General features: G+C 67.6%; 110 protein-coding genes (2 of these 110 only partly in view). 69 read left to right on the top strand and 41 right to left on the bottom strand.

Annotation, left to right across the window (positions count from 1 at the left end):
• Positions 1–266 carry the 3' portion of a nuclear transport factor 2 family protein gene (locus tag HLH27_RS08825; protein WP_182949638.1) on the top strand. It extends 121 nt beyond the left edge of the window, so only the last 266 of its 387 coding nucleotides appear in the window; the start codon falls outside the window, past its left edge; the stop codon is at positions 264–266.
• A gap of 222 nt (positions 267–488) precedes the next feature.
• On the opposite strand, the gene HLH27_RS08820 is transcribed toward HLH27_RS08825, so the two are convergent.
• Together HLH27_RS08820 and HLH27_RS08815 are read right to left on the bottom strand one after the other, a co-directional pair.
• Positions 489–1256, bottom strand: a complete 768-nt coding sequence (locus tag HLH27_RS08820) for a hypothetical protein (protein ID WP_182949636.1) — start codon at positions 1254–1256, stop codon at positions 489–491.
• Between the two features lie 207 nt (positions 1257–1463).
• Positions 1464–4175, bottom strand: a complete 2712-nt coding sequence (locus HLH27_RS08815; RefSeq protein WP_182949634.1) for a M16 family metallopeptidase — start codon at positions 4173–4175, stop codon at positions 1464–1466.
• 105 nt (positions 4176–4280) lie between these two features.
• On the opposite strand from HLH27_RS08815, the gene HLH27_RS08810 reads away from it, so the two are divergent.
• From HLH27_RS08810 to HLH27_RS08800, 3 genes are all read left to right on the top strand, one after another.
• On the top strand, positions 4281–5453 hold the full coding sequence (locus HLH27_RS08810) for a serine hydrolase domain-containing protein (RefSeq protein WP_182949633.1): 1173 nt from the start codon (positions 4281–4283) through the stop codon (positions 5451–5453).
• Positions 5454–5589: 136 nt separating this feature from the next.
• Positions 5590–5796 (top strand): (2Fe-2S)-binding protein, encoded by a 207-nt coding sequence (locus tag HLH27_RS08805; protein WP_182949632.1) that lies wholly within the window; start codon positions 5590–5592, stop codon positions 5794–5796.
• 218 nt (positions 5797–6014) lie between these two features.
• Positions 6015–6536 carry a hypothetical protein gene (locus tag HLH27_RS08800; RefSeq protein WP_182949631.1) on the top strand — a complete coding sequence of 174 codons (522 nt, stop codon included), beginning with the start codon at positions 6015–6017 and terminating at the stop codon, positions 6534–6536.
• 24 nt (positions 6537–6560) lie between these two features.
• Here the strand turns inward: HLH27_RS08800 and HLH27_RS08795 are convergent, their stop codons facing one another.
• Genes HLH27_RS08795 through HLH27_RS08755 form a run of 9 tightly spaced genes read right to left on the bottom strand, consistent with a single transcriptional unit; the run spans position 6561 to position 12378 of the window.
• On the bottom strand, positions 6561–6722 hold the full coding sequence (locus HLH27_RS08795; protein ID WP_182949630.1) for a DUF1674 domain-containing protein: 162 nt from the start codon (positions 6720–6722) through the stop codon (positions 6561–6563).
• Between the two features lie 50 nt (positions 6723–6772).
• Entirely contained in the window at positions 6773–7081 is a 309-nt protein-coding gene (locus HLH27_RS08790; RefSeq protein WP_182949629.1) for a hypothetical protein, read from the bottom strand.
• A 28-nt stretch (positions 7082–7109) separates the two neighbouring features.
• Positions 7110–7829, bottom strand: a complete 720-nt coding sequence (gene ccmI, locus HLH27_RS08785) for a c-type cytochrome biogenesis protein CcmI (RefSeq protein WP_182949696.1) — start codon at positions 7827–7829, stop codon at positions 7110–7112.
• A gap of 16 nt (positions 7830–7845) precedes the next feature.
• Entirely contained in the window at positions 7846–8310 is a 465-nt protein-coding gene (locus tag HLH27_RS08780) for a cytochrome c-type biogenesis protein (RefSeq protein ID WP_182949695.1), read from the bottom strand.
• 8 nt (positions 8311–8318) lie between these two features.
• Positions 8319–8897, bottom strand: a complete 579-nt coding sequence (locus tag HLH27_RS08775) for a redoxin domain-containing protein (RefSeq protein ID WP_338029871.1) — start codon at positions 8895–8897, stop codon at positions 8319–8321.
• The gene (locus HLH27_RS08770) at positions 8894–10873 is read right to left on the bottom strand and encodes a heme lyase CcmF/NrfE family subunit (protein ID WP_182949628.1); all 1980 of its coding nucleotides are present in this window, start codon (positions 10871–10873) and stop codon (positions 8894–8896) included. Before HLH27_RS08770 ends, HLH27_RS08775 begins: the two co-directional genes overlap by 4 nt.
• Before the next feature lie 7 nt (positions 10874–10880).
• On the bottom strand, positions 10881–11411 hold the full coding sequence (gene ccmE / locus HLH27_RS08765) for a cytochrome c maturation protein CcmE (protein WP_182949626.1): 531 nt from the start codon (positions 11409–11411) through the stop codon (positions 10881–10883).
• A complete protein-coding gene (locus HLH27_RS08760) occupies positions 11408–11575 on the bottom strand; it encodes a heme exporter protein CcmD (RefSeq protein WP_182949624.1) in 168 nt (55 codons plus the stop codon). The genes ccmE and HLH27_RS08760 overlap by 4 nt, the downstream gene beginning before the upstream one ends.
• Positions 11572–12378 carry a heme ABC transporter permease gene (locus tag HLH27_RS08755; RefSeq protein WP_182949622.1) on the bottom strand — a complete coding sequence of 269 codons (807 nt, stop codon included), beginning with the start codon at positions 12376–12378 and terminating at the stop codon, positions 11572–11574. Before HLH27_RS08755 ends, HLH27_RS08760 begins: the two co-directional genes overlap by 4 nt.
• 178 nt (positions 12379–12556) lie before the next feature.
• Between HLH27_RS08755 and HLH27_RS08750 the strand changes: the two genes are divergently transcribed.
• A complete protein-coding gene (locus HLH27_RS08750; RefSeq protein WP_182949620.1) occupies positions 12557–12850 on the top strand; it encodes a YciI family protein in 294 nt (97 codons plus the stop codon).
• Between the two features lie 3 nt (positions 12851–12853).
• Positions 12854–13264: an EVE domain-containing protein gene (locus HLH27_RS08745; RefSeq protein WP_182949618.1), complete on the top strand. Its 411-nt coding sequence runs from the start codon at positions 12854–12856 to the stop codon at positions 13262–13264.
• A 64-nt stretch (positions 13265–13328) separates the two neighbouring features.
• Here HLH27_RS08745 and HLH27_RS08740 read toward each other — a convergent pair whose 3' ends face one another.
• Entirely contained in the window at positions 13329–13865 is a 537-nt protein-coding gene (locus HLH27_RS08740; RefSeq protein WP_182949617.1) for a hypothetical protein, read from the bottom strand.
• 232 nt (positions 13866–14097) lie between these two features.
• Here HLH27_RS08740 and HLH27_RS08735 point away from each other — a divergent pair, with 232 nt between their 5' ends.
• Positions 14098–15000, top strand: coding sequence for an EcsC family protein (locus HLH27_RS08735; protein ID WP_182949615.1), 903 nt, complete (start codon positions 14098–14100; stop codon positions 14998–15000).
• Positions 15001–15043: 43 nt separating this feature from the next.
• Here the strand turns inward: HLH27_RS08735 and HLH27_RS08730 are convergent, their stop codons facing one another.
• The 3 genes from HLH27_RS08730 to ptsP are packed head-to-tail and all read right to left on the bottom strand — an operon-like array spanning position 15044 to position 20270.
• Positions 15044–16771, bottom strand: coding sequence for a PTS fructose transporter subunit IIC (locus tag HLH27_RS08730; protein WP_182949613.1), 1728 nt, complete (start codon positions 16769–16771; stop codon positions 15044–15046).
• The gene (pfkB, locus tag HLH27_RS08725) at positions 16768–17736 is read right to left on the bottom strand and encodes a 1-phosphofructokinase (RefSeq protein WP_182949611.1); all 969 of its coding nucleotides are present in this window, start codon (positions 17734–17736) and stop codon (positions 16768–16770) included. Before pfkB ends, HLH27_RS08730 begins: the two co-directional genes overlap by 4 nt.
• Positions 17736–20270 carry a phosphoenolpyruvate--protein phosphotransferase gene (gene ptsP / locus HLH27_RS08720; protein ID WP_182949610.1) on the bottom strand — a complete coding sequence of 845 codons (2535 nt, stop codon included), beginning with the start codon at positions 20268–20270 and terminating at the stop codon, positions 17736–17738. The genes pfkB and ptsP overlap by 1 nt, the downstream gene beginning before the upstream one ends.
• A gap of 150 nt (positions 20271–20420) precedes the next feature.
• On the opposite strand from ptsP, the gene HLH27_RS08715 reads away from it, so the two are divergent.
• Positions 20421–21401 carry a LacI family DNA-binding transcriptional regulator gene (locus HLH27_RS08715; RefSeq protein WP_182949608.1) on the top strand — a complete coding sequence of 327 codons (981 nt, stop codon included), beginning with the start codon at positions 20421–20423 and terminating at the stop codon, positions 21399–21401.
• Positions 21402–21446: 45 nt separating this feature from the next.
• Complete coding sequence (locus tag HLH27_RS08710; RefSeq protein ID WP_182949606.1) at positions 21447–22298, top strand: shikimate 5-dehydrogenase; 852 nt, start codon at positions 21447–21449, stop codon at positions 22296–22298.
• Between the two features lie 56 nt (positions 22299–22354).
• Here HLH27_RS08710 and HLH27_RS08705 read toward each other — a convergent pair whose 3' ends face one another.
• Positions 22355–22519, bottom strand: coding sequence for a hypothetical protein (locus HLH27_RS08705; RefSeq protein WP_182949604.1), 165 nt, complete (start codon positions 22517–22519; stop codon positions 22355–22357).
• Between the two features lie 5 nt (positions 22520–22524).
• Entirely contained in the window at positions 22525–23499 is a 975-nt protein-coding gene (locus tag HLH27_RS08700; RefSeq protein WP_182949602.1) for a 2-hydroxyacid dehydrogenase, read from the bottom strand.
• Positions 23500–23605: 106 nt separating this feature from the next.
• Between HLH27_RS08700 and aat the strand changes: the two genes are divergently transcribed.
• The 4 genes from aat (at position 23606) to HLH27_RS08680 (ending at position 26174) form a co-directional block, all read left to right on the top strand.
• The gene (aat, locus tag HLH27_RS08695) at positions 23606–24310 is read left to right on the top strand and encodes a leucyl/phenylalanyl-tRNA--protein transferase (protein ID WP_220790344.1); all 705 of its coding nucleotides are present in this window, start codon (positions 23606–23608) and stop codon (positions 24308–24310) included.
• A gap of 90 nt (positions 24311–24400) precedes the next feature.
• On the top strand, positions 24401–25075 hold the full coding sequence (locus HLH27_RS08690; RefSeq protein ID WP_182949600.1) for a DUF4412 domain-containing protein: 675 nt from the start codon (positions 24401–24403) through the stop codon (positions 25073–25075).
• Positions 25072–25674, top strand: a complete 603-nt coding sequence (locus HLH27_RS08685) for a hypothetical protein (protein ID WP_182949599.1) — start codon at positions 25072–25074, stop codon at positions 25672–25674. Before HLH27_RS08690 ends, HLH27_RS08685 begins: the two co-directional genes overlap by 4 nt.
• A 140-nt stretch (positions 25675–25814) precedes the next feature.
• A complete protein-coding gene (locus HLH27_RS08680; RefSeq protein ID WP_246375653.1) occupies positions 25815–26174 on the top strand; it encodes a hypothetical protein in 360 nt (119 codons plus the stop codon).
• Between the two features lie 31 nt (positions 26175–26205).
• Here the strand turns inward: HLH27_RS08680 and bcp are convergent, their stop codons facing one another.
• The gene (bcp, locus tag HLH27_RS08675) at positions 26206–26685 is read right to left on the bottom strand and encodes a thioredoxin-dependent thiol peroxidase (protein ID WP_182949598.1); all 480 of its coding nucleotides are present in this window, start codon (positions 26683–26685) and stop codon (positions 26206–26208) included.
• A 51-nt stretch (positions 26686–26736) separates the two neighbouring features.
• Positions 26737–29835, bottom strand: coding sequence for a bifunctional [glutamine synthetase] adenylyltransferase/[glutamine synthetase]-adenylyl-L-tyrosine phosphorylase (locus HLH27_RS08670; RefSeq protein WP_182949597.1), 3099 nt, complete (start codon positions 29833–29835; stop codon positions 26737–26739).
• A gap of 89 nt (positions 29836–29924) precedes the next feature.
• Here HLH27_RS08670 and HLH27_RS08665 point away from each other — a divergent pair, with 89 nt between their 5' ends.
• From HLH27_RS08665 to rplQ, 43 genes are all read left to right on the top strand, one after another.
• Positions 29925–33182 carry an AsmA-like C-terminal region-containing protein gene (locus HLH27_RS08665; RefSeq protein WP_182949596.1) on the top strand — a complete coding sequence of 1086 codons (3258 nt, stop codon included), beginning with the start codon at positions 29925–29927 and terminating at the stop codon, positions 33180–33182.
• 22 nt (positions 33183–33204) lie between these two features.
• Positions 33205–34446 (top strand): DNA recombination protein RmuC, encoded by a 1242-nt coding sequence (locus tag HLH27_RS08660; RefSeq protein ID WP_182949595.1) that lies wholly within the window; start codon positions 33205–33207, stop codon positions 34444–34446.
• Between the two features lie 29 nt (positions 34447–34475).
• Complete coding sequence (locus HLH27_RS08655) at positions 34476–35219, top strand: response regulator transcription factor (RefSeq protein ID WP_182949692.1); 744 nt, start codon at positions 34476–34478, stop codon at positions 35217–35219.
• Positions 35220–35222: 3 nt separating this feature from the next.
• Positions 35223–36623, top strand: coding sequence for a sensor histidine kinase (locus HLH27_RS08650; RefSeq protein WP_182949593.1), 1401 nt, complete (start codon positions 35223–35225; stop codon positions 36621–36623).
• Between the two features lie 170 nt (positions 36624–36793).
• A complete protein-coding gene (locus HLH27_RS08645; RefSeq protein ID WP_182949591.1) occupies positions 36794–39976 on the top strand; it encodes an efflux RND transporter permease subunit in 3183 nt (1060 codons plus the stop codon).
• Positions 39973–41256, top strand: a complete 1284-nt coding sequence (locus tag HLH27_RS08640; RefSeq protein ID WP_182949589.1) for an efflux RND transporter periplasmic adaptor subunit — start codon at positions 39973–39975, stop codon at positions 41254–41256. The genes HLH27_RS08645 and HLH27_RS08640 overlap by 4 nt, the downstream gene beginning before the upstream one ends.
• Positions 41253–42884, top strand: coding sequence for an efflux transporter outer membrane subunit (locus HLH27_RS08635; protein WP_182949587.1), 1632 nt, complete (start codon positions 41253–41255; stop codon positions 42882–42884). The genes HLH27_RS08640 and HLH27_RS08635 overlap by 4 nt, the downstream gene beginning before the upstream one ends.
• A gap of 108 nt (positions 42885–42992) precedes the next feature.
• Positions 42993–43427, top strand: coding sequence for a 50S ribosomal protein L11 (rplK, locus tag HLH27_RS08630; RefSeq protein ID WP_182949585.1), 435 nt, complete (start codon positions 42993–42995; stop codon positions 43425–43427).
• A 4-nt stretch (positions 43428–43431) separates the two neighbouring features.
• Entirely contained in the window at positions 43432–44127 is a 696-nt protein-coding gene (gene rplA, locus HLH27_RS08625; RefSeq protein WP_182949583.1) for a 50S ribosomal protein L1, read from the top strand.
• A gap of 291 nt (positions 44128–44418) precedes the next feature.
• Positions 44419–44937 carry a 50S ribosomal protein L10 gene (rplJ, locus tag HLH27_RS08620; protein WP_182949581.1) on the top strand — a complete coding sequence of 173 codons (519 nt, stop codon included), beginning with the start codon at positions 44419–44421 and terminating at the stop codon, positions 44935–44937.
• A 101-nt stretch (positions 44938–45038) separates the two neighbouring features.
• On the top strand, positions 45039–45413 hold the full coding sequence (gene rplL / locus HLH27_RS08615; protein ID WP_114727484.1) for a 50S ribosomal protein L7/L12: 375 nt from the start codon (positions 45039–45041) through the stop codon (positions 45411–45413).
• A 277-nt stretch (positions 45414–45690) separates the two neighbouring features.
• Positions 45691–49863, top strand: coding sequence for a DNA-directed RNA polymerase subunit beta (gene rpoB / locus HLH27_RS08610; protein ID WP_182949579.1), 4173 nt, complete (start codon positions 45691–45693; stop codon positions 49861–49863).
• A gap of 105 nt (positions 49864–49968) precedes the next feature.
• A complete protein-coding gene (rpoC, locus tag HLH27_RS08605; RefSeq protein ID WP_182949577.1) occupies positions 49969–54156 on the top strand; it encodes a DNA-directed RNA polymerase subunit beta' in 4188 nt (1395 codons plus the stop codon).
• Positions 54157–54657: 501 nt separating this feature from the next.
• On the top strand, positions 54658–55029 hold the full coding sequence (gene rpsL, locus HLH27_RS08600; protein WP_003621118.1) for a 30S ribosomal protein S12: 372 nt from the start codon (positions 54658–54660) through the stop codon (positions 55027–55029).
• A 15-nt stretch (positions 55030–55044) separates the two neighbouring features.
• Positions 55045–55521: a 30S ribosomal protein S7 gene (gene rpsG, locus HLH27_RS08595; protein WP_182949575.1), complete on the top strand. Its 477-nt coding sequence runs from the start codon at positions 55045–55047 to the stop codon at positions 55519–55521.
• Between the two features lie 94 nt (positions 55522–55615).
• Positions 55616–56806, top strand: a complete 1191-nt coding sequence (gene tuf / locus HLH27_RS08590) for an elongation factor Tu (protein WP_182949573.1) — start codon at positions 55616–55618, stop codon at positions 56804–56806.
• A 103-nt stretch (positions 56807–56909) separates the two neighbouring features.
• On the top strand, positions 56910–57218 hold the full coding sequence (gene rpsJ / locus HLH27_RS08585; RefSeq protein ID WP_012227960.1) for a 30S ribosomal protein S10: 309 nt from the start codon (positions 56910–56912) through the stop codon (positions 57216–57218).
• A 10-nt stretch (positions 57219–57228) separates the two neighbouring features.
• Complete coding sequence (gene rplC / locus HLH27_RS08580; RefSeq protein ID WP_182949571.1) at positions 57229–57912, top strand: 50S ribosomal protein L3; 684 nt, start codon at positions 57229–57231, stop codon at positions 57910–57912.
• A 12-nt stretch (positions 57913–57924) separates the two neighbouring features.
• Complete coding sequence (gene rplD, locus HLH27_RS08575; protein WP_182949569.1) at positions 57925–58539, top strand: 50S ribosomal protein L4; 615 nt, start codon at positions 57925–57927, stop codon at positions 58537–58539.
• Between the two features lie 35 nt (positions 58540–58574).
• On the top strand, positions 58575–58871 hold the full coding sequence (locus tag HLH27_RS08570) for a 50S ribosomal protein L23 (protein ID WP_174787951.1): 297 nt from the start codon (positions 58575–58577) through the stop codon (positions 58869–58871).
• A 16-nt stretch (positions 58872–58887) separates the two neighbouring features.
• On the top strand, positions 58888–59718 hold the full coding sequence (rplB, locus tag HLH27_RS08565; protein ID WP_182949567.1) for a 50S ribosomal protein L2: 831 nt from the start codon (positions 58888–58890) through the stop codon (positions 59716–59718).
• A gap of 12 nt (positions 59719–59730) precedes the next feature.
• The gene (gene rpsS, locus HLH27_RS08560; RefSeq protein ID WP_007399623.1) at positions 59731–60009 is read left to right on the top strand and encodes a 30S ribosomal protein S19; all 279 of its coding nucleotides are present in this window, start codon (positions 59731–59733) and stop codon (positions 60007–60009) included.
• Between the two features lies 1 nt (position 60010).
• Positions 60011–60415 carry a 50S ribosomal protein L22 gene (gene rplV, locus HLH27_RS08555; RefSeq protein ID WP_182949565.1) on the top strand — a complete coding sequence of 135 codons (405 nt, stop codon included), beginning with the start codon at positions 60011–60013 and terminating at the stop codon, positions 60413–60415.
• Positions 60416–60418: 3 nt separating this feature from the next.
• Positions 60419–61096, top strand: a complete 678-nt coding sequence (gene rpsC / locus HLH27_RS08550; protein ID WP_182949563.1) for a 30S ribosomal protein S3 — start codon at positions 60419–60421, stop codon at positions 61094–61096.
• Between the two features lie 56 nt (positions 61097–61152).
• Positions 61153–61569 (top strand): 50S ribosomal protein L16, encoded by a 417-nt coding sequence (gene rplP, locus HLH27_RS08545; RefSeq protein WP_114727495.1) that lies wholly within the window; start codon positions 61153–61155, stop codon positions 61567–61569.
• Positions 61570–61572: 3 nt separating this feature from the next.
• A complete protein-coding gene (gene rpmC / locus HLH27_RS08540; RefSeq protein WP_182949561.1) occupies positions 61573–61812 on the top strand; it encodes a 50S ribosomal protein L29 in 240 nt (79 codons plus the stop codon).
• A 13-nt stretch (positions 61813–61825) separates the two neighbouring features.
• The gene (rpsQ, locus tag HLH27_RS08535) at positions 61826–62104 is read left to right on the top strand and encodes a 30S ribosomal protein S17 (protein ID WP_182949559.1); all 279 of its coding nucleotides are present in this window, start codon (positions 61826–61828) and stop codon (positions 62102–62104) included.
• 14 nt (positions 62105–62118) lie between these two features.
• On the top strand, positions 62119–62487 hold the full coding sequence (gene rplN, locus HLH27_RS08530) for a 50S ribosomal protein L14 (protein ID WP_042059420.1): 369 nt from the start codon (positions 62119–62121) through the stop codon (positions 62485–62487).
• Positions 62487–62807: a 50S ribosomal protein L24 gene (gene rplX, locus HLH27_RS08525; RefSeq protein ID WP_182949558.1), complete on the top strand. Its 321-nt coding sequence runs from the start codon at positions 62487–62489 to the stop codon at positions 62805–62807. Before rplN ends, rplX begins: the two co-directional genes overlap by 1 nt.
• Positions 62808–62817: 10 nt before the next feature.
• Complete coding sequence (rplE, locus tag HLH27_RS08520) at positions 62818–63387, top strand: 50S ribosomal protein L5 (protein ID WP_114727499.1); 570 nt, start codon at positions 62818–62820, stop codon at positions 63385–63387.
• A 104-nt stretch (positions 63388–63491) separates the two neighbouring features.
• Positions 63492–63797 (top strand): 30S ribosomal protein S14, encoded by a 306-nt coding sequence (rpsN, locus tag HLH27_RS08515; protein ID WP_114727500.1) that lies wholly within the window; start codon positions 63492–63494, stop codon positions 63795–63797.
• Positions 63798–63809: 12 nt separating this feature from the next.
• A complete protein-coding gene (gene rpsH, locus HLH27_RS08510) occupies positions 63810–64208 on the top strand; it encodes a 30S ribosomal protein S8 (RefSeq protein ID WP_182949557.1) in 399 nt (132 codons plus the stop codon).
• 10 nt (positions 64209–64218) lie between these two features.
• Complete coding sequence (gene rplF, locus HLH27_RS08505; RefSeq protein ID WP_182949555.1) at positions 64219–64752, top strand: 50S ribosomal protein L6; 534 nt, start codon at positions 64219–64221, stop codon at positions 64750–64752.
• Positions 64752–65114: a 50S ribosomal protein L18 gene (rplR, locus tag HLH27_RS08500; protein ID WP_182949554.1), complete on the top strand. Its 363-nt coding sequence runs from the start codon at positions 64752–64754 to the stop codon at positions 65112–65114. The genes rplF and rplR overlap by 1 nt, the downstream gene beginning before the upstream one ends.
• A gap of 15 nt (positions 65115–65129) precedes the next feature.
• Complete coding sequence (rpsE, locus tag HLH27_RS08495) at positions 65130–65708, top strand: 30S ribosomal protein S5 (protein WP_182949553.1); 579 nt, start codon at positions 65130–65132, stop codon at positions 65706–65708.
• On the top strand, positions 65701–65886 hold the full coding sequence (gene rpmD, locus HLH27_RS08490; RefSeq protein ID WP_114727505.1) for a 50S ribosomal protein L30: 186 nt from the start codon (positions 65701–65703) through the stop codon (positions 65884–65886). The genes rpsE and rpmD overlap by 8 nt, the downstream gene beginning before the upstream one ends.
• A 1-nt stretch (position 65887) precedes the next feature.
• Positions 65888–66379 (top strand): 50S ribosomal protein L15, encoded by a 492-nt coding sequence (gene rplO / locus HLH27_RS08485; protein ID WP_182949552.1) that lies wholly within the window; start codon positions 65888–65890, stop codon positions 66377–66379.
• 181 nt (positions 66380–66560) lie between these two features.
• A complete protein-coding gene (gene secY / locus HLH27_RS08480; RefSeq protein ID WP_182949550.1) occupies positions 66561–67907 on the top strand; it encodes a preprotein translocase subunit SecY in 1347 nt (448 codons plus the stop codon).
• Positions 67904–68563 carry an adenylate kinase gene (locus HLH27_RS08475; protein WP_182949549.1) on the top strand — a complete coding sequence of 220 codons (660 nt, stop codon included), beginning with the start codon at positions 67904–67906 and terminating at the stop codon, positions 68561–68563. The genes secY and HLH27_RS08475 overlap by 4 nt, the downstream gene beginning before the upstream one ends.
• Positions 68564–68789: 226 nt before the next feature.
• A complete protein-coding gene (rpsM, locus tag HLH27_RS08470) occupies positions 68790–69167 on the top strand; it encodes a 30S ribosomal protein S13 (protein WP_114727509.1) in 378 nt (125 codons plus the stop codon).
• 105 nt (positions 69168–69272) lie between these two features.
• On the top strand, positions 69273–69665 hold the full coding sequence (gene rpsK / locus HLH27_RS08465; RefSeq protein WP_012227919.1) for a 30S ribosomal protein S11: 393 nt from the start codon (positions 69273–69275) through the stop codon (positions 69663–69665).
• A gap of 120 nt (positions 69666–69785) precedes the next feature.
• Complete coding sequence (locus HLH27_RS08460; RefSeq protein ID WP_114727510.1) at positions 69786–70805, top strand: DNA-directed RNA polymerase subunit alpha; 1020 nt, start codon at positions 69786–69788, stop codon at positions 70803–70805.
• A gap of 24 nt (positions 70806–70829) precedes the next feature.
• Positions 70830–71255: a 50S ribosomal protein L17 gene (gene rplQ / locus HLH27_RS08455; protein WP_114727511.1), complete on the top strand. Its 426-nt coding sequence runs from the start codon at positions 70830–70832 to the stop codon at positions 71253–71255.
• A gap of 118 nt (positions 71256–71373) precedes the next feature.
• Here the strand turns inward: rplQ and HLH27_RS08450 are convergent, their stop codons facing one another.
• Positions 71374–71802, bottom strand: a complete 429-nt coding sequence (locus tag HLH27_RS08450) for an organic hydroperoxide resistance protein (RefSeq protein WP_182949548.1) — start codon at positions 71800–71802, stop codon at positions 71374–71376.
• A 186-nt stretch (positions 71803–71988) separates the two neighbouring features.
• Here HLH27_RS08450 and HLH27_RS08445 point away from each other — a divergent pair, with 186 nt between their 5' ends.
• From HLH27_RS08445 to HLH27_RS08435, 3 genes are all read left to right on the top strand, one after another.
• The gene (locus HLH27_RS08445) at positions 71989–72447 is read left to right on the top strand and encodes a MarR family winged helix-turn-helix transcriptional regulator (RefSeq protein ID WP_182949547.1); all 459 of its coding nucleotides are present in this window, start codon (positions 71989–71991) and stop codon (positions 72445–72447) included.
• Positions 72448–72538: 91 nt separating this feature from the next.
• Positions 72539–73624 (top strand): catalase family peroxidase, encoded by a 1086-nt coding sequence (locus tag HLH27_RS08440; RefSeq protein ID WP_182949546.1) that lies wholly within the window; start codon positions 72539–72541, stop codon positions 73622–73624.
• Entirely contained in the window at positions 73624–74187 is a 564-nt protein-coding gene (locus tag HLH27_RS08435; RefSeq protein WP_182949544.1) for a cytochrome b, read from the top strand. Before HLH27_RS08440 ends, HLH27_RS08435 begins: the two co-directional genes overlap by 1 nt.
• A 39-nt stretch (positions 74188–74226) precedes the next feature.
• On the opposite strand, the gene HLH27_RS08430 is transcribed toward HLH27_RS08435, so the two are convergent.
• Both HLH27_RS08430 and HLH27_RS08425 read right to left on the bottom strand, forming a co-directional pair.
• The gene (locus HLH27_RS08430; RefSeq protein WP_182949542.1) at positions 74227–76098 is read right to left on the bottom strand and encodes a methyl-accepting chemotaxis protein; all 1872 of its coding nucleotides are present in this window, start codon (positions 76096–76098) and stop codon (positions 74227–74229) included.
• A gap of 278 nt (positions 76099–76376) precedes the next feature.
• Positions 76377–77651 carry a phospholipase D-like domain-containing protein gene (locus tag HLH27_RS08425; protein ID WP_182949540.1) on the bottom strand — a complete coding sequence of 425 codons (1275 nt, stop codon included), beginning with the start codon at positions 77649–77651 and terminating at the stop codon, positions 76377–76379.
• A 274-nt stretch (positions 77652–77925) separates the two neighbouring features.
• Here HLH27_RS08425 and HLH27_RS08420 point away from each other — a divergent pair, with 274 nt between their 5' ends.
• Positions 77926–79281 (top strand): 8-oxoguanine deaminase, encoded by a 1356-nt coding sequence (locus tag HLH27_RS08420; protein ID WP_182949538.1) that lies wholly within the window; start codon positions 77926–77928, stop codon positions 79279–79281.
• Between the two features lie 184 nt (positions 79282–79465).
• Positions 79466–80488, top strand: a complete 1023-nt coding sequence (locus HLH27_RS08415; protein WP_182949536.1) for an isoaspartyl peptidase/L-asparaginase family protein — start codon at positions 79466–79468, stop codon at positions 80486–80488.
• A 42-nt stretch (positions 80489–80530) separates the two neighbouring features.
• On the opposite strand, the gene pgm is transcribed toward HLH27_RS08415, so the two are convergent.
• Both pgm and HLH27_RS08405 read right to left on the bottom strand, forming a co-directional pair.
• Complete coding sequence (gene pgm / locus HLH27_RS08410) at positions 80531–82189, bottom strand: phosphoglucomutase (alpha-D-glucose-1,6-bisphosphate-dependent) (RefSeq protein ID WP_182949534.1); 1659 nt, start codon at positions 82187–82189, stop codon at positions 80531–80533.
• A gap of 296 nt (positions 82190–82485) precedes the next feature.
• Complete coding sequence (locus HLH27_RS08405; protein WP_246375651.1) at positions 82486–83145, bottom strand: preprotein translocase subunit YajC; 660 nt, start codon at positions 83143–83145, stop codon at positions 82486–82488.
• Between the two features lie 123 nt (positions 83146–83268).
• Between HLH27_RS08405 and HLH27_RS08400 the strand changes: the two genes are divergently transcribed.
• Positions 83269–83622: an ArsC family reductase gene (locus tag HLH27_RS08400; protein WP_182949532.1), complete on the top strand. Its 354-nt coding sequence runs from the start codon at positions 83269–83271 to the stop codon at positions 83620–83622.
• A 7-nt stretch (positions 83623–83629) separates the two neighbouring features.
• Here the strand turns inward: HLH27_RS08400 and HLH27_RS08395 are convergent, their stop codons facing one another.
• The 3 genes from HLH27_RS08395 to hpnR all read right to left on the bottom strand — a co-directional run bounded on the left by HLH27_RS08395 (position 83630) and on the right by hpnR (position 87936).
• Complete coding sequence (locus tag HLH27_RS08395; RefSeq protein ID WP_182949530.1) at positions 83630–83839, bottom strand: heavy-metal-associated domain-containing protein; 210 nt, start codon at positions 83837–83839, stop codon at positions 83630–83632.
• Positions 83840–83876: 37 nt separating this feature from the next.
• A complete protein-coding gene (locus tag HLH27_RS08390) occupies positions 83877–86288 on the bottom strand; it encodes a heavy metal translocating P-type ATPase (RefSeq protein ID WP_182949528.1) in 2412 nt (803 codons plus the stop codon).
• 106 nt (positions 86289–86394) lie between these two features.
• On the bottom strand, positions 86395–87936 hold the full coding sequence (hpnR, locus tag HLH27_RS08385; RefSeq protein WP_182949526.1) for a hopanoid C-3 methylase HpnR: 1542 nt from the start codon (positions 87934–87936) through the stop codon (positions 86395–86397).
• Positions 87937–88381: 445 nt separating this feature from the next.
• Here hpnR and HLH27_RS08380 point away from each other — a divergent pair, with 445 nt between their 5' ends.
• The 3 genes from HLH27_RS08380 (at position 88382) to HLH27_RS08370 (ending at position 89474) form a co-directional block, all read left to right on the top strand.
• Entirely contained in the window at positions 88382–88678 is a 297-nt protein-coding gene (locus HLH27_RS08380; protein ID WP_182949525.1) for a hypothetical protein, read from the top strand.
• Positions 88679–89100: 422 nt separating this feature from the next.
• Entirely contained in the window at positions 89101–89304 is a 204-nt protein-coding gene (locus tag HLH27_RS08375; RefSeq protein WP_182949523.1) for a hypothetical protein, read from the top strand.
• Complete coding sequence (locus HLH27_RS08370; protein WP_182949521.1) at positions 89301–89474, top strand: hypothetical protein; 174 nt, start codon at positions 89301–89303, stop codon at positions 89472–89474. The genes HLH27_RS08375 and HLH27_RS08370 overlap by 4 nt, the downstream gene beginning before the upstream one ends.
• On the opposite strand, the gene ybaL is transcribed toward HLH27_RS08370, so the two are convergent.
• The 3 genes from ybaL to HLH27_RS08355 all read right to left on the bottom strand — a co-directional run bounded on the left by ybaL (position 89464) and on the right by HLH27_RS08355 (position 94001).
• Positions 89464–91170 carry a YbaL family putative K(+) efflux transporter gene (ybaL, locus tag HLH27_RS08365; RefSeq protein ID WP_182949519.1) on the bottom strand — a complete coding sequence of 569 codons (1707 nt, stop codon included), beginning with the start codon at positions 91168–91170 and terminating at the stop codon, positions 89464–89466. The two genes, HLH27_RS08370 and ybaL, sit on opposite strands and share 11 nt — an antisense overlap.
• A 113-nt stretch (positions 91171–91283) precedes the next feature.
• Positions 91284–92738, bottom strand: coding sequence for a carbohydrate porin (locus HLH27_RS08360; protein ID WP_182949517.1), 1455 nt, complete (start codon positions 92736–92738; stop codon positions 91284–91286).
• Between the two features lie 222 nt (positions 92739–92960).
• Positions 92961–94001: an L-idonate 5-dehydrogenase gene (locus HLH27_RS08355; RefSeq protein WP_182949515.1), complete on the bottom strand. Its 1041-nt coding sequence runs from the start codon at positions 93999–94001 to the stop codon at positions 92961–92963.
• Between the two features lie 201 nt (positions 94002–94202).
• Between HLH27_RS08355 and nagA the strand changes: the two genes are divergently transcribed.
• Positions 94203–95312, top strand: a complete 1110-nt coding sequence (gene nagA / locus HLH27_RS08350) for an N-acetylglucosamine-6-phosphate deacetylase (protein WP_182949513.1) — start codon at positions 94203–94205, stop codon at positions 95310–95312.
• Between the two features lie 218 nt (positions 95313–95530).
• Positions 95531–97924: a TonB-dependent receptor gene (locus HLH27_RS08345; RefSeq protein WP_182949511.1), complete on the top strand. Its 2394-nt coding sequence runs from the start codon at positions 95531–95533 to the stop codon at positions 97922–97924.
• Here the strand turns inward: HLH27_RS08345 and HLH27_RS08340 are convergent.
• Positions 97921–98898 carry an aldo/keto reductase gene (locus tag HLH27_RS08340; RefSeq protein WP_182949510.1) on the bottom strand — a complete coding sequence of 326 codons (978 nt, stop codon included), beginning with the start codon at positions 98896–98898 and terminating at the stop codon, positions 97921–97923. The two genes, HLH27_RS08345 and HLH27_RS08340, sit on opposite strands and share 4 nt — an antisense overlap.
• Positions 98899–99068: 170 nt before the next feature.
• Positions 99069–101165, bottom strand: a complete 2097-nt coding sequence (locus tag HLH27_RS08335; protein ID WP_246375649.1) for an AsmA family protein — start codon at positions 101163–101165, stop codon at positions 99069–99071.
• Positions 101166–101394: 229 nt separating this feature from the next.
• Here HLH27_RS08335 and HLH27_RS08330 point away from each other — a divergent pair, with 229 nt between their 5' ends.
• Positions 101395–101964: an NADPH-dependent FMN reductase gene (locus HLH27_RS08330; protein WP_182949690.1), complete on the top strand. Its 570-nt coding sequence runs from the start codon at positions 101395–101397 to the stop codon at positions 101962–101964.
• A 47-nt stretch (positions 101965–102011) separates the two neighbouring features.
• Here HLH27_RS08330 and HLH27_RS08325 read toward each other — a convergent pair whose 3' ends face one another.
• Positions 102012–103028, bottom strand: coding sequence for a substrate-binding domain-containing protein (locus HLH27_RS08325; protein WP_182949508.1), 1017 nt, complete (start codon positions 103026–103028; stop codon positions 102012–102014).
• A gap of 11 nt (positions 103029–103039) precedes the next feature.
• Entirely contained in the window at positions 103040–103393 is a 354-nt protein-coding gene (locus tag HLH27_RS08320; protein ID WP_182949507.1) for a winged helix-turn-helix transcriptional regulator, read from the bottom strand.
• Between the two features lie 99 nt (positions 103394–103492).
• Here HLH27_RS08320 and HLH27_RS08315 point away from each other — a divergent pair, with 99 nt between their 5' ends.
• Positions 103493–104512 carry a zinc-binding alcohol dehydrogenase family protein gene (locus HLH27_RS08315; protein ID WP_182949506.1) on the top strand — a complete coding sequence of 340 codons (1020 nt, stop codon included), beginning with the start codon at positions 103493–103495 and terminating at the stop codon, positions 104510–104512.
• Positions 104513–104581: 69 nt separating this feature from the next.
• On the opposite strand, the gene ggt is transcribed toward HLH27_RS08315, so the two are convergent.
• From ggt to pncA, 7 genes are all read right to left on the bottom strand, one after another.
• A complete protein-coding gene (gene ggt, locus HLH27_RS08310; RefSeq protein WP_182949505.1) occupies positions 104582–106324 on the bottom strand; it encodes a gamma-glutamyltransferase in 1743 nt (580 codons plus the stop codon).
• A gap of 307 nt (positions 106325–106631) precedes the next feature.
• Entirely contained in the window at positions 106632–107510 is an 879-nt protein-coding gene (locus HLH27_RS08305; RefSeq protein WP_182949504.1) for an aromatic ring-hydroxylating oxygenase subunit alpha, read from the bottom strand.
• Positions 107511–107521: 11 nt separating this feature from the next.
• Positions 107522–108460 (bottom strand): ABC transporter permease, encoded by a 939-nt coding sequence (locus HLH27_RS08300; protein ID WP_182949502.1) that lies wholly within the window; start codon positions 108458–108460, stop codon positions 107522–107524.
• Entirely contained in the window at positions 108457–109512 is a 1056-nt protein-coding gene (locus HLH27_RS08295) for an ABC transporter permease (RefSeq protein WP_182949501.1), read from the bottom strand. The genes HLH27_RS08300 and HLH27_RS08295 overlap by 4 nt, the downstream gene beginning before the upstream one ends.
• Complete coding sequence (locus HLH27_RS08290) at positions 109512–111062, bottom strand: ATP-binding cassette domain-containing protein (protein ID WP_182949689.1); 1551 nt, start codon at positions 111060–111062, stop codon at positions 109512–109514. Before HLH27_RS08290 ends, HLH27_RS08295 begins: the two co-directional genes overlap by 1 nt.
• A 34-nt stretch (positions 111063–111096) precedes the next feature.
• A complete protein-coding gene (locus tag HLH27_RS08285) occupies positions 111097–112221 on the bottom strand; it encodes a BMP family ABC transporter substrate-binding protein (protein WP_182949499.1) in 1125 nt (374 codons plus the stop codon).
• A 107-nt stretch (positions 112222–112328) separates the two neighbouring features.
• Positions 112329–112434, bottom strand: partial view of a bifunctional nicotinamidase/pyrazinamidase gene (gene pncA / locus HLH27_RS08280; protein WP_182949497.1) — the 3' portion only. Its footprint extends 497 nt past the window's final position; the window shows 106 of its 603 coding nt (coding positions 498–603); its start codon lies beyond the right edge, outside the window — the gene reads right to left on this strand; it ends in the stop codon at positions 112329–112331.

Here is a 112434-nt window from a genome sequence, read left to right as displayed (position 1 = left end):
CGAACGCCGGCCAATCCCTGAAGATCGAGGGGCGGGACGCATTCGCCCGGCTGGCCACGCAGGCCGCCAATCTGTTCGTGCACCGCAACCAGACCGTGAAGACGGCGGTGGTAAACGGCGACAGCGTCGCGCTGGAAATCGCATGGACCGGCACGCCGGCGGTCGATCTGGGGCCGATGAAAGCCGGGGTGGAAACGACGATGCGCGGCGCCTCGTTCATGACCATCGCCGACGGAAAACTCATCCGGATCGTCGATCTGAGTTAAGCGCTGTTATGAGGCGTTGCCGACGAAGGTCAGGGCCCCCCCTCCGTTGGCTTTCCATCGGCCGTTCCGGCCGACGGAACCTTGGCCACTCCGCCCTGAAACCCGCCAAAGGGCAGTCGCCCTTTGGGAACCCGGTCGTACTCAAACGATTGGGGTGCAGGGCCTCAGGCCCTGCCGGGTCCGGGCAGAGCCCGGCTTCTCGCACCCAACGACAACAAGCTCTCAACCGCGCCGGCTGAGTTTCTTCAACCACATGGCGCCATCCATGGTTCCGGCGATCGGGGACGTCAGTTGCGCGGCATCCGCCGCCGACATCGGCGCGAGGTGCGGCGCGATCAGGCCGAGGCTGCTGGCATAGAAATTATCGGTACCTCGCAGGATCGCCTGGGCGTCGGTCGGTGACAGGCCGTTCGGGAGGTAGGATTTCAGCGTATTGACCGCATCCGCCGGGACCAGCGTGTCGGGCATGGCGCCGGACAGTTCCTGGAGCGCATCGTGCCGGAACCCGTCGCCGGCCGCCCTGTGCGCCGCTCTCGCGACCGGGGGCAGGGTCACTTGCAGGGCGATGCGCTCATCGGCGCGCAGCCTGTCGAACCGGGGGCGATCCGCCTCGCTCAGCGTCTCCCGGTACCGTTCCGGCTCCATGGGAAACAGGCAGACAGGCCGTATGCCCAGTTCCAGCGCGATCTCGGCGGCCTCGAGATCGGCGCCGCCTGCCATCGCGGTCAGCAATTGCAGTTGCCGGGCCCCGTAGAGTTTGATCAATCCTTGCAGGGCTTCGCGAATGCGCCGGCGAATGATGGGAAGGGCATCCGTTCTGATGTCCCGATGGCCCGTCACGCCAACGAGGAGGGGCAGCATTGGCGTATCTGGCATAACCGGCTCTGAACCACCTTCTGCATTTGATCCGGACATGAAGCGTCTGTGATTACATCCGGTCCTGATCTTCTGAGCTGGAAATAACATGCCTTCAACCCATGTAATCGTCATGGAAAACAGCCCGGCGGCACAGGCGCGCCCGCGCGCGGATACCGGGCGATTGGGCTGAAGAGATGAAATAAAACATTCATCTGCACGCCGGCACGCGGGGCGTGCACGGCGGCCGATGCGGGCGCGTAATGTCCGCAATTAGAGACGGGCCGGTCCAGTATTGGCGCATGGACCGGCCCCCACGTCTTCGTGCAACTCCTCAGGCTTTCAGGGCGCGGGTGTCGGGCCTTTGACGATCTCCGCCATGTCGTGCGGGCGCATCCAGGTGCGGAAGGCGGTCTGCACGGCGGCGGCGGTCATGTCGTAATAGGCATGGGCCGCCCGGTCGGGCGTATCCAGCGGCAGGCCCAGCTCGACCAGATGCAGGTCTTCCGCCGCGATCGAATCCAGGCTGGCGCGGGAAAGCGGCAAGCCGCGCAGCAGCGACGCCTTGGCCAGCGTCAACTCGGCATCGGTCACGGGCTGGTCCTGCAACGCCTGGAGGTCATGCAGCGCGGCATCGCGCGCGCGGCCCACCTTGTCCGGGTCTGCACCGAAGCTGATGCTGTAGCCGCCGCGATGGCGCGACCAGGAAAAATTGCTGCTGACGGAATAGACATATCCCGTGCGCACCCGCAGGTCGCGATAGAGGCGCGAGGAGAATCCGTCGCCCAGGATCTCGTTGCCGACCGTCAGCGCGAAATGGTCCGGATGGGCGGCGGTCAGCCCCAGGCTCTCGGCCAGGATCGCGGAATCCTGCACGCTGGTGCGGTCGGGTACCTGGGTGCGCGAGGCGCGGCTGTCGGGGCGGGGCGGCAGGTCGACCGCGGGCGTGGGGCCGGCAGGCCGGGTCCAGGCGCCGAAGGTGCGGCCGATCACCTCATGCGCCTGTTCGGGGGTCACGTCGCCCACCACGACGATGGTCGTCAGGTCGGGCCGGTAGGCGCCGGCGTAGAAAGCCTGCACGTCGGCCTGTTTCAGCGTCATGATCCGCTGGGGATCGGGCTGGCGCAGCGTGGGGTCGCCGGCGGGCGACACGGCGGCCTTGACCGCGCGGCCGAACAGATAGTTGGGCGAGCTCAGCAGCCCGGCATAGGATTGCGCCGTCTGCATGCGCACCACCTGGAACGCGCGGTCGGGCAGGGCGGGGTGCATTTCGTTATCCGCCAGCAGGCGCACGGCTTTTTCGAAATCGGGCGTCAGAACCGATACGCTGAATCCGGGGCCGGCGCTCTCGGTGGCGGCGATATCGTCCAGCGCCTTCTGGAAGGCCAGCCGGTCCAGGGACTGCGTGCCGTAGCTGAACAGGTCCTCGGTGATCGCGGCGATGCCGTCCTGGCCCTTCGGCTCCTGCATGTTCGCGTTCTGGCGGATCTGGCCGTAGACCGACACGGTGTGGCTGACATGCGCCGGGTGGACGATCAGCCGCAGCCCGTTGGGGTAGGTAAAGACGCTGGGCAGGCCGACCGGCGGCGGCAGGGTCACGGTCGACAGCGCCTCATGCGCCCAGTCGGGCAGCGCCACCGGGTGGTCGGGCGGGGTGGCGAAGGATTCGGACCCGCCGAAGCCCTTGCCGGCGACCGGGTGGCCGGAATCCTCGGGCGTCAGCAGCGCCGTCACCGCCTGGTGCGGGTCCAGGATCTGCCGGGCCAGGCGATTGACGTCCTCGACCGTGACGGCCCGCAGGGCGGTGCCCTGCGCATCGGGCGAGTCCAGCCCCATCACCGCCAGCGCCTGCGACCAGGTTTCCGCCAGCCCGCTGATGCTGTTGGCCGAGAAGCCGAGCTGCGCCAGCTCCTTTCGCCGCGCCGCCTCGACCAGATCGGGGGGCACGCCCTTGTCGCGGATGGCGGCGATGATGCCGTTGATCTCCGCCAGCAGCGGGGCCGGGTCCTGGGTGCGGGGATAGGCCGCGACCGCGATGCCGATGCCGGCCTCGGCCTTGGGCGCGAATTCGAAGCCCGCGAACAGCGCCTTGCCCGACGGCACCAGCTCATACAGCGCCCCGCGCTGGCTGGTCAGCACATCGGCTAGGATCTGGGCGGCAGCGTAATCCTTCGACCGCAGGCCGGGCATGCGCCACGCGACGGTCGCCAGCCCGACCGGATAATCGGTCGGGAAATGCAGCGTCTGCCCCGTCACCGGCCCCGGCCGCACGGCCGAACGCTCGGGCAGCGCGCGGCGCGGGATATCGCCGAAGATCGCCCGCACCCGCTCGATCGCATGGTCCGGGTCCACATTGCCGGCAATGACCAGGATGGCATTGTTGGGCGCGTACCACGCATCGTAGAAGCGGCGCAGCAGGGCGGCGTCGGTCTTGTCGAACGAGGGGCGGGTGCCCAGCGCGTCCTGCTCGTAGGGCGTGCCGGCGAACAGGATTGATTGCAGGCGGGTCAGATACTGGTAGCTGGGGCTGGACAGGTCGCGGGCCACTTCCTGCTCGATCGCGCCGCGCTCCTTCTCCCAGTCGGGGGCCGCAAGGGTCAGCCCGCGCATGCGCAGCGCTTCGATGCGCAGCATCACGTCCAGGTCCTCGGCCGGGGCAGTGTAGAAATACTGGGTCACGTTCTCGGTCGTGTCGGCATTGTAGCTGCCGCCCAGCCGCGCGCCGATGGCGGAAAGCTGGTCCTTGTCCAGCCCGTTGCTGCCACGGAACATCATGTGTTCCAGCGCGTGGGCGGTCCCGGGAAAGCCCTTGGGCGCCTCGCTGGAGCCCACCAGATAGTTCACCTCGGTCGTCACCACGGGGGCCAGCCGGTCGCGCACCACCACCACGCGCAGCCCGTTGGGCAGGGTGGCGCGGACCGCATTGTCGGCAACGGTCGCCCCGGATGCCACCACGGGCCGGGCGGGCGGCGCCTCGGCCCGGGCCTGTGCCATGGGCATGGCCAGAAGGGCGAGGGAGAGGCTTAATGCGGTGGTGGCCAGTCGCGCTGTCATGATTCGCTGGTACTCCTGCTGACCCGGACAGCGTAGACGCAGGGCGCCATGGTGGAAACCGGGGGACGGCCATGCAACGGAACGCGGCGGAAGAGGGAGGATGCGATGAGTGAGGCCATGCCGGTTGCGGGAATGGATGCGCGTGTCGGCCAGGTGATGGACGCAGCCGTGGCGCGCGGACGGCTGGTGGGCGCCACGGTGCTGGTATCGGTGGACGGCAAGACGGTGGTGCGCCGCGCCGCCGGCCTGGCGAATCGCGAGGCCGACGCGCCGATGGGCCCGGACACCCAATTGCGCCTGGCCTCGCTGACCAAGCCGGTGGTCACGGCGGTGGCCCTGGCACTGGCCGAACAGGGCGCGCTGGCGCTGGAAGATCCGGTCACGCGCTTCCTGCCCGACTTCCGCCCCGCCTGCGCCGACGGCTCGGTGCCCACGATCACGCTGCGGCACCTGCTGACGCACACGGCGGGCCTGTCCTACGGCTTCGCCTTCCCGCGCGACGACAATCCCTATACCGGCGCCGGAATTTCCGACGGCATTGCCGAGCCGGGCATGGCGCTGGCCGACAATCTGGCCCGCCTGGCATCGGTGCCGCTGCTGTTCGCGCCCGGCACGGGCTGGGCCTATTCGCTGGCGCTGGACGTGATGGGCGGCGTGCTGGAACGCGCGGGCGACGCCACGCTGCCCGAACTGGTGCAGCGCCATGTCGGCGCGAAACTGGGCTGGACCCGCACCGGCTTTGCGGTCTCCGACCCGGCCGCACTCTGCCCGGCCTATGCCGACGGGCGGCCGCTTCCGGTGGCGATGGGCGCGCGCTACGTCATGCCGCGCCAGCTTGGCGGCGGCAAGGTCAGCGAGATCGTGTTCGCCCCCGACCGGGTGCTGGACCCGCGCTCCTACCCCTCGGGCGGTGCGGGCATGGTCGGCACGGCCGAGGAGTTCCTGACCTTCGTGGAGGCATTGTGCAGCGGCGGCGGCCCGATCCTGTCGCCCGAAAGCGCCGCCCTGTTCGGGCAGAATGCGATCGGCGACCTGCCGATGGGCCCGATGAACGCCGGCATGGGCTTCGCCATCGGCGCGGCGGTGGTCCGGGACCCGGCACGGGCGCGCACCCCGGTTTCGCCGGGCGGCTTCACCTGGGGCGGCGTCTATGGCCATCAATGGATCGCCGATCCCGCGCGCGGCGTGGCGATCGTGATGCTCAGCAACACCGCGCTGGCCGGCATGGCGGGTGCCTATCCCGACGCGGTGCGCGACGCGGTCTACGGCGCCCGATAGCGCCGGCGGGCAGGGGGGCGGCGGCGGACGACCTCCGCGGTCAGTGTGGATCGCATATGCGATTCTCAGATGAGAATGCTATTGCGAACTATTATCATCCATGCTTGAAGGGACGGGCACGGAGATGAGACGCCTGATGTTTGTCTGTTCTTGCAATATGCTGACCGACCAGGATGTGGAACGCGCGGTGGACAATGGCGCCACCCGCCCCCGCGAGATCTATGCGGCCCGCGGATGCCGCGCGCAGTGCGGCAATTGCGTGCCGGGCGTGCTGTGCCTGCTGCGCCGCGCGATCCAGGCACGGGCCGAAATGGCGCCGTCCGACGCCCTGCCTGCGATCTGAGAGGCTGTTTGTAAAGTCACCCTGCCGGCGTGTCCTTCGCGCATTTTCTGCGCTTCGGTGCTCACGGCCATCAAGGCCGCTGCACGGCACTCTCGCCCAGCCGGCCGACTTTTCAAACAGCTTCTGAAAGCCCGCTTCGAGGACGAAACGCGCCTTCGATCGCCCCTGGTGCGCATTTCGGGGGTGCGGCGGCGGGGCGGCCTTGATACAAGATCCGCATGTCTTTTGGTGATCGCATCAATCAGTTCGACGTCTGGCTGCTGGACCGGGTGTTCCAGCCTTTCGCCGATCGCCTGCCCGAGCGGTTGCCGGCCCTGGCCCTGGGCATGAGCTTCCAGTTCGGCGCCATCATGCTGTCGGCGGCGTCGATCGTCGCGATGATCGTGATCGGGCACATGTCGCTCAGCGACGCGATGTTCAATGTTCTGGTCTGGTGCCTGGGGCTGGCATTCTATGTCGGGATCAACCGGGTGCGGCCGATGGTCCGGCCCGGCCATATGAACCCGCTGCGGGTGATGCTGGCGGGCATGCGGCCGCTTTCGATCCCGTTTGCGGTCTATGCGCTCTACCAGGGCGCGACGGCGCCCCCGCATTTCGAGATCGCGCTGTGGTTCAATTCGCTGGCCAACATCATCTTCGTCGCCGGGATCTACCTGATCTCGTGCGAAGTCCGCCCCCCCGGCCACCGCCAGACCGCCCGCGCCCGCTTCGGCCGCATGCAGGAACAGGGCAGCCTGTAAGGGGCTGCCTCACCCCCCGTCCGCTCAGAAATCGATACAGCGTCCCTTGACGGTCCAGTCGCCATAACGCGTGGGCTTCTTTTCCTTGGGCCCGCCATATTCCTTGGCGTCGGACGTGGTTTCGGGCGCGTCGGCCGCCGGCGTGGCGGGCGAGGGCGCGTCGTCATGTGTATCGGTGCTGGTCATGCCCCCAGCTTGGCCCGACTTTCCGCCCCAGGCAAGAAACGGGCGTGTGATCACTCGGGCGGTGTCCACCCGGCGGGCGGCTTCATCCAGCGATCGCCGGCATGGCGGGAATGGGCGACGAAGAAGCCCAGCAGCCCGCCGATCGCCGCCGCCAGGACCGCCAGCTGCACGCCGGCGCCGATGATCAGCATGAAGACCGGGCCGACCGAAACCCCGACCGCGAAGGTCAGCAGGCTTTCGCGCAGGGTGGGGCCGAAGCGCCGCTCCGCGCCGCAATGGGGGCAGATCTCGACCGTGCCGCGTATCGTGCGGTGGCAGAACGGACATTGCTCGACGGTGCCGGCGATGGGTTCGATCATGATGGTCCCCTGTGGGTCGCCGCGGGTGCTATTGATGTTCGGATTCGGCAATCCGCTGCTGGGCGGCCATGCGCCAGGGCGCGTCGGCCGGGGCGGCGTCCAGCGCGCGGCGGAACAGGGCGGCGCTTTCGGGCGTCACCCTGCCGTCGGCCAGGGTCTGGGCTTCGGCGGCGCGGGCGGCGATTTCGGGGACGAAGCGGATCGTCATGGCCTCGCGCCAGGCTTCGGCCGCCGCGGCATAATGGTCGCGCGCCGCCTCGGCCTGCCCCAGCAGCAGGAAACCCTGGAAGCGGTTCGGGTCCTCCGGCGCCATGCGGGCCAGGCCGGCGCGCAATTCCGCCAGCAGCCCGTCATCGCGCCTGTCCTGCGCCTTCTGCGCCAGCAGGCGCGGGGCGAGGGGCTGCGGGGGCAGCGACGGATGGCCGAACAGCAGGTACAGCCCCGTCGCGGTCAGGGGCAGCAGCAGCAGGCAGACCAGCACGACCGGCGCGGTGGCGGCGCGGCCGATGCCGCGCGTGGGGGCGGCGTCCGACGCCAGCAGCCGGCGCTGGATTTCCAGCCGCGCGCCCTCATGCTCGCCGGCGGCGATCAGGCCGCATTCCCGGTCGCGGTCCAGCTCGGCAAGCTGGGCGCGCAGCAGCACCAGCGCCGCTTCCCGCTCGTCCCGCAGGCGCGTGGTGTGGCGAAAGGCCAGGAGAGAAGGCAGCAGCACCACGGCGCTGAGCAGGAAAATGCCAATCCAGATCATCATTATCTCAGCGCAGTCAGGTCAGGTCGGTCAGGCGCGCGCGCTCGTCGTCGCTCAGGGGCGCGGGGCCGGCACCGCGGGCGCGGCGGAAGGACAGGAGGGCGACAAGACCGCCGACCAGCAGGGCCAGGACCGGCATCAGCCATAGCAGCACCGTACCGACGGTCAGCGGCGGCTTCAGGCGGATGAAATTGCCGTAGCGGCCAACCATCCAGTCCATGATCTGGCGGTCGCTCTCCCCCTTGGCCACATGCTCGCGCACCACGTGGCGCAGGTCGCGGGCCAGGCCGGCGCTGCTGTCCTCGATCGATTCGTTCTGGCAGACCAGGCAGCGCAATTGCGACCCGATGGCCTGGGCGCGGGCTTCCTGATGCGGGTCGGGCAGCATTTCCGACGGGTCGTCGACCGCCACGGCGGCCAGCGGCGACAGGCCGGCCGTCACGGCCAGCAGGGTGGCCAGCACGAGGGCCAGCCGGCGCATCGCGGCCTTCATGCCCGCAGGCTCGCGGCCAGGGGCAGCAGGATGTCGTGCGCGGTCGCCGCATCCAGTGCCGCGGCGGAATGCCAGCGGATCACGCCACCGGGCCCGATCAGGAACGATTCCGGCACGCCCGACACGCCCCAGTCGATCGCGGTCATGCCCGCCAGATCGCTGGCGATGCGCGCATAGGGGTTGCCCGCCCGGCGCACAAAGCCCAGCGCATCGGCCGGCTTGTCCTTGTAGGCGATGCCCCAGATCGGCAGCTTGGCCTTCAGGGCGTTGAGCTGCGGCATCTCGGCGACGCAGGGAATGCACCAGGAGGCGAAGAAATTGACCAGCACCGGCACTTTCAGCGCCCGCAGGTCGGCGGCGCCGAAGCCCTGGCCGGGCAACTGGTCGGGCAGGGCGAAATCCGGCACCGGCCGGTTCAGCGCCGGGGCCTGGATGTCGTGCGGGTCGAACGATCCCTGGCGCATGCCCGACAGCATGCGCCAGAACGCGATCCCGGCGCCCCCCGCCACCACCAGCGGGGCCGCCATCAGCAGGCGCCGGCGCGTCAGGTCCGGCGGCGATGTATCGCCGGTCACGACGTCGCCACCAGGCCGGCGGTCGCGGCGCGGCGGGGCGCGCCCACGCGCATCCGCCGGTCGGACAGCGACAGCACACCGCCCAGGGCCATGATCAGCCCGCCCAGCCACATCCACGGCGCCAGCGGGTTGTAATGCAGGCGCAGCACGTACGTCGCCTGGGTGCCGATGCCGTGCCGGTCGCCCAGCACGCCATACAGGTCGGACATCAGGTTGGTATGAATGGCCACCTCCGTCGTCGTCTGGTTCTGGCTGGCGAAAGTGCGCTTGGCGGGATGCAGCACCGTGACCAGCCGCCCGTCATGCCGGACCTCGATCGTCGCGATCAGCGCGGTGTAGTTCGGGCCCGGCGCGGCGCGCACCTCGGTCAGCGTCCAGGCGTCGCCGGCCAGCATTTCGGTCTGGCCCACATGCACCTCGACGATGCGGTGCTGCGCCTGCGACATCGCGGCCAGCCCCAGCACGCTGACGCCGACGCCGGCATGGGCCAGCGCCGCACCCAGTGCCGCGCGCGGCAGCATGCGCGCGCGCTGCCAGCTCGCCCCCAGGGGGATGCGGAACAGGCGGATGCGCTCGACAATGTCGGTGGCGCTGCTGGCGATGACCCAGACGGCGCCGGTGGCAGCCAGCAGCGGCAGCAGGTCGCGCACCTGCCATGCCGCGACGGCGAAGGCCAGCACGGTCAGGGCCCCGGCCCACCACAGCCGGCGCAGCACCGGCCAAAGCTGCGCGCGCTTCCACGGCATCATCGGCCCCAGCCCCATGAAGGCCATCAGCGGAATCGCCATCGGCGCTGCCGTGGCGTCGAAGAACGGCTTGCCGACCGAAATCGTCTTGCCGAACAGCAGCGACATGAAGGGCGGATACATCGTGCCCGTCAGCACCACCGCGCAGATCGAGCACAGCAGGATGTTGTTCAGCACCAGCAGCCCCTCGCGCGACACGGGGGCAAACACGCCGCCCGCCGTCAACTGCGGCGCGCGGATGGCGAACAGCAGCAGCGACCCGCCGATCACCAGCCCCAGCAGGCCGAGGATGAAGATGCCGCGCGCCGGATCGTTGGCAAAGGCATGGACGGAATTGAGAATGCCCGAACGCACCAGGAAGGTGCCGGACAGCGAGAACGAGAAGGTGCCGATGGCCAGCAGCACGGTCCAGATCTTCAGCGCCTCGCGCTTTTCCACGACGATGGCGGAATGGACCAGCGCGGTGCCGGTCAGCCACGGGATCAGCGACGCGTTTTCCACCGGGTCCCAGAACCAATAGCCGCCCCAGCCCAGCACGTAATACGACCACCACGACCCCAGCGCGATGCCGCAGGTCAGGAAGCACCAGGCCGCGACCGCCCACGGGCGCACCCAGCGGCCCCAGGAGGCATCGACCCGCCCTTCGATCAGCGCCGCGACGGCAAAGGCGAACGGCACCGCGAACCCGACATAGCCGGTGTAGAGAATGGGCGGATGGAAGGCCAGGCCGGGGTCCTGCAACAGCGGGTTCATCCCCTGGCCTTCCATCGGCGCCGGCCACACCCGGTCGAACGGGTTGGACGTGGTCAGGCAGAAAAGCTGGAACCCCGCCGACACCCCGCCCAGCACCGCGATCACCCGCGCGCGCAGGGCCGAGGGCAGGTCGCGGCCGAACAGCGCCACCGCGCCGCCGCACAGGCCCAGGATCAGCGCCCACAGCAGCACCGACCCCTCGTGATTGCCCCACACGCCGGTAATCTTGTACAGCAGCGGCTTGGCCACCGAGCTGTTGGCCGCGACGTTCTGGACCGAGAAATCGTCGTTGATGGCGGCATCGATCAGGCACGCGAAGGAATAGAGCAGCGCCAGAAGCTGCCCGATGGCCAGGGCAGGGGCCAGCGCCATCAGGCGCGGATCGCGGCGCCGCGCGCCGACCATCGGCAGCACGGCCTGCCCGGCGGCCAGGCAGCAGGCCAGCGCGAGGGCGAAATTTCCCAGTTCCGGAGTCATGTGTCAGTCAGCTTCCATGCTGCGGAGCAGCCTTGTCCTGGCTCGTGGCGCTCTTGGTCATGCTGTTCCAGCTCGCGGCGTCGGGGGCCTTGCCGTAACGAGGGTCCCATTTGCCGCTGCGGCGCAGCGCCTCGGCGACTTCCTTGGGCATATAGGTCTCGTCATGCTTGGCCAGCACCTCGCTGGCGCGGAACGATCCGTCGGCCAGCACGCTGCCGATGGCCACCACGCTCTGCCCCTCGCGGAACAGGTCGGGCAGGATGCCCTCGTAATGCACGGTCACGGCATCCTGCCCGTCGGTCACGTCGAACTGGCTGACCGGCGTGTCGCCGTTCTTCTGCTGGCGCACCGATCCGGCCACCACCATGCCGCCCAGCCGGATGGTGCGGTCGGCGGCCGGCGGATGGGCATGGACCTGCGACGGCGCCATGAAGAAGACGATGTTGGACGAAAACGCGCTCAGCGTCAGCGCGGTGGCGGTGCCCAGCCCGATCAGGCACCCGCCCACCAGCCACAGGCGGCGGCTCTTGCGGGTCATGGCGCGGATGCTCCCCCGGCGCGCGAATCGGCACGCGACGGGCGCTCGATCGCCGCCAGCCGGGCACGGGCGCGGCGCAGGCGCAAGGCCGCGCTGGTACCCAGGATGACGGCCAGCCCGATGGTCATGCCATAGGCGGCGACGATGTAGGGCAGGTGGGTCATGCGACGGCTCCGCTCAGGTCCGGCTCCGAATCCTGGGCCTCCGCCCGGCCCCGACGCATGGCCAGCGCGGTGCGGACCCGGCTTTCCATCACGGCGGCGCGCAGCCGCGCGACCAGGATGGCGGCGAAACCGAAGGTGAAGCCCACGGTGCAGACCAGCAGTGGCCACAGCATGTTGGTCGACATGGTGGGCGCCGCCGTCAGCGTGATGCTGTCGGGCTGGTGCAGGGTGTTCCACCATTGCACGCTGAACTTGATGATCGGCAGGTCCACCGCCCCGGCCAGGCCCAGGATCGCGGCGGCGCGATAGCCGCGCTGCGGCTCGTCGAAGGCACGGATCAGCGCGATATGGCCCAGATAGAGAAAGAACAGCACCAGCACCGAAGTCAGGCGCGCATCCCACACCCACCAGGTGCCCCACATCGGCTTGCCCCACAGCGAGCCGGTGGCCAGGCAGATGGCGGTGACCGAGGCCCCGACCGGCCCGATTTCCACCGCCGCCAGGTCGGCCAGCGGATGGCGCCACACCAGCGACAGCAGCGAACATACGGCCAGCCCCATATAGCCCGACGATGCCAGCCATGCAGCAGGCACATGGACATACATGATCCGCACGCTGTCCCCCTGCTGCCAGTCGGCGGGCGACAGGAACAGGCCCCAGACGATGCCGGCGATCGACAGCACGATGGCGGGCCAGGTCAGCCAGGGTTGCAGGCGCGCACCCAGCCGGAGAAACCGCCCCGGATTGGCGTAGCGGTGAAAGAAATTGCCCGTACGTGCGGCAAGGCTCGGTGTGGCGTTCAAGACGGTCTCGTTCCTCCCCACACGCGGGGGGCTCCTATCTGTGCGTCCGTCTGACGACGGTGGGGGCGTTTCGCTTTCCGTTCCTACACGAACATGCGAAGAAAGGCACGGCCCGCGCCGGCTCCATGGCGCGTTGTTCACATCTTCGCCGGTCCGCGTCTTTCGAAGGGGGACTTCCATGCTGTTCGCCATCATCTGCACCGACAAGCCGGGGGCGCTGGAAACGCGCATCGCCACGCGGCCGCAGCACCTGGCCTATCTGCAGGCCTATCAGGACCGGATCATCGAGGGCGGCCCGCTGATGGGCGCGGACGGCCGCCCCTGCGGCAGCATGCTGCTGATCGACGTGGAAGACCGCGCGACGGCCGAAGGCTTCGCCGCCAGCGACCCGTATGCCAGGGCCGACGTGTTCGAAAGCGTGGTGATCCGCCCCTTCCGCCCGGTCTTCCGCGACGGCGCGCTGGTGGAATAGCGGATGGCGTACTGGCTTGTTAAATCCGAACCCGACGCGTTCTCGTGGGACCAGCAGGTGGCCCATGGCGTCGAGCCTTGGACGGGCGTGCGCAACCACCAGGCGAAACGCAACCTGATGGCGATGGCGCTGGGCGACCGCGCCTTCTTCTACCATTCCAATATCGGCCGCGAGATCGTGGGTGTGGTCGAGATCGTGCGCGAAGCCTATCCCGACCCCACCGCCGCCGACGGCGGCTGGGTCTGCGTCGACGTCCGCGCGGTCGGGCCGATGCCCCACCCGGTGACGCTGGCGGCCATCAAGGCCGACCCCGACCTGGCCGACCTGGCCTTGGTCCGCCAGTCCCGCCTCTCGGTCGTCCCGGTATCCGACGCACACTGGGCCCATCTGTGCCGCATGGGCGGTTTCAGGTGAAGAAATAGGGACCGGCGCGCCGTCAAGGCGCCGGTCCCGGGCAGGCGTAACCGACGGCTTCCCCTTACGGCTCGCCGGCGGCCCCTTCCGCGCCGATGGCCTCGATCCCGCGTCCGGGCTGGCCCCCGTAGGTCGAATAGGTGAACGCCGCGTTATAGGCCGGCTGCACCGGGGCATTGAACTTCACGGGCACGTCGAAGACGCTGAAATGCGAGGGCACGTCGCTGGAATCGCGCGGCGTCTGGCGGGCCTCGATCGAGGGCAGGCCGGGTCCGTGCAGGGCCGTCACCTGCGGGCTGAACGTCTGGGCCGTCACATCCTCGTCCTGCACCACCTGGTAGCCGTCGGGCGGCGGCGGGGCCGGCGGATTGTCGGGGTCGACGGTCGGGTCGTGCCGGGCATCCTGCGTGTCCAGCGATGCCGCGACCGGGGCATCCAGGCTGCCGGTTGCCGGGGCCGAGGCCGCGGTACGGTGGCGCGGGGCCGCGTGGGCGCCGGGGGCCATCACGCTCCAGCCCGCCGCAAGGACCAGGCCGGCGGAGGAAAGCAGGGCCAGGCGCATCGTCCGTTCGGCGGGCCGTAAGGCCGTCTTCGCATCCATAAGGGTTCTCCTTGCGTTCGGACTGTACCCGGGCTGCGACCGGTTCGTCCTCTCCCGGCATGGACATGGCGGCCCTGCGTCACGAACCATATACGGCGTGACGGCGGATTTGCGAGAGGGGTAATATGCTTGATAAAGCGACGCCCGCCACGATCGGCGGCGCATCATCTATATGGCCGTCGTCCCGCCCATCCGGGCGGGCAGGGCGCATGATCGGCAGGAGGGTTGGGGAATGACCATTCAAACCGGGGGCGAGATCGCTCCACTGGTGCTGGACGCCCCGGCGATCGCCGAACTGCAAAGCGCGCTGCAAAAGGTCGAATCGGGTCGCGGCGTGCTGGTGCGGCTGGCGGACCTGATGGGCGGCGCCGTCGGCCAGGCGGCGCTGCTGGGCATGCGGGGCCTGGGCATGGCGCCCACCATGCAGGCCAAGCTGAAGGGAATCGCCGAGACCGCGATTTCACGCGCTTTTGATATCGCGGTCGTCGGCATGACGCCGCTCAGGGGCGAGCAGTCGGTGCCCGAATCGCCCGCCCTGGCCGCCGCGTCCGCGACACCCGCCGCGACACCCGCAGCCGCACCCCTCCCGCTCGCCACGCCCGCATGGCGGGTGCCGGCGCTCCAGGCGGCGGTAACGGTCTCGGGCGCGGTCGGCGGCTTTGCCGGCTTTGCCGGCCTGCTGCCCGACGTCACCTTCACCACGCTGGCCATCATGCGCGAGATCGCGCGCATCGCCCGCGAGGAAGGCGAGGACCTGTCCACCCAGGATGCGCGCCGCGCGTGCCTCGAAGTCTTCGCGCTGCGCGCCTTCCCGGTCGGCGCCTCCGACGACGAGAGCGAACTGGGCTATTTCTCGGCCCGGGCGATGCTGCGCGGCCGGCCGATCGTGATGCTGGTGTCGGAGGTCGCGTCCCATTACGGGCTGGGCCTGTCGCGCAAGCTGGCGGTGCAGATGATGCCGGTTGCCGGCGCCCTGTGCGGGGCATCGCTCAACGTCGCGTTCCTGGCGCATTACCGCGCCCTGGCCCGCGCGCATTTCACCATCCGCCGCCTGGAACGCGAACACGGGCCGGAAGTGCGGCGCACCGCCGAATCGCTGCGCGCCACCATGGCGGGCGCCAGCCAGCCCTTCTGACCTCACCGGCCCGGAGGCACGCTCCGGGCCGCCATGCCGTCGCTCAGGCCGCCTGTTCGGCCGGCACGGGGGCGCGCATCAGCACGCCGATCAGCACCGCGCCGACCAGCGTGCCGGCCACCAGCGCCGCCACATAGGCAAGCAGATGCGTGACGGCGCCCGGAATGGGCAGCACGAAGATGCCGCCATGCGGCACCTTCAGCTCCACCCCCGCGACCATCGAAATCGCGCCGGCGATGGCCGACCCCGCCATCAGGGCCGGGATGACCCGCAGCGGGTCGCGGGCGGCGAAGGGAATGGCGCCCTCGGTAATGAAGGCCAGCCCCAGCACCGCCGCCGTCGCCCCGGCCTCGCGCTCCTCGGTCGTGAAGCGCGCGCGGAACAGGCGCGTGGCCAGCGCCACCGCCAGCGGCGGCACCATGCCGGCCACCATCGTCGCGGCCATGGGCGTATAGACCGCGCTGCCGATCAGCCCGACCGAGAACGCATAGCCCGCCTTGTTCACCGGCCCGCCCATGTCGAAGGCCGACATCGCCCCCAGGATCAGCCCGAGCAGCAGCGCGCTCGACCCCTGCATGCCGCGCAGCCATTCGGTCAGGAAGGCCAGCAGAGCGGCGACGGGCGTGCCGATGGCATAGATCGTCAGCAGCCCCGTGATCAGCGTGCCCAGCAGCGGCAGGATCAGGATGGGCTTCAGCCCCTGCAAGGTCTTGGGCAGGCGGATCAGCCGGTTGAGCCCCTCCACCACATATCCCGCGACGAAACCCGCCGCGATACCGCCAAGGAAGCCGGCATTGAGGCCGGCGGCCAGGATGCCGCCGATCATGCCCGGCGCCAGCCCCGGCCGGTCGGCCACCGAAAAGGCGATATAGCCCGCCAGCGCCGGCACCATCAGCGCGAAGGCGGCGCCGGAGCCGATGGTGAACAGCGTATGGGCCAGCGTCCCGGCCGAGGCCGCATCGCTGGCATGGATGCCCCCCAGCGCGAAGGCCAGCGCGATCAGCAGCCCGCCGGAAACCACGAAGGGCAGCATGAACGACACGCCGGTCATCAGGTGCTTGTACGGCCCCGCCCGCTCGCCCTTGCCGGTGGCCTGTGCCGACGCCCCGGCCGCCACCGGCTGCACGGTCGCCTCGGCCAGCGCCTTTTCGATCACGGCGGCGCCGCCGGTAATCGCGGGCTTGGCCCCGGTGGCATAGACGCGCTTGCCGCCGAACCGGCCGCGATCCACCTCGCGGTCGGCCGCGATCAGCACCAGGTCGGCCGCGGCGATTTCCGCCTCGGTCAGCGGATTGCCCGCCCCGACCGAGCCCTGGGTTTCGACGCGCAGCGGATAGCCCAGCTGCCGCGCACCCTCCTGCAAGCCCTCGGCGGCCATGAAGGTATGGGCAATGCCGGTGGGGCACGACGTCACGGCGACGATGCGCGGCACCCGCGCATCCGCCGCCGCGCCCGCGGGCCGGGCGGCACCGGGGCCGTCCAGCTCCGCCAGCGCCCGGCCGGGGTCGGCCAGCACCGCTTCCAGCGTCAGGTGCCGGTCGGCGCGCGCGGCCAGGGCATCGTCGGCCTGGCCGCCGGAACCGACCAGCAGCAGCATCTCGTCCGCGCCCGGCGCATCGGGGGGCAGGGGGGCAAGGACGCCCTGCGCGGTACGGATCTCGACATCCAGCGTGCGGCCGGTCTCGCGCGCCGCGCGGCGCAGCGCCTCGCCGGCCAGAACGCCCGTCACGCTCTCCTCGCCGGCCTGGATCACCGCCAGTATGTGCTTCATGCTGTCTCTCCCGCGCCGCCGGCTTCTGTACGTCCGGCTGTTGCGATCGTCACTTGCCCCATCAGGGCCCGGATCGTGGCCCGATCCGGCAGATTCGGCCCCGCGAGGCCCAGCTTGCCGACGGCAAACGCCGTGGACAGGCGCGCGATATCCTCCAGCGCCGCCTCCTCGGCCAGGGCGGCGACCAGCCCCGCGACCATGGCATCGCCGGCGCCGACCGTGCTGGTCACGCTCCCGGCCCGCAGCCGCGCGGTGATGGCGACGGAATCGCGCACGAACAGCGCACCCTCCGCCCCCATCGACACCACGACCAGCTCCACGCCCCTGGCCGCCAGCCGGGTCGCGACGCGCAGCGCATCCTCCGTCGTTTCGACCCGCTCGCCCGCCCAGTCGGCCAGCTCCCGCAGGTTGGGCTTGACGATGCTGGGGGGCGTGCTGCCTTGCAGCGCCAGCATCAGCGGCAGGCCGCTGGTATCCAGCAGCACCCGCGCGCCCCTCGCGCGCAGCCGGCCGATCAGGTCGGCATACAGGCCGGGCGGGCACCCGGGCGGCAGGCTGCCCGACAGCACGATCAGGCTGTCCTCGCCGGCAAACGCCTCCACCATCCCGACCTGTTCCGCCAGGGTCGCGGCATCGACGGCGGCACCGTCCATGTTGATGTCGGTGGTGTCGCGGTCGTCGACGATCTTGAGGTTGACGCGGGTGGCGCCCGCAATGCGCCGGAACCGGTCCGCGATCCCCTTTTCCGCGCACAGCGCCTCGAACAATCCCGCATTCTCGCGGCCCAGCAGCCCGAACGCGGTCACGCGCGTGCCCCAGTCGGCCAGGCAACTGGCGACGTTCACGCCCTTGCCGCCGGCATTCTGCCGGACGGCGCGCGCGCGATGGACCTCGCCGGGTACCAGATGGTCGACCGTGACGGTCTGGTCGATGGCCGGGTTGAAGGTGACGGTTGCAACGCGCATCACACGTCCTTTCCATCGGCCGCGCCGTCCAGCGCGCGCACCGCCTCGGGGGTTCCGGCCTCCAGCGCCCGCGCGGCGAGCGCGCGCAGGGACGCCAGGTCGGTGTTGCGAATCCGAGCCTTCACGGCGGGAACGTCGCGCGGGGTCATCGACAGCTCGTCGACGCCGATCCCGGTCAGCAGCGCCGCCCCGAACGGGTCGCCCGCCAGCCCGCCGCACACCCCGACCCAGCGCCCGTGCCGCCGCGCGCCCTCCACCGTCTGCGCGATCAGGCGCAGCACGGCGGGGTGCAGGCTGTCGGCCTCGCTGGCCAGCTCGGGGTTCTGCCGGTCGATGGCCAGCGTGTACTGCGTCAGGTCGTTGGTCCCGACCGAGAAGAAATCGGCATGCTCCGCCAGAATGTGCGACTGCACCGCCGCCGCCGGAACCTCGACCATGATGCCCACGGGCACCACCGGCGCCTCCAGCTCGGCCCGGATGGCCTCGCACCGTTGCCGCAGCGCGATCAGTTCGGGCAGCGAGGTGATCATCGGGAACATGATCAGCAGCTCCCCGCCCGCCTTCGCTGCGCGATAGAGCGCGCGCAATTGCGGGTCCAGCAGGTCGGGCCGGCGTAGCAGCAGCCGCGCGCCCCGCACGCCCAGGAACGGGTTTTCCTCGTGCGGCAGGTCCAGATGCGGCACCTGCTTGTCGCCGCCGATATCCAGCGTGCGCACGATCAGCGGCCGGTCGCCCAGCGCCTCCATCATCTCGCGATAGACCGTATATTGCTCGTCCTCGCTCGGCGTCTCGCCGCGTTCGAGGAACAGGAACTCGGTCCGCATCAGCCCCACGCCCTCGGCCCCCTGCGACAGGCAGAAGGCCACCTGGTCGGGGCGGTTGACGTTGGCGCCGATGGCGACGCGGTGCCCGTCCTTCGTCTCGGCGGGGTTGGCGCGCTTTTCTTCCTCCGCCGCGCGCAGGCGCGCGCGCTCGGCCAGCCAGGCGCGGGCCGATTCCAGGTCGGCCTCGCTCGGGTCCAGCCAGATGCGCCCGGTATCGCCGTCGACGATGGCCGTGCCGCCGGGGGGCAGGGCCAGCAGCCCGGGCCCGCCCGCCACGACCGAGGGCAGGCCCAGCGTGCGCGCCAGGATCGCGCTGTGCGATGTCGGCCCGCCCAGCGCGGTCGCAATCCCCGCGACGCGCCCGATATCCAGCGTCGCGGTATCGGACGGCGACAGATCGCCGGCAACCAGGATGCACGGCTCTTCCGGCAGGTCGCCCAGTGTGCCGGTGCCCAGCTCGGGGTCGATCTGCGCCAGCACCCGGCGCCCGACATCGCGCAGGTCCGCCGCCCGCGCGGCCAGCACCGGGTTGCCCAGCCCGGCCAGCCTGGTCGCCATCTGCTCCACGGCCTGATGCCACGACCAGGCGACACCATGGCCCTCGACCATGATCTGGCAGGTCAGTGTGATCAGGTCCGTATCGTCCAGCAGCCCGGCCTGCGCGACGAAGATCGCGGCATCGCCCGCACCCAGCCGGCGCGTCGTGTCGTCGATCAGCCCCTCCATCTGCGCGCGCGTGCGCACCAGCGCGCCGTTCAGCAGCGCGCCCCCGGCCACCAGGTCCACGGGCCTGTCCGCCACCTCCGCCTCGGTGGCGGCCAGGATATGGATCCTGCCGATGGCCAGCCCCGGGCTGGCGGCCACGCCGGTCATCAGGCGCGGCGTGCCGACGGGCGTCCAGCCTTTCAGCGGCCCCTTGCTTGCCGCCGCAGCGGCCTTTTCGGCGGCACGGGCGGCATCGGCCTTTTCCTGCGCCGTCAGGCGCGTAACCACGCCATGGAACCGCTCCAGCGCCGCCCGCGCATTGCCGCCTGCGGCCGAAAGCACGATCGTATCGCCGGCCTTCAGGCCCAGTTGCAGCAGCGCGACCAGGCTGCGGGGGTCGGCGGCCTCCGCCCCATGGCGCACGCGCAGCGGGCTGCCCACGCTCCTGGCGCTCTCCGACCAGACGGAGGCCGGGCGGGCATGCAGCCCTGCCGGGTAATCGACGGTCCATTCGATCCGCTCGGGATAATCCTCCGCCGCGTCGGCGGCCGGGGCCGCCGGGGCGTCGTCGCGCAGGGCGGCGGCAATCGTCTCGGGGTCGCGCGTGCCGATCAGGTCGCGCAGGCGCGCCTCGTTCTGGATCAGCCGCGTCAGCCGCCGCAGGATCGCGATATGGCTGTCCGACCCGGCGGCGATGCCGACCACCAGATGCGCGACCTGGCCCGGATTCCATTCGATCCCGTCGGCGAATTGCAGCACCACGATGCCGTCGCGGCGCACCAGCCCCTTGTCGTCGCCGGTGCCGTGCGGAATCGCGACGCCCGAGCCCAGAAAGGTATTCGCCACCTGCTCGCGCCGGATCATGCTCTCTTCGTAGCCGGGGACCACGCAGCCGGCCGCGACGAGCAATTGCCCGGCCTGGCGAATGGCATCCTCCTTGTTCGCCGCGCGGGCATCGATCCGGATCAGGGTTTCGACCGTGGGGCCGATCGGGGTGGGGGGCATGCGACGAGCCTCTCCATTCTTGATTTTAGGCTAGAGAAAACGTTCTCTCGTATTTTTGTCAATAGACAGGATATGGGAAGGGTGCCATTGGCATAGCGTCTTCCCGTGTGGGCTGTTTCACGCTGCGAGCGGAGAGAGAACGATTTCTCGATGAGTATCGGAATCAAGGATGTCGCGCGGGTGGCGGCGGTCTCGCCGGCCACGGTCTCGCGCGTGCTGGCCGGCCGCGCCGTCGATCCGGCAATGCGCGAACGGGTGGTGGCGGCGGTGCGCGAGACCGGCTACCGGCCCAACCTCGCGGCACGCCGCCTGCGCTCGCGCCACACCAACACCATCGGCCTGATCGTGGCCGACATCCGCAACCCGTTCTTCACCGCCGTCGCCCGCATGGTCGAGGGCATCGCCTACGAGCGCGGCCTGCGTGTCATCTTCAGCAACACCGACGAGGACGCGGCGAAGGAGGCGATGTACCTGCACCTGATGCAGGAGGAACGCGTGACCGGCGTCATCCTGGCGCCCACGCGCCACGGCGTGGACAATATCGCACAATATCAGAGCGACTTCCCGATCGTCCTCATCGACCGCGCGGCGCCCGACGGCGCGTGCGACAGCGTGGTGCTCGATAACGGCGCCATGGCGGCGAAGCTCGTGGCGCACCTGCACGAGCGGGGGCACACCCGCATCACCGGCCTGTTCGGCACCGCGACCGTCACGGGCAACGAGCGCCGCACCGGCTACGAACGCGCCATGGCCGCGCTCGGCCTGCCCGCGCACGCGGTGCTGGTACCGCACGAGCGCGCCGAGGCCGAGCGCATCGTCACCGAATTGCTGGCCGATGCGTCGCGGCGGCCGGGCGCGCTGATCGTCAGCAACGGCGTCATGCTGCTCAGCGTGCTGCGGGCCATCGATGCGCTGGGCCTGTCGATCCCCCGCGACATCGCCGTGACCAGTTTCGACAACGAACCCTGGATGGAATTCGTCGGCGGCGGGCTGAGCGTGATCGAACAGCCGGTCGAGGAAATCGGGCGCGTCGCGGTGACGATGCTGCTCGACCGGCTGGACCACGCCGACCAGGTCACGCGCCGGGTCGTGCTGGCGGGGCGTTTCCTCGCCAGGGGATCGGGGGGATAAGGGCCGGCCGCCCATACGGACCATAAGCATAAGGAGAAGAGGGACATGAAGCCGCCGATTGGTCGCGATACGAAATTGTGCATGTCGCTGTCGGGCCGCCCCGGCAACGCGGGCTCGCGGTTGCATAACCGCCTCTACGAGCTGCTGGACCTCGATTATGTCTACAAATCCTTCAGCACCACCGACCTGCCGGCGGCAATCGGCGGCGTGCGCGCGCTCGGTATCCGGGGCTGCGCGATCTCCATGCCGTTCAAGGAAGCCGTCATCCCCCTGATCGACCGGCTGGAGCCCTCGGCCCAGGCGATCGAGAGCGTCAACACCATCGTCAACGACGACGGCGTGCTGGTCGGCCACAACACCGACTATATCGCGGCGCAGAGCCTGCTGGCCCTGCGCGGCATCGACCCCGCGACCCCGTTCCTGCTGCGCGGCAGCGGCGGCATGGCGCGCGCGGTGGTGGCGGCCCTGCGCGACAGCGGTTTCACCGACGGCACGATCGTGGCCCGCAACGAAGGCGCGGGCCGGGCCCTGGCCGGGGAATACGGCTATCGCTGGCGCCCCGACCTGCCGGCGCAAGGCGCGCCCCTGCTGGTCAACGTCACCCCGCTGGGCATGGAAGGGCCGGACAGCGAGGCCCTGGCCTTCCCCGAACCCCTGGTCGATGCCTGCACCATCGCCTTCGACGTGGTGGCCCAGCCGCCGAACACGCCCTTCCTGCGCGCGGCCCGCGCGCGCGGAAAGACGGTCATTTCCGGCGCGGAGGTCATCGTGTTGCAGGCCATCGAGCAGTTCGTGCTCTACACCGGCATCCGGCCCTCACCGGCCGATATCCGCGATGCCGTCCTGTTCGCCCACGGCCCCGCCACCGTCGAAGCCCTGGGCCTCCCCACCAACTGAAGCCCGGCCGTAAATGCGCGCTGGTGGCGATCCGGCGCGCGTTTCCTGTCCGTCTTTCAGGGACGCAGGGCCAGCCGTACGGCGGCGACCGTCGCGGCAAGCAGGTAGAAGCCGATCAGCGTGCGGGCCATGCCGGCATAATGCGGCATCAGCAGCATCAGGATGATCGCCGTGGCGCAGCCCGCCAGGCAGCAGAGGAAGAAGGTCTGTCCGGCCTGCATGGTCGTCATCCCGCCACAGGGGTCAGGGCCGGGCGGCCGGCCAGCACGGCGTCGACATTGTCCAGCGCCAGCATGCACATGTCGGTGCGGGTTTCCACCGTGGCGCTGCCCACATGCGGCGTCATGAACAGGTTGGGCAGGGCCAGCAGGCGCGGGTCGGGGTGCGGCTCGTTGCGGCACACATCCAGCCCCGCGCCGGCTATCCGCCCGTCCTTCAGCGCGGCAATCAGCGCATCCTCGTCCACCAGGCTGCCGCGCGCGGCATTGACGAAGATGGCGCCGCGCGGCAGCAGGCCGAACAGCTCGGCGGTCATGACCGGCCTGCCGTCCTTGCTGCCCGGCATGTGCAGGCTCAGCACGTCGCAATGGGGCAGCATCTCGCGCGGGTCGGCGAAATAGGTCGCGCCCTCTTCCTGCTCCGGCGCCAGCCGGCTGCGGTTGGAATAGAGGATCTTCATCTCGAATCCGCGCGCCCGCCGGGCCACGGCGCGGCCGATGCGCCCCATGCCGATAATGCCCAGCGTCTTGCCGGTGACGCGGCTGCCCAGCATCTCGTCCAGCCCCAGGGTCCGCCCCCAGCCCGCCGCGACCAGCGCCAGATATTCCTTCGCCCGGCGCGATGCGGCCAGGATCAGCATCATCGCCAGGTCGGCGTTGCAGTCGGTCAGCACGTCGGGCGTGTTGGTCAGGGCGATGCCGCGGCCCAGGATCGCGGGAATGTCCAGATGGTCGGTACCGACGCTGACGGTGGCGATCACGCGCACGCTGTCGGGCAGGGCGGCGATGGCGGCGGCGGAAACCGGGGTGCTGCTGGTCACCACCACCGCATCGGGGCGGAATTCCCGGGCCTGGGCAACCAGTTCGTCTTCCGTCAGCTTGTGATCGGGGGCCGGCGGCGTGTCATAGTCGCGGGCGATCCGCGCATTGGCGGCGGCCAGCAGATGCTGGGAGACGATCAGGCGGGGGCGGGTCCGGGACATGGGGTCGGCCTCTTTTTCGTGGGTGCCGCGCAGCCGGCTTCCCCGACAGGTTCGACCGATTGCCGGTGCGTGTCCAGACGCGCGGCATGACGAGAAAGAGAGTACGATGGCCGAGAGCATGGACATTACGCCCGAGATCATGATCCAGGCCTATTCGATCGGCCTGTTTCCGATGGCGCCCGACGCACGCTCGCAGCGGCTGGAATGGTACGATCCGGAATTGCGGGGCATCCTGCCGCTGGACGGGTTCCACGCCCCCCGCCGCCTGCTGCGCACCGTCCTGTCCGACCGGTTCGAGATCGTGTCCGACCGCGATTTCGAGGCGACGATCCGCGCCTGCGCCGCCCCCGCGCCGGGGCGGGAGGAAACCTGGATCAACGAGCGGATCGTCCGCCTGTTCTGCGACCTGCACGCCCAGGGCCACGCCCACAGCGTGGAAAGCTGGTGCGACGGCGAACTGGTGGGCGGCCTGTACGGGGTGGCGATCGGCGCCGCCTTCTTCGGCGAGAGCATGTTCAGCCGCGCCCGCGATTCGTCCAAGGCGGCGCTGGTCTCGCTGGTCGCGCGGCTGCGCTGCGGCGGCTTCACGCTGCTCGACACCCAGTTCGGCACCGAGCATCTGTCGCGCTTCGGCGGGGTCGAAATCCCCTCGTGGCGCTACAAGAAGCAGCTCGCCGCCGCGCTGCGCCTGCCGGCCTGCTGGCCGGACGAGAGCGTGCCGGGGGAGCGCGACGCGATTCGTCATGAAATTCTCGCCATGCGGGGCGGAAGCGACGCGGGCGCAATTTCGTCCGGCGACGGAAGCGGTTAGGGTCGTTTCGCATCGGGGGGCCGTCCCGGAAAACCGGTGATTTCGGCAACCGGCCCCTTACCGGAAAGAAGCAGGAAGGAATTCGGGATCATGATCCATCCGACAGGGGCGCGCGCGGGCCTGGCTGGCGCGCTGGCGGTGAGCCTGATGACGGCGGCCGCGATTCAGCCGGCCCGGGCGCAAAGCGAGGCGGATCACCCGCCGCTGGCGCCCGCGCGCGACGTGCAGGTGCAGTATGCCGTGCAGCCCGACGGCGTTCCGGCCCCCAAGACGATCGAGGCCTGGTTCACCGCCAATGGCGGCATGATGCGCATCGACAGCCCCGAGGCCATGGGCTCGACCATCCTCAACCGCACCACGCGGCAGGTGACGATCGTGCTGAACAAGCAGAAGGTCTACACGCAGTTCGACGCCCATAACGGCATCCGCAACCCGTTCCTGCTCGACCTGTCGATGCAGTTCACCCGCAAGGGCACGGCACAGGTCGCGGGCGTGTCCTGCACCGAATGGGGCGTGGTCTCGGGTCGCGGCACGGCCACCGCCTGCGTGACCGACGACGGCGTGATCCTGCGCGAGGACGGGGTGGACGGCGACGGCATGAAGGGCCGGCTGGAAGCCACGCGCGTCACCTACGCCCCCCTGCCGGCCAGCACCTTCCTGCCGCCCGAGGGCTACCAGATGGTCACGCGCCACCGCGTCGCCCCCTCGCACGCGGTGGGCGGCGGCCAGCCCGTGACGGGCGGGGCGGCGCAGTCCGGCCAATGACGGCCCCATCGCGCCGCCCGGCACGGGCGGCCCTGGTCCCCGCCCTGGTCCTCGCCCTGGCGCAGCCCGTCGCGTCGGCGGCGTGGGCCGAGGCCGATGCCCCCTTCGTCACCCCGCAGCAGGACGTCGATATCCGCTACGCGCTGGCCTCGCCCGACCCGTCGGTGCCGTTGCAGCACCAGCGCATGCGCTGGTCCGCCGCCACCCGCCGCCAGCGCGTCGACCCCGACGGCTCGGCCACCTACATGATCACCGATTACGGCACGGCCCAACTGACGGTCATCGACCAGGCCCACGGCGCCCGCACGGTCATTCCCGCCCCCGGCCCGGCCCTGTCGCAGCCGGGGCAGCGGGCCGCGGGCGACTGGGCGCGCGGCGAGACGATGCTGGTGGCCGGCGAAAGCTGCACCGTCTGGCACACGCACGACACCGACGGCCGGGTCAGCGATGTCTGCTACAGCGACGGCGGCGACATGTTGCAGGTCACGCAGGACGACCGGATCGTGGTGCGCGCCGAACAGGTCAGCCACGCATCCCAGCCCGACTCGGTCTTTGCCGTACCGCCTGGGCTGAAGACCATCCAGGCTGCCCATCCCTGAAAACCCGTCTCGAAGGCCTTTGAAACCCGCCCGGGTTCGTGACGAAAATGGGGCGAAACCTGCCCGTAAATTGCCATCAGGGGCTGGTGTTCTTCCTTTCAAGCGGGGCGATTCGTCCCGCCACGGAAAGAAGAAAGGGTATGGCCATGCACAAGATGGCGCGGCTTCTGCTGGTGGTTCCGGTGATGGCGGCGGGTCTCGCCGCGGCGGCTCCGGCGGCCCATGCGCAATGGCGCGGTCATGGCTATGGCGGCCCTGGCCCCGGCTGGCATGGTGGCGGCTGGCACGGCGGCGGCTGGCGGGGCCCGGGCTGGGGCGGCCGGGGCTATTACGGCCGTGGCCCCGGTGTCGGCGGCGCCTTTGTCGGCGGGCTGATCGGGGGCGCGCTGATCGGCGCGGCCGGCACGGCCATCGTGGCCCAGACCTACGCACCGCCCCCGCCGCCTCCGCCCCCGCCGGTCTATGTGCAGCCCTACGGATACGCCTATCCGGCCTATTGATGGGGCCGGTGGATGAGGGCAGGCGGCTTCGTCACAGGGCCGAAGCCGCCCGCATCACCTCCGCCACGTGTCCCGGCACCTTGACGTTGCGCCACACCTGCGCGACCCGCCCATCGGCATCGATCAGGAACGTGGCGCGTTCGATCCCCATATATTTGCGGCCGTACAGCGTCTTCTCCACCCACACGCCATAGGCCTCGGTCACCGCGCCGGTCGCATCCGACGCCAGCGGAAAGTCCAGGTTCTGCCTGGTGGCGAACGTATCGATGGCCTTCATCGAATCGCGCGACACGCCGATGACGGGCAGGCCGGTACTCCCCAGCGCGCCCAGGGCCTCCTGAAAATCGCAGGCCTCGGTGGTGCAGCCGGGCGTGCTGGCCTTGGGATAGAAATACAGGATGAACGGCTTGCCCCGCATCGCCGCCAGGCTGACCTGCCGCCCCTTGCTGGCCGGCATGTCGAAATCGGGCGCCGGGGCGCCGATGGCGGGAAAGATCGGGGTTTCGGCCATGATGGGTCTCCGTTCGGCTCCGCCCAGGGCGGGCGGTGGCGGGCTTTGTCTCTATTTTGATGGGTTTGCCGGCGCCCGCAAGCGCTCGGCCGTGTCTTCCACCGGGCCGATCAGGCGGGTGAACAGCGCGCGCACCGCCCCGGCCAGGGCATCCATCCTCTGCAACGCCTCGTCCATCGAGGCCGCGCCGACCTCGCGCAGCAGGATGTCGCGCGTGGCGGCGGGCATGGCGGCGGGGTCGGTGGGCGGCCGGGCGCCGAAGAGGATGCGCAGCATGCTCTGCACCGATCGCCACGTCCGGTCCGCGCGCAGCAGCACCTCTTCCGCCGCCGGGTCCAGCAGCCCATGCCGCGCCAGCAGGCGCAGCGCCTCGCGCGTGCAGGGCGTGCGGGCATCGGCGGTGCCGGCCACCAGTTGCAGCGTCTGGGCGATGAATTCCACATCCATCAGCCCGCCCGGCCGGCGCCGGATGTCCCACGGCCCCTCGGGCGGAAATTCGCGCGCGATCCGGGCGCGCATCGCGCTGGTATCGTCCAGGATCGCCCGGCGGGCGGCGGGGGAGGTGGGGCCGTCCAGCGCGGTGCCGATCGCGGCGCGCATGGCGCGGACCAGCGGCGGCGCCCCGGCCACGACCCGGGCGCGGGTCAGGGCCATCCGCTCCCACGTCCAGGCGCTTTCGGCATGATAGCGGCGGAAGGACTCCAGCGACAGCGCGACCGGCCCCTTGGAGCCCGAGGGGCGCAAGCGCATGTCGACCTCATACAGTGGCCCCTCGGGCCCCGGCGCGGTCAGCGCGGCGACGAAGGCATGCGCCAGCCGGACGAAATACTGTCCCACCGGCAGCGGCCGGGGCGGCAGCCCGCCCCCCTCGGCGGCCGCGCGGGGCGCAACCACGCTGTCCGTCACCCCGGCCGGATGGTCGTAGATCAGCATCAGGTCCAGGTCCGATCCGGGCATCATCTCGCGCGATCCGGCCTTGCCCAGCGCCACCACCGCCATCGCGCCGCCGGGGACGCGCCCGTAGCGCTCGCGATGCTCGGCGGTGACGGTGCGCAGCAGGCCCCGGATCACGGCCTCGGCCATGTCGGTGCGCGCGCGGCTGGCGCTATCCACGTCCAGCCGATGTTCCAGCCGGGCGGTGGACAGGCGGAATTCCTCGCCGCGCACCAGCGCGCGCAGCACGGGCAGAAGCTGCTCGGTCGAGGTCGCGGCTGCCACATGCTGGCGCACCAGTTGGGCGGGCGGCAGGTCGGCGGCGCGGGTGTCGGCCTCGTCGTCGCCGATACCGCCCAGCAGCCCTTCCAGCGCCGCCGGGGTCTCGGCCAGATGGTCGGCCAGGAAGGGCGAACCGTCGAGGATGGTGGCAATGCGCCCGATCAGCGCCGGATTGCGCTCCAGCAGCGTCAGAAACTGCACCCCCGCCCATTGCCGGGCCAGCATGGCGTCGAACCGGCGCAGGCAGGTCAGCGGCTCCCGCCGCTGGCCGAAGCTGGACAGAATGCCCGGCATCAGCCGCCGCAGCAGGCTGCGCGCGCGGTCCGAGCGCAGGGCCCGCAGCCGGTTGCCGCTCCAGCGCCCCAGCAGGGCCAGCGCGTCGGGGATGTCGGCGTCGGGGAAGCCGGCCAGGCGGAGGTGTTCGGCCATGTCCTCGGCCTCGGGGTCGATCGAGGCCTCGCCCCCCTCGGGCTCGGCGAACTGGCGTTCGAAGATCCGGCGCGATTCCTGCATGATCGGCAGCATCGTCCCGGCCAGCGCGCGGCCGCTCGGCTCCTGCATGAAGATGGCATAGATATTGAAGGCCTCGCGCGTCGCGGGCAGGCGGTGGGTCTGGTGGTCGGCCTGCATCTGCAACCGGTGCTCGGCCCGGCGCAGCATGCGATAGGTGCGGGCCAGGCTCTCGCCCTGCGGGCGGGGCAGGATGCCGGCGCGCACCAGCCGCCGCAGGGCGCCCAGCGTCGTCGGGTCGCGCAGTTCGGGCTGCCGCCCGCCCCATACCAGTTGCAGCGCCTGGGCGACGAATTCCACCTCGCGGATGCCGCCCTGGCCCAGTTTCAGGTCGTGGCCCAGCAGCCAGTCGCGGGCCGGGCCGGGGTCGTGCACCGTGCGGTCGGTCAGGCGCGACAGGCCGGTATGGCCGGCATTGCGGTGGCGGTCGATGCGCGCCTTCATGTCGTGCAGGTCGTCGATCACCGCGAAATCCAGGTGCCGGCGCCACACGAACGGGTGGATGGCGCGCAGGAAGCGGCGCCCGGCACCAATGTCGCCCGCCACAGGCCGGGCCTTGGTCATCGCCGCGCGCTCCCAGGTCTGGCCCATGCTCTCGTAATAGGCGATCCCGGCGGGAAACGAGATGGCGGGCGGCGTGGCCGACGGGTCGGGGCGCAGGCGCAGGTCGGTGCGGAAGACGTAGCCGTCGGCATCCCGCGCTTCCATCAGGCTGACAAGATCGCTAGTCATGCGGATGAAGATCCGGCGCAAATCCTCGTGGCCCGGATGGCAGTCCGGGTCGTACAGCACGATCAGGTCGATATCCGAGGAGTAGTTCAGTTCCCGCGCACCCAGCTTCCCCATCGCCAGCACGACGAATCCACTGCCCCGGGTCGGGTGGCCGGGGTCCGGCAGAACGAGTTGCCCCGCATCATGTGCCGTCCGCAGCAGATGTCTGACCGCTTCCTCCAGCGCGCCCTCGGCCAGGCGGCTGAGCGCGAGCGTCACCTGCTCCAGCGTCCACAGCCCGCCGATATCGGCCAGCGCGATGGCCAGCGCGGCCTGTCGCTTGGCGGCGCGCAGGGTCGCCGCGATCGTGGCGCGACTGTCGCGCGGGGTCAGCGCGGTCATGCCCTCCAGGGCGGCCGCCATGCCGGCATCCGGCCCCTCGGCCAGCAGCCGGGCAAAGGGCACGACATCGCGCCGCACCAGCCCGGCCAGATAGGGGCTGTTGCCGCCGATCGCCGCCAGCATCGCCGCCACGCCGTCGCCCAGCAGCAGCGCGGGGTCCAGCGCATGCTCCCGCCACAATTCGTCCAGGTCCTCGCGCAGCAGGGCGGCGCCGCGCGCATCGGCGGGCGCGGGCCAGGGGCGGGCGGTCCAGCCGGCCGGGCTGCCGGCGGGCGGCGCCTGCATGTCGCGGGCGGGGCGATGTCGGGGCATCGTATGTCCTGGTCCGGGGAACGGAAAAGGGAAGGGGCCATCCGCCGCGCCATGGCGCGCCGGGGTCGCGGCGCACCGTGGACGGCGGCATGACCCAAGGTCAAGAGCCCCGGCCCCCCGCCCCGCGACGGTGGCGGCGTATCCTGCTGGCGGCGGTCGCGGCCTGCGTGGCCGTGCCGGCGCTGCTGGTGCTGGGGCTGGCGGCATGGCTGTCGTGGCGGCCGGTCGACGTCACGCCGCTGGCGCGGCTGGCGGTGGCGCGCATGCTGCCCCACGGCACGCGGGGCCGCCCGGCGATCCGCCTCGAGCTGGGGCAGATGAGCATCGGCTGGGACTGGCTGCATCGCGGGCTGGCGGCCCCGCTGGAACTCGCGGCCGGCGACCTGCGCCTGCGCCGGCCCGACGGCAGCGTGGCGGCCGGCGTCGGCACGCTGCGGCTGGTGGTGGCCGGCGGCCCGCTGCTGCATGGCCGCCTCGTCACGCCCGAACTGATGGTCTCTGGCGCCCGCGTGGCGTTGCGCCGGGACCGGGACGGCACCATCGGCCTCGATACCGGGCTGCCTCCCACCCATGGCGGCGGCGCGGCCCTGCCGTTCGACCCGAGAATGCTGGAACGGGTGGCGGTGCGGGACGTGGCGGTCACGCTGCACGATGTGCCGACCGGCCAGGCCTGGCAGGCCGACGGCATAAACGCCGACCTGCACGCCGTGCGCCATGCCGCCCGGTTCGGGCTGGTGGGCCAGGCCGGCGTCACGCTGGCGGGGCCGGGGGTGCGCGCCTCGCTGCGGGCCGACGGGCAGGCCGACGGCACGACCGGGCTGGTCTGGCACTTCGCCACCACCCCGGTCACGCCCAGCGCGCTGGCCCCGCTGGTGCCGGGCCTGGCCCATGCCGACCTGCCCGTGTGGCTGGACGGCACGATCCGCCTGGCGGCGGACCGCGACGGGCTCATGGCCCGCCCGGTCTCCGCCGCCCTGCGCGTGCAGGCCGGCGCCGGTCGGATCGTGACGGGGGCCAAGGGGCTGGTGCGCGTGGCCGCGGCGCAGGCCGATCTCGCCGCCGCGTTCACGCCCGCCGCCGCCGGCGGCGCGCTGCCGGGCGGGGCCAGGATCCGGCTGGATTCGCTGGCGGCCAGCCTGCTGCCCTCCGACCGCCCGGCCGGCACGCCGGCCGATACGGTCACGCTGGGCGCCCATGGCGTGCTCGACATCGCCCGCCTCGACGGTCCCGGGCCCATCGACGCCTCGGTGGACGCGGCCATCCCCAACCTCGATTTCGCGACCCTCGCTTCCTACTGGCCGGCCGGGGCCATGAAGGGCGCGCGCGCATGGGTCACGCGCAACATCACGCGCGGCGCGGCGCACGACCTGCATGTCGCGATCGGGCTGGGCAGCCCGGCCGGATGGGGGGCGATCACGATGCGGTCGATGACGGGCGGCGTCAGCGGCTCGGACCTCGACCTGCACTGGCTGCGCCCCATCCCGCCGATCCAGGGCGTCAACGCGGTCCTGACCTTCGAGGGCCCCGACGCGCTGTCCATCGCCTTCAGCGACGGCACCCAGAGCATGGAGCGCGCCGACCGGCATGTGGGCGCCACCGGCATCGGGCATCTGGCAGTGGGCGACGGGCACATGCGCATCACCGGCCTGCTGGGCAAGGACCAGGTCGGCGACATCACTACCACCCTGCGCGGCAATCTGCGCGACGTGCTGGCCCTGCTGGGCGAGCCCCGCCTGCACCTGCTGTCGCGCCACCCGGTGGCGTTCGAACGGCCCAGCGGCAATGCGCGGGTGCTGCTGCACCTGGTCCTGCCGCTGGACGACAAGGTGTCGGTGGCCCAGATCCACCTCAACGGCCATGCCGACCTCGACCATCTGCACCTGGGCAACGTGGTGCAGGGCCGCGCGCTCGATGACGGGCGGGTGGCGCTTGATGCGACGACCGAGGGGCTGACCATGCACGGCACGGCCCTGCTGGGCGGCATGCAGTCGGTCCTGACCTACGCCATGGATTTCCGGGGCACGCCCGATGTCCGCACCACCGAAACCGCGCAGGTGCGCGTGCATGTCACGCCCGAAAGCGCGGTGCGCGCCGGCTTCGATGTCGGCCAGCGCTTCCGCGGCAGCGCGGAGCTCGATGTCGATTACGACCGTTTCCCCGACGGCACCGGGCAGGTGGGGCTGAAGCTGGACCTGGCGGATGCCGCACTGACCATCCCGGTCTGGAGCAAGCAGCAGGGCCAGGCGGCGGCGGCCTCGGCACGGCTGGGGCTGGATGACGGGCGCCTGGTCTCGGTCGAGGCCATTCATGCCACGGGGCCGGACCTGCTGATCGACGGCCGCGCGACCATGGGCCGCGACGGCGGGCGCACGCTGATCATGCGCGGCTTCCGCGTCGGCCGGTCGCGCGGCGATGCCACGGTGGGCGTCTCGCCCCGCCCGGCCGATCCGCTGCATGTGGCCGTCCATGCGTCGGTGCTGGACCTCTCGCCGCTGCTCGCCCCCACGCCGGCCCCGGTCTCCGCCCCCAAGGCCGCCAGGAAGGGTGCCTATCACCTGCCCGAGGCCGCCTCGGGCCGGGTGCACGGGCCGCCGGGGCGAAGCTGGCTGATCGATGCCGATGTCCACACGCTGTTCTATGCCCGCGATTCGGCGCTGACCGGCGTGCATGCGCATCTGGAGGATAACGGCGTCCGCCTGACGCGGATGCGCTTCTCCATGGCCGGCCCGTCCCCCGCCAGCGCGACCCTGACGCCGGAGCGCGACGGCCGGCATCTGTGGGCCAGCGTCCAGGATCTGGGCCTGATGCTGCGCACGCTGGGCGTGACGACCAAGTTCCAGGGCGGACGGACGGTGATGCAGGGCGTGTTCGACGACGCCCAGCCCAGCGCCCCCTTCGCCGGGGTGCTGACCATCGACCCGATCATGGTCAGCGAGGTCCCGCAGGCGGTGCGGCTGGCCAACAACGCGTCGCTCTACGGCTGGGTGCAGTCCGCGCCGGCGCCGGGCTTCGCGATCCAGCATGTCTCGCTGCCCTTCACCTTCCGCGACGGGGTCCTCGCGGTGCATGACGGCGTGGCCAGCAACGCCTCGCTGGGCGTGACGGTGCAGGGCCCGGTCGATCTCGACCGCGGCAAGCTGGATCTCAAGGGCACCATCGTGCCCGCCTTCGCGGTCAACACCATCCCCGGCCACATGCCGGGCGTGGGGCGGCTGATGAGCCCCGAGAAAGGCGGCGGCCTGCTGGCGGCCACCTTCGTCGTCAGCGGCGCGCTGGATTCCCCGGCGCTGCGGGTCAACCCGTTCTCGCTCTTCCTGCCCGGCGTGATGCGGCGACTGGTCGAGTAGACGGTCTGTGGAAGGAGAGGCGATGTCCGACGCTCTGGGCACCGGCGTATGGGGGCTCGCGGCCCTGGCGGCGATCGCGGTCGCGGCCGTCCTGGTGCTGCTGGCCCGGCGCGGGCGCGGGACCGACGGCGGCGACCTGCTGGCCCGCGTCTATGTGATGATGGAACGCGATTCCACCGCCCGCTTGGCCGATGCCGAGGCCCAGCGCACCCGGCTGGACCAGTTCCGTGCCGAGACCGCCGACCGGCTGGGCACGATGGCCCAATCCCTGACCCGCGACCTGGCCGAGGCCCGGGTGCGCCAGAGCGAGGCCCTGCGCGAGATGGCCGAGACCTCGGCCCGCCAGCTCGACGCCATCCGCGCCACGGTCGACGAACGCCTGCACGAGGCCGTGGAACGCCAGATGCAGACCTCCTTCCAGCGGGTGCTGGAGCAGTTCACGGCGATGCAGAAGGCGATGGGCGAGGTCTCGGCGATGACGGCGCAGATCGGCGACCTCAAGCGCCTGTTCTCCAACGTCAAGACGCGCGGCGGCTGGGGCGAGGCCCAGTTGCGCGCCATCCTCGACGACGTGCTGCCCCCCGGCGCCTACCAGGCCAATTGCCGCCTGCGCGAAGGCAGCGCGGAGGTGGTGGAATTCGCCGTGCGCATGCCGGTGCGCGCCACCACCCCGCCGCTGCTGGCCATCGATTCCAAATTCCCGACCGAGGCCTACGAACGCCTGCTCGACGCCGTGGACCGGGTGGATGCCGAGGCCGAGCGCGCCGCCCGCCGCGCGCTGGAAACCACGCTGAAGATCGAAGCCCGCAAGATCGCCGCCAAATACATCGTCCCGCCGGTGACGGTGGAATTCGCGGTCCTGTACCTGCCCACCGATGGGCTCTACGCCGAAATCGCGCGGATTCCCGGACTGGTCGACGAAATCGGGCGCACCTGCCGGGTCATGATCATGGGCCCCGGCCTGCTGCCCGCCATGCTGCGCACGATCCATCTGGGCTACGTCACCCTGGCGCTGGAGGAACGGACGGACGGCATCGCCCGGCTGCTGGGCGCCACCCGGCAGGAAATGCTGCGGATGGACGGCGTGCTGGAAAAACTGGCCCGCAACGCATCGGCCATGTCCTCGTCGATCGACGAGGCAAGGCGGCGGACGCGCGTGGTGGCCAGGCAGTTGCGCGGGCTGGACGGCATCGATCCGGACGCCGCGCCGGCGATGGACGAAGCGGTGCCGGCGCGTGGTGAAACCGAATTTAATGGTGATTGAGACGGGGTGCGATCATGCCTGACCGGACCATGAATGCGACATCGACCTCAGAACCGTTTCCCCAGCCGGGGGAGGCCGGGCCGGGCCGGGAGGCCAGGCCACGGGTACTGCTGGTGGAGGATGACGGCAAGATCGCGCAGGAAGTCGCCGAGGAGCTGGAAAGCCGGGGCTTCGCGGTCTGCCACGCCGACACCGGGCCGGGCGGCCTGGCGGCGGCGCTGGCCGAGACGTTCGACGTGATGATCGTCGACCGGATGCTGCCCGAAATGGACGGGCTGACCCTGATCGAGACCCTGCGCGGGCGCCAGGTCTCCATCCCGGTGCTGGTGCTGTCGGCGCTGTCGGCGGTCGACGACCGGGTCAGCGGCCTCAAGGCCGGCGGCGACGACTACCTGACCAAGCCCTTCGCGATGGAGGAACTGGCCGCCCGGCTGGAGGCGCTGATGCGCCGCCCCAACAACACGCGCGAGACCATGCTGCATGCAGGGTCGCTCAGCATGGACCTGATCGAGCGCACGGTCACGCGCGACGGCCAGCCGATCGACCTGCTGCCGCGCGAATTCCGGCTGCTGGAATATCTGATGCGCCGGCCCAACCAGGTGCTGACCCGCACCATGCTGCTGGAAGATGTGTGGAACTACCGCTTCATCCCGCAGACCAACCTGGTGGACGTCCATATCGGCAAGCTGCGCCGCAAGATCGACGACCCGGCCGGCACGCCGCTGATCCAGAGCATCCGGGGCACCGGCTTCATGCTGCGCGTGCCCGAATAGCCCATGCACCCGGGCGAGGTGCTGCGCACCGCCACCTTCCGGCTGACGCTCGCGGTGGTCGTGGCGATGATCGGCACGGCTGCACTGCAATTCGCGGTCGGCTACAGCCAGACCAAGGCGTTCGAGTTCCGCCGCACCGACGCGCTGCTGCACCGCGAGGCCGCGCTGCTGGCGCGGGAGCCGCAGCAGGACCTTGAGCACAAGATCAGCGAGCGCGCGACCGACGACCTGCGCGTGGTCATCAACCAGGCCGCCCTGTTCGATACCCTCCACCACCACATCGCGGGCGATCTGCGGACCTGGCCCGAGGGGCTGGCGGTCGACGGCCATGTGCACGAACTGACCGTCCGCCCCAACGAGGACGCGCCCTATGTCCTGCGGATCCTGGCCGTGCCGGTCGCCGGCGACCGGGTGCTGGTGCTGGGGCGCGGCCTGCACATGATCGCGGAATGGCGGCTGATGATGCGCCATTCGCTGCTGGTCTCCATCGTGCCCACGGTGCTGTTCGCGCTGCTGTGCGGCATCGTGCTCAGCCACCGCGCGCTGGGACGGGTGGCCAGGATGCACGAGGCGATCGACCGGATCATGGACGGCGACCTGCACGAGCGCCTGCCCGCCGGCCGCCAGCGCGACGAGATGCAGCGCCTGGCCGGCAGCGTGAACCGCATGCTGGACCGGCTGGAGCACCTGATGGGCGAGATCCGCGATGTCGGCAACGATATCGCCCATGACCTGCGCACACCGCTGGCCCGCGTCCGCGCCCGGCTGGACCGCGCGCAGGCCGGTACGCTGTCGGCCGACGACCTGCGCACCGTGATCGCACGCGCGATCGACGACCTGGACCAGTGCTTCTCCATCATCACCGCCTTGCTGCGGATCGGCGAGATCGAGAACGCCCGCCGCCGCGTCGGCTTCTCGCTGGTCGACCTCAACGAGATCGCGGCCGACATCGTCGACCTGTACGAGCCCATTGCCGAAACCCGGCAGATCCGGCTGGAATTCCTCGCCGCCCCCGGCCCGGTGCCGGTGCACGGCGACCGCGACCTGCTGATCGAGGTGCTGGCGAACCTGATCGACAATGCCCTGAAATTCACCGATCCCGGCGGTGACGTCACCCTGGCGACCTTCCCCGAAACCCAGGGCGGGGCACGGCTGGAAATCGCCGATACCGGCATCGGCATCATGCCGCAGGAGCGCCAGGCGGTGATGAACCGCTTCTACCGCTCGGACAAGAGCCGCCATGTGCCGGGCAGCGGGCTGGGGCTCAGCCTGGTTTCGGCCATCCTGCGCCTGCACAACGCCCAGTTGACCATTTCGAACGCCCGCAGGCACGATGCCAGGCCCGGCGCGCTGTTCGGGGTCGCGTTCCCCCCACCCGCGCAGGCCGCCGCCCCGCCGGCCTAGCCCGGCTTTTTAAATGGGAATTTCATTGGCGTGCCGGGATGGCGTGCTAACGAAGCCCCCGAACGATCGGGAGTGACGACGATGCACGCTTGCGGGCCAGATCGCATGGGCGTGGCGGACAGGCCGGACAGACGGCGCGCGGCCCCGCGCGCAGGGGGTTCGCGCCGCGCATGAACGCCATCGTCGTCACCGCGCTCAAGCGGCCTTATACGTTCGTCGTCCTGTCGATCCTCATTCTCGTCTTCGGTGTCCGGTCGATGGTCCAGACCCCGACCGACGTCTTCCCCAGCATCAAGATCCCCGTGGTCGCGATCGTCTGGACCTATACCGGCCTGATGCCCGAGGACGTGTCGGGCCGCATCGTCTATTATTACGAGCGCGCGCTGACCGCGACCGTCAACAATATCGAGCATATCGAAAGCCAGTCCTATTACGGGCGCGGCATCGTCAAGGTGTTCTTCCAGCCCGGCACCGATACCTCGGTGGCGCAGACGCAGATCACCTCGGTCTCGCAGACCGTGATCCACCAGATGCCCACCGGCACCACCGCGCCGCTGGTCTTGACCTACAACGCTTCCTCGGTCCCGGTCCTGACCCTCCAGGTCTCGTCGGATTCGATGACCGCGTCGCAGATCTACGACATGTCGTCGAACCTGATCCGCCCGGCGCTGGTCTCGGTGGCGGGTGCCGCGATCCCCAACCCGTATGGCGGCCAGCCGGGCAACGTCATGGTCGATCTCGACCAGGCGAAGCTGCTGGCCCATGGCCTGTCCGCGACCGATGTGGGCAACGCGCTGGGCAAGCAGAACATCGTCCTGCCGGCGGGCGACCAGCAGATCGGCGCCTTCGACTGGATGGTGCAGACCAACGCCTCCCCGCGCGAGATCCAGGCGTTCAACGAAATCCCGGTCAAGCAGGTCGGCAACGCGGTGGTCTACCTGCGCGACGTGGCATGGGTGCATTCGGGCGGCCCGCCGCAGACCAACATGGTGCTGGTCAAGGGCCACCAGGCGGTGCTGATCGTCATCATGAAGAGCGGCGACGCCTCGACGCTCGACGTCGTGTCGGGGGTCAAGGCGCTGCTGCCCTCGGTCACGGCGACCCTGCCGCCGGGCGTGCAGATCCACATCCTCAACGACGCCTCGACCTTCGTGAAGGACGCGGTGCGCGACGTGGCGCAGGAAATGGGCACCGCCGCCCTGCTGACCAGCCTCGTGGTGCTGCTGTTCCTGGGCTCGTGGCGCTCCACGGTCATCATCGCGACCTCGATCCCGCTGGCCATGCTGTGCTCGATCATCGGGCTGGGCTGGGCGGGGCAGACCATCAACGTCATGACCCTGGGCGGCCTGGCGCTGGCGGTCGGCATCCTGGTCGACGACGCGACGGTGATGATCGAGAATATCGATGCCCATCTGGAGATGGACAAGGACCTGGAAACCGCCATCATCGACGCGGCCAACCAGATCGTCATTCCCACCTTCGTCTCCACCCTGTGCATCTGTATCGTCTGGATGCCGCTGTTCCAGCTCACGGGCGTCGCCGGCTGGCTGTTCATGCCGATGGCCGAGGCCATCATCTTCGCGATGATCGCCTCCTTCATCCTGTCGCGGACCCTGGTGCCGACGATGGCGAAATACCTGCTGGCGGCCCAGGTCGCGGCCCATCACGCGGCCGCCCACGGCCACGCGCCGCCCAAGGGCTTCTTCGGCCGCTTCCAGCAGGGGTTCGAGGCGAAGTTCACCACCTTCCGCCACGCCTATCGCGACCTGCTCAGCGCGCTGGTGGCCTCGCGCATGCGCTTCATCGGCACCTTCCTGGGGCTGGCGGTCGGCTCGATGCTGCTGATGATCTTCGTCGGCCAGGATTTCTTCCCCGAGATCAATTCCAACGCGCTGGCGATCCACATGCGCGCGCCGATGGGCACCAAGCTGAACGAGGCCGGCAAGATCTCGATGCTGGTCAGCGACGAGATCCACGCCCTGCTGCCGGGCCAGGTCGAGGGCATCGTGTCCAATTGCGGCCTGCCCTTCAGCGGGCTGAACCAGGCCTTCATCCCCACGCCCACCGTCGGCACCCAGGATTGCGACCTGACCGTCACCCTGCGCGACGAGAACGCGCCGGTCGCCTCCTTCCGCGGCACGCTGCGGCGCGGCCTGGCCGAGCGGTTCCCGGGCACCGAAATCACCTTCATGCCCGCCGACCTGACGGCCAAGATCCTCAATTTCGGCCTGCCCGCGCCGATCGACGTGCAGGTGACGGGCCGTAACCTGGCCGCCAATTTCGTCTTCTCCCAGCACCTGGCGGAACGTCTGCGCCACGTCACCGGCCTGACCGACGTGACGGTGCAGGAGCCGATGAACACGCCCACCCTGCGGGTCAACGCCCGCCGCTCCTTCGCGCTCGGGACCGGCCTGACGGAATCCGACGTCGCCAACAATGCGCTGGCCACCCTGTCGGGCAGCGGCCAGGTCTCGCCCACCTACTGGCTCGATCCCAAGACCGGCGTCTCGCATCTGGTCGATATCCAGACGCCGCTGCAATTCCTGCAGACGCTGAACGACCTGGAGACGATCCCCATCGACCGGGGCGACGGCAACCCGGCGGGCGGCACTCCCCAGATCCTGGGCGGGCTGAGCCAGATCATCCAGACCGGCACGCCCGGCGAGGTCGCGCACTACAACATCATGCCGGTGTTCGACATCTACGCCACCAATGACGGGCTGGACCTGGGCGCGGTCTCGCGTGAGGTCAACCGGGTGGTCGAGGCCGCGCGCCACGACCTGCCGCGCGGCTCCAGCCTGGTGGTCCGCGGGCAGGCGACGACCATGAACAGCGCCTACCGCCAGCTCGGCCTCGGCCTCGCGATGTCGATCCTGCTGGTGTACCTGATCATCGTCGTCAACTTTCAGTCGTGGCTGGACCCGTTCATCATCATCACCGCCCTGCCGGGCGCGCTGGCGGGTATCGCGTGGAGCCTGTTCCTGACGCACACCACCCTGTCGGTGCCGGCGCTGACGGGCGCGATCATGTGCATGGGCACCGCGACCGCCAACTCGATCCTGGTCGTGGCCTTCGCCCGCGAACGGCTGGACGTGCACGGCGACGCCGTGAAGGCGGCCATCGAGGCCGGGTTCGAGCGTATCCGGCCGGTGCTGATGACGGCATCGGCCATGATCATCGGCATGCTGCCGATGTCCCTGAGCAATTCGCAGAACGCGCCGCTCGGCCGGGCAGTGATGGGGGGGCTGATGATGGCGACGGTGGCGACGCTGCTGTTCGTGCCCTGCGTCTTCGCCCTGCTGCACGGCAGGCGATCCGAAAGACACCGTAGCGCCGAAGGAGAACGCGCATGAGCGCCGTGGAACAGACCCGCGGGGAAAAACCGTCGGGGCGCGGAAAGCTCCTGGCCGGCGTCGGAATCGTCCTGGCGGTGGTGGTCGTCGGCGGCGGGATCGTCCAGCGGCAGGCGCATCTGTCCGCCCTGCGTCACCAGACCGAGGATTCCGCGATCCCCCGCGTGCAGCTGATCTCCCCCGCCAAGGGGCCCAGCATCCGCACGCTGGACCTGCCGGGCAACATCTCGGCCTGGTACCTGGCACCGATCTACGCCCAGGTCTCGGGCTATGTGCGCATGTGGTACAAGGATTTCGGCGCCGAGGTGAAGGCGGGCGACGTGCTGGCCACCATCGACACGCCGGGGCTGGACGCGCAGTACGCGGCATCGAAGGCGAATTTCGACGTCGCGATGGCGCGCTACAAGCTGGCGCAGATCACGGCCAAGCGCTGGAAGGCCCTGCAAGGCACCCAGGCCGTGTCACAGCAGGAAGTCGACGTGCAGGCCGCGAACGCCGAGGCCGAGCAGGCCCAGGTCGAGGCCGCGCGGCACGAGGTCTCGCGCTACGCGGCGTTGATCGGCTTCAAGCAGATCGTGGCCCCCTTCGACGGGGTCGTGACCTCGCGCCTGGCCGATGTCGGCGACTACGTGAATGCCGGCGGCGGCGACGTCAGCGCGCGCGGAACCGCGACCGAGCTGTTCAGCGTGGCCGACGTCCACCGCATGCGCGTGTTCGTCTCGGTCCCGCAGGATTACGCCGACATCATCAGCCCCAAGCTGACGGCCGAGGTCACGGTGCCGCAGCATCCGGGCCGGGTCTACAAGGCCACGTTCCTGGCCACCGCCGCCGCGTTCAACGCCTCGACGCGCACGGTGACCACCGAACTGACGCTGGACAACAGCGACCGCACCCTGTGGCCCGATTCCTACGCCACGGTGCATTTCAGCGCCCCGGGCGACCCGGACATCCTGGTGATCCCGGAAGGCGCGCTGATCTTCCGCGCCGAGGGCATGCAGGTGGCGCTGGTCGACGAGCATAACCGCGTGCGCCTGCACAATGTCACGGTCGGCACCAACCTGGGCACGACGGTGCAGATCCGCGGCGGCCTCAAGCCCACCGACCGGGTGATCAACAACCCCTCGGCCGGCCTGCTGGACGGGCAGGAGGTCCGCGTGGTGGACGCGACGCCGGGCTACAACGCGCAGCCGGCCACGGCCAACGAACCGGCCCGCACCGACGATGTCCGCGCCATGCCGAACGACCGCTCGAATGCGGAGGAGGCGGGAGCCCGTCAATGACCCTGTCCTCTCCCACGCGGCGGGCGCGGCGCCGTTCCACCCGCCCGCTGCGGCGCGCGGCCCGCCTGGCCGGCGGCCTGGCGCTGCTGGCCGGCCTGGCCGGCTGCGACATGGCACCCGCCTATCACCCCGACCATTTCGTCTTTCCCGACGACTGGAAGGGCGCGGGCACGATGCGCTACGCCGCTCCCGACGAGGCCGCCCTGCGCGGCGACTGGTGGACGCTCTTCAACGACCCGACGCTGAACCGGCTGGAAGAGCAGGCCAACCGCGCCAACCCCGACCTCCAGGTCGCGGCCGAAACCTTCACCCAGGCCCGCGACATGGCGGCCGAGGCACAGGCAGGCCTGTATCCGCAGGTGACGGGCGCCGCCAGCATGGGCAAGTTCAAGGGCTCGGCCCACCGGCTATGGCGCGGCGCGGGGTCGACCGGCCCCACCTACATGTCATCGGAGCAATATAGCGGCACCGCGACCTGGGAGCCCGATTTCTGGTCCGCGATCCGCAACCGCAAGCGCATGCGCGTGCAGGCGGCGCAGGAACGCGCGGCCGATTACGCGCTGACGCGGCTGAGCACCGACTCCGAGCTGGCATCGGACTACATCGCCCTGCGCGGGCTGGACGTGCAGGACGCCGTCTATCGCGACTCGATCCGCACCTACACGCTGGCGGTGCAGATCACCCGCATGCGCCAGGCCGGGGCGATCGCCGCAGGCCTGGACGTCTCGCGCGCCGAAAACCAGCTTTATGCCACCCAGGCGCAGGAAACCGACCTGCTGGCCCGCCGCGCGGTGCTGGAACATGCGATCGCGGTGCTGGTGGGCGTGGCGCCCGCCTCGTTCCACCTGGCGCCGGAAGACCAGATGCACTTCCCCGATATCGGGGTGCCGCTGCTGCTGCCCTCGGCCTTGCTGGAACGGCGGCCGGACGTGGCGGCCGCCGAGCGCGAGATGGCACAGGCCAACCGCGCCATCGGCGTGTCGCGCGCGGCGTTCTATCCCAACGTGTCGGTCAACGCGATGACCGGCTTCATGGATAACGGCTTCACCCTCGCCGACCTGTCGAACAGCATGTATTCCTACGCCGTGCAGGCGGCGATGCCCCTGTTCCAGGGCGGGCTGCGCCGGGCAGAGCTGCAACGCACCTGGTCGCAATACCGCCAGGCCGAGGATAATTACCGCGGCGTGGTGCTGGAAGCCTTCCAGAATGTCGAGGACGGGCTGACCATGACCGGCCAGCTGCGTGCCGAGCTGAAGCAGCAGCACCAGTCGGTGCAGGCCGCCGTCCGCACCCAGGGCATGACCATGGCGCTCTATACGGGCGGGCTGACCAACTATCTCGACGTGGTGGTGGCCCAGATCGCCGCCCTGTCCGCCCGCATCGCCGAGGTCCAGGTCGAAACCCGGCGCCACCAGGCGACGGTGTCGCTGATCCGCGCGCTGGGCGGCGGCTGGTCGCGGGCGCAGCTTCCCTCCGACAAGTCGGTCATGCCCTTCGCTCCCCTGCAGTACGAGGGGCTGCGCGTGCCCAAGGAGGCCGGGGGCATCGCCACCGGCAGCGGCCCGGACCAGCTCAACCTGACCGGCACCGGCCTGCGCGGCACAGGGTTGACAACCCCGGTCCATTAGGGTTAGGGACCCGCCTCTTACGGAACGCGGGAGGCCGCGTCCGCCGTCTCGCACGGCGGGCCGGCCGCAGGAACCGCGGTCCGGGTGAAACAGTCAGGAGCCCCGGATATGGCCAAAAAGATCGTTGGCTACATCAAGCTACAAATTCCCGCCGGCAAGGCGAATCCGTCCCCGCCGGTCGGCCCGGCGCTGGGTCAGCGCGGCCTGAACATCATGCAGTTCTGCAAGGAGTTCAACGCCAAGACGCAGGGCCTCGAGCCCGGCATGCCGATCCCGGTCGTCATCACCGCGTTCGCCGACCGCACCTTCACCTTCATCACCAAGACCCCGCCGAACACCTATTTCCTGATGAAGGCCGCGAACATCAAGAAGGGCAGCTCGACGGTCGGCAAGTCGGCCGCCGTCGGCAGCGTCACCATGACGCAGCTGCGCGAGATCGCCGAGCAGAAGAAGCAGGACATGAATGCCAACGACATCGACGGGGCTGTGCGGATGCTGATCGGCTCCGCCCGTTCGATGGGCCTTACGGTGGTGGAGGGCTGATCCAATGGCCAAGAACAAGCGTCTGACGGCCGGCCAGGCCTCTGTCGACCGTAACAAATCCTATGGCCTCGACGAGGCGATCGGTCTGGTGAAGCAGACGGCGACCGCCAAGTTCGACGAGACGATCGAGATCTCGCTGAACCTGGGCATCGACCCGCGTCACGCCGACCAGATGGTCCGCGGCCTGCTGTCCCTGCCCAACGGCACGGGCAAGACCCTGCGCGTGGGTGTGTTCGCCCGCGGCGCGAAGGCCGAGGAAGCCCTGGCCGCCGGTGCCGACGTGGTGGGCGCCGAGGACCTGGCCGAGAAGGTGCAGGCCGGCGAAATCGCGTTCGACCGCTGCATCGCGACGCCGGACATGATGGCCCTCGTCGGCCGCCTGGGCAAGATCCTGGGCCCGCGCGGCCTGATGCCGAACCCCAAGCTGGGTACCGTGACCATGGACGTGAAGGGCGCCGTGACGGCCGCCAAGTCCGGCCAGGTCGAGTACCGCGCCGAAAAGGCCGGCATCATCCATGCCGGCATCGGCAAGGCGTCGTTCGACAGCGACAAGCTGATCGAAAACATCCGCGCCTTCGTCGACGCGGTGCAGAAGGCCAAGCCGACGGGCGCCAAGGGCACCTATCTGCGCAAGGCCGCCCTGTCCTCGACGATGGGCCCGGGTATTCGCGTCGACGTGTCCGCCTTCTCGGCGGGCTGATCACGCAGGAATGACGCGCTGCCCGAAAGGGCAGGGCGGACAGGAGGCGGGGTGCTGCGGCGCCCCGTTCTTCCGAACCTGTCCATGACCGGATGTGGCCGATGCCTTGATGGACCCTCGGGTCCGCAACCGGAAGACGGGGATCACCGGATTGGGGCGGCTCGCCGCCCGCACTGGTTGTTCCGTTGTTCACAGGACAGGCGAACCGGAGGATCGGGCCCCAGGGCCCAGTCCTCCTAGGGTAAACCCGGCCTGTTGGGTCATCCCGGCAGGTCACGACGGAGACGGGAATTGGACCGTACGGAGAAGCGGGAGTTTGTTGCCTCCCTCGCGGCCGTGTTCGCCGAGACGTCCATGGTTGTCGTAACCCGCAATGACGGGTTGACGGTGGCCGATGCGACGATCCTTCGGCAGCGCGTGCGTGCGGCTGGAGCGACTTACAAGGTCGCGAAGAACCGGCTGGCCAACCTCGCCCTGGCAGGGACCCGATTCGAAGGCATCTCGCCGCTGCTGAAGGGGCCGACCGCGATTTCGTGGTCAGCCGATCCTGTGGCCGTGGCCAAGGTGCTTGTCGAGTTCGCCAAGACCAACGAAAAGCTCGTTCTGCTCGGTGGAGCGCTCGGCACCCAGACATTGAATGTCGACGGTGTGAAGGCGCTGGCCGAACTGCCGTCCCTGGATACGCTCCGGGCGCAGCTGGTGGGGATGATCTCCACGCCGGCCACGCGCATCGCGGGTGTGCTCCAGGCGCCGGCCGGACAGCTTGCGCGGGTTTTCGGCGCCTACGCCAAGAAGGACGAGGCTGCCTGAGCCACAAGCGCCCCGCATGCGCGGGGTGATGAATTTTGCACAGTCTCGTGAAATCGGGATTGTGTTGCGCCAATCAGTGTATACATTAGGAAGACCAAATCATGGCCGATCTGACCAAACTCGTTGACGAGCTGTCCGCCCTCACGGTTCTCGAGGCCGCCGAGCTCTCGAAGCTGCTGGAAGAGAAGTGGGGCGTTTCCGCCGCCGCTCCGGTTGCCGTTGCCGCCGCGCCGGCCGCTGCCGCCGCTGCCCCGGCCGAAGAGCAGACCGAGTTCACTGTTGTCCTGGCCAAGGCCGGCGACAAGAAGATCAACGTCATCAAGGAAATCCGCGGCATCACCGGCCTGGGCCTGAAGGAAGCCAAGGACCTGGTCGAGGGTGCGCCGAAGACCGTGAAGGAAGGCGTGAACAAGGACGAAGCCGAGAAGATCAAGAAGGTTCTTGAAGAGAACGGCGCGACCGTCGAAGTGAAGTAATCTGTCGGGTGCTGGCGGCCCTCGGGCTGCCTCTCCTGCTTGATGCCAGGTGAGGGCGGGAACCCGAAAGGGTCCCGCCCCCTTGGCCGTTCTGGCGCCCTGACCGCAAGGTCTCGGGCGCCTTCGGCGGTAGAAGGCCCGTTCTTCGGAATGGGCGGGGATACCGGTTTCGGTGTCCAGGCATGGATGGTTTGTGATGATCCGCTTTCGGTCGCCGTGGCTCCGGGTTCCGGGCGCGGAAAGGTCCGGGTCGTCGGGGATGGGGGCAGGATAGACGATGAACGCGATTACGAAATCGTTCACGGGACGCAAGCGCATCCGCAAGAGCTTCGGGCGGATACCCGAAATCGCTCCGATGCCCAATCTGATCGACGTGCAGCGCGCCAGTTACGAGGCGTTCCTGCAGATGAACGTCTCGCCCGACAGCCGGACGCAGACGGGCCTGCAGGAAGTGTTCCGTTCGGTTTTCCCGATCAATGATTTCGCCGGGCGCGGCCGCCTGGAGTTCGTGCATTACGAACTCGAAGAGCCGAAATACGACGTCGAGGAATGCATCCAGCGCGGCCTGACCTTCGCGGCCCCGCTCAAGGTGGTGCTGCGCCTGATCGTGTGGGATGTCGACGAGGACACGGGCTCGCGCTCGATCCGCGACATCAAGGAGCAGCCCGTCTATATGGGCGACATGCCGCTGATGACGGATAACGGCACCTTCATCATCAACGGGACCGAGCGCGTCATCGTCAGCCAGATGCACCGCAGCCCCGGCGTGTTCTTCGACCACGACAAGGGCAAGACCCATTCGTCGGGCAAGTTCCTGTTCGCCGCCCGCGTCATTCCCTATCGCGGCTCGTGGCTCGATTTCGAATTCGACAGCAAGGACCTGATCTACGTCCGCATCGACCGCAAGCGGAAGCTGCCGGTGACGACGCTGCTGTACGCGCTGGAAGGCGAGGCCTCGGCCGCCGCCCGCGCAGCCAAGATCGCCGAGGGCGGCGATGTCGAGGCGATGGAAATCCGCGGCATGGATGCCGACGAGATCCTGGGCTATTTCTACAACCAGGTCGTCTTCACCAAGACCCCCAAGGGCTGGGCCCGCCCGTTCGACGCCGAGTCGTTCCGCGGCATGAAGCTGCTGGAGCCGCTGGTGGACGCGCAGAGCGGCGAGGTGGTGGCCGAGGCCGACGCCAAGCTGACCGCCCGCATGGTCCGCAAGATCGCGGAAACCACGAAGGAAGTGCTGGTCGGCGCCGCCGGCCTGGTCGGCCGCTACGTGGCCCATGACCTGGTCAACACCGACACGGGCGAGATCTACGCCGAAGCCGGCGAAGAGCTGACCGAGGCCCGGCTGGAAGCGCTGGAAGAGGCGGGGGTCGACCGCCTGCCGACGCTGGCGGTCGACGCCGCCAACGGCCCGTGGATCCGCAACACCCTGACGGTGGACAAGAACGGCTCGCGCGACGATGCGCTGACCGACATCTACCGCGTGATGCGCCCGGGCGAGCCGCCGACCCCGGAAACCGCCGAGGCCATGTTCTCGGGCCTGTTCTTCGACGCGGACCGCTACGACCTGTCGGCGGTCGGCCGCGTCAAGATGAACATGCGCCTGGGCCTGGACGCGCCGGACACGATGCGCGTGCTGCGCAAGGAAGACATCCTGCGCACCGTCAAGATCATGTGCGAGCTGAAGGACGGCCGCGGCGCGATCGACGACATCGACAATCTGGGCAACCGTCGCGTCCGCTCGGTGGGCGAGCTGATGGAAAACCAGTATCGCGTCGGCCTGCTGCGCATGGAGCGCGCGATCCGCGAGCGCATGGGCTCGGTCGACATCGACACCGTGATGCCGCACGACCTGATCAACGCCAAGCCGGCGGCGGCGGCGGTGCGCGAGTTCTTCGGCTCGTCGCAGCTCAGCCAGTTCATGGACCAGACCAACCCGCTGTCCGAAGTGACGCACAAGCGCCGCCTCTCGGCGCTTGGCCCGGGCGGTCTGACGCGTGAGCGCGCGGGCTTCGAGGTCCGCGACGTCCACCCGACCCATTACGGCCGCATCTGCCCGATCGAAACGCCGGAAGGCCCGAACATCGGCCTGATCAACTCGCTGGCCACCTACGCCAAGGTCAACAAGTACGGGTTCATCGAAACCCCGTACCGCCTGGTGCGCGACGGCGTGCTGCAGGACGGCTGGAAATACCTCTCCGCCATGGAAGAGGAAAAGCTGATCGTCGCCCAGGCCGATGCGAAGCAGGATGCCGAAGGCCGCCTGACCGACGAGCTGGTCTCGGTCCGCCGTGGCGGCGATTTCCGCCTGGTGAAGCCCGAAGAGGTCACGGCCTGCGACGTCTCGCCCAAGCAGCTCGTCTCCGTCGCCGCGGCGCTGATCCCGTTCCTCGAGAACGATGACGCCAACCGCGCGCTGATGGGCTCGAACATGCAGCGCCAGGCGGTGCCGCTGGTCCGCTCCGACGCGCCGCTGGTCGGCACGGGCATGGAAGCGGCGGTGGCGCACGATTCCGGCGCGACCATCGTGGCCAAGCGCAGCGGCATCATCGACCAGATCGACGGCGCGCGCATCGTGGTGCGCGCGACCGACGAAACCGGGGCGACCCAGGGCGTCGATATCTACCGCCTGCGCAAATACATGCGCTCCAACCAGTCCACCTGCATCAACCAGCGTCCGCTGGTGCGCGTGGGCGACAAGGTGCTGGCTGGCGACATCATCGCCGACGGCCCGTCGACCGAGCTGGGCGAACTGGCCCTGGGCCGGAACGTGCTGGTCGCGTTCATGCCGTGGAACGGGTACAATTTCGAAGATTCGATCCTGATTTCCGAGCGGATCGCGCGCGACGACGTCTTCACCTCGATCCATATCGAGGAATTCGAAGTCATGGCCCGCGACACCAAGCTGGGTCAGGAGGAAATCACCCGCGACATCCCCAATGTCGGCGAGGAAGCCCTGCGCAACCTCGACGAGGCGGGCATCGTCTATGTCGGCGCCGAGGTGAACCCGGGCGACATCCTGGTCGGCAAGGTCACGCCGAAGGGCGAAAGCCCGATGACGCCGGAAGAAAAGCTGCTGCGCGCCATCTTCGGCGAAAAGGCGTCGGACGTCCGCGATACGTCGCTGAAGCTGCCGCCCGGCACCACCGGCACGATCGTCGACGTGCGCGTCTTCTCCCGTCGCGGTGTCGACAAGGACGAGCGCGCGATGGCGATCGAGCGCGCCGAGATCGAACGCCTGGCCAAGGACCGCGACGACGAGCGCGCGATCCAGGAGCGGTCGTTCTACAACCGGCTGCGCGAGCGCCTGGTGGGCCAGGTCTCCGGCACGGGCTTCAAGGGCCTGCGCTCGGGCACCGAGATCACCGAAGAGGTGCTGGCCGAGCATCCGCGCGGCGCATGGCGCAACATCACCGTCGCCTCCGATCCGGTGATGGTGGAGCTGGAAGTGCTGCGGCGCGAATTCGATGCCGCCGTGGCCCGCATCCAGGCGCGCTTCGAAAGCAAGGTCGAGAAGCTGCAGCGCGGTGACGAGCTGCCGCCCGGCGTGATGAAGATGGTCAAGGTCTTCGTCGCGGTGAAGCGCAAGCTGCAGCCGGGCGACAAGATGGCCGGCCGCCACGGCAACAAGGGCGTGGTCTCGCGCGTCGTGCCGGTGGAAGACATGCCGTTCCTCGAGGACGGCACGCCGGTCGACCTGGTGCTCAACCCGCTGGGCGTGCCCTCGCGCATGAATGTCGGACAGATCCTCGAGACCCATCTGGGCTGGGCCTGCGCCAATATCGGCAAGGGCATCGGCGGCCTGGTCGACGAATACCAGCGCACCGGCGAGAAGAAGCAGGAACTGCTGGACCGTCTGAAGACCGTCTATGGCGACAAGGTGTATGACGAGGCCATCGTCACCCTGCCCAACGAGCAGCTGGTGGAACTGGCCAACAACCTGCGCAAGGGCGTGCCGATCGCGACCCCGGTGTTCGACGGCGCGTCGATCCCCGATATCGAGGCGATGCTGACCGATGCCGGCGTCAACAAGTCGGGCCAGTCGCAGCTGATCGACGGCCGCACGGGCGAGAAGTTCGAGCGTGTGACCACCGTGGGCTACATCTACATGCTCAAGCTGCATCACCTGGTCGACGACAAGATCCACGCCCGGTCGATCGGTCCGTACTCGCTGGTCACGCAGCAGCCGCTGGGCGGCAAGGCCCAGTTCGGCGGACAGCGTTTCGGCGAAATGGAGGTCTGGGCGCTGGAAGCCTACGGCGCGGCCTACACGCTGCAGGAAATGCTGACGGTGAAGTCCGACGACGTGTCCGGCCGCACCAAGGTCTACGAGGCGATCGTGCGCGAGCACGACGATTTCGAGGCCGGTATCCCCGAGAGCTTCAACGTCCTGATCAAGGAACTGAAGTCCCTCGGCCTGAACGTGGACCTGGAGCAGAGTGGCGACTGACGCCGGCGTCAGTCCCACCATTCCGTCTCTGTCTGTTCTTTTTTCATGGATGGTTGCGGCCCGGCGGGTCGCTTCCATCCATTTCCCCCAGGGGGTTTGCGGCGCATGAACGAACTCATGAAGATCCTGGGCCAGACTGGCCAGACCACGGTCTTCGACCAGATCAAGATCCAGCTCGCCTCGTCCGAGCAGATCCGGTCCTGGTCGTACGGCGAGATCAAGAAGCCCGAGACCATCAACTACCGGACCTTCAAGCCCGAGCGCGACGGCCTGTTCTGCGCGCGCATCTTCGGGCCGATCAAGGACTACGAGTGCCTGTGCGGCAAGTACAAGCGCATGAAGTTCCGCGGCATCATCTGCGAGAAGTGCGGCGTTGAGGTCACGCTGGCCAAGGTCCGGCGCGAGCGGATGGGCCATATCGAGCTGGCCAGCCCGGTCGCGCATATCTGGTTCCTGAAGTCGCTGCCCAGCCGCATCGGCCTGATGGTCGACATGACGCTGAAGGATCTGGAAAAGATCCTGTATTTCGAAAGCTACGTGGTGCTGGAGCCCGGCACCTCGCCGCTCAAGCAGTACAGCCTGCTGAACGAAGACCAGTATCTCGACGTCATGGACGAGCATGGCGAAGACGGAATCGAGGTCGGAATCGGCGCCGAGGCCATCAAGAAGGTCCTGGAGCGAATCGACTGCAAGGCCGAGAAGGAGCGCCTGCGCCAGGACCTGAAGGACACGACGTCCGAGGCCAAGCGCAAGAAGCTGGTCAAGCGCCTGAAGCTGATCGAGGCCTTCGCCGACAGCGAATCGCGCCCCGAGTGGATGATCATGGACCTGATTCCGGTGATCCCGCCGGAACTGCGCCCGCTGGTCCCGCTCGATGGCGGCCGTTTCGCGACGTCCGACCTCAACGATCTGTACCGCCGCGTCATCAACCGCAACAACCGCCTCAAGCGGCTGATCGAGCTGCGCGCGCCCGACATCATCGTGCGCAACGAAAAGCGCATGCTGCAGGAATCGGTCGACGCGCTGTTCGATAACGGCCGTCGCGGCCGGGCGATCACGGGCGCCAACAAGCGGCCGCTGAAGTCGCTGTCCGACATGCTCAAGGGCAAGCAGGGCCGCTTCCGCCAGAACCTGCTGGGCAAGCGCGTCGATTATTCGGGCCGTTCGGTGATCGTGGTCGGGCCGGAGCTGAAGCTGCACCAGTGCGGCCTGCCCAAGAAGATGGCGCTGGAGCTGTTCAAGCCGTTCATCTACTCCAAGCTCGAAAAATACGGTCACGCCACCACCATCAAGGCCGCGAAGCGGATGGTGGAGAAGGAGCGTCCCGAGGTGTGGGACATCCTCGAAGAGGTGATCCGCGAGCATCCGGTCATGCTCAACCGCGCGCCGACCCTGCATCGCCTGGGCATCCAGGCGTTCGAGCCGGTGCTGATCGAAGGCAAGGCGATCCAGCTTCACCCGCTGGTCTGCACCGCCTTCAACGCGGATTTCGACGGCGACCAGATGGCCGTGCACGTCCCGCTGAGCCTCGAGGCACAGCTGGAAGCGCGCGTGCTGATGATGTCGACCAACAACATCCTCAGCCCCGCCAACGGCAAGCCGATCATCGTGCCGTCGCAGGACATCGTGCTGGGGCTGTACTATCTCAGCCTCGAGACGCCCGAATTCCTGGTTACGCCCGACCGCAACGAATACGATGCGGAAGGCCGGATCACGGTGCAGGGCGCCTCGTCCTTCGCCACGGTGGGCGAGGTCGAGTACGCCCTGTCGGCCGGCGCCATCAAGCTGCATGACAAGATCGTGGCCCGCTACGAGACGGTCGATGCTGACGGCAAGCCGGTGCGCCAGACGGTCGTCACCACCCCGGGCCGCATGCTGATCGCGCAGATCCTGCCGCGCCACGCCGCGATTCCCTTCGCGCTGATCAACAAGCAGCTGACGAAGAAGAACGTGTCGGACGTGATCGACGCGGTCTATCGCCACTGCGGCCAGAAGGAAGCGGTGATCTTCTGCGACCGGATGATGGGCCTGGGCTTCCGTCACGCGGCCAAGGCCGGCATCTCGTTCGGCAAGGATGACATGATCATCCCGACCGAGAAGAAGGGCCTGGTCGACCGGACCGCCACCGAGGTCAAGGAGTTCGAGCAGCAGTATCAGGACGGCCTGATCACCGCCGGCGAGCGCTACAACAAGGTGGTCGACGCCTGGTCGCGCTGCACCGACGAGGTGCAGGCCGCGATGATGAAGGAGATCTCGCGCCAGGAAGTCGGCAAGGTCACGAACTCGGTGTGGATGATGAGCCACTCCGGTGCCCGTGGGTCGCCGGCGCAGATGAAGCAGCTGGCCGGCATGCGCGGCCTGATGGCCAAGCCGTCGGGCGAGATCATCGAGCAGCCGATCATCGCCAACTTCAAGGAAGGCCTGTCGGTCCTCGACTACTTCACCTCGACCCACGGCGCCCGCAAGGGCCTCGCGGACACCGCGCTGAAGACCGCGAACTCGGGCTACCTGACGCGTCGCCTGGTCGACGTGGCGCAGGATTGCATCATCGTCGAGGAAGATTGCGCCTCCGAGCGCGGCCTGACGGTGCGCGCCGTGATGGATGGCGGCGAGGTCGTCTCGTCCCTGTCCGAGCGGATCCTGGGCCGCACGGTCGCGGCCGACGTGCTGGACCCGGCGACGGGCGAGGTGCTGGTCAAGCGCGACCTGCTGATCGACGAGGCCCTGGCCGAGAAGATCGAGAAGGCGGGCGTCGAGAGCATGCTCATCCGCTCGGTCCTGACCTGCGAGAGCCGGGTCGGCGTCTGCGGCCTGTGCTACGGCCGCGACCTGGCACGCGGCACGCCGGTCAATATCGGCGAGGCGGTCGGCGTCATCGCCGCCCAGTCGATCGGCGAGCCGGGCACCCAGCTCACCATGCGTACCTTCCATATCGGCGGTGCGGCGCAGCGTGGCGCCGAGCAGTCGATGGTCGAGGCGTCGCGTGACGGGCACGTGACGATCAACAACCGCAACGTCGTCCATAACAGCCAGAACGTGCCGATCGTGATGTCGCGTAACTGCGAGATCGTGCTGACGGACGAGAAGGGGGTCGAGCGCGCCCGCTTCCGCGTGCCCTACGGCGCGCGCCTGCTGGTCGACGAGGGCGCGGCGGTCACGCGCGCCCAGAAGCTGGCCGAGTGGGACCCGTACACCCTGCCGATCATCACCGAGCAGTCGGGCACGGTCGAGTATCTGGACCTGATCGACTCCATCACGCTCGTCGAGCGGATGGACGAGGTGACGGGCCTGACCTCGAAGGTGGTCGTCGACTACAAGCAGGCGGCCAAGGGTGTGGACCTGCGTCCGCGCCTGCAGCTCAAGGATGCCAACGGCCACGTCATCAAGCTGGCCAACGGCAACGACGCCCGCTACTTCCTCTCGCCCGATTCGCTGCTGTCGGTCGAGAACGGGGCACAGGTCAGCGCCGGCGACGTGCTGGCCCGCATCCCGCGCGAAGGCTCCAAGACCCGCGACATCACGGGTGGTCTGCCCCGCGTCGCCGAACTGTTCGAGGCCCGGCGTCCCAAGGACCATGCGATCATTTCCGAGACCGACGGCCGCGTCGAGTTCGGCAAGGATTACAAGGCCAAGCGCCGCGTCATCGTGAAGAACGACGAAACGGGCGAAGAGACTGACTACCTGATCCCCAAGGGCAAGCACGTCTCGGTCCAGGAAGGCGATTTCGTCCGCGTGGGCGATCCGCTGGTCGACGGTCCGCGCGTGCCGCACGACATCCTGAAGGTGCTGGGTGTCGAGGCGCTGTCGGACTATCTGGTGAACGAGATCCAGGACGTCTATCGACTCCAGGGCGTGAAGATCAACGACAAGCACATCGAGGTGATCGTTCGCCAGATGCTGCAGAAGGTCGAGATCCTCGAGCCCGGCGACACGACCTACCTGGTCGGCGAGACGGTGGACCGGATCGAGTACGAGACCGAGAACACGAAGCGCCTGAACATGGGCGAGCGCCCGGCCGCGGCCATGCCCGTCCTCCAGGGCATCACCAAGGCCTCGCTGCAGACCCAGTCCTTCATCTCGGCGGCATCGTTCCAGGAGACGACTCGTGTCCTGACCGAGGCCGCGACGGCCGGCAAGCGCGACACGCTGAACGGCCTGAAGGAAAACGTCATCGTCGGGCGCCTGATCCCGGCGGGCACGGGCAGCGTGATGAACAAGCTGCGGGCGATCGCGGCTGGGCAGGACCGCCAGCGCCTGGCGCAGGGCCGTCCTGTGGTCACCAAGGCCGGCTGAGCCCGTCCCGGCAGGCCTGTGCCGCCCTTGTGAAGGGGCGGCCTGTGGAAGGGGCCGGGTGGCAACACCCGGCCCCTTTCCTATGGGGCCCGGCTCCTGTATCTGATGGCCGACCGGACCGCGCCGAATCGGATGATCGGCTCGGTCGGGGTGCGCGACGATGGCGCGACGGCGGGCCTGCCTTGACTGCATGCCCGCCATCGCCCGGCCGACGAGATAATTCGGCGGGAATCGGCCGCGAATCCTGCGGTAACACTTGACTCAAGGGCAGGGGCTTCGTAGGTTCCGCGCCCTCGGCTAGCCCCGTCTCACGTGACGTCGTTGGCCGTCGAATGCAGCATGCAGGCATGCGGCGCCGTGGTCCGAAAGGGCCGCCAAGGCCGGATGTAAATATGATGCCCAGGCGAATGATCCTCATTCGGTGGGATTTTGTTGTGAACGACAGTCGGCAACCTAAGACGCGGTTGGCCGGCCGAAATTTGTAAGGATCGGGAAAGGCGTATGCCGACCATCAACCAGCTGATCGCCAAAGGCCGCGAGCCCGCAGCCAAGCGCAATAAGGTGCCTGCTCTGCAGGGTTGCCCGCAGAAGCGCGGTGTCTGCACCCGCGTCTACACAACCACACCGAAGAAGCCGAACTCGGCTCTGCGTAAGGTTGCGAAGGTGCGTCTGACGAACGGCTATGAGGTCGTCAGCTACATCCCCGGTGAAGGCCATAACCTGCAGGAGCACAGCGTGGTCCTGATCCGTGGTGGCCGCGTCAAGGATCTTCCGGGCGTGCGTTACCACATCCTGCGTGGCGTTCTGGATACCCAGGGTATCGCCAAGCGTCGTCAGCGTCGCTCGCTCTATGGCGCGAAGCGTCCGAAGTAAAAGGAATAACCAGGCATGAGTCGCCGTCATCGCGCCGTGAAGCGCGAGATTCTTCCCGATCCGAAATTTGGTGATGTCGTCATCACGCGCTTCATGAATGCGCTTATGTATGACGGCAAGAAATCCACCGCCGAAGGCATCGTCTATGGTGCGCTCGAGGTGTTGCGTCGCCGTGGTGGCGCAGCTGCCGATCCGGTTGTGATGTTCCACAGCGCGCTGGACAACGTGAAGCCGGCCGTCGAGGTCCGTTCGCGTCGCGTCGGTGGTGCCACCTACCAGGTGCCCGTCGAAGTGCGCACGGAGCGTCGCCAGGCCCTCGCGATCCGCTGGCTGATCGACGCCTCGCGCAAGCGCGGCGAGAACACCATGCAGGAGCGCCTGTCCAACGAGCTTCTGGACGCGGTCAACAATCGCGGGTCCGCCGTCAAGAAGCGCGAAGACACGCATCGCATGGCCGAGGCCAACAAGGCGTTCAGTCATTACCGCTGGTAACGGGGGTTTGTCCGGTCTAAAGACCGGCACGCTTCCGGTTAGGAACATTTCAACCCGACTCCCGGCCCGAGGGCCGAGGTAACGGAGATAGACGATGGCAAAGGCTAAATTCGAGCGGACGAAGCCGCACTGCAATATCGGCACGATCGGTCACGTCGACCATGGCAAGACGTCGCTGACCGCCGCGATCACCAAGACGCTGGCGAAGACCGGCGGCGCCACCTTCAAGGCGTACGACCAGATCGACGCGGCGCCGGAAGAGCGCGCCCGTGGCATCACCATCTCGACCGCCCACGTCGAGTACGAGACCGCGAAGCGCCACTACGCGCACGTCGACTGCCCCGGCCACGCCGACTACGTGAAGAACATGATCACCGGTGCGGCGCAGATGGACGGCGCTATCCTGGTGGTTTCGGCCGCCGACGGCCCGATGCCGCAGACCCGCGAGCACATCCTGCTGGCGCGCCAGGTCGGCGTTCCGGCCCTGGTCGTGTTCCTGAACAAGGTTGACCAGGTCGACGATCCGGAACTGCTGGAGCTGGTCGAGATGGAAGTGCGCGAGCTTCTGTCGGCCTACCAGTTCCCCGGCGACGATATCCCCATCGTCAAGGGTTCGGCCCTGGTCACGCTGGAAGACGGCGATCCGGAGCTGGGCGAGAACCGCGTGCGCGACCTGATGGACGCCGTCGACGCCTACATCCCGCAGCCGGAGCGTCCGGTCGACCGTCCGTTCCTGATGCCGATCGAAGACGTGTTCTCGATCTCGGGCCGCGGCACCGTCGTGACCGGCCGTGTCGAGCGTGGCGTCGTGAACGTCGGTGACGAAATCGAAATCGTCGGCCTGCGTGCGACGCAGAAGACGACGGTGACGGGCGTCGAAATGTTCCGCAAGCTGCTGGATCGCGGCGAGGCCGGTGACAACATCGGTGCGCTGGTCCGTGGCACGAAGCGTGAAGACGTCGAGCGCGGCCAGGTCCTGGCCAAGCCGGGTTCGATCACCCCGCACACGAAGTTCAAGGCCGAGGCGTACATCCTCACGAAGGAAGAGGGTGGCCGTCACACGCCGTTCTTCACCAACTACCGCCCGCAGTTCTATTTCCGCACCACCGACGTGACGGGTGTCGTTCACCTGCCCGAAGGCACGGAAATGGTCATGCCGGGCGACAACATCGCGATGGATGTCGAGCTGATCGCGCCGATCGCGATGGACGAAGGTCTGCGTTTCGCCATCCGTGAAGGCGGCCGCACCGTCGGCGCCGGCGTGGTGGCCTCGATCACGGCCTGATCGGGTTAGTAACCAGAACTGGAGGCCCCGGCCGGAGCAATCCGGCCGGGGTCTCCTTTGGCGGCTCGGGTGACCCCGAACCATTGAAGTTGGACTGAATACGATGGACAACCAGAACATCCGCATTCGCCTGAAGGCGTACGATCATCGGGTGCTCGACAACAGCACCAAAGAGATCGTCAACACGGCGAAGCGTACGGGTGCGCGGGTTCGGGGTCCTATCCCGCTGCCGACGCATATCGAGAAATTCACCGTTAACCGCTCTCCCCATGTGGACAAGAAAAGCCGCGAGCAGTTCGAAATTCGGACCCATCGCCGGCTGCTCGACATTGTCGAGCCGACCCCGCAGACCGTGGACGCTCTCATGAAGCTCGACCTCGCCGCCGGCGTGGATGTCGAGATTAAACTTTAAGGTCCAGACGATGCGCACCGGATTGATCGCAAAGAAGCTGGGCATGACCCGGCTGTTTAAGGAAGACGGCACCCATGTGCCCGTCACCGTCCTGCATATCGACAATGTGCAGGTGGTGGATGTCCGCACCCAGGAACGCGACGGCTACACCGCCGTGCAGCTCGGGCTCGGCAACGCCAAGGTGAAGAACGTCTCCAAGCCGAACCGCGGCCATTTTGCCCGCGTGAAGGTCGAACCCAAGAAGAAGCTGGTTGAATTCCGCGTTGCGGATGATGCCGTGCTGGAAGCAGGCGCCACTCTCTCTGCCGCCCATTTCGTGGTGGGCCAGAAGATCGACGTGACGGCCACCAGCAAGGGCAAGGGCTTCGCCGGCGCCATGAAGCGCTGGAACTTCGCGGGTCTCGAGGCTTCGCACGGCGTGTCCGTCAGCCATCGTTCGCATGGTTCGACGGGTAACCGCCAGGACCCGGGCAAGACCTTCAAGAACAAGAAGATGGCCGGCCATCTCGGTTCCGAGCGCGTGACCACCCTCAATCTCGAGGTGGCGGCCGTGGATGCCGAGAAGAACCTGCTCCTGGTCCGCGGCTCCGTGCCCGGCGCCAAGAACGAGCTGGTGCTGGTTCGTGATGCGATCAAGAAAGCCCGTCATGCCGAGGCGCCGTATCCGGCGGCCCTGGTTGAGGCTGCGGGCTGAGGATAGAGGGCAATGGATTACGAAATCAAAACCCTCGACAACGGGAGCGCCGGCACGGCCGTGCTTCCGGACGAGATTTTCGGGGTGACGCCGCGGGCCGACATCATGGCGCGTGTGGTGCACTGGCAGCTGGCCAAGCGCCGCGCCGGCACGCACAAGGTCAAGGGGATGGGCGAAGTCTCCGGCACGACCAAGAAGCCGTACCGCCAGAAGGGCACGGGTAGCGCCCGCCAGGGCTCGCTGCGTGCGCCGCAGTACCGCACCGGCGGCGCCGTGCATGGTCCGGTCGTGCGCGATCATGGCTACGACCTGCCCAAGAAGGTGCGTCGTCTGGGCCTGATCTCCGCGCTGTCGCAGAAGGCCGCCGAAGGCAAGCTGGTGGTGCTCGACGCCGCCACGTCGTCGGGCCGCACGGCCGAGCTGGCCGCGAAGGTCCAGGCGCTGGGCTGGAAGTCCGCCCTGATCGTCGACGCGACGGTCGAGGACAATTTCGGTCGCGCCACCCGCAACCTGCCGAAGATCGACGTGCTGCCCACCATCGGCGCGAACGTCTACGACATCCTCAACCACGACGTGCTCGCGATCACCCGCGCCGGCGTCGAAGGCCTGAAGGAGCGCCTGGCATGACCAACGTGCTCGCAATCCGCAAGAAGGCGGAGCGCATGTCGCGTGAGACGATGTACGACATCGTCCGTGCGCCGCTGATCACCGAGAAGGCGACGGCGCTGTCCGAGAAGAACCAGGTGGTCTTCAAGGTCGCGATCGACGCCACGAAGCCGGAGATCAAGGTTGCGGTCGAAGGCCTGTTCGGCGTGAAGGTCCTGGGCGTGAACACGCTTGTCCAGAAGGGCAAGACGAAGCGCTTCAAGGGGCGTCCTGGCCAGCGTTCCGATGTGAAGAAGGCGTTTGTGCAGCTTGCCGAGGGTCAGTCCATCGACCTGACCGCGAAGCTGGTCTGACGCGGGGTAGCAAGACATGGCACTGAAGCACTTTAATCCGGTCACCCCCAGCCTGCGCAATACGGTCCTGATCGACCGTAAGGAGCTGTGGAAGGGCAAGCCCGTCAAGGCTCTGACCGAAGGCAAGAACAAGTCCGGCGGACGCAACAACCATGGGCGCATCACCTCGCGCTTCATCGGTGGCGGCCACAAGCAGTCCTATCGCTTCGTCGATTTCAAGCGGCGCAAGTTCGATGTGGCCGGCACGGTCGAGCGTCTGGAATACGACCCGAACCGCACCGCCTTCATCGCGCTGGTGAAGTACGAGGACGGCGAGCTGGCCTACATCCTGGCGCCGCAGCGCGTTAAGGTTGGCGACCAGGTGGTGTCCGGCGCGCGCGTCGACATCAAGCCGGGCAACGCGATGCCGCTGTCGGCCATTCCGGTCGGCACGATCGTGCACAATATCGAGCTGAAGCCGGGCGCCGGCGGCAAGATCGCCCGTTCGGCCGGCACGTACTGCCAGCTGGTCGGCAAGGATGCCGGCTACGCGCAGATCAAGCTGCAGTCGGGCGAGCTGCGCGTCGTGCGCGGCGAGTGCATGGCGACGGTGGGCGCGGTGTCCAATCCGGACAACATGAACCAGCATATGGGCAAGGCCGGTCGCGGCCGCTGGCTGGGTCGTCGTCCGCATAACCGCGGCGTCGTGATGAACCCGGTCGACCATCCGCATGGTGGTGGCGAAGGCCGCACCTCGGGCGGCCGTCATCCGGTCACGCCGTGGGGCAAGCCGACCAAGGGTTACAAGACCAGGGTTAACAAGCGTACGGACAGTCTGATTATCCGTCGCCGGAAAACCGGTAAGTAAGGGGCAAAGAAGATGGCACGTTCCGTCTGGAAGGGCCCGTTCGTGGACGGGTATCTGCTGAACAAAGCCGATGCGTCGCGCGCGTCGGGCCGTAACGAAGTGATCAAGATCTGGTCGCGTCGCTCGACAATCCTGCCGCAGTTCGTCGGTCTGACGTTCGGCGTCTATAACGGGCACAAGTTCCTGCCCGTTCAGGTGTCGGAAAACATGGTGGGGCATAAGTTCGGCGAGTTCTCGCCGACGCGGACCTTCACGGGGCATTCCTCGGACAAGAAGGCGAAGCGGGGCTGATATGAGCAAGCCGAAGCATCCGCGCACGCTCGCGGAAACCGAGGCGCAGGCCGTCACGCGGAACATCCGCGTCAGCCCGCGCAAGCTGAACCTGGTCGCGGCGCTGATTCGCAACAAGCCGGCGGCCCAGGCCGTGGCGACGTTGACGTTCTCCAAGCGTCGCATCGCGCAGGACGTCAAGAAGACGCTGCAGAGCGCGATCGCGAACGCCGAGAACAATCACCAGCTGGATGTCGACCAGCTGGTGGTGGTGCGCGCCGAGGTTGGCAAGTCGATCGTCATGCGCCGCTTCCATGCGCGTGGCCGTGGCCGTTCCTCGCGGATCGAGAAGTTCTTCAGCCACCTGAAGATCGTCGTGGCCGAGCGCACGGCCGAGGCTGAGACAACCGAGCAGAAGGCGGCCTGATCCATGGGACATAAAGTCAATCCGATCGGGCTGCGGCTCGGCATCAACCGCACCTGGGACAGCCGCTGGTACGCGGGCGCCGACTATTCGCGCCTGCTGCACGACGACCTGAAGCTGCGCGCGCACCTGCGCCGCAAGCTGTCGGGTGCCGGCGTGTCCCGCGTGGTGATCGAGCGTCCGGCGAAGAAGCCCCGCGTGACGATCTACGCCGCCCGTCCGGGCGTCGTGATCGGCAAGAAGGGCCAGGACATCGACGTCCTGCGCAAGGATCTGACCCGCATGGCGAAGACCGACGTTGCGCTGAACATCGTCGAGATCCGCAAGCCCGAGATCGACGCGACGCTGGTGGCCGAGAACATCGCCCAGCAGCTGGAGCGCCGCGTGGCCTTCCGCCGCGCCATGAAGCGCGCCGTGCAGTCGGCGATGCGTCTGGGCGCCCAGGGCATCCGGATCAATTGCGGCGGCCGTCTGGGCGGTGCCGAGATCGCGCGTGTCGAGTGGTATCGCGAAGGCCGGGTGCCGCTGCACACGCTGCGCGCGGACATCGATTATGGCGTGGCCACGGCGAAGACCACCTATGGCACCTGCGGTGTGAAGGTCTGGATCTTCAAGGGCGAAATCCTCGCCCAGGACCCGCTGGCGCAGGATCGTCGCGCCGCCGAGCAGGCTCCGCAGCGCTAAGCTGCGGAACCTAAGGATCTAGAACGGCGCCAGGCGGCGCGTGAGGATTTAGAACAATGCTTTCTCCCAAGCGGACAAAGTACCGCAAGGCCCACAAGGGCCGCATTCATGGGCTGGCGAAGGGCGGAACGACACTGAATTTCGGTGCGTTCGGCCTGAAGGCCCTGGAGCCGGAGCGGGTCACCGCCCGGCAGATCGAGGCCTCCCGCCGGGCCATCACCCGTGCGATGAAGCGTGCCGGTCGCGTCTGGATTCGGATCTTCCCCGATCTTCCGGTCTCGACAAAGCCCGCCGAAGTGCGTATGGGCTCCGGCAAGGGATCGCCGGAATATTGGGTGGCCCGTGTGAAACCGGGTCGTATCCTGTTCGAGATCGAAGGCGTTTCGCCGGAACTGGCGCGCGAAGCGCTGGCTCTTGGCGCTGCGAAGCTGCCGATCAAGACCAAGTTCGTGACCCGCATCGGAGAGGCGTGAGATATGGCAAAGGCAACCAAGCCGGCCGATCTGCGTGCCAAGACCGCGGAAGAACTGGAGGCGCTTCTCATCGACCTGAAGCGCGAGCAGTTCAACCTGAGGTTCCAGCGCGCGACCGGCCAGAATGAAGGACAGGCGCGTGTTCGTACGGTGCGTCGTGAGATCGCCCGTCTGAAGACGATCGCGTCCGAGGCGTTGAAGAAGAGTGCAGCCGGCGCAAGCGCGTCGGCCGCGAAGTCCTGAAGGGAGACGGGCGATGCCGAGGCGCGTCCTGAGCGGACGGGTGACGAGCGACAAGATGGACAAGACGGTTACCGTCCTTGTCGATCGGCGCATCATCCACCCGCTGTATAAGAAGTTCATCCGCCGCTCGAAGAAGTATGCGGCGCACGATGAGCAGAACGAGTGCAAGGTTGGCGACACGGTGCGCATTGAAGAATGCAAGCCGATCTCCAAGCGCAAGACCTGGACCGTGATCGTCCGTAACGGTGCCCCGCTGGGCGCCGCCGGCGTCGAGTCCGGCGCGCAGGCGTAAGAAGGGCATAGGTTATGATCCATCCCGAGACCAACCTGGACGTCGCCGATAATTCGGGCGCGCGTCAGGTGCAGTGCATCAAGGTGCTGGGCGGTTCCAAGCGGAAGACTGCCTCGGTCGGCGACGTGATCGTCGTGTCCGTCAAGGAAGCGATCCCGCGCGGCAAGGTCAAGAAGGGCGACGTTCACCAGGCGGTGATCGTGCGCACCTCGTACCCCGTGCGTCGTCCCGATGGCAGTGCCATCCGCTTCGACCGGAACGCGGCCGTCCTGATCAACAAGCAGCAGGAGCCGATCGGCACCCGCATCTTTGGGCCGGTTGTGCGTGAACTGCGTGCGCGCAAGTTCATGAAGATCATCTCGCTGGCGCCGGAGGTGCTGTAATGGCCGCGCGTATCAGGAAGGGCGACCAGGTCGTCGTCACCACCGGTTCCTCCAAGGGGATCCGGGGCGAGGTTCTGTCCGTGCTGCCCGGTGACAACAAGGCCGTGGTGCGCGGCGCTGCGGTGGCCAAGCGCCACACGCGGCCGAACCGCATGGGTGAGCAGGGGGGCATCATCGAGAAGGAGATGCCGATCCACCTGTCGAACCTGAAGCTGGTCGATCCCAAGAGCGGCAAGCCGACGCGCGTCGGTTTCCGTGTCCTGGAAGATGGCCGCAAGGTCCGCGTCGCCAAGGCGACCGGCGAAGTCATCGAAGGCTGAGGAGGCGCGGATGTCTGAAGTACAAGCCACCCGTTCGGTGCCGCGCCTGCAGAAGCGTTATCAGGACGAGCTGCGCGCCAAGCTGCGCGAAGAGTTCGGCTACAAGAACGTGATGCAGGTTCCGCATCTCGAGAAGATCGTCATCAACATGGGTGTTGGCGAGGCCGCGGGCGACCAGAAGAAGCTGGACGCCGCCGTTGCCGAGCTGACGCTGATCGCCGGGCAGAAGCCGGTCAAGACGATCGCCAAGAAGGCGATCGCCGGCTTCAAGATCCGTGCGGGCCTGCCGATCGGCTGCAAGGTCACCCTGCGCCGCGCCCAGATGTACGAGTTCCTCGACCGTCTCGTCACCATCACGCTGCCGCGCGTCCGCGATTTCCGCGGCCTGCCCGGCAACAAGGGTTTCGACGGCCATGGCAACTTCGCCATGGGCATGAAGGAACAGATCGTGTTCCCGGAAATCGAGTACGACAAGGTCGACGATATCCGTGGCATGGACATCATCTTCGTCACCAGCGCGAAGACGGATGCGGAAGCGAAGGCTCTTCTGAAGGCGTTTGATCTGCCCTTCGCTGCGTAATTGCAGCGATTGGGGCTTCCGCCCAGAGGTCAGAAGACCTATTAGACACGTTGTTTGGAAAACCGTCGGGATGGCCCGACAGGTTCCGGAGGGTAGAACAAGGCATGGCCAAGATCTCCGCCGTTAACCGGAATGCCAAGCGTCAGCGCATGGCAACCCGGGACAAGGCTAAGCGGATTGCGCTCAAGAACATCGTCATGGACCGGACGCTTCCGGTCGAGGACAGGTTCGAGGCAACTCTGAAACTCGCAGAGCTTCCCCGCAATGGTTCGCGCGTCCGCGTGCGTCTGCGGTGCAAGCTGACCGGGCGTTCGCGCGCCAATTACAGGAAGTTCGAACTCTGCCGTATCGCGCTGCGCGATCTGGCTTCCAGTGGCCAGATCCCTGGCATGGTCAAGTCGAGCTGGTAAGGGCAGGGAACGATGTCACTTTCTGATCCGTTGGGTGATATGCTCACCCGGATCCGCAACGCGCAGCGCGCGCGTCATGCGGCCTGTGTCGCGCCGGCTTCCAAGCTGCGCGCCAACGTTCTCGAGGCCCTGCGCCGCGAGGGCTACATCCGTGGCTACGCCCAGGAAGAGGTGCGCAAGGGCATTGCCCAGCTGCGCATCGAACTGAAGTACCTGGATGGCGAGCCGGTCATCAAGGAGATCCACCGCGTGTCCAAGCCGGGCCGCCGGGTCTACTCGAAGATCAAGGAACTGCCGCGGGTCTATGCCGGCCTCGGCGTGTCCATCCTGTCGACGCCGCGTGGCGTCCTGTCCGATGCGGAAGCCCGCGCTGCCAATGTTGGCGGCGAGGTCCTCTGCCGCGTGTTCTGAGGAGGGATACATGTCGCGTGTAGGCAAATATCCCGTCGAGGTTCCGTCGGGCGTCCAGGTCTCGATCGTCGATGGCGTGTTCGTGGCCAAGGGCAAGCTGGGCGAGCTGAAGCTTCCCCTGTCCAGCCATGTCGAAACCGAGATCGCGGACAACAAGGTCGCGGTTCGTCCGGTCGGCACCGCCGCTCAGGCGCGGATGATGTGGGGCACGACGCGCGCTCTGGTAGCCAGCATGGTCAAGGGCGTGTCCGAGGGCTTCTCCAAGACCCTGGAAGTGACCGGCACCGGCTATCGCGCCGCCGTGCAGGGCAGCAACCTGGTCATGAACCTCGGCTATTCGCATGACATCGTCTATGCGATCCCGCCGGGCATCAAGATCTCGACGCCGCGTCCGACCGCAATCGTGGTCGAGGGCGTGGACAAGCAGCGGGTCGGTCAGGTTGCGCTGGATATCCGCAGCTTCCGCAAGCCCGAGCCGTACAAGGGCAAGGGCGTCCGCTACGACACCGAGACCATCCGTCGCAAGGAAGGCAAGAAGAAGTAATGAGCACGCAGCAGGATCTGCGGGAGCGTCGGCGTCAGCGTCTGCGCTTCCAGCTTCGCCGCAAGGGCGGCGGGCGTCCGCGCCTGTCGGTGTTCCGGTCAGGCAAGAACATCTACGCCCAGGTCATCGACGATGCCGCCGGGCGTACGCTTGCCGCCGCTTCGAGCCTGGACAAGGCGCTGCGCGAGCAGCTGAAGACCGGCGCCGATTCCGACGCGGCGATCGCGGTCGGCAAGCTGGTTGCCGAGCGCGCGGTTGCGGCCGGTGTGACCCAGGTCGTTTTCGACCGCGGTTCGTATCTGTATCATGGGCGTATCAAGGCCCTGGCGGAGGCTGCCCGCGAGGGTGGTCTCGCCTTCTGAGGAAAGGGGCACGCAATGGCACGTGAACCGAGAGAAGGCGGCCGGGGTGGCCGCGAGCGTGACCGCGAGGGCGACGATCTCGTCGACAAGCTGGTCACGATCAACCGTGTGGCGAAGGTCGTAAAGGGCGGCCGTCGCTTCGCCTTTGCCGCGCTCGTCGTGGTGGGTGACCAGAAGGGTCGTGTCGGCTACGGCGCCGGCAAGGCCCGCGAGGTGCCCGAGGCGATCCGCAAGGCGACCGAGCGTGCGAAGCGCGCGATGATCCGCGTCCCGATGAAGGAGGGCCGTACCCTCCATCACGACGTCGCCGGTCATTTCGGCGCCGGCAAGGTGGTGCTCCGTTCGGCCGACGCCGGCACGGGCATCATCGCCGGTGGCCCGATGCGCGCCGTGTTCGAGAGCCTGGGCATCAACGACGTGGTGGCCAAGTCGCTCGGGACCCGGAACCCGCACAACATGGTCAAGGCGACCTTCGATGCGCTGGAGCGTTGCGCCAGCCCGCGTTCGGTTGCCAACCGTCGCGGCAAGAAGGTCTCCGACATCCTGGGTCGCCGTGAGGTGGCCGGTGCCGCGGAGGTGAGCGCCGATGTCTGAGGGCAAGACCGTCCGCGTCACGCAGGTGGCGTCGGGCAACGGCCGCAAGCCGGGCCAGCAGGCGACGCTGGTCGGGCTGGGCCTGAACAAGATCGGCCGCACGCGGGAACTGGAGGATACGCCTTCGGTTCGCGGCATGATCACCAAGGTGGCCCACCTCGTGAAGGTGGAGGATTGAGATGAACCTCAACGAACTGCGCGATAACGCGGGCTCGCGTTATCGCAAGAAGCGTCTGGGTCGCGGCATCGGGTCCGGCAAGGGCAAGACGTCGGGCAAGGGCGTGAAGGGCCAGAAGGCGCGTGAGGGCGTGTCCCTCAACGGTTTCGAGGGTGGTCAGCTCCCGCTGTATCGCCGTCTGCCGAAGCGCGGCTTCAAGAACATCTTCCGCAAGGTCTTCGCCCCGGTGAATCTGGGCGCGCTGGACCAGGCGATCGAGGCCGGCAAGATCGACGCCGGCGCGACCGTGACCGAGGATGTGCTGCGCGCGGCCGGCCTGGTCGGCTCCGGCAAGTTCGCCGGCGTCCGCCTGCTGGCGAAGGGCGAACTCGCCCGCGCCGTGACCATCGAGGTCTCCGGCGCCTCCGCCACCGCGATCGCGGCGGTCGAGAAGGCCGGCGGCACCGTTCGGGTTGCCAAGGCGGCGCATGACGAGGCCACGGCTTCGGCATAATGACGCTTCCGGGATGGCATGCCTGGCATGCCATCCCGGGCCGGCGCCATCCTGCGGGATGCGCGCCGCCGGCGTTGTCTCTTGCGCTCGCGCAAGCCGACGCCTTACACTCTTTGCAGATCTGTCATGACAGCGTCCCGTTTCGTGCGGCGACGCTGTTGTTGTTGAAAGGGACGGGCGCATGGCCTCCGCGGCCGAGCAGCTGGCTGCCAATCTGAATTTCAGCTCCTTCGCCAACGCGACGGAACTGAAGAAACGAATCTGGTTCACCCTGGGGGCGCTGATCGTCTACCGCCTGGGTACCTACATTCCGGTTCCCGGCGTCGACGCGACGGTCATGGGCCAGCTTCTGGCACAGCACCAGGGCGGTATCCTGGGAATGTTCGACATGTTCACCGGCGGCGCGCTCGGTCGCATGACCGTCTTCGCCCTGAACATCATGCCGTATATCAGTGCCTCGATCATCGTGCAGCTGATGTCCTCGGCGATTCCCTCGCTCGAAAACCTCAAGAAGGAAGGCGAGCAGGGGCGGCGCAAGCTCAACGAATATACCCGCTACCTGACGGTGCTGATCGCGCTGTTCCAGGCCTACGGCATCGCGGTGGGGCTGGAGAACATGCACAGCGCCGCCGGTTCGGCGGTGATCGCGCCGGGCATGTTCTTCATCGTGTCCTGCGTGGTGACGCTGCTGGGCGGCACGATGTTCCTGATGTGGCTGGGCGAGCAGATCACCTCGCGCGGGGTAGGCAACGGCATTTCGCTGATCATCTTCGCCGGTATCGTCGCCAACCTCCCCCACGCCCTGGCCAGCCTGTTCCAGCTCGGCTACACGGGCGCCCTGTCGCCGTTCTTCGTGCTGGTGTTCCTGGTGCTGGCGGCGGTGACCATCGCCTTCATCGTCTTCATGGAGCAGGCGCAGCGCCGGGTGGTGATCCAGTATCCCAAGCGGCAGGTCGGCCAGCGCATCTATGGCGGCGACTCGACGCACATGCCGCTGAAGGTGAACACGGCCGGCGTGATTCCGCCGATCTTCGCCTCCTCGGTGCTGCTGATTCCGGTGACGATCGCGGGTTTCATGAACAGCGCGTCGATGCCCGGGTGGCTTTCGTTCCTGGGGCAGGAACTGGGGCAGGGCCAGCCGCTTTACATGCTGTTCTATGCGGCCATGATCGTCTTCTTCTCGTATTTCTACGCGGCGGTGACGTTCAACCCGCAGGAAACGGCGGATAACCTGCGCAAGCAGGGCGGCTTCATCCCGGGCATCCGCCCGGGTGCGAACACGGCGGCCTATTTCGACCGGATCCTGACCCGGCTGACGACCATCGGCGCCGCCTACCTGGTGGCGGTGTGTCTGCTGCCGCAGGTCCTGATCAGTCACTACAACGTGCCGTTCTATTTCGGCGGCACGAGCTTGATCATTATCGTGTCGGTAACCATCGACACCGTGACGCAGATCCAGTCCCACCTGGTGGCTCACCAGTACCAGGGGCTGATGCGGCGGGCGCGTGGGAAAGGCAGAGGTCGGTGAACGTCATATTTCTGGGCCCTCCCGGGGCCGGCAAGGGAACCCAGTCCAAGCGGCTGGAAGCGCGTTACGGCATCGCGCAGATCTCGACGGGGGACATGCTGCGCGCCGAGGTGGCGGCAGGGACTCCGATCGGCCAGGAAGCAAAGGCGCTGATGGATTCGGGGCAGCTCGTTCCCGATGACGTGATCATCGCGATGCTCGAATCGCGCATCGCCCAGCCCGATTGCGCCAAGGGATTCATCCTCGATGGATTCCCCCGGACGGCGGGCCAGGCGGCGGCGCTGGATTCGATGCTGAAGCGGCGCGGGGCGCGAATCGACGTCGTGCTGTTTCTCGAGGTCGATGAAAACGCGCTGGCGGACCGGATCGCGGGCCGCTTCACCTGCGGCACCTGCGGGGCAGGGTATAACGACCTGTTCAAGAAGCCGAAGGTCGAGGGCACCTGCGACGTCTGTGGCGGGCATTATTTCGTCCGCCGCGAGGACGACCGGCGAGAGACCGTTGCGGCCCGCCTGGCGGCCTATCGCGAGCAGACGGCGCCTATCCTGCCGTATTACGAGGCCGAAGGCCGCCTGTACCCGGTGGACGGCATGGCCGACATCGACAAGGTGACCGAGCAGGTCTTCAAAATCATGGATAACATCACGAAAAAGTGATCGTTATTCATTGACTCTCAAGGGCGCGCGGGTATATTGCGCGCCCTCAAGGTATCGGCTCCCGTGTCCGCGTGGCACGAAGGGCAGAGATCACGAATCCGATTGATGATGGGGTTGACCGGCGGTGCCGGCACGTTCACGACGCTCCGGCTAGCCGGTGGTGTGGAAAAGCCCCGGCGACGATCTTTAGGGCCCGAGTGACGCGGGCGGACGAGGAGTAAGTGGCGTGGCGCGTATTGCCGGCGTGAACATCCCAACCAACAAGCGGGTGACGATTGGCCTGCGTTATATTTATGGCATTGGCCCGACCAAGGCCGAGCAGATCTGCCAGCAGCTCGAGATTCCGGCCGAGCGCCGGGTGAACGAGCTGTCGGACGACGAGATCCTGAAGATCCGCGAGCTGATCGACAGCGAATACCGGGTCGAAGGCGATCTTCGTCGCGAAGTGGCGATGAACATCAAGCGTCTGATGGACCTGGGCTGCTACCGTGGCCTGCGTCACCGTCGCGGTCTTCCGGTTCGCGGCCAGCGGACGCACACCAACGCCCGTACCCGCAAGGGCAAGGCGGTGGCGATCGCCGGCAAGAAGAAGGCTACCCGCTAAGCGGCTCCAGCCGCATTCGCGGCCAGTGCCGGGCGCCCCCGGTCACGATTTTCCAGGGGCATCCGGCGCGGCGCGCGTTGATGAACAGACAGGACCAGGAAGACTATGGCGAAGGCTGCTGCTCCGCGTATTCGGAAGAAAGAGCGGAAGAACATTATCTCGGGGGTGGCGCATGTGCTCTCCACCTTCAACAACACGATGATCACGATCTCCGATGCCCAGGGCAACGCGATCGCGTGGTCTTCCGCTGGTGCCCAGGGCTTCAAGGGCTCGCGCAAATCCACCCCGTACGCGGCCCAGGTCGCGGCCGAGGATGCAGGCCGCAAGGCGCGCGAGCACGGCATGGAGACGCTGGAGATCGAAGTGTCGGGTCCGGGTTCGGGGCGCGAGAGCGCACTGCGCGCGCTGCAGGCGGTCGGGTTCTCGATCACCTCGATCCGCGACATGACGCCGGTGCCGCACAACGGCTGCCGTCCGCGCAAGCGCCGTCGCGTCTGATCGTCAGGCTCGGATTCGTTTCCCGCCGGCCTTTGTGCCAGCGGGGTTGAGTGTCATCCGGCACCCGTTCGCGCGGGTGCCATCTGCCTTGGTGCAGATCAGTTTTGAAAGGCCATCACCTTGGTCCTCCAGAAAAACTGGCAATCTCTGATCAAGCCGGAGAAGCTGGAAGTCGAGCCGGGCGGGCAGCCGTTGCGCACAGCGACTGTGGTGGCGGAACCCCTCGAGCGTGGCTTCGGCATGACGCTCGGCAATGCCATCCGGCGCGTGCTGCTGTCCTCCCTGCAGGGGGCGGCGGTGACGGCGATCCAGATCGACGGCGTGCTGCATGAGTTCTCGTCGGTGGCCGGCGTCCGCGAGGACGTGACGGACATCGTGCTGAACATCAAGCAGCTCGCGCTGCGGATGCATGGCGAGGGCCCGAAGCGCATGGTGCTGACGGCCACCGGGCCGGGCGAAGTGCGCGCGGGCCAGATCCAGACCGGCCACGATATCGAGGTGATGAACCCCGATCTCGTGATCTGCACCCTCGACGAGGGCGTGAAGTTCGGGATGGAATTCACCGTCAATCTCGGCAAGGGCTACGTCCCCGCGGCGGCCAACCGCCCCGAGGATGCGCCGATCGGCCTGATTCCGGTGGACGCCATCTACTCGCCGGTGCAGCGCGTGTCCTACAAGGTCGAGCCGACCCGCGTGGGGCAGGTGACCGACTATGACCGGCTTCTGCTGACGGTCGAGACGAACGGCGCGGTGACGCCCGAGGATGCGGTGGCCCTGGCCGCCCGGATCCTTCAGGACCAGCTCCAGCTGTTCATCAATTTCGACGAGCCGCGCCCGGTCCGGACCGAAGAGCCGCAGGACGACCTGCCGTTCAATCGGAACCTGCTGCGCAAGGTCGACGAACTGGAACTGTCGGTCCGCAGTGCCAACTGCCTGAAGAACGACAATATCGTCTATATTGGCGATCTGGTGCAGAAGACCGAGCAGGAGATGCTGCGGACGCCGAATTTCGGCCGCAAGTCCCTGAACGAGATCAAGGAAGTCCTGACCTCCATGGGGCTCTCTCTTGGTATGAACGTGCCGGCCTGGCCGCCGGAAAATATCGAAGACCTGGCCAAGAGGCTCGACGAGCCCTTCTGACCGGAAAGACAGGAAGACTTTATCATGCGTCACGGTGTTGCCGGCCGGAAGCTCGGCGTTACCTCCACTCATCGCGCCGCCATGTTCCGCAACATGGCTGTCGCGCTGATCAAGCACGAGCAGATCACCACGACTCTGCCCAAGGCGAAGGAACTTCGCCCTGTGGTCGAGAAGCTGATCACACTCGGCAAGCGCGGCGATCTGCACGCCCGCCGTCAGGCCTATGCGCAGCTCCGTGACGACGTGATCGTCTCCAAGCTGTTCGCGGCCGTGGCCGATCGCTACAAGGCCCGCAGCGGCGGCTATATCCGCGTCCTGCGCGCGGGTATCCGCCACGGCGATGCCGCCGACATGGCGGTGATCGAACTGGTGGACCGCGATGTGTCCGCCAAGGGCCAGGATAGCGGCCCGCGTCCGGAAGTCGTTTCGGACGAAGGGCTGGCGGCGTAAGTTCGACGCCCCAGGCTTCATGAAAAGACCCGGCCTCGCGGCCGGGTTTTTTTATGTCTGAACGGATCGTGGTGGCCAGGGGTTCCTCGCCCGGCATCAGGCAAGGAACCCTCTCTGTTCAGACGACCGAAAGCGCCACGTCGATATTGCCCCGCGTCGCGTTGGAATACGGGCAGACCTGATGCGCCTTTTCCACCAGCGCCGCAGCCTCGGCCCGATCCACGCCCGGAAGCGAGACCGCGAGCGAAACCGACAGCCCGAATCCGCCCTCGCTGCGCGAACCGATCCCCACTTCCGAGGTCACGGAGGCATCGGCCGGAATCCTTGCCGTTCCACCCTGGCTGGCGACGAATTTTAGGGCACCGAGGAAGCAGGCGGCGTAGCCGGCGGCGAAAAGCTGTTCGGGGTTATTCCCGGCACCTCCCGCGCCGCCGAGTTCCTTCGGGGTGGCAAGGGCCACGCTGAAACTGCCGTCCAGCGTGGCGGCGCTGCCATCACGGCCACCGGTGGCGCGAGCCTGCGTGCGATAGAGAATATTGACGGACATGGTTACGGTTCCTGTGCATTGGGTGGGCCGGACTACCCGAGAGGGGCTGGCCTCGGGCATAAATATCGTGCACGATCTAATCGTTGGATATATACCAGATTGCTTACGAGGCCCGCGATAAACGCATGAGCGATTATATTGTGCACGATATAAAAAGATCGTTTCATCCGTCGGAGCGAAGGCATCATGACCGAAACGGTAAGCGCGCAGCGCGTGGAGGATTTCCTGTGCTTTTCGCTCTATGCGGCCTCGCACGCCTTCAACCGGCTTTATCAGCCGTTGCTGGAACCGCTGGGGCTGACCTATCCGCAATATCTCGTCCTGACCGTACTCTGGGCGGAAGACGGATTGCTGGTGGGCCAGATCGGCGAGAAGCTGGCGCTGGTCAGTTCGACCCTCACCCCGCTGCTCAAGCGGCTGGAAGGCGCGGGCCTGGTCGCCCGCACGCGCGACCGACAGGATGAGCGCCAGGTGCGCGTCACCCTGACCGAGGCCGGTCATGCCATGCGCGACCGTGCTGCCGGCATCCCCGCTTGCGTCCTCAGCGCGACCGGCCTCTCGCTCGAGAAGTTGCTGCGCCTGAAAGACGAAATCGATGCGCTGCGCCATATGGTCGAGCAGCACAAGGACAATGCCGGCCCATAGATCGGGCGCGGCACCACAAAAATAAATTACCCGTCGCGGAATAATGCTCCCGCGCCGGCGTTTGCCCCCGGATGGCAGGGATGCACGCATCATGATGAGTCTGATACGCGAGAGACTGGCGGAAAAAGGAGGATGGCTCCGCGCGGCGGCCATGTGCGCGGCACCCGGCCTGCTCGCGCTCGCCTTCGCCCTGGCGGCGGGATGGCTGACCCCGGGCCGCCTGACGTCGGGCACGTTCATGCGCACCTTCCGCATGGTGGACGGCCCGCATCCGGGCTTCCGGCGCAATCATGCCAAGGGCCTCTGCGTGACGGGCTGGTTCGAGGGAAGCGGAAACGCGACCCCGCTTTCCCGCGCCCCGCTCTTCGCCATGGTGCGCTCGCCGGTCGTCGGCCGGTTCGCCCTGGCCGGTGGCATGCCCTTCCAGGATGACGCACCGGAGAAAGTCCGCAGCCTGGCTCTCAGGATCATGCCCGCGCATGGCGGCGAATGGCGCATGGGCATCAACGACATCCCCGTCTTTCCCGTGCGCAACGCGAAAGATTTCAACGATTTCCTGCTCGCCTCGCGCCCAGATCCGCAAACGCACCACCCCGATCCGGCCCGCATGGGCGCCTTCCTGGCCCACCATCCCGAAACGCAGCAGGCATTGGCGCTGCTGAAAGCCCGCCCGCTGACCTCGGGTTTCGCGAACGATACCTATAACAGCCTCGACAGCTTCACCTTCGTGAACACCGGCGGAACGGCAACCGCCGTGCGATGGGCCATGGTCCCCGATCAGCCGGCCAGCCTTCCGGCGGGGCAGGGCGCAGGCCGCGATTACCTGTTCCACGATCTCATCGCCGCACTGGCGCAGGGCCCGCTGCGCTGGCACCTGATCGTGACCGTCGGCGGGGCAGGGGACGCCACGGCCGACCCCACCGTGCCTTGGCCTGCCGGCCGCCGGCAGATCGACGCCGGCACCCTGACGCTGGACCGGGCCGAGAGCGAGGATGGCGGCCCCTGCAAGGGGATCACATACGATCCGCTGATCCTGCCCGAAGGAATCGCACCGTCCGACGACCCCATCCCGGCGGCGCGCTCGGCGGTCTATGCCCGCTCCTTCACCCTGCGCTCGGGAGAGCCGGATACCACCAGCGCCATCGGCAGGGCCGCCATCCGGCCGGGAGAACAATAATGCGTCCGGTCGAGCATTTTCCCCTTTTCGCCCGCATCCTGCACTGGCTGATGGCCGCGATGATCCTGACGATGCTGTTCGTCGGCATCGTCATGGTCACGACCGTGGGACCGGCCTATCACCAGCTGGTCGACCTGCATCGCCCGCTGGGGATCTGCATCCTGGCCCTGGCCTTGGTCCGACTGGTCAACCGCCTGCTGATCCGCGTCCCGCCATTGCCCGACACCTTGCCACCGGCCCTGCGCACGGCGGCGCGGCTGTCGCATATCGTGCTCTATGCCCTCATGATCGCGCTGCCGCTCGTGGGCTGGGGCATGCTGTCGGCCGGCGCCTATCCGGTGGCGATGTGGCCGGGCTTCGCACTGCCGCCCATCCTGCCGCACGACCCGGCACTGTTCGCCCTGCTGCGCCACCTGCATACATGGCTGGCGCTGATCCTGTTCGGCGTCGTGCTGGTCCATCTCGCGGCGGCACTGATGCACGGATTGCTGCTGCGCGACGACGTCCTGCCCAGCATGACATCAGGACCGCCGGCGGACGCGCGAAAGAAACAGGACGCGTGAGCGGCATCGCCGCCGGGCACGGGACCGACGGCCTGTCTCCTATTGTTCGATTTTCTTCAGGCGCAGGATATCCTGTTCAACATTGCGGATCAGCATGGCCTGCTGGTTCGACATTTCCTCGACGGAATGCATGACCTCGTTAATCTGTTCGAAGGACGAGAACATGTTGCTGATGCGGTTGGAGATCTCGCCGTAATCGGTCTGTGCCGTGGCGAGCTTCTTCTCCGACTGCTCGATATGTGTTCCCAGGACGCCGATCGAGCTTTTTACGCCGGACAGGGATTTCTGGCTCCTTGTCACGCTCTCCCGGGTGTTGTGGGCCAGCGTCCTGATCTCGTTTGCAATGACGGCAAAGCCCCTGCCATGCTGGCCCACGCGGGCGGCTTCCACGCTGGCGTTCAGGGACAGGATATTCGTCTGGAGAGAGATCTTCTCGATGATCGAGACGATGCTGAACAATTCCTCGGTCATGCGGATGACATTCTGGAATTCCTTTTCCAGAACACCCTTGTGATCGTCGGACGCCAGGCTCGTCATCCGGTTTTCCAGCTCGTTCCGCACATCCCCCATGGTGGCGAGGGTTCCCTCGGTCTGCCTGACGATCTGTTCGAGTTCCGTGCTGACCTGCGCTGTGCGCTGGATGAAATCGACCAGTCTGTCGATCAGGTTCTTGCGGATATCGTTCAGGATCTTTTGCTGGTTCAGGCGGGATCTCAGGAAATACTGGCAGAACCGCCCGTAATTTATCGGAAAATATTCGATGAATTCGTCCCGGAAGACGTGATCGTCGTCCAGCCGGAAAAACACGGTTGCGGTAAGGGTCTGGTTCATGTTGATGCCGAGGAATTCGCCGAACGAGGAGAAGCCGGCGACCGGCATCGGCCACATCCCGTCCAGTTCGTGCAAATGACGGGCATTGTTCAGGCGGCGCAGGATGCAATCATTGAGAATGGCGCCCACCGGCTCGGGCTTGCCGCGCAGGAAGTTCTGCAGATCCGACCGGGTCGTGCGGTTGAAATCGGTTCCTTGCAGCAGGAAGAGTTCGTCTCCCACGCTGACGTCGGCATAGAACGAAACGGTACCCTGATCGAGATCGATGTCGGAAATCGACCGGATATACAACTCGCCTTCTATGGACAGGGCGAAGGTGTGGCCTTCCAGCGCCTGGCGTATCCGCTCCTTTCCGCATGACATCAGGTTGCACAGCACGTCGAGGATATTGACCGCATTCGTGGTCTTGCGGTCGATGACGGATCGCGCGGTTCGGCTTTGCGTATCGGCTTCCGCAATGATGAAGGATTTCCGCGTATTGACGAAATTCTGTGTCTTGAAAATACTGAATGCGAAATTGCTGGACAGCTTCACGAATGCGATGACGGCATGATTTCGCAGCGTCTGCCTGCCGTCGAACACACAGGTGGTTCTGAAATCCAGTTTCCCGGCTGACGATCCACCGATGAATGTGCAGGGAAATCTTTCGGATTTGTAGATCGCTTCGGCGAAATGGTTCTCCGCCTTTGCCAGCCCGTCGATGAGTGTGAAGGCGAACGTGTCTCGCGCCGTAATCACAAAGGGCACCGTGACCCGGGACAGATGCGCGCTGATCTGCGCGACCTTTTCATCCGAGGTGGCGGCGCGGCTTCGCGAACCGGATTCCTGCTCAAGGGGAACGGCGTGGATCGAAAGATCGTCGATCAGTTCCGGACTGAAGATCTGGATCACCACATTGTCCCACGGTGCGCTCGCATCGCAATAGAGGGACGCGCGCGGATCATGGCCGTCGGAGCAGAGTTCCCCCGCTGTCATCGTCGCGACGATCTTCGTCTTGCCGGCATGGCGAAGAACGGCATCGATCGTCGACTGGAAATTGATATGGGGAGAAAGATAGACGATGGCCAGTTTCGCCGGCATGCCCGAAAATTGAAAACTATCAGAAGTCAGATGTTCCAGGCGCGAGTTTGTTCTAACGACTCGAACAGCTTGGTCGGCTTTGTCTAGGCTCTTGAGCATCGTTTCGCACCGGATTCTATTTTTTATCGAACGAACGTTATTTTTTATTTTCCATATCCCTGATTTTTATTATTTCCACCCTTATTGTGTTCGGGGGAGAGTCGGGGATACCGTATCCGATGCTAGGCGGGGCTCGGCGCCCTGTCCAGTCGGCACGCCAGAGTTCCCGCGTGGCGCGATCAGCCCGGCTTGATGGGCGCATACTGCGTGCCGGGCACGATCGGGGTCACATAGGGGCCGCTCCAGTCGCGCGCGAAGATCCGGTTCAGGGTCGCGGCCGGCCCATGGCCATGGACAAAGATCGAGGCATCGACGGTAGTGTTGAAATAGCTCCACTCCCAGTTGCCGGTGCCGATATACACGGCATCGTCGTCGGCGACGGCATATTTGCAGTGCTCGACGCGGGCAAACGGGATGAAGCCGCCGGACCCCTGCGGAACAGTGCTGAATTTCACGTCAATGTTCGGCATCGCGGCCAGGCTCTTCAGATAGGATTGCATCGGCTCGCCCAGCGCCCAGTTCGACACGATGATCTGCACCGACACGCCCCGCGCCGCCGCATCGCGCAACGCCGTGTCCAGCTCGGGCCAATATCCTTTCGGGCCATAATGTTTCAGCGCGCTCAGCGTCAGCACCTGAAGCCGGAAGACATGCCGCGCCGCATGGATCATCGTGACCAAAGAAGGTTCTTCCGCCGTCAGCACGTCCGGCATCATCATGGGCGGGCTGAAGGCAGGGAAGGCGATCACGCTCTCGCCGCCCGCATCGCGCAGCATGACCGGCGCGAATGCGGTCGCGATCGGCCGCGCGTCGGGCGGCTGCATGCGCGTCTGGGGCAGGGTGCGGCCGCCGCCCAGTGCCCACAGGGTCTCGAACGCGGTCTCGAAACTGCCGCCAACGGCAACATCGTCGATGGCAGCACCGATTTCATGGATCTCCTCCAGCGCCCGCCAGTCCCAGTTCTGGCTGCCGACAAAGACCTGCCGCCCGTCGACGATCATGAACTTGGCATGCAGCACCCCGCCCGTCAGGCGCTGCGCCGGCAAGGTCTCGATCCGGATATTGCGGACAGGCTTCAACCGTTCCAGAACCGGCCCGGTCTCCTTGAGGAAACTGTCGTCCACGACCAGACGCACCTGGACACCGGCATTGGCCCGGTCCACCAGCGCCTGGATCACGGCCGACATCGCACGACCGGGACGGTCGGTAATATAGAACTGCGCCACGTCGATCGTGCGGCTGGCATGGCGGATCATATCCAGCCACACGGGCTGGGTGCGCGCCACGCCCGGCTCGCCGTACACGCTACCCTCCGGCACGCTCTCGACGATGCGGAAGGTCGGGTCCGCACCCCCGGCCCGCGCTGCATGCAACGGAAGAACGAAAGGCGCGAGCAGGGCAAGAAGAAGCCCGCCCCGGTGCCGCAACCGCCTGGTCGAAATACTGTCGGCCATATCCCGCTCCCCGTCATGCCTGGGCAGGGGCGCCGCTCCGCACCGTCTCGCCAGTGGCCCGCATTCTGACCATGCGGCCGCGCGCCCGGCAAGGCAGGCCCGCACCGCCGCGTGCGGGAAAGCCTGGCCACGGCACATGTTCGCTGGTAAAAACACCCGCTCCACGCCCGTTCAGTACCGAACTTGATGACGATCCGGACTTCGCACCTCCGGGACAGGGCTTCATCGCGACAGGGTGCTCGTCACCCTGACATTCGGTAACGGGGGAACCGTCATGACGGTCGATCTGCTGGTCACGGACGCCTATCTTTACATCGATCGCGGCTGGGAAGTCGCGAATGGCTGGCTGGCGATCAAGGACGGTCGCGTCCACGCCATCGGCGATGGGTCCCGGGACGCGCCGGCGGCGCAATCGGTCATCTCGGCCCAAGGCCGGCTGGTCACGCCCGGACTGGTCAACGCGCATCACCATATGTACCAGAACCTGACGCGCGCCTACGCCCCGGTGACGAACGGCACGCTGTTCGAATGGCTCCAGGGCCTCTACCCGCTCTGGGCCGACCTGGACGAGGAATCGGTCTATCTCTCGACCAGCGTGGCCATGGTCGAACTGCTGATGGGCGGCTGCACCACCTCGATGGACCATATGTACGTCCATCCCCGGCCATTCCTGATCGACGCGCAGTTCCGCGCGGCCCGCGATATCGGCTTCCGCTTCCATGCCACGCGCGGCTCCATGACGCGATCGGTCGAGGATGGCGGCCTGCCCCCCGCCTCGGTGGTGCAGGACGAAGACACGATCCTGGCCGACAGCGAACGTCTGGTCGCGGCGTTCCACGATCCGGCACCGGGCGCGATGGGGCGGGTGGCGCTGGCACCGTGCTCGCTGTTCAGCGTGTCGGAACGCATCATGACGGAATCCGCACGCCTGGCCGAAAAGCACGATCTGCGCCTGCACACCCACCTTGCGGAAGATCATGACGAGGACAGCTATTGCGCCGAAATCTACGGCTGCACACCCACGGAGTATTTCGAGCGCGTCGGCTGGGCCACCCCCCGCTCATGGGTCGCGCATTACATCTACCCCACGGGCGACGAGATCGACCGCCTGGCCCGCGCCGGCGTCTGCACCGCGCAATGCCCCTGCTCCAACATGATGATCGGCGGCGGCACGGCCGATGCGCTGGACATGCGGCGCCGCGGCATGCGCGTCGGCCTGGGCTGCGACGGCTCGGCCTCGACCGACCATGCCTCGATGTGGCTGGAAACCCGCATGGCCCTGCTGCTGGGGCGCTTCCGCCACGGCCCCCACGCCATGTCGGCACGCGACGCGCTGGACATGGCAACGCGCGGCGGCGCCGCCTGCCTGGGGTGGGAAGACGAAATCGGGCACCTCCGCCCCGGCGCCTGCGCCGACCTGGTCATCTGGTCGATGTCCGAGGTCGCAGCCGCCGGCGCGCTCAGCGATCCGGTCGAGGCCTGGCTCCGCTGCGCGCCGGCCGCGGCGGGCACCACCATCGTCAACGGCAGGGTGCTGGTGTCGGACGGGGTGCCGCTGCTGGCCAATCTGGGGGATATCCTGCGTGACCATGCGCGTGAGGCACGGCGCATCCAGCGGCTGGACAGGTAAGGGAAGGCCTTCTTTTTCTGAAGAAAAAGAAGCAAAAAGACTTTTATCCGTTCGGGGGGCGTTGCGTGCCCCAGCCAAAAACTCCCGAACGAATCAAAGTTTTTTGGTTCTTTTTTCAAAAAAAGAACACCCTTGTTCATTACGATTCCGATGGTAGCGTGCCGCCACACAGCCGAGGTGAAGAATGAGCAAGAACGGAATCGGGCCCAGGCCCCTGGCAGCGGTCGCGGCATTGGCGGCAGCCCTGTGGTCCGGCGGCCAGGCACGGGCCGACACGGTGCCGGTGATGGTGATCCATGGTGGCGCCGGGGTCATCAAGGCCGACATGTCGGTCGAGCGCCAGCAGATCGTGAAGGCGGCACTGGACCGGGCATTGCAGGCCGGATACACGGCCCTCAAGGCCGGCCAGCCGGCAAAGGACGCGGTGGTGGCCGCGATCCGGGTGCTGGAGGACGACCCGAACTTCAATGCCGGCAAGGGTGCCGTCTTCACCCACGACCGGCGTAACGAAATGGACGCGGCGATCATGGACGGCGCCACGCTCCAGGCCGGCGCGGTCGCCGGGGTGGCGCATGTGCGCAACCCGATCACGCTGGCCCGCGCGGTGATGGAACACTCCCAGCATGTGCTGCTGATCGGCGACGGGGCCGAGGCCTTCGCCGTGACGCAGAAGATTCCGCTGGTGGATTCCTCCTATTTCTGGACCCAGCGCCGCTGGGACCAGTTGCAGAAGGCGCTGAAGGAAGATGCGGCCCACAGCCAGCATGCCGACGAGACGACCGACCGCCATTTCGGCACGGTCGGCGCGGTTGCGCTCGATCGCGCGGGGCACCTGGCGGCCGGCACCTCGACCGGCGGCATGACCGACAAATTATGGGGCCGCGTGGGCGACTCCCCGCTGATCGGGGCCGGCACCTACGCCAATGCCGGCTGCGCGATGTCGGGAACGGGCTGGGGCGAGTTCTATATCCGCACCGTTGCGGCACACGAAATCTGCATGCGCGTGACCATGATGCACGAAGCCCTCGATCACGCGGCGCAGGATGTCATCAACCACGAAATCCCGGCCCTGGGCGGCGATGGCGGCGCGATCCTGGTCGACGCCCAGGGCGATATCGCCATGCCCTTCAACACCAGCGGCATGTACCGTGCCTGGGTGGGGCGGGACGGCGTCTCGCACGTCGCCATCTTCGGCGACGGCAAATAGCGACGGGGGCGCCGACCGCAAGGCCGGCGCCCGCCTGGGGCCCTACGACGCCGCGCTGGCCGCGAACAGGGCCGAGATCGCGCTCGTCGCCTCGTCCTGGATGCGATGCAGATGGTCTTCGCTGACAAAGCTCTCGGCGTAGATCTTGTAGACATCCTCGGTGCCCGAGGGCCGGGCGGCAAACCAGCCATTCTCCGCCACCACCTTCAGCCCGCCGATTTCGGCATCGTTGCCGGGGGCGCGGGTCAGCGTGGCGCGGATCGGCTCGCCGCCCAGCGCGTGCAGCCCGACCTGCTCGGGCGTCAGCGATTTCAGCAGCGCCTTCTGCGGCGCGGTGGCGGGGGCGTCGATCCGCGCATAATAGGGCGTGCCGAATTCGGCGGTCAGCCGGCGATAGGCAACACCCGGATTATGCCCGGTGCGGGCGGTAATCTCGGCGGCCAGCAGGCCGAGGATGATGCCGTCCTTGTCGGTGGTCCACGCGGTGCCGTCCTTGCGCAGGAACGACGCCCCGGCGCTTTCCTCGCCGGCAAAGCCGAACCCGCCGTCGATCAGCCCGTCGACGAACCATTTGAAGCCCACGGGCACCTCGACCAAGCGCCGGCCCAGCCGGGCGGTCACGCGGTCGATCAGGCTGCTGCTGACGACCGTCTTGCCGACCGCCGCCTGCGGGCCCCAGCCCGGACGGTTGGCGAACAGATAATCGATGGCGGTGGCCAGGTAATGGTTCGGGTTCATCAGCCCGTCGGTGCCGGCGACGATGCCGTGCCGGTCGGCATCGGTATCGTTGGCAAAGGCGACGTCGAAACGGCTGCCCAACTCGATCAGCCGCGCCATGGCATAGGGCGACGAACAATCCATGCGGATCTGCCCGTCCCAGTCGGCGGTCATGAACGAGAAGGTGGGATCGACCACGGTGCTGACCACGGTGGCGTTCAGGCGATAGCGCTCGATGATCGGCTGCCAGTAGGCCACGGCCGCCCCGCCCAGCGGGTCGATGCCGATGGCAACGTCGGAGGCACGGATGGCCTCCATGTCCAGCACCGCGCCCAGATCGTCGACATAGGGGGTGATATAGTCGTGCCGATGCACGCAGGCAGCGCGCAGCGCCTGCTCGTGCGGAATGCGCCGCACGCCCGCCAGCCCGGCGGCGAGGAAATCGTTGGCCGCCCGCTCGACGATCTTCGTGATGTTGGTATCGGCGGGCCCGCCATGGGGCGGATTGTATTTATAGCCGCCATCTTCCGGCGGATTGTGCGAGGGCGTGATGACGACGCCATCCGCCAGCCCGCTGGTCCGCCCCCGATTATAGGTCAGGATGGCGTGCGAGATCACGGGCGTCGGGGTATAGCCGCCCTGCGCATCGATAAAGGTCTCCACGCCATTGGCGGCAAACACCTCCAGCGCCGAGGCCAGCGCCGGCTGCGAGACCGCATGGGTATCGATCCCGATAAACAGCGGCCCGTCGATCCCGGCGGAGGCACGATAATCGCACACTGCCTGGCTGACGGCGAGGATATGGGCTTCGTTGAAGCTGGTATGGAATGGCGAGCCACGATGGCCGGAGGTCCCGAAGGCAACGCGCTGGGCGGCAATGGCCGGGTCGGGCTTCAGATCGTAATAGGCCGCGACCAGTTTCGCGACGTCGATCAGGCGCGCGGGCGGAACCGGCTTGCCGGCCAGTGGGCTGATCGTCACCATTCCTGTCTCTCCTTCCTGTGGATGGGGCCGTTTCGAAGGCACCATGTCCGGTCGGGGGCAGCCCGGCACGGCCCGATCCTGCACGCCGTCATGCGCCCGCGCCCACGCGCCCGGGGGCGATGGACGTCGGCGCGGGGCAGGCGCGCAGGATATGCCGGCAGCGATGTGTCCGAAACCGTCCCCACTATCGTGCCTCCGTCCCATGATGACGTGGCATCATTATGGAGCACGATCGAAACGCCCGCCGCGCCGCGCGGATGCGCGCCGGCGCGGCGAGTGCGGGAAAAAACGTGCCCTCAGTGGCCGGCGGGGGCCGCGCCGGCGGTGCCGGTGCCCTCATGCACGGTGGTCGAGGGCGTGATCACGCGGTTCAGCACTTCGAACGACACGGCATCCATCGTCGTCACGTCGACGGTATCGCCGACCTTCAGCGTCGGCAGCAGGGCCTGCATGGCCTTGGTGTGCACCGTGATCGTCTGGGTGGAATCGGCCGGCCCCACGGTCGTCACCACGTTGTGCGCGGCATCGACGGCCGCGATCCGTACCCGCTTGCGGCGGAACGACACCATCATGCCGTGCGGGTGGCGGTTGGTCACGCCATGGGCCGAGGTCACGGTCGATTCCGGCTGCGGGCTGTCGGCGGGCACGACGTCGGCGCCGATGGTCTGGAAGAAGCGGATATTGATCCGGTCGCCCGGCTGGATATGGGGCAGGTTATGGACGGTGCGGGGAATCTCGACCGTGATCAGCCCGCCATCGCCGTCGCGCAGCAGGACCTCGCCCGATGCGGGGTCGATCGTCTCCACCGTCGCCTGCGTGACCTGGTTCCCGGTAATGACCGAGGCCTGGGCATGGGCCCGCAGCGGCATGGCCAGCGCCAGCGCCGCGACGGGCAGCAGCCGTGCGGACCGCGACAGGCGGTTGAGGAGGTGACGCGTTGTTGCGGGTGCCATCATGTCTGTTCCTGCTCTCTCATCCGATTTGGCGCGGCTTTGAAACTGATATTAAGAGACTGTTTTCAAAGTGTCGATGCCGGGCAGTACCCGGCACGATCCCGGCGGAAGGCAGAGAGAGGCGATATGGCGCGCGCGGTCACGATCTACGGCATCAAGGCATGCGACACGATGAAGAAGGCGCGGGCCTGGCTGGACGCGCACGGCGTGGCCTACGCGTTCCACGACTACAAGGCGGCGGGCATCGCGCGCCCGGTGCTGGAGGGCTGGGTCCGCCAGGTCGGGTGGGAAATCCTGCTGAACCGCTCGGGCACCACGTTCCGCAAGCTGCCCGATTCCGACAAGGCCGACCTGAACGCGGCGCGGGCCATCGACCTGATGCTGGCCCAGCCCTCCATGATCAAGCGCCCGGTCCTCGATGTGGACGGCAAGCTGACGGTAGGCTTCAGGCCCGAAACCTACGCGGCTTTGGAAGCCTGATTGCCGGTCAGGCCGCGATTTCGAATCCGGCATCCTCGACGGCCATGCGCAGCGCGGCGGGCGAGGTAAAGGCCGGGTCGTAGCTGACCCTGGCCCGCCCGGGCTCCAGCGTCACCTCGGCGGCGGAAACCCCGTCGGTCCGCTCCAGCGCATTCCTGACCGACGTGACGCAGCCATTGCAGGTCATGCCCGTAATGTTCATCGTAAGCGTTTCCATCGTTCTGTCTCCCTGATGGGGCGATGCCGCCCCGTTGTCAGCTATGCGCTGCCCCGCCCCGGCGCAAGGACGGCTTCCAGCGATTGAGCAGCAGCGCATTGGATACCACCGAGACCGAACTGGCAGCCATCGCGGCCCCCGCCAGCGCCGGGTTCAGCCAGCCCAGCGCCGCCAGCGGAATCCCGATGACGTTGTAGACGAAGGCGAAGAACAGGTTCTGCCGCACCTTGGCCAGCGTGGCGCGCGACAGGTCCATGGCATCGACCAGCCCGCGCAGCTCGCCGCGCATCAGCACCACATCCGCCGTCTCCAGCGCAACGTCGGACCCGCTGCCCATGGCGATGCCGATATCCGCCGCCGCCAGCGCCGGCGCGTCGTTGATGCCGTCGCCCACCATGCCCACAAGCTGCCCCGGCCCGCGACGGCGTTCGATCTCGTGCGCCTTGCCGTCCGGCAGCACGCCGGCAATGATCTCGTCCAGCCCCAGTTGCCCGGCCACGGCTGCGGCGGTGCGCGCATTGTCCCCGGTCAGCATCACCAGATGGATGCCGCGCCCGCGCAGCGCGGCCAGGCTGTCGGCGGCATCGGGCCTGACCCGGTCCGCCAGGGCGATATGGCCCAGCAGGCGGGCATCGCGCGCCACGCCGATCACGGTCTTGCCCTGCTGCTCCAGCCGCTCGACGGTGGCGCTGTCGGCATCGCAGCCCGACTCGGTCAGGAATCGCGCCGACCCCAGCCGCAGGGTACCGCCGGAAGCATCGCTCTCCTGCCCCTCGACTCCACGGCCGGGCAGGGCGCGCACGGCCCGGACCGGGGTCGCCACCGCACCGGCCGCGACGGCATGGGCCGCAATGGCACGCGCCAGCGGATGTTCCGAATTCTCTTCCAGCGCCAGCGCGGCCGAAAGCAGGCTCGCGGCCGGCACGCCGGGGGCGGGCACGATATCGGTCACGCCGGGCCGGCCCTCGGTCAGGGTGCCGGTCTTGTCCAGCACCAGCGTCGTGATCCGGTGCACGCGCTCCAGCGCCTCGGCATTGCGAAACAGCAGCCCGGCACGCGCCCCCAGCCCGGTCCCGACCATGATCGCGGTCGGCGTCGCCAGCCCCAGCGCACAGGGGCAGGCGATGACGAGCACGGCAATGGTGCCGGTCAGCGCCCCGCCCGGGTGCCCGGTCAGCAGCCACCCGGTCACGAAGGTCAGGACGGCGACACTCAGCACGGCCGGCACGAACACGGCCGAAACCCGGTCCACCAGATGCTGCACCGGGTCCTTGCTGCCCTGCGCCTGCTGCACCATGCGCACGATGCGCGACAGGGTGGTATCCGCCCCCACCCGCCGGGCGCGGACATGCAGCACGCCGTCGCGGTTGATGGTGGCGCCGGAAACCGGGTCCCCCGCACCCTTGCCCACGGGGATGGGCTCGCCCGTCAGCATCGATTCGTCGATATCCGATTCCCCGTCCAGAATCGTGCCGTCCACGGGAATGCTCTCGCCAGGCCGCACGACGAACACATCGCCCACCCGCAGGCTCTCCACCGGCCGGTCCACGACCGTCCCATCCACTACCACATGCGCGACCTGCGGTTGCAGGCGCATCAGCCGCTCCACCCCCTCGCGGGTGCGCAGCCGGGCCCGGCTCTCCAGCAGCCGGCCCAGCAGGACAAGGGTGATGACGGTGGCGCCGGATTCGAAATAGAACGGCCCGTCCAGCCCCAGCAGCAGGGTCGCGGTGCTGGACAGCCAGGCGACGCCGGTACCCAGTACCACCAGCACATCCATGTTGGCACCGCCCCCGCGCAGCGCGTTCCAGGCCTGGCGATAGAACGAGCGCCCGCAGACCAGCTGCACCAGCGTGGCCAGCCCCCATTGCGCCCACATCGGCAGCAGGTCCGGCAGGCCGGCTTCCATGGCGATCATGCCGGCCAGCAGCGGCAGCGTCAGGACCAGCGACAGGGCAAACAGCCCGACCTGCCGCCGCCAGGCGGCCCGCCGGCGCGCGGCATCGTCCTGGGCCGCATCGGTTCCGTCGCGGGGCAGGGTGGCGGTATAGCCGGCCTTCTCCACCTGCCGGATCAGCAAGGGCGGATCGGCCAGCCCGGGCAGGTAGCCGACCTCCGCCCGCTCCCCGGCGAAACTCACCTGCGCCGTCACGCCGGGCAGCCGGTTCAGCACGGTCTCGATCCGGGTGGCACAGGCGGCGCAGCTCATGCCCGCGATCGCCAGGGCGACATGGCGGGCCGGCACGTCGAACCCCGCCTTACGGATGGTGCCGACAATCGCATCGGCCGCCGGGGCGCCGTCCCCGCGCTGCACCGTCGCGGTCGCGGCGGCGAAATTGACCGACGCGGTAATCCCCGGCAGCCGGTTCAGCACCTTTTCGATCCGGGCGGCACAGGCGGCACAGGTCATGCCTTCCAGCGGAAGGGTAAGGGTTTGCGCGGATGTCATGGGCGCGATGCGGCCTCCTGTCCGTGCGCCCGCCTCAGGACGGATGCCGGACAGAAAAATGTGGCGGCACCGGGCCCCCGTCAACCGCCCCCGTCAGCCATCCCCCTCAATCGGCCGGCGCGGTGCGCGATTCGTCCACGAAGGTCTCGGTCGCATCGTCGATGGCGCGGCTGCGGCGCCCGGCGGGGTTGTGGACATACAGTGCCTTGCGGTCGATCTTGTCCTCGGCCTCGGGCTGCACCGGCATCTCGTAGCGCGGCACCCGGCGATGGTCGGCCAGTTGCAGCTTGGGGTTGAAGACCGAATTGAACTTCCAGATCATGGTCAGGAAGTTGGTCTGCCCGCGCAGCGCCAGGCGCAGCGCAAGGCCCATCGTGTCCTTGATCGCGTTCCAGCCCAGATGCTTCTGGTTCAGCACCTGCTGGGTCTTGACCAGTTCCTCGTAGAATTCCTCCAGCGGCAGCGTGGTGGGCAGCACCGCATGCTGGATGTCGAACAGCCGGTAATCCCGCGTCGTCAGGCGCCGCGCCTCCCGATGCCAGATCTCGGTGCCCGGATAGGGCGTGGTGACCGAGATGTTCACGATATCCGGAATCTCCAGGCACCATTGCCGGATCACCTCGAACCGCTTCCGGTCCCAGGACGGATCGGCGATGATGTTGATCGCGACGATCAGCCCCAGCGAGCGGGCGAATTCCAGGGCCTCGAAATTCCGGTCCAGCGACACGCGCTTGCGGAAATGCTTCAGCCCTTCCTCGTCCACCGCCTCCATGCCGATGAAGATGTAGCTCAGCCCCAGCTCCTTCCAGAACCGGAACACCTCCTTGTTGCGCAGCAGCACGTCGGCGCGGGTTTCCAGGTAATATTCCTTGCGGATGCCTCGCCGCTTGATTTCCTCGCCGATCGCCATGCCGTGCTCGGCATGGACAAAGGCCACATCGTCGACGATGAAGATCCCGGGCTCGCGGATCGCCTCCAGCTCGTCGGCGATCACGGTCGGGCTGGCGGTGCGGTACGACCGCCCATAGAACGTCCAGGCGCTGCAAAAGGTGCAGTCCCACGGGCACCCGCGCGCGAATTCGATCGAGGCCGCGGGGTCCAGCGTCCCGATGAAATATTTGCGGCGATGGCGCAGCAGGTCCCGCGCCGGGCGGATCGTGTCCAGCGACGGGACGAAGATCGGCGGCGGCCCTTCGCCCGTCAGCGTCACCACGCCGGGCACGGTCAGGATGTCGCCGCCCGCCTGGCGGGTATCCAGCAACTGCCCGACGGTGGCATCGCCTTCGCCCTTCAGGATGCAGTCGATCGCCCCCTCGGCCAGCTCCAGGATGTCGCGGGCGATGAACGAGACCGAATGGCCGCCGACGAACAGGAAGACGGTGGGCATCCGCGCCCGCGTCTCGCGGCACAGATCGACGATCTCCGGCACATTGGCCAGGTAGTTTCCGGAAAAGCAGACGGCATGGGGCCGAAAATCCTCGATCATGCGCCAATAGTCGCGGTGGGTTTCCACCTGCAGATCGATGATCTTCACCTCATGCCCGGCCTGCCGGGCGGCGCCTGCCACCAGTTCCAGGCCCAGCGGCTCCAGCCGCAGGAAGACCTTGGTGTACATCAGGGCGCTGGGGTGGACGGCGAGTATTCTCATTCTGACACCTCGTTTTTCGCCACGGGCGCGCGGCGGAATGAAGTGGCGGCCTGGCCGATGGGGGACGGCGGCGCACGGGGGCAATGGCTTGTCGTGGTCCCGAATATTTTGCCCAGATGGAGCGCCCCCCGTCACCCGAACGATGGGTAATGACACCTATGCACGGGCCGGCCGAAGCCCCGCCACGGGGCACCCGGGTTTCGATTATTGTCCGGTTTGCGGGAGAATACGGTTGGATATTGTTGCACGATCGACCGAACACCGTCGAATTCATGAAGGCGTGAACGAAGCCTGCCATTCTGTCATGCGCGCCGCGCCCTATCGCGGGCAGGCGATCCATGGCAAGCTGATTCGAGACAAGGTGTCCCGATATCGATCCGGTCAGGCGGTGTCGGGCGCGAATCATGGTGATGGACGGCTCCAAGAGGGGCTGGCGGCGGTCGGAATGAAGCATAAGAACGGAACGGGTCTTGGTTGGGTTGCCGGTGCCGCGATCCTGCTGGCGGGGTGTTCATCGGAAATCGGGCGCCGCCCCACGGATTCCGACATTTCCTGCCTGCGGGCCCAGATGGGCGCGGAACTCAAGCTCAGCTTCCCGCTGGCGGCCAATACCTGCCAGCGCATGACGGACCATAATTTCGTCATCGGCACCAGGAACCCGCAGCCGATCCCGCTGAACCTGCGCGGCGCCCCCGACCTCCAGGCCCTGGCCGACCAGTACGGCTACAGCTACACCCGCTGACACCCCGGCGGCTTCGCCGCAAGCCGCCGTGCGGACGGGCTGATCCCTTCATCGAACGCGGCGCCCCCGCATTCACCCCCGTCCAACCCCCCCCGATTCCAGACAGATAACGTCCGGCCGCGCCCCCCTGGGCCACGGCCCGCTTCTGCGCGCGCGCCATTCATTATAACGGATTCACAACGGTATTTCCAGAAACAACGCACACGACATGTGTGTTGACGATTGACTCGTTGATATCCGTCGCATTATGGAATACGCACTATTTTACATGGTGGAATACAGGACGCCGCTGACATGACGAAACACCAACCGATCGGGGACCGATGTCCCTGCGAACAGGGCGCCCCCACCGGGGGGCAGCCTGTCACGTCATGAAGCAGGCCGGAGCAAGCCGGCGCATCACGGTCCAGGGGCATGAACCCATGCTGAGTTCCACGATCATCGAAGTCGATGGCGTCTTCGTCGGTGCCGCCATTCTGGTGGATGGTTTCAATGCGCGCCGTTTCTACGCGGCCCATGACAGGGTCCGCTCCCTGCATAACGAGACCTCGCCCGACCTGGCGGTGCTGATGCGCACCGTCACCCGCCAGTTCCGCGCGGCCCAGGGCGGCCCGGCGGCGGCATGAGCGACCATTGCGCACAGCCCATGCGCCCGGCCCCCACCTGCGGGATGGGCGGGGGCGACGCCCTCCTGGTCGTCCTGCTCTGCGCCGGGGTCCTGGCGGTGCTGGCCGGTGCCGGGGCAATGGACATGGCGACGCTGTCCGACGCCACGTCGGTCCTGTTCACCTCCTGAGGGTCCGCGGCGACGGGGCGGCGGCCTGCCCCTTCGTGTCGCGCAGGGCATAATCCAGCATGGCATGGGCGATTTCCCGCTCGCCCATGATCACGACATCCGCCCCCAATTGCCGCAGATGATCGACCGCGCTGTCGAAATGGGCGCGGGCGATGATGGTGATCGCGGGGTTCGCCGCCCGCGCCTGCTCCACCACCTGTCCGGCTTCGAACGCCTCGGGAATCGCCACCACCAGCAGGCGCGCCGCCGTAATGTTCGCCTCGGCCAGAATGGCGGGGTCGGCGGCATTGCCCAGAATGGCCTCGCCCCCCTGCGCGCGGACGGATGCGATCGCACTGTCCCCGGTCTCGATCACCAGCAGCGGCCAGTGCCGGCGCAGCAGTCCCTCCGCCACCAGCGCCCCGACCCGCCCATAGCCCACCACCACGGCATGGTTGCGCAGCGGCCCCGCGACATGGGCCACCGCCTCGGCCGCGGCGCCCGCCCGCGCGGCATCGCGCCGCTCGGCCCACGGCCCCAGCAGCCCCGCGATCAGGAACGCCAGCGGATTCATCAGGATCGACAGGATCGACACCGCCAGGATCAGCGACCGGGTCGAGGAATCCACCAGCCCCAGATCCGCCCCCAGCGTGGTCAGGATAAACGAGAACTCGCCGATCTGCGCCAGCCCCGCCGCCATGGTCAGCGCCGTCTGCCGCCGCTCTCCCAGCACCCGCAGGGTCGCGAAGACGATCAGCGGCGTCATGACAAGCACCACCGCCAGCGCGGCCAGCAGCACGCCCGGATGGCGCACCAGCACCGACGGGTCGAACAGCATCCCGATCGAGATGAAGAACAGCACGGCAAACGCATCGCGCAGCGGCAGCGTCTCCTCGGCCGCATGCTGGCTCAGGGCGGATTCGCTCAGCACCATCCCGGCCACGAACGCCCCCAGCGCAAACGACACGCCGAAGAAGCTGGACGCGACAAAGGCCACCCCCAGCGCCACCGCCAGCAGCGCCAGCCGGAACAGTTCGCGCGACCCGGTCCGCGCCACGTAATGCAGCGCGGCCGGGATCACCCGCCGTCCTACCAGCAGCATCAGCGCGACGAAGGCCGCGACCTTCCCCAGCGTCAGGCCCAGCGTCCACCCCAGCTCCAGCAGGGTGGGGGCATGGGTGGCGCCGTTCTTCATGTCCGGCATCAGCGCCGGCAGCATCACCAGCGCCAGCACCGTGATCACGTCCTGGATCACCAGCCAGCCGATGGCCAGCCGCCCGCGCTCGGTCTCCATCAGCCGCTTTTCTTCCAGCGCCCGCATCAGCACCACGGTACTGGCCACCCCCAGCGACAGGCCGAAGATCAGCGCGGTCGGCAGGCGCCAGCCCATCAGCAGCCCCAGCCCGGTGCCGGTACCCGCCGACAGCGCCACCTGTGCGACCGATCCGGGCAGCGCCACCGCCCGCACCGCCATCAGGTCCTTGACCGAGAAATGCAGCCCGACGCCGAACATCAGCAGAATCACGCCGACATCGGCCAGTTGCGGCGCCAGCCCCTGGTCGGCGACGAAGCCGGGGGTAAACGGCCCCACCATCACCCCGGCCAGCAGATAGCCGACGAGTACCGAAATCCCCAGCCGGGTCGCCACCATCCCCAGCAGAAAGGCCAATGTCAGGCCGATGACCAGGATCGTGATCAATGGGCTGGCATGCGGCATGGCCGGGCACTCCTGTCTCGGGGCACGAGAATGGCTCGTCCCCGCGCCCGGAGCACCCTCTTTTTTGCGACGTTTTCAAGATGCCCCGGCCCGGCGGTGCGCGGGCCACAGACTCACATGAACTGGATATGGCTCTTGAAACCCAGCAGGGCTGCATCGCGCAGATTGTACTGCCCGTTGGGGTGCACATAATATTCCAGCAGCGGCGTCAGGATCACGCCGCGCATGACATGGATGGCATAGTTCACTTCCAGCACCATGGTCTCGCGCTGGACCCCGGTCGCATGATTGGGCAGGGCCGCATGCCGGTTCAGCAGATACCCTTCCGACAGGGTCACGCCGGGGGCGATCTTGGTATAGGTCAGCGCAATCCCCAGCGTGTCGTAGGGCCGCGAGGCAAACATCCCGCGATTGAGCAGCGCGCCATAAACCTCGTACTCGCGCAGCGACGTATGCGGATCGTTATAGATCATCCCGCACAGCGCCGTCAGGCCGGACTCCCTGTCGCGATAATGCAGCAGCCGCTGGTCGAACATCGCCCAGCTCGACCACGAGGCACTGCGCGTCTTCTGCTTCTGCCGCGTCAGTGCATAGGGCATGCCGCCGAGGTCGAGGAAATTGTCGTTCTGCGGCGTACTGAACAGTTGCGCCCCGAACTTGTAATGGCCGGGCAGCCTGCCATGGCCGAAAATCGGCTCCCACGCCGTCTCGACCGGCGCGGCATAGCCGATGATATTGGCCCCGTTGAACTTGAATCCCGTCCGGTGCTGAAAGACCTGATAGATCCCGTCCTCGATCGGGTACAGCCCGGTCTGGACATAGACCGACCGCGCCGGCCGCCCGCGCACGCGAAAGCCCCATGTCGCCGCCGGATATCCGGCATCGTAATTGGTGTCGGTAATGCCCTTGGGCCGCCCGCAGAAACTGCCGTTCTGGAAATTGCAGAACAGCGGACTGGCCGCGAAATCCGAAATTTCCGCCATCCGCCCTGCCGCAATGGCAATGCGCCCGCCCAGCAGCGTCTCCTCGCCATAGGCATAGACCAGATGCACCACCACGTTGCCGCCCCCGCCATAAACCTCCGACGCATGGTTCAGCCAGTCGCCGAACATCCGGTTGGCCGTGGTGCCGTAGCGGCCGATGGTGATCATGTGGGTGGCAAACCCGTCCAGCCCGGCCAGCTTTTCCCAGTCGACATCAAGCTGCACGGCATATTGCCCGGCATTGCTCGCCCCCTGCCGGTAGTTCGAAAAGCCGGGCGTGCTGCCCCGCGTGGGCGGTGTGATCGCCCCTGCGAACTCGTTGACGTTGTCGACCAGCAGGTTCACCCCATGCCCGCGCAGCCAGTCCGAAAGCGCGTTGGGAAACAGCGCCTCGGGGTGCGAAAAGGGCGGCACGCCGGTCTTCATCGTGTCATGGGCGGGCAGGGGCGTATCGACCCGCACGGCCGGGGCCGACCCGATCTCCCGATCCATGATCTGCGCCCGCGCCGGCGCCGCCCCCAGCACCGCCAACAGCAGGGCGGCCGCGACACCCCCTCTCACGGCACCGAAAAATCCTGCGAACATCGGCAGCGCGCCCCGGCGAAATGATGAATGCGGATCGCGCGACAGGGCAGCCTGTCCGCCGCGAGGCAGGGAAGGAGTCCGGACCATGTCGCGGGCCACCCAGGGCATGCGGCGAAGGGCTCTTCGGAATCGCCGTCCACGCGTCCCGGCGGCCGGGACGGCAGACAGCATCCGTTTCAAAACATGTCAACGCCCGAACGGTTTTCGGGTTTACCCGCCAATTTACCCGCCAATGTCGAAAAGCACTTTCGACGAATGCCGCCGGTCGAGCGACGCCGTAAACGCCTCGCCGAACGCCGCCAGCGGAAACCGGTGCGTCACCAGCCCCTCCGCAATCCACGGATAGGCGGCCAGCAGGTCCAGCGCGGTGCCGAATTCCGTGTCGAAACGGAACGACCCCCGATAATCCAGCTCCCGCGCAATGATCTGCCCCAGCGGAATCCCGACATCCCCGGGCGGAAACATCCCCACCTGCACCAGGACACCGCCCTTCGCGGTGCAGCCGATGGCCGTCGGCAACGCACCGGCGGCCCCCGAAACCTCGAACACGATGTCATGTTCCGCCACATGCGGCGCCGACGCGGTATTGACCGTCGTCGTGGCCCCCATCCGGCGGGCGATCGACAGAGGAAAATCCTGCAGGTCGGTGGCGACGATCTCCCCGGCCCCCGCGATCTTCAGCCCGGCCACGATCAGCGCCCCGATGGGCCCGGCACCCTGCACCAGCACGCTCCGGCCGCGCACGTCTCCGGCGCGGATAATCGCATGCAGCGCCACCGACAGCGGCTCGGCCAGGCAGGCGGCACGCACATCCAGCCCCGGCGGCAGGGGGTAGACCTGGCTGGCGGCCACGGTCATCAGCCGCCGGAACCCGCCATCGGTGTGGGGCAGCATGGCGGCACTGCCCAGAAAGCGCGTCTCGCGGCACAGATGCCGCAGCCCGCGCCGGCATTCGGGGCACTCCCCGCAGGGCCGGGCCGGATGAACCGCCACCGCCTCGCCCGGCGCCAGCCCATGGACGCCCGGCCCGGCCGCTTCGACAAAGCCCGAGATCTCATGGCCCAGGATCATCGGCGCGCGCAGCACCGACGCCCCGACCCCGCCATGCTTGAGGTAATGCATGTCCGATCCGCAGATCCCGCCCCACGCCACCCGCACCGTCACCTCGCCGCGCCCCGGCGCGGCCACCGGCACCCTGTCCAGCCGCAGGTCCTCCCGGTCATGAATTACCAGCGCGTCGGTCGTGCGTATAATATCGGACATCGATCCAGTTCCGGTTCGGGGGGATAAAGGCAGGCAGGCGTGCCGGGCAGGCGCCCGGGGCAAAACCGGCCGCTCCTGTCCCGTGAATGACTTGCGGCCGGCCCATGCGGTTGCTAACGCCGGACATGGCCGCCGGATGCCCGGCGCCGGCACCGTCCGGTCACAAGCGGCGCGTGTCATCCCGCCGGCAAAGGAATGGCCATGATCCTCGATGGCACGCTCGTACTGCCCGACCGCCTCGCGCCGGGCCGCATCGCCTTCGACGGCACGATCCACAGCGTGGAATCCGGATCGGCGGCGTCCGGGCCCACCCGCTACATCCTCCCCGGCTTCATCGACACCCATGTCCATGGCGGCGACGGCGCCGACACGATGGAGGGCGTGGCCGCAATCGCCCGCCTGGCGCGCTTCCACATGGCGCACGGCACCACCACCATCCTGCCCACCACCATCACCCGCCCGTGGCCGGACGTGATGGAGGCCCTGCGCGCGGTGGCCGAGGTCCAGCGCACGGGCCTGCCCGACGGCCCCACCATCCACGGCGCGCATCTGGAGGGTCCCTTCGTCAGCCCGCACCGGCTGGGCGCGCAGCCCCCCTTCGCCATCGCGCCCGACCCGGACCACGTCGCCCAGGCGCTGGCCACCGGGGTCGTGCGGGTGGTGACGCTGGCGCCGGAACTGGACCATGCGGAAACCGCCATCGCCGCCTTCGCCGCCGCCGGCGTGCGCGTCAGCATCGGCCACACCGTCGCCAGCTTCGAACAGACCGAACAGGCGATCTGCCGCATCTGCGTCGCCGGCGGCACGGTCGGCGCCACGCACCTGTTCAACGCCATGGGCGGGATCGAGGGCCGGCGCCCGGGCCCGGCCACCGCCCTGATGTGCAGCGACGCCGGCCATGCCGAGCTGATCTTCGACATGCACCACGTCCACCCCGCCAGCTTCCGCCTGGCACACCGGCTGATGGGCGAGCGCCTGCTGTTCGTGACCGACGCCATGCGCGGCGCGGGCCTGGGCGACGGCCCCAGCCAACTCGGCGGGCAGCAGGTGACGATCCGCGACGGCATCGCCCGCCTGCCCGACGGCACGCTGGCCGGCAGCGTGCTGACGCTGGACGGCGCCCTGCGCAACGCGCTGGCGGCCGGCACCAGCCTGGTCGACGCCGCAAAACTGGTCAGCCACAACGCCGCCCGCTATCTCGGCCTGACAGATCGCGGCGCCCTGGTCCCCGGCATGCGCGCCGATTTCGTCGTGATGGGCAGCGACTTCACGGTGCAGGAAGTCTGGGTAGAAGGCCAACGCCGAACCTGATCGTCCATGCGCGCTGCGCGGCACTCTCGCTCGCCAACCCACATTTCCAATCAGGTTCGGGGCGGTGTTTCCCGACGGACACAGGGGGACAGATTCGCCCTCGGGTCGCGACGTGGTGAGGTGCAGGGCGTTGATTTCGTCATAAACAGACGCTTCGTGTGCTCCTGCGACCGGCAGGGAAGGGGATGGTATTGTCGTCGAGGTTCGTTTTCTCTCTGTTGCTCGCCGGCACGGCGCTTTCCGCCGCCGCCGCCCCGCGCGCCTGGGCCCAGGCCATCCCCGCCGGGCCGGACCGGCCCGCGCGGCACCCGGCGGCGGACGCCCCGCGCCCGAAGACCGAGACCATCACCGTCACCGGCAGCAACCCCGTGGAAAGCGCCGATGGCGTCACCGGCCGCGCCCCGGGCGGCGGGATGATGAGCGAGCAGACCGAGGCCAAGGCCATCACCACCGTCGGCCGCGACTTCATTGCCAAGCTGGCCCCCATTACCTCGGCAGCGCAGATGATCCAGTTCGCCCCGGGCACCAACATCGCCTCGTCCGACCCGTTCGGCCTGTCCGACCAGACATCGATCAACGTGCGCGGCATGAACCAGTCGGAACTCGGCTATCTGTACGACGGCGCGCCGATCGCCGACATTTCGGCCTACGACCCCTATACGTCGCAATGGGGCGATACCGAGAACTACCAGGAAGTCCAGCTCTCCCAGGGCACGTCGGACATCAACGCCCCCCTGGTCAGCGCCACCGGCGGCCAGATCAATATCAGGACGGTCGACCCGTCGCACACATTCGGCGGCCTGGTCGATTATTCCTACGGCTCGCACAAGACCAATCGCGGATTCATCCGCGTCAACACCGGCGATATCCTCAATACCGGCGTGCGCGGCTATATCTCCTATTCCAATGCCACCTACGGCACCTGGCGCGGCCCCGGCCGGGGGCAGAGGCGCCATATCGATTCAAAATTCATGAAGGAATGGGGCCAGGGAAATTCGATTTCCTTCGTCGAGGCCTATAACGAGAACAACCAGCCGGTCTACGCCCCCGTCACCGCGCAGCAATGGCGGCAATCGGGCAACAGCTTCAACTACACCGCCAACCCGTTCGAAACGAACGAGGCTGGCAGCTACTGGCAGACCGAAGTCGGCGACTGGCGCAGCCTGATCCTGGTCGCGCCGATGCATTTCACGCTGACGCGCAACCTGTCGCTGCACATCACGCCCTATCTGTACTGGGGCAGCGGCGGCAGCGGCATGGGCCAGTGGGACATGCCGGTCAACAACTACAACCCGTCGACGGGGCAGAACCAGAACCTGGTCCTGCCCTATCCCGGCCTGGCCTACGACGATGCGGGCACGCAATCCTTCCATGGCGACGGCTATTACCTGATGCGGGAATATCATCCCGGCATCGCCGGCCATCTGGACTACAAGGCGGGCCGCCACCACACGATCAGCCTCGGCGCGTTCTACGATTATTACGACGATGCCGAAGTGACCAATATCAGCCAGCTCGGCCCCAACGGCGACCCGCCGAACACATGGGGTTCCTACGGGCTGAAATTCCCCAACGGGTACGAATATAACCTGTTCCTGAACTACCACATGATCACGCAGTCCATCGGCCTGTATGTCAGCGATTCCACATCGTGGCTCAACGACCGGCTGAAGCTCGACGCCGGTTTCAAATATGTCATGATGAACCGGGCCGGCACCAACAATTACGACAATGCGGTGCCCTATGCCGTGGGCACCAACTACGCAACGCCGCTGCCGCGCCTGTCGGGCAGCTACATGCTCACCCCGCACGACCAGATCTTCTTCGACGCAGCCACCAATTTCCGCATGCCAACCACCAATTCCTATTTCTCGGGCGTGCCGGGAAACACGATGGGCATCGGCGGCTCGGTCAAGCCGGAATTCTCCATTTCCGAAGAACTCGGCTACCGCCACACCGGCCAGTACAATCTCACGATCAACCTGTTCAACTACAATTTCACCAACCGCAACATCACCACCAACACCATCGTCAACGGCAGTTCCTTCGCGGGCGTCTCGATGAATGCCGGCGGCCAGACGGTGCGCGGCGCCGACATCGAATTCGGCCTGCGCCCGTGGCATCATCTCAGCCCCTACGTCTCGGGCGAATATCTCTACGCCCGCACCGACAACAATTTGCCCGCCACGGCCGATAACGGCGCGCTCGACTACCTGCCCACGGCCGGCAAGCGGGTGCCCATGGCCCCGCAATGGACGACCAGCGCCGCGCTCAGCTACGACGACAGCCATCTCTTCGGCAATTTCATGTATCGCTGGATCGGCCGGCAATATTCCGATTTCATGGACCAGGAATCCCTGCCCGCGCACGGCCAGATCGACATGACGCTGGGCTACCGCCTGCCCGACATGTGGCACCTGAAACACCCGCAGATCCAGTTGAACATGTACAACCTGGCAAGCTGGCACTACCGGTCGGGAATCCAGAGCCTGTCGAACAACACCAACCCGACCATGGGCGTGCACGGCAACCTGATCGATTCCTCCGGCGCCCCCGCCTATCTGATCGCCAGCACCTTCGCGATGATGGTCACGGCCACGACGGGCTTCTAGAACCCGGCGATGGCGTGCGGCACATAGGGCTCCTCCAGCGCCGCGATCTCGCTCTGGTCCAGCCGCAGGTCCAGCGCCGCCAGCGCGTCCTCCAGATGGCCGGGTTTCGACGCCCCGACGATGGGGGCCGTAATGCCGGGCTTCTGCAACAGCCAGGCCAGCGCCACCTGCGCGCGCGGCACGCCGCGCGTCTGCGCAATGCGGCCGACCGCGTCGATCACCAGCCGGTCGGCGGCCTCCGCGCGGCCATACAGGCTGTGCAGCACAGTGTCGGTATCCTGCCGGATGCTCCGCTCCCGCCAGTCGCGCGCCAGCAGTCCCCGCGCCAGCGGGCTCCACGGCAGCACGCCGATCCCCTGGTCGCGGCAGAAGGGCAGCATCTCGCGCTCCTCCTCGCGGTTCAGCAGGTTGATATGGTCCTGCATGCTGGCAAACTCGGTCCAGCCATGCAGCCGCGCGGTATAGATCGCCTTGGCGAACTGCCAAGCATACATCGACGATGCGCCGATATAGCGCGCCTTGCCCGCCTTCACGACATCATGCAGCGCCTCCAGCGTCTCCTCGATCGGCGTATGCGGGTCCCAACGATGGATCTGGTACAGATCGACATAATCCGTCCCCAGCCGCCGCAGGCTGTTATCGATCTCCGCCAGGATGGCCCGCCGCGACAGGCCCGATCCGTTCGGCCCCGGACGGGTCGGAAAGAACACCTTGGTGGCCAGCACCACATCCTCGCGCCGCGAGAAATCGCGGATTGCCCGCCCGACGATCTCCTCCGACGTCCCGTCGGAATAGCTGTTGGCCGTATCCAGGAAAGTGATCCCCGCTTCCAGCGCCTGGCGGATCAGCGGGCGGCTATGCTCCTCGTCCAGCGTCCAGGAATGGTTGCCGCGATCGGGCACGCCGTAGGTCATGCAGCCCAGGCAAAGCCGCGAGACCTGGAGCCCGGTACGGCCCAGTCGAATATGGTCCATGCGATTGTCCCTTTCCTCGATTGCGGCCCCCCGCATTACCACCCGGATCGTGCGGCCGTTCCTCCGGCAGGTCCATCACCATAAACCGGCCCGCCCCCGCCGGCACTCCCCGGCGCCTCTCCCGCACCCACCACGCACCCCCATCCTCCGGTCGGTCTCAATGCCCGGTCTCAGTGGCCGTTCTGCTGCTGCTTCCGCTCCCACGCGGCCCGCACCTGCGCCGCCGATTTCCCGGCATCGCGGCGCGTCGCCCGCGCTCGCCCGGCCTTGGCGGCGGCCGAAGGATGGGGCCCGGTCGTGGCACCGGGGGCAATGCCCGCGGCCGGGTTGGCATTGGCCTGTTCCACAGCCTGCTCGCAGACCGAGCCCTTGCCGACACCGAATTGGATGGTCGGAATGATGGCGGCAGGCGGAAACACGGCCGCCAGCGCGCCCGTCGCGGCCAGGCGGCCGGCGATCTCGGCCCCCGGCAGGATCGTCGGGCTGCGCAGCGGCCCCGTGATATGGACCGCGCCGGGAAACGATGCGACGGTGAAGTGAACGGCGCGGGTCGTGATGGCGTAATCCAATGTATTATCACGGAAATTTACCGTGCCATCGCCCGTCGTGCGCGTGTCACCCGTCTGGATCAGGAAAGAATGCGTGGACAGGATACCGTCTTTCAGCGGCATGTCGGCAATGAAGCATTGCAGCGGCGTCCGGTCCGGCAGCCCCAGCGCCGACAGGATCGCATTGCCCAACTGCAATCCGAGAAGATCCGGCAGAATGGCCGACAGATGGCCACCCTGATCGAGCACGAGCGTGATCCCGCCCGTGCCGTGCGCCACCAGGTCGGCCACCGAATGGCCGGTGGCTGCCAGCGTGACATGGCCGCCGATCGTGCCCTGTCCCTCCAGCGACCCGGCCCCCTTCATCAGCCGCGTCACCGGAACGCGCGAGACATCGAGCCTGAAGCGCGTGCTGAAATCATCGTTCGCGGCCGGGTTCAGTGTCGCGGCGGAAGCCAGCGTGCCGCTGCCGACGGCGAAATTCAGCTTATGGACATCGATAGCGCCATCCTGGACCGTGGCATCGACATCGATATTGTCCAGCGGCACGCGTTTGTTTTCAATATGGTCGCCATGATAGGCGATATGGGCGTTGACGGCGTTCAGCTTCGGAACATTGATCCGCTGGTCGGGCAGCACATTGCTGTCCGCCGCGCTCTCCGTCTTCGCATGGCCCGGCTCGCCCCCCACAAAGCCGGCCAGGTCGGCCAGGTCCACCAGATGTGAATGCAGGCCGGCCTCCACGAAGGGAACCTTCTGGTGCGGATCGACGCTGATATCGCCCCCGATATCCGAGCTGCCGAGATGCCCTTCAAAGCCGGTAAAACGGATCCTGGCCTCGGTATAGTCCAGCTTTCCCGCCACGGAATAACGCGGCGTCTGTGGAATCGGAATGCCCGTCAGCGGATAGAGCAGCGACATGTCGGGGCCGGCGAGCGTCAGGTTCAGATGCGCGCCCGCGAAATGGATCGGGTCGTCCACCGTCCCGCGCAGGGTAACGGATGTCGGGCCATTGGCGACATGCAGATCGACCGGATAGGGATTCCGGACATCCGCGAGCGTCAGAAGCGCGCCCCCGACAAAATGCCCGATGATCGGCTGCGCCGCGTAGCGCCCCTTCGCCTCGGCGACGATCGTGCCCTGTTTGCCGTCCGCCGGCGGCGTGGTGTGCATCGCCAGGCGAAAATCGCTGCGCAACCGGGCAAGGGCGACGCGGATATCGCCGTCGGTAATCCGCAATTCCCCGATAGCCGGCAGGCCGGGGCCCGCGCCGCTGTCCGGCGCGGGCTTGCCGTCCGCCGTGAAGCTGTAATTGCTGCGCCCGTCCTTCAGCGCCACGATATCGCCGCGCGGCGCATCAAGCGCGACCAGCGGCAGCACCAGTCCCCGCCCGACGAGGTACGGCCAGGGCTTCACCGCGACGGTCAGGGATCTGGCGCTGGCGAATTCCTCTTTTTCCGAAGTAAATCCATCGGGTTGGCCGATATGCGGATCGTCCAGCGTAATCGTGGTCGTCCAGCCCGGCCGCACATGCAGATGGGCGACCGTCACCGGGCGATGAAGCGCCGCCGAGGCCCGGCGTTCGATCAGGGGCACGAACCAGTCCCAGTTCCACAGCACGATCAGCAGGACGATCGCAAGCGCCAGCACACCGGCCAGAATGACCGGTATCCTGCGGGCCGGGGACGGGTGGGTGGGCGTGCCGCGCTGTGTGGTCAAGCAGGGATCTCCGTGCAGGGCCCGGCTCGCCGGGCGGTGTGCCGCAAACGTGCGTCCGGCCATAAAGTGATGAGGTTCAATCTTTTACGGCTGAAGCCTGCCGCGGTTCCCCGGCGCGGCGCGCCCTGCCGGACGCAGGCGGCCCCGCATCGTGATTGCACGGCCCCGCGCCTCCGTGAGACATGGCAAAAAGGGCCGAGACCATTCGGCTCCTTGCCGGAGGCACATGATGACTGATCAGGTTCCGCTTCATTTCGTGACCCTGCTGGGAAGCCTGCGCGAAAAATCCCTGAATGCCGCCGTGGCAAAGGCGCTGCCCGCCCTGACGCCGGAGGGCGTGACCATCAGCCCCCTGGGTTCGGTCGGCGCGTTTCCGCTCTACAATGCCGACGTGCAGGACCAGAGGTTTCCGGAGCCCGTTCTGCTCATGGCGGAGCAGATCCGCTCGGCCGACGGGGTCATCATCGTGACGCCGGAATATAATTACTCGGTACCCGGCGTGCTCAAGAATGCCATCGACTGGCTGTCACGCGTCACCCCGCAGCCGCTGGCGGGAAAGCCGGTGGCGATCCAGACGGCCTCGCCGGGCGCGATCGGCGGCGCGCGGGCCCAGTATCATCTGCGCCAGAGCCTGGTCTTCCTCGATGCCATGGTGCTCAACAAGCCCGAAGCCATGATCGGCCAGGCCGCGCAGAAGATCGATGCCGAGGCGCAGGAACTCAACGATGCCGCCACGCGAGAGTTTCTGGGACGGCAGCTGGTGGCATTGGCGGCTTTGGCACGGAAGATGAAAGCGTGAGGGAAGGGGTTCTTTTTTGAAAAAAGAACCAAAAAACTTTAATTAAATCAGGTTATTAACCCAGAAGTGCTGCCGCGTTCGATCAGGCGGGCGGGGATTGTGCGCGACTGGCCTCCGGTCGCGGTGGCGGGGTCGTCCAGCAGTTCCAAAGCGGCGGCGGCCATCTGCTCTGCCTGCTGGTCGAAGGTCGTCAGGTCGTATCCGTGCCATGCCGCCTGGGGAATATTGTCGTACCCGGCCACCAGCACGTCGCCGGGCACCGACAGGCCGCGTGCCCGCAGCGCGTCGATGGCGCCGCAGGCCATCAGGTCGTTGCTGCAGAACAGGCCGGCCGGCGGCGGCTCCCGGTGCATCAGGGCGCCCATGGCGGCATATCCACCGTCATAGCTGTCATCGGCCGCCAGCACGATGGGGGGCAGAAGGCCGCGTGCGGCCAGGCCGTCGGCAAAGCCACGGCCCCGCTCGCGGGCGGCGGCACTGTCCGCCGGGCCGGCAAGCCATGCGGCACGCCGCACGCCACGATCGGCCAGCAATTCGGCGGCCAGCCGCCCGGCGGCACGGTTGTTGGAGCGGATGGTGGAAATCCACGGCGCGGTGAGGCGCGAGTTGAAACAGACGATCGGGATGCGCAGTGCCGACAGGGCCGAGGCCGCCTGCCGGCTGCCCACCGCCAGCGCCGTCACCACCGCATCGACCCGATAGCCGGCCAACTGGTCCAGCGCGCCATCCAGCGACAGGGCGTGGGGAACCCGCATCATCAGGGTCTGGAGCCCGCGCGTTTGCAGCGCGGTCGCGAAATGGTCCAGCACGGCGGCATAGAACGGATTGTCCAGCCCGCCGACCACGATCCCGATCATCCGCGAACGGCCCGAAAGCATAATGCGGGGGATCACGCTTGGCCGGTATCCCAGCGCCGCCGCCGCTTCTAGCACCTTCGCGCGCATCTTGGGCGAGACGCTGGCGCCCGGCGAGAAGGCGCGGGATACCGCCGATTGCGACACGCCGGCCAGCCGGGCGACATCGATCGAGGAGACCGGCGGATGGGGCGGGCGCGCGGGCGGCACGGTGCGGGGTGTCAGGCCGCGCGGTCGGCGGCGGCCGGGGCATGGTGGTCGCCCCAGTCTTTCAGCGCCGTGATAACGGCGTGCAGGGTGCGCCCGTGCTCGGACAGACTGTATTCCACCCGGGGCGGAACTTCGGGGAAGATGGTGCGGGTAATCAGCCCGTCGCGTTCCAGTTCGCGCAATTGCGTGGTCAGCATTCGCTGGGTGACGCTGGCCAGGCGCCGCCGCAATTCGTTGAAGCGCATGGTCCGCTCGAACAGGTGATACAGGATCACTCCCTTCCACTTCCCGCCGATGACCTGGAGCGCGGCCTCGACGGCGCATCCGGGCGAGCAGTCTGTCTGCAGGTGGCGGGTCCGGGCCATGACGGTATCATTTCCGACACTATGAGCGATAAATGTGCGTTCTTGCGCACAGCGCATCATAGGGGTTCATCTGGCGGCACGACAAGGAAGGAGCATCCCATGCGCGCCGTCGGCTATCAGTTCTCCCGCCCCATCAGCGTCGGCGATGCGCTGCTGGACATCGACCTGCCGGTGCCCGTCGCCACCGGGCGCGACCTGCTGGTCGCGGTCCGTGCGGTGTCGGTCAATCCGGTCGATACCAAGGTGCGCCTGCGCGCGCAGCCCCCGCCGGGCGAATGGAAAATCCTGGGCTGGGACGCCGCCGGGGTGGTCACGGCCATCGGGCCCGAGGTGACGCGCTTCAAGGTCGGCGATCCGGTCTTCTATGCCGGCGCGCTCGGGCGGCAGGGGACGAACGCGGAATATCATCTGGTGGATGAACGCATCGTCGGGCACATGCCGCGCACGCTCGACTGGGCACAGGCCGCCGCCCTGCCGCTGACCGCGCTCACGGCGTGGGAAATGCTGTTCGACCGGCTGGATATCAGGCGCACGGTCCCCGGTGCCGGGCCCGCGATCCTGATCATCGGCGGCGCGGGCGGTGTCGGGTCGATGGCCATCCAGCTCGTGCGCGCCCTGACAGGGCTGGAAGTGATCGCAACGGCCTCGCGGCCGCAGACGCGGGACTGGGTGGCGGGCCTGGGGGCCACGCAGATTATCGACCATGCGCAGCCGCTTGCCCCGCAGGTGGCGGCCCTGCCGGGTGCGGCGCCCGGCTTCGTCTTTTCCACGACCCAGACCGACCGGCATCTGGCCGAGATCGCGGAGCTGATCGCGCCGCAGGGTCATCTGGGGCTGATCGACGATCCGCCGGCTTTTGACATCCTGCCCTTCAAGACCAAGAGCGTGGCGGTGCATTGGGAATTGATGTTCACCCGGTCGATGTTTGGCACCGCCGACATGGGGCGGCAGGGCGAAATTCTGGATGAGGTGGCGCGGCTGGTGGATGCGGGCACGCTGCGCAGCACGATGGCCGAGCAGTTCGGCCCGATCTGCGCCGCCAATCTGAAACGGGCGCATGCGCTGCTGGAAAGCGGGCGGGCGCGGGGCAAGATCGTGCTGGAGGGTTTTGCTGCCTGAAAAGCAGGTGGAACGGCGGCCGGTCGTGGCGACTGCCCACTCCGGCCCGGGCGGCCATGAGGATGGGGATTAATATCCCACGGCCGCGCCATCCTTGCGGTGGTCGGATGCACCACGATAGACCCCGGACCGGGGATCGATCATGATCGCCTGATAGCCGCCCATGATGAGGCCGTTTCCTTCGTGCACCTTGTGCCCCATGGCTTTCAGGGACGATCCGACGATGCGGTAGAGCTCGGATTCCAGGACCAGATCATTGGTTTCCTGGGAATGCGAGAAACGGGCGGCGTCCGAGGCCGCCTGTGGGTTGGCACCGAGATCGAGCATGTTTTCCAACACCTGCATCTGCCCCTGCGCCTGCTGATCGCCATACATCACGCCCAGGCTGAGAAACGGCTTGTTATCCTTCATCACGAAGCCGGGGATGATCGTATAGAAGGGGCGTTTGCCGGGAGCGATGACGTTGGGGCTTTTGTCGTCGAGATTGAATTGGGCACCGCGGTTATTGAGAAGGAAGCCGTAGCCGGGCACGGTGATGCCGGAGCCGAACTCATCATAGACACTGAAGATGAGCGAGACGACATTGCCGAAGCGGTCGGCTGTCGTGAGATAGACGGTGCCGCCGACAGGATCGCGATTCGCCTCGATGATGGCTGCGTGATGCGGATCGATCCTGGGGCATTGCGCGGCGGCGTAGGCCTTGCTGATCAGTTTTTTGGTCGGCACCGAAACGAAATCGGGATCGCCGACATAGCGTCGCAAATCGGCATAGGCGATCTTCTTGGCCTCGACCAGGAGGTGCCAGTAGAGAGGGGAGCGGGGGCCTTCCTTGCGGGGCTCGATACCGATCCGGGGGCCGCATTGTTCGATCAGATTCAGGGCCTCCAGCACGGCGACGCCCTGCGTGCTGGGGGGCATCTCATAGATGTCGTATCCGCGATAGGAGGTGGTGAGAGGTGTTACCCATTGGGGCCTGATCTTCTCGAAGTCGGATCGCGCGAATGTTCCGCCCAGCGCCAGGGATTTTCTCAGAATGCTTTCCGCGATCGGGCCCTTGTAGAATGCATCGGCACCGCCCTGTTCAAGCAGCCGGAATGTTCTGGCGAGATCGGGATTGCGGAAGATGCCGTAGAGTGGCAGCGGCTTGCCGTGGGGAAGATAGACCGATCTGGTATCTGGGTCTTTTCCCAGTAATGCGGCATATTCCTGCCATTCTCCCGCAACGCGCTCGGTTACGGCAAAGCCTTCTTCCGCCAGGCGGGCCGCCGGCTCCAATGTTTCCTTGAACCGCATGGTCCCGTAGCGGTTTTGAATGGCATCCCAGCCGGCCACGGTGCCGGGGACGACGACCGACTCGATCCCCGTATAGGGAACCGCATCGAGTTTGCGGGCCCGGAAATGGTCCGGTGTGGCGCCAGAAGTTGCTCGCCCGGCGGAATCCAGCGCGACGAGCCGGTGCTCCTTTGCCACCCAGGCAATCATGAAGAGATCGCCGCCGATACCAGCTGATTCCGGTTCGACGACATTGATCGCCGCTGCGGTTGCAATGGCGGCATCGAAGGCATTGCCGCCACGCTTGAGGATATCGAGGCCGATCCCGGCGGCAAGGGGCTGGCTGGTTGCCACCAGCCCGTGTGTGCCCAGCACTTCGGAGCGGGTCTGGCCGGTCCAGCCATATCCCCGATCGCCCCGCACCGGGTCAAAAGGGGCTGCTGATGTGGCCGCCGGTGAAGGCGGCGCGGCGTGGGCGTGTCCAGACAGGAGCGTGGTGAAGGCGATCAATGTCGAAAATGCGAGCCGCTGAATGTGCATGATGGCTGCCTTGCTAGATTCCGCAATGAACGACGTTTGGATCGCAGCGTGAAATGGGCCTTGGGAAGAACAGAAAATCCGCTTACACAGAGGTGTGACGGGTTGGTCCCCTGCCATCGCGGCGTCTGTCTTGTTGCCATTGAAGAATGAAATATTCTCGGCGTCGTTTGAATTCCGTGAAAGTTTACTTTTGCATGGGCTCAATCACCCGTGTGCTGGCGGACAATTCTCGGAAATCCGTCGGGGCTGACCCTCTGTTCTACGGGATGGCGCTGTTCATGCAGCGTATTCACGCCGCTCGTTGGTGTCAGGCGGCGGGCAGGGCACCGGTGGCGCCGTAGCGGACCTGCTTTTCCTTCAGCCAGCGGCGATACGTGACGGAAAGGGAGTCGGCGCGGGTCGGGATTTCGGCGCGCGCGTCCAGCGGCAGCAGGCGGGGGCGCTGGTTTTCCAGGATGATCCGGTCCTGAAGGAAGATCTTCTGCTGGAACTGGATCAGGTCCGCCTGGGCTGAGACGTCGTCGATCAGGAACATCACCGGATGCGCCCGGCACCGGTCGGGCGCCGTCGGCTGGACGAACAGGGCGATGACGTCGGGCCGTAGCGCGTCGTTGGGGCAGGTTTTGTACAGCAGGGTCACGAAGGGCGAGGCGACGCGGTAGATATAGCCCGTGTCCTGCCCGCCTTCGGCCGAGAGGGCGGCCTGCGGTTGATGAAAACGACAGTCGGTGGCCCAGATTTCATCGACGTCGCGCCGCCATTCGGTGTGGTAGCGCAGGACTTCGGTCTGCGGCTCGGCCCCCAGGATATTGGTATGGACGAAGGGAAAATGCGCCATGTCGAGGAAGTTCTCGACCACGCGCAGGCCCGAGGCATGGACATCGATCGAGCCGCAACAGACCAGGCGGCGATCGGGTTCATCGGCCTCCGGGATGGCGAGCGGGACGGCGGGCGGCGTGCCCAGACTGGTCCACAGGCAGTCATAGCGTTCGGCGACCGGCAGGGGGGCCTCACGCCCCTCTGCCTGGACCTGCATCGTGCCGTCTGCCCCGCGCCGGATCGTCAGATCCGTGCCTAGCAGGCATGTATGGGTGGCGTCTGCGCCCAGTGTTTCGAGAAAACTGACCGCGTGCCAGGCATCCAGCACGGCGCGGTCTTCGGGGGCCACGCGAGAGGTCGGGATCATGGCAGGACTCCTTATCTCACATCGCGGTGGTAAGGCACGCCTAGCGCCGCCGGGGCCGCCATGATGCGGCGCATGCGGTGCCAGACGACGACCGGGACGATGATGAACGCTATCGTGCCCAGATAGGGCAGCATGTTCAGGAAGGCGGGCGCAATTGGCCAGTTGCGGGCCTGCCCGACGAAGGACAGGGCCGTGATCAGCCCGAACAGCAGGCCCGACAATGTGGCGCCGAAGGGCCGGTAGCCGGCAAAGATCACCAGTGCCAGCGCGATCCACCCGCGCCCCGCGATCAGCCCTTCGGACCAGACGGGGACATAGGTCAGGGTCAGGTAGCCGCCGGCCGCCCCGGCCAGTCCCGCGCCGAGCGTGACATACCAGAAGCGCAGCGCGGTGACCGGCAGGCCCGCCGCATCGGCCGCCGCCGGGTTTTCGCCCACCGCCCGCATCGCCAGCCCGTGGCGGGTGTGGAACATCACCCAGTGCGCCAGCCCCGGCAGGACCAGATAGATGAGGTAGACCGGCAGATTCTGGCCGAAGAAGGCCGGCCCGATCACCGGCAAGGCCGACAGGCCGGGGATCGGCACGCGGCCGAAGGTCGCGGGCGACGGCACGCCGGCGTAATCATGGCCGACACTGGCCGACAGGCCGAGGCCGAGAAAGGTGACGGCCAGTCCGCACAGCACCTGATTGGCGCGGACGATGACGGTGGCGAAGGCAAAGACCATGCCCCCGACAGCGCCGGCCAGGGTTGCCGCCAGCAGGCCCAGCCATGGGTCGGGGGTTGCGACCACGGTGATGATGGCGATGACCGCACCCAGCGACATCAGCCCCTCGACGCCCAGGTTGGTAACGCCCACGCGTTCGGCCAGGACCTCGCCCAACGCGGCCAGGGCCAGGACGCCGCCGGCGAGAACAGCGGTGGAGAGCGTGCCGGTCAGCAGGTCGATCATGGCCGGGCCTCCGCGCGGATGGTGACAGGGCGGTAGTGGGCCAGTTCGTCCGCGATCGCGATCATGAACAGCACCAGCCCGGTAATGGCCAGCACGGCCGAGGCCGTCAGTTGCTCGGTCTGCAGCACGATGCCGGCATTGAGGATAAAGGCCATCAGCAGGGCCGCGGGTAGCACGTTGAGGCACGATCCGCGCGCCAGCACCGCGACCACGATGCCGAAATAGCCGAAATTATTGGCCAGCCCGCCTTGCAGCCGGTGCACGGTACCCGCGACCTCGAACACCCCCGCCAAGGCGGCCAGCCCGCCGGACAGCAGCATCACGCCCAGGATGCGGGCGCGTACCTTCATGCCCGCATAGCGGGCGGCCTGCTCGTTCGCGCCGCTGATGGTGATCTGGTAGCCCCAGCGCGTGCGGGTGGTCAGCCACGCCAGACCCAGCACGACGGCCAGGGCGATGGGGAAGCCCCAATGCACCACGCCCCAGATTTCGGGAATGCGCACCGGCAGCCGGCCGGTGGAGGCCAGGGCGCCGGTCACGCGGTCATGCCAGGGGCCGACCGCCAGATAGGTGGTCAGCAGCCCGGCGACGAAATTCAGCAGCAGTGTGGTGATGATCTCGTTGACCCCGGCATAGGCGCGCGCCAGCGCCGGGACCAGGATCCACCCCATGCCGCAGGCAATGCCGTTGGCGGCCATCAGCGGCAGCACCAGCCACGCCGGGCCGGGCAGGTACAGGCCGACCGCCGTGGCGCCGATGGCCCCGGCATAGAACTGGCCCTCGGCACCGATGTTCCACACCCCGATCCGCCCGGTCACGGTCACGGCGGCGCCGGTCAGCAGCAGCGGGGTCAGGAACAGGGCCAGGTCTTCCAGTCCGAAGCGCGAGCCCACGGTGGAGCGCACCACCAGATCGGCCAGCAGGCGCGGATCGCGCCCCGACAGGGCAAGGAACAGGGTGGTGATCGCCAGCGCGGTGACGACGGCACCCGCGCGCCACGCCAGCCGGCGACCCGGCGTGACGGTGGGCAGACGTTGCAGCGTGCCGGCCATCAGGCATCTCCTCCGCCATGTGCCGAACGGCCGCCCATCAGCAGGCCGATCGTTTCCATATCCGCCGTCGCGGCGTCGATCGTGGCCATCAACTGGCCGTGGAACAGCACGCCGATTCGGTCGGCCACGTTCAGCAGTTCCTCCAGATCCTCGGACACCAGCACCACGGCCACCCCCTGGTCACGCAGGTCGGTCAGGTAGCGCAGCACGGTGGCGATCGCACCGATATCCAGCCCCCGGCTGGGGTAGGCGGCGACCAACACCCGACTGGCGATGCGGATTTCGCGCCGTGCCACCAGCCGCTGCTGGTTGCCGCCGGACAGGTTGCGGATGGGGGTTGCGAGGTCCGGCACCCGCACCTCGGCGGCTTCGACGATCGTCTGGGCCAGGCGGCCGGCGGCGTTTCGGTCGTAGAGCCCATGGCGGCCGATCGGCGGCCGGTCATATTCGCGCAGCGCCATGTTGTCGGTAATGTCCAGCGACGGCGCCAGGCCGCTGCGCAGACGGTCCTCGGGGATATGGCCGATGCCCACGCGGGCGAAAGCGGCCGGGTCGGCCAGCGGGGCGGGGGTTCCGTCCAGCAGGATCCGGCCCGACGACAGGGGCATCATGCCTGTCAGCACCTGCGTTAGTTCGCGCTGCCCGTTGCCGGCCACGCCGGCAATGCCGAGGATTTCGCCGCCATGCAGGTCCAGCGTCACGTCGCGCAGGGTCTCGACGCCGCGCGGATCGCGGCAGGTGGCGCCGCGCAGGCTCAGGACCGGGGCGGCGGCGATGGGGGCGGCGCCGGGCGCGCGGGCGCGCAGGTCGCGGCGCACGATCTCGCGCCCTACCATGATGGTGGCCAGTCCGCCGGCGGTACAGTCCGCCGTGCGATAGGTGCCGACATTGCGGCCGGCACGTAGGATGCTGATCCGGTCGGAGATGTCGATGACCTCGTCCAGCTTGTGGCTGATCAGGATCACGGCATTGCCCTGGGCGCGGAAGGCGCGCAGGGCGCGGAACAGGTCGCGCGTCTCGGTCGGCGTCAGCACCGCCGTCGGCTCGTCCAGGATCAGCAGCCGCGCCTGCCGGGCCAGCACGCGCAGGATTTCCACCCGCTGCTGCTCGCCCGCCGACAGGTCGGCCACGATGGCGTCGGGCCTGACGGAAAAGCCGAACCGCTCCGACAGCGCGCGGGTGCGGGCCTCCAGCACCCTGGCCGAGGCCAGGAACGGGGTCTCGCGCCAGCCCAGATGGATGTTCTCCGCCACCGTGAAGGCGGGGACCAGTTTGAAATGCTGGTGGACCATGCCGATTCCGGCCCGGATCGCATCCTGCGGGCCGGCGAAGTTCTGGCCGTAGCCGTCTAGGATGATTTCGCCGCCATCGGGCTGGTAGATGCCGGTGACCACGTTCATCAGCGTGGACTTGCCGGCGCCGTTTTCGCCCAGCAGGGCGTGGATTTCGCCGGGGGCGATGTCCAGGCTGACATCCTGGTTGGCGATCACGCCCGGGAAATATTTGCAGATACCCTGCAATTGCAGGATCGGCGGCGTGCCCGGCGCCACCGGGGGCGGCGTGTCGCCTACGCTGTGGAGCAGGTCAGTCAAGGCCGGTGACTCCCGCGACAGCCCAGTCCCATTGGTAGATCAGGGCATCGTCCATCACCTCGCCTGCTGCCACGCGCAGGCGGCCGGCGGCGTCGTGGATCGGACCGCGAAACGGGTTGTAGCCCGCCATGATCTGCGTGCGCATCGCATCGGCCTGGGCAGCGATTTCGGGCGGTACGGTGCGGCCCCACGGGTCGCGGTCCACACCGCAGCCCAGGGTCAGGAAGCGGCCTTCGGGCTGCCAGGTACCGGCGAGGCGGGCGCGGACCAGATCGACATAATAATCGCGGAAATCCAGCGTGACGGAACTGACATAGGCCTCGGGCCCATACTGGCGCATGTCGGTGTTCCACATCGCGGCCTTGATGCCGCGCTGTTCGGCCACGCGCAGATAAGCCGGTTCGTCCATGATGCCGCACAGGAAATCGCAGCCATTCTCGGCCAGCGCGGTGCCGGCCTGGGTGGCCGCCTGCGGATCGAACCAGGCGTTGATCGAGATCGCCTGCAACGTGACCGCCGGGTTGACCGAACGCGCGCCCAGCAGCACGGCGTTGGCCCCCGCATAGACCGACGGGATGGGAAACGAGCCTACGAAGCCGAGCTTGTTGGTGCGGGTCATCAGTCCGGCGGCGATGCCGATGACGTAGCTGGCATACCAGTGGGTGATGTAATACCAGCCCAGATTGCCGCTGACGGCATGGCCGTCGCATTCCATGAACGCGACCTCGGGCGCGCGGTCCGAGACGTCGCGGATGAAATCGCCATAGTTCGAGGTCGAGATGACCATCTGCGCGCCCTCGGCCACGAACTGGCGGAAGATGCGCGTGGCATCGGCCGAATAGGGCACGCTTTCGACAAATACCGTGCGCAGGCGCGGAAAGGCCTTCCGCACCGCCTGCACGCCCTGGTCGTGCGCCATCGTCCAGCCGCCGTCGGTGACCGGGCTGGTATGGCCGAAGGCGACCAGTGCGTCGGCCTCGGCCACCGGGGGCAGGATCCGGGGCTGCGCCCGTAGGCCTAGTGGCCGCAGCAGCCCGCTGCCGGCCGCTCCGGCGGCCAGTCCCAGCATATGTCGTCGTGATGTCAGAAGCCGCCTGGTCGGCGCGTGCGTGGTCATACCTGACCCGGAATGGTCATGGTTCCGCATTCCCCTCTCGATGATCGCCCGGGCCGGTCCCACCCGGCGCCGGGCGGTTCCCCCCGGAAACGGGTCGCCCCCTTGCTCTACAGGCCGGCGAGTTCGCTGGCCTGGGCACGCGCGATGCCGTGCCGGGCCAGGACCTGCCATGTCTCCTGCGGATCGGGGCCGACCGCGCGGCATGCATCTTCG

It is taken from the genome of Gluconacetobacter takamatsuzukensis (genome assembly GCF_014174275.1).
Classification (GTDB): Bacteria; Pseudomonadota; Alphaproteobacteria; order Acetobacterales; family Acetobacteraceae; genus Gluconacetobacter; species Gluconacetobacter takamatsuzukensis.
This window is presented reverse-complemented; position numbering and strand designations above follow the sequence as displayed.

Excerpts from the sequence above, each read along its gene's own strand:
- HLH27_RS08820 (WP_182949636.1), bottom strand. The coding sequence starts at position 1,256 with ATGACGATTACATGGGTTGAAGGCATGTTATTTCCAGCTCAGAAGATC.
- HLH27_RS08815 (WP_182949634.1), bottom strand. The coding sequence starts at position 4,175 with ATGACAGCGCGACTGGCCACCACCGCATTAAGCCTCTCCCTCGCCCTT.
- HLH27_RS08810 (WP_182949633.1), top strand. The coding sequence starts at position 4,281 with ATGAGTGAGGCCATGCCGGTTGCGGGAATGGATGCGCGTGTCGGCCAG.
- HLH27_RS08805 (WP_182949632.1), top strand. The coding sequence starts at position 5,590 with ATGTTTGTCTGTTCTTGCAATATGCTGACCGACCAGGATGTGGAACGC.
- HLH27_RS08800 (WP_182949631.1), top strand. The coding sequence starts at position 6,015 with ATGTCTTTTGGTGATCGCATCAATCAGTTCGACGTCTGGCTGCTGGAC.
- HLH27_RS08795 (WP_182949630.1), bottom strand. The coding sequence starts at position 6,722 with ATGACCAGCACCGATACACATGACGACGCGCCCTCGCCCGCCACGCCG.
- HLH27_RS08790 (WP_182949629.1), bottom strand. The coding sequence starts at position 7,081 with ATGATCGAACCCATCGCCGGCACCGTCGAGCAATGTCCGTTCTGCCAC.
- ccmI (WP_182949696.1), bottom strand. The coding sequence starts at position 7,829 with ATGATCTGGATTGGCATTTTCCTGCTCAGCGCCGTGGTGCTGCTGCCT.
- HLH27_RS08780 (WP_182949695.1), bottom strand. The coding sequence starts at position 8,310 with ATGCGCCGGCTGGCCCTCGTGCTGGCCACCCTGCTGGCCGTGACGGCC.
- HLH27_RS08770 (WP_182949628.1), bottom strand. The coding sequence starts at position 10,873 with ATGACTCCGGAACTGGGAAATTTCGCCCTCGCGCTGGCCTGCTGCCTG.
- ccmE (WP_182949626.1), bottom strand. The coding sequence starts at position 11,411 with ATGACCCGCAAGAGCCGCCGCCTGTGGCTGGTGGGCGGGTGCCTGATC.
- HLH27_RS08760 (WP_182949624.1), bottom strand. The coding sequence starts at position 11,575 with ATGACCCACCTGCCCTACATCGTCGCCGCCTATGGCATGACCATCGGG.
- HLH27_RS08750 (WP_182949620.1), top strand. The coding sequence starts at position 12,557 with ATGCTGTTCGCCATCATCTGCACCGACAAGCCGGGGGCGCTGGAAACG.
- HLH27_RS08745 (WP_182949618.1), top strand. The coding sequence starts at position 12,854 with ATGGCGTACTGGCTTGTTAAATCCGAACCCGACGCGTTCTCGTGGGAC.
- HLH27_RS08740 (WP_182949617.1), bottom strand. The coding sequence starts at position 13,865 with ATGGATGCGAAGACGGCCTTACGGCCCGCCGAACGGACGATGCGCCTG.
- HLH27_RS08735 (WP_182949615.1), top strand. The coding sequence starts at position 14,098 with ATGACCATTCAAACCGGGGGCGAGATCGCTCCACTGGTGCTGGACGCC.
- HLH27_RS08730 (WP_182949613.1), bottom strand. The coding sequence starts at position 16,771 with ATGAAGCACATACTGGCGGTGATCCAGGCCGGCGAGGAGAGCGTGACG.
- pfkB (WP_182949611.1), bottom strand. The coding sequence starts at position 17,736 with ATGCGCGTTGCAACCGTCACCTTCAACCCGGCCATCGACCAGACCGTC.
- ptsP (WP_182949610.1), bottom strand. The coding sequence starts at position 20,270 with ATGCCCCCCACCCCGATCGGCCCCACGGTCGAAACCCTGATCCGGATC.
- HLH27_RS08715 (WP_182949608.1), top strand. The coding sequence starts at position 20,421 with ATGAGTATCGGAATCAAGGATGTCGCGCGGGTGGCGGCGGTCTCGCCG.
- HLH27_RS08710 (WP_182949606.1), top strand. The coding sequence starts at position 21,447 with ATGAAGCCGCCGATTGGTCGCGATACGAAATTGTGCATGTCGCTGTCG.
- HLH27_RS08705 (WP_182949604.1), bottom strand. The coding sequence starts at position 22,519 with ATGCAGGCCGGACAGACCTTCTTCCTCTGCTGCCTGGCGGGCTGCGCC.
- HLH27_RS08700 (WP_182949602.1), bottom strand. The coding sequence starts at position 23,499 with ATGTCCCGGACCCGCCCCCGCCTGATCGTCTCCCAGCATCTGCTGGCC.
- aat (WP_220790344.1), top strand. The coding sequence starts at position 23,606 with ATGGCCGAGAGCATGGACATTACGCCCGAGATCATGATCCAGGCCTAT.
- HLH27_RS08690 (WP_182949600.1), top strand. The coding sequence starts at position 24,401 with ATGATCCATCCGACAGGGGCGCGCGCGGGCCTGGCTGGCGCGCTGGCG.
- HLH27_RS08685 (WP_182949599.1), top strand. The coding sequence starts at position 25,072 with ATGACGGCCCCATCGCGCCGCCCGGCACGGGCGGCCCTGGTCCCCGCC.
- HLH27_RS08680 (WP_246375653.1), top strand. The coding sequence starts at position 25,815 with ATGGCCATGCACAAGATGGCGCGGCTTCTGCTGGTGGTTCCGGTGATG.
- bcp (WP_182949598.1), bottom strand. The coding sequence starts at position 26,685 with ATGGCCGAAACCCCGATCTTTCCCGCCATCGGCGCCCCGGCGCCCGAT.
- HLH27_RS08670 (WP_182949597.1), bottom strand. The coding sequence starts at position 29,835 with ATGCCCCGACATCGCCCCGCCCGCGACATGCAGGCGCCGCCCGCCGGC.
- HLH27_RS08665 (WP_182949596.1), top strand. The coding sequence starts at position 29,925 with ATGACCCAAGGTCAAGAGCCCCGGCCCCCCGCCCCGCGACGGTGGCGG.
- HLH27_RS08660 (WP_182949595.1), top strand. The coding sequence starts at position 33,205 with ATGTCCGACGCTCTGGGCACCGGCGTATGGGGGCTCGCGGCCCTGGCG.
- HLH27_RS08655 (WP_182949692.1), top strand. The coding sequence starts at position 34,476 with ATGAATGCGACATCGACCTCAGAACCGTTTCCCCAGCCGGGGGAGGCC.
- HLH27_RS08650 (WP_182949593.1), top strand. The coding sequence starts at position 35,223 with ATGCACCCGGGCGAGGTGCTGCGCACCGCCACCTTCCGGCTGACGCTC.
- HLH27_RS08645 (WP_182949591.1), top strand. The coding sequence starts at position 36,794 with ATGAACGCCATCGTCGTCACCGCGCTCAAGCGGCCTTATACGTTCGTC.
- HLH27_RS08640 (WP_182949589.1), top strand. The coding sequence starts at position 39,973 with ATGAGCGCCGTGGAACAGACCCGCGGGGAAAAACCGTCGGGGCGCGGA.
- HLH27_RS08635 (WP_182949587.1), top strand. The coding sequence starts at position 41,253 with ATGACCCTGTCCTCTCCCACGCGGCGGGCGCGGCGCCGTTCCACCCGC.
- rplK (WP_182949585.1), top strand. The coding sequence starts at position 42,993 with ATGGCCAAAAAGATCGTTGGCTACATCAAGCTACAAATTCCCGCCGGC.
- rplA (WP_182949583.1), top strand. The coding sequence starts at position 43,432 with ATGGCCAAGAACAAGCGTCTGACGGCCGGCCAGGCCTCTGTCGACCGT.
- rplL (WP_114727484.1), top strand. The coding sequence starts at position 45,039 with ATGGCCGATCTGACCAAACTCGTTGACGAGCTGTCCGCCCTCACGGTT.
- rpoB (WP_182949579.1), top strand. The coding sequence starts at position 45,691 with ATGAACGCGATTACGAAATCGTTCACGGGACGCAAGCGCATCCGCAAG.
- rpoC (WP_182949577.1), top strand. The coding sequence starts at position 49,969 with ATGAACGAACTCATGAAGATCCTGGGCCAGACTGGCCAGACCACGGTC.
- rpsL (WP_003621118.1), top strand. The coding sequence starts at position 54,658 with ATGCCGACCATCAACCAGCTGATCGCCAAAGGCCGCGAGCCCGCAGCC.
- rpsG (WP_182949575.1), top strand. The coding sequence starts at position 55,045 with ATGAGTCGCCGTCATCGCGCCGTGAAGCGCGAGATTCTTCCCGATCCG.
- tuf (WP_182949573.1), top strand. The coding sequence starts at position 55,616 with ATGGCAAAGGCTAAATTCGAGCGGACGAAGCCGCACTGCAATATCGGC.
- rpsJ (WP_012227960.1), top strand. The coding sequence starts at position 56,910 with ATGGACAACCAGAACATCCGCATTCGCCTGAAGGCGTACGATCATCGG.
- rplC (WP_182949571.1), top strand. The coding sequence starts at position 57,229 with ATGCGCACCGGATTGATCGCAAAGAAGCTGGGCATGACCCGGCTGTTT.
- rplD (WP_182949569.1), top strand. The coding sequence starts at position 57,925 with ATGGATTACGAAATCAAAACCCTCGACAACGGGAGCGCCGGCACGGCC.
- HLH27_RS08570 (WP_174787951.1), top strand. The coding sequence starts at position 58,575 with ATGTCGCGTGAGACGATGTACGACATCGTCCGTGCGCCGCTGATCACC.
- rplB (WP_182949567.1), top strand. The coding sequence starts at position 58,888 with ATGGCACTGAAGCACTTTAATCCGGTCACCCCCAGCCTGCGCAATACG.
- rpsS (WP_007399623.1), top strand. The coding sequence starts at position 59,731 with ATGGCACGTTCCGTCTGGAAGGGCCCGTTCGTGGACGGGTATCTGCTG.
- rplV (WP_182949565.1), top strand. The coding sequence starts at position 60,011 with ATGAGCAAGCCGAAGCATCCGCGCACGCTCGCGGAAACCGAGGCGCAG.
- rpsC (WP_182949563.1), top strand. The coding sequence starts at position 60,419 with ATGGGACATAAAGTCAATCCGATCGGGCTGCGGCTCGGCATCAACCGC.
- rplP (WP_114727495.1), top strand. The coding sequence starts at position 61,153 with ATGCTTTCTCCCAAGCGGACAAAGTACCGCAAGGCCCACAAGGGCCGC.
- rpmC (WP_182949561.1), top strand. The coding sequence starts at position 61,573 with ATGGCAAAGGCAACCAAGCCGGCCGATCTGCGTGCCAAGACCGCGGAA.
- rpsQ (WP_182949559.1), top strand. The coding sequence starts at position 61,826 with ATGCCGAGGCGCGTCCTGAGCGGACGGGTGACGAGCGACAAGATGGAC.
- rplN (WP_042059420.1), top strand. The coding sequence starts at position 62,119 with ATGATCCATCCCGAGACCAACCTGGACGTCGCCGATAATTCGGGCGCG.
- rplX (WP_182949558.1), top strand. The coding sequence starts at position 62,487 with ATGGCCGCGCGTATCAGGAAGGGCGACCAGGTCGTCGTCACCACCGGT.
- rplE (WP_114727499.1), top strand. The coding sequence starts at position 62,818 with ATGTCTGAAGTACAAGCCACCCGTTCGGTGCCGCGCCTGCAGAAGCGT.
- rpsN (WP_114727500.1), top strand. The coding sequence starts at position 63,492 with ATGGCCAAGATCTCCGCCGTTAACCGGAATGCCAAGCGTCAGCGCATG.
- rpsH (WP_182949557.1), top strand. The coding sequence starts at position 63,810 with ATGTCACTTTCTGATCCGTTGGGTGATATGCTCACCCGGATCCGCAAC.
- rplF (WP_182949555.1), top strand. The coding sequence starts at position 64,219 with ATGTCGCGTGTAGGCAAATATCCCGTCGAGGTTCCGTCGGGCGTCCAG.
- rplR (WP_182949554.1), top strand. The coding sequence starts at position 64,752 with ATGAGCACGCAGCAGGATCTGCGGGAGCGTCGGCGTCAGCGTCTGCGC.
- rpsE (WP_182949553.1), top strand. The coding sequence starts at position 65,130 with ATGGCACGTGAACCGAGAGAAGGCGGCCGGGGTGGCCGCGAGCGTGAC.
- rpmD (WP_114727505.1), top strand. The coding sequence starts at position 65,701 with ATGTCTGAGGGCAAGACCGTCCGCGTCACGCAGGTGGCGTCGGGCAAC.
- rplO (WP_182949552.1), top strand. The coding sequence starts at position 65,888 with ATGAACCTCAACGAACTGCGCGATAACGCGGGCTCGCGTTATCGCAAG.
- secY (WP_182949550.1), top strand. The coding sequence starts at position 66,561 with ATGGCCTCCGCGGCCGAGCAGCTGGCTGCCAATCTGAATTTCAGCTCC.
- rpsK (WP_012227919.1), top strand. The coding sequence starts at position 69,273 with ATGGCGAAGGCTGCTGCTCCGCGTATTCGGAAGAAAGAGCGGAAGAAC.
- rplQ (WP_114727511.1), top strand. The coding sequence starts at position 70,830 with ATGCGTCACGGTGTTGCCGGCCGGAAGCTCGGCGTTACCTCCACTCAT.
- HLH27_RS08450 (WP_182949548.1), bottom strand. The coding sequence starts at position 71,802 with ATGTCCGTCAATATTCTCTATCGCACGCAGGCTCGCGCCACCGGTGGC.
- HLH27_RS08445 (WP_182949547.1), top strand. The coding sequence starts at position 71,989 with ATGACCGAAACGGTAAGCGCGCAGCGCGTGGAGGATTTCCTGTGCTTT.
- HLH27_RS08440 (WP_182949546.1), top strand. The coding sequence starts at position 72,539 with ATGATGAGTCTGATACGCGAGAGACTGGCGGAAAAAGGAGGATGGCTC.
- HLH27_RS08435 (WP_182949544.1), top strand. The coding sequence starts at position 73,624 with ATGCGTCCGGTCGAGCATTTTCCCCTTTTCGCCCGCATCCTGCACTGG.
- HLH27_RS08430 (WP_182949542.1), bottom strand. The coding sequence starts at position 76,098 with ATGCCGGCGAAACTGGCCATCGTCTATCTTTCTCCCCATATCAATTTC.
- HLH27_RS08425 (WP_182949540.1), bottom strand. The coding sequence starts at position 77,651 with ATGGCCGACAGTATTTCGACCAGGCGGTTGCGGCACCGGGGCGGGCTT.
- HLH27_RS08420 (WP_182949538.1), top strand. The coding sequence starts at position 77,926 with ATGACGGTCGATCTGCTGGTCACGGACGCCTATCTTTACATCGATCGC.
- HLH27_RS08415 (WP_182949536.1), top strand. The coding sequence starts at position 79,466 with ATGAGCAAGAACGGAATCGGGCCCAGGCCCCTGGCAGCGGTCGCGGCA.
- pgm (WP_182949534.1), bottom strand. The coding sequence starts at position 82,189 with ATGGTGACGATCAGCCCACTGGCCGGCAAGCCGGTTCCGCCCGCGCGC.
- HLH27_RS08405 (WP_246375651.1), bottom strand. The coding sequence starts at position 83,145 with ATGATGGCACCCGCAACAACGCGTCACCTCCTCAACCGCCTGTCGCGG.
- HLH27_RS08400 (WP_182949532.1), top strand. The coding sequence starts at position 83,269 with ATGGCGCGCGCGGTCACGATCTACGGCATCAAGGCATGCGACACGATG.
- HLH27_RS08395 (WP_182949530.1), bottom strand. The coding sequence starts at position 83,839 with ATGGAAACGCTTACGATGAACATTACGGGCATGACCTGCAATGGCTGC.
- HLH27_RS08390 (WP_182949528.1), bottom strand. The coding sequence starts at position 86,288 with ATGACATCCGCGCAAACCCTTACCCTTCCGCTGGAAGGCATGACCTGT.
- hpnR (WP_182949526.1), bottom strand. The coding sequence starts at position 87,936 with ATGAGAATACTCGCCGTCCACCCCAGCGCCCTGATGTACACCAAGGTC.
- HLH27_RS08380 (WP_182949525.1), top strand. The coding sequence starts at position 88,382 with ATGAAGCATAAGAACGGAACGGGTCTTGGTTGGGTTGCCGGTGCCGCG.
- HLH27_RS08375 (WP_182949523.1), top strand. The coding sequence starts at position 89,101 with ATGCTGAGTTCCACGATCATCGAAGTCGATGGCGTCTTCGTCGGTGCC.
- HLH27_RS08370 (WP_182949521.1), top strand. The coding sequence starts at position 89,301 with ATGAGCGACCATTGCGCACAGCCCATGCGCCCGGCCCCCACCTGCGGG.
- ybaL (WP_182949519.1), bottom strand. The coding sequence starts at position 91,170 with ATGCCGCATGCCAGCCCATTGATCACGATCCTGGTCATCGGCCTGACA.
- HLH27_RS08360 (WP_182949517.1), bottom strand. The coding sequence starts at position 92,738 with ATGTTCGCAGGATTTTTCGGTGCCGTGAGAGGGGGTGTCGCGGCCGCC.
- HLH27_RS08355 (WP_182949515.1), bottom strand. The coding sequence starts at position 94,001 with ATGTCCGATATTATACGCACGACCGACGCGCTGGTAATTCATGACCGG.
- nagA (WP_182949513.1), top strand. The coding sequence starts at position 94,203 with ATGATCCTCGATGGCACGCTCGTACTGCCCGACCGCCTCGCGCCGGGC.
- HLH27_RS08340 (WP_182949510.1), bottom strand. The coding sequence starts at position 98,898 with ATGGACCATATTCGACTGGGCCGTACCGGGCTCCAGGTCTCGCGGCTT.
- HLH27_RS08330 (WP_182949690.1), top strand. The coding sequence starts at position 101,395 with ATGACTGATCAGGTTCCGCTTCATTTCGTGACCCTGCTGGGAAGCCTG.
- HLH27_RS08320 (WP_182949507.1), bottom strand. The coding sequence starts at position 103,393 with ATGGCCCGGACCCGCCACCTGCAGACAGACTGCTCGCCCGGATGCGCC.
- HLH27_RS08315 (WP_182949506.1), top strand. The coding sequence starts at position 103,493 with ATGCGCGCCGTCGGCTATCAGTTCTCCCGCCCCATCAGCGTCGGCGAT.
- ggt (WP_182949505.1), bottom strand. The coding sequence starts at position 106,324 with ATGCACATTCAGCGGCTCGCATTTTCGACATTGATCGCCTTCACCACG.
- HLH27_RS08305 (WP_182949504.1), bottom strand. The coding sequence starts at position 107,510 with ATGATCCCGACCTCTCGCGTGGCCCCCGAAGACCGCGCCGTGCTGGAT.
- HLH27_RS08300 (WP_182949502.1), bottom strand. The coding sequence starts at position 108,460 with ATGATCGACCTGCTGACCGGCACGCTCTCCACCGCTGTTCTCGCCGGC.
- HLH27_RS08295 (WP_182949501.1), bottom strand. The coding sequence starts at position 109,512 with ATGGCCGGCACGCTGCAACGTCTGCCCACCGTCACGCCGGGTCGCCGG.
- HLH27_RS08285 (WP_182949499.1), bottom strand. The coding sequence starts at position 112,221 with ATGACCACGCACGCGCCGACCAGGCGGCTTCTGACATCACGACGACAT.